The organism is Bacillus australimaris (assembly GCF_001307105.1).
Taxonomy (GTDB): domain Bacteria; phylum Bacillota; class Bacilli; order Bacillales; family Bacillaceae; genus Bacillus; species Bacillus australimaris.
In genome coordinates this window covers 115,344-230,686 of sequence record NZ_LGYN01000027.1, presented here as the reverse complement: position 1 = coordinate 230,686, position 115,343 = coordinate 115,344, and the positions used below count along the sequence as shown (strand labels likewise).

The window sequence follows — 115,343 nt, the reverse complement described above, 5'->3', positions numbered from 1 at the left end:
AGATCGACCTGACAATGTTCTGGATTCTTCATATGCTGATCAATAAAAGGTTTTGCATGAAGTTCGTATGCATACGGTGCGCCGTTTAGTCTTTGCCAAATATGGATCGGTACATGAGCAGAATGTACAGGGCAAGAAGGCAGTGGATACGTTTCAGCTTCCTTTTCAGAGCAGCCATAGCTCTGTGCTAACTCTTTGATCAGCTGCTTATAAAAGAATTTGTGTTCCTTTTCTCTTTCTCTTTGTGCACTCAGATGCAGGCATGGATTCACCATCGCAATGGACCTTAGCACTTCTGGCATCTCCTCAGCAAGGCTCATGGCAACAAGTGCGCCCATTCCCTCTGCGAGCACATGAATTTCTCGGTTTAATATTTCATGTTTTAATGTGTGATGCACGAGCTGCTTGGCACTAAAAACGGCATCTTCGCATCCCCAGTGATTCCCATGAAGATGGCTATTAAACAATGTATATCCTTCATCCTTTAAGGCAGTTAAGAGCTGGTTTCTTCCATAATGCTGAAGCCAGAATGATGTATTTTCCTGCACAAAGTGATTTCGGTCACCGAGGATCAGAATGCCAAAGCCATTTGGTTTTTGAGGAAGGTGAATGATGTTCCACTGGGAACCAAGCTGAAAAAAACGTTCGCTTACACCCATATGGCCAGCCTCCTTTCAGTGATTCTGCTTTCTATGATATGAACAACAACTCTTGTAGGAATAAGGAAATCCCCTAAAGACAGAAGAATTCTTTTTATTTTTATAGCAGAAGGTCTCAAAATGGTCACATAAAGGCGGAAAAACAGTCTTTTCCCTTCACTTGCATCTATGGTATGATAATCAATAGATTGTTACATAAAGGACGGTGGGATTATGCATTATATTATCACCCTCATTTGGACTTTTCTGCTGACACATATGGCTGGTTACATCGTTGCCTCTATGAATGGAGCTGCTTATGATTTTACTTTGACTTCCATTCTTGCAGTCGTGTTTACGGTTATTTTATTCATCTTTGCTGAAGTAAGTCCAATGAAAGAAACGGAAAGTTCAACAAAACACTCTTAATATGTAAGAAACAATGTTTGAAAAAGAGCTGAAATGATGTTTTAGCTCTTTTTCTTTTTTCAGCGTGATTGAAAAGCGCACGCTAAAACCCCCTGTCTTAACATACAGGGGGTTTTTATGGTTTACACCTCGACGGATTCGGACTTCTCTTTGTCTAGTGACAAATGGCTTTTCGCAAGCCCTGTAAACAGGAAGATTGCAATACCTGATAAAATTTCGAGAACCCCTCCTCCGGCAATGACAGGCCCCGCTCCAAATCTTTCTGCCAGGACGCCTGATACGACAGCTGCAAGCGGAAGGAAAACATTTGATGATGCATTGATCACGGCATATACTTGCGGCTGATCCTCTTGGTCAACAGATGTTTGAATGATGACCATTTCCGGTACATTGATCGCACTGACAGCAGCTCCAAAAATAAAGGAAGCAAGTAGAACAACTGGGAGCCATGTACTCATCCCTGTCATAAAAAACGCAGCCCCTTCAATCATGCCAGCGACAATAAAGAACAAACCAAATCTCTTAATTTTCACCTTCGCCAGAGCAAAGCCCATCATAAACGCACCAACTGCGGCAACGCCTCTTAATATGGAATACACCATAGAGTCACTTTGCAGCGCTTCTGCTACGTATACAGCCGATAGTGCCTGCCACGGAGCTGCTGCGACATTCATTAAGATACAATACAGCGTCAATGCAAATAAAATGTGATGGTTTTTGACAACGAGAAACCCTCTTTTTAAGTTATACAAATATGTATTCTTCGCTTGTTTGATGCCTGCTGTTTTTTCTTCATCGGTTTTCTTTAGTTTGACACCGATAATAAACAGACCAGAAATGATAAATAAGGCAGTTGTGATCAGCAGTGTATCTGCAGGTCCAATTAATTTAACCAAAAGACCAGCCACCATCACTGCTGCAAGTGCGACAATCTCAAAGGAAGATTGCAGGATCGCATTTGCTTTTTGAATCAGATGCTTCGGAACAATCTGCGGTAAGATGGCCACAGAAGCTGGATTATATGCTGCACCAGTTGCCGATTGAATAACCATTAATGAGATCAATAACCATAGAGGCAATAGATGCGAAAAGTGCAGGAGTGGAATAATCAGTACAATTGTTGCTCGAACAACGTCTGAAGCAAACATCCATTTTGGCAAATGGTGCTTTTTCATAAGAGGTCCTAGTATTGGGGCTAACAAAGATGAAGGAAGAACTGTTACTGCTAGAAGAAGTCCTGTACCAAGCGCTCCATCCCCTCTTAAAATCAATAGCCAAAGGACGGATGTAAAAGCAAAACTTTCCCCTGTGTTTTTAATGAGTCTTGATATGAATAATGAGGTGAAGCGTTTATTCCAAACACTTTCACTGAGATTCATCTTTTCCATCACACAAATCCTTTCAACAATATTTTCCAATTACTCATTTTAGCTAAATTTTTTCCATACTATTTATTTGAAAATTGGAACTTAATTGCTTTTTATTATATAGAAAAAAGAGGCATGACACATGCCTCTAAAGACTTATTCCTTATGACTCTTAGTCAATTACTTACGGCTTTCTTTGGTAGGTCCAAACTCGATTATGGTTCGAGTTATCAGGAAAGACATCGCCTGCTTTAAGCTTAATCTTTAAAGGATCTTTCACCATACTACCAGTTTCACCGATCTCGATATACACTCCATTATTGGGTGCTTTATTCCCTGATTTAAATTGATGCTGCTGACCCATTTTCATCCTCCTTTCTCGATTGATGTTATTATGTCCCGTCACTTGCCTCTCCAATCCTTTATGCAAAAAGTCCCTGCTCATACGAGTCAGGGACTTTTTGATTTATTTAGATGGTTGATACATGAGTTCTTTGATTAACGCTTTTTGCACATGCAGACGATTTTCTGCCTGTTGAAATACTTTTGAGTGAGGCCCGTCAATAATGTCTGCCGTCACCTCTTCTCCGCGATGTGCTGGGAGACAATGAAGGAAAATATAGTCCTTTGCTGCATGACTCATCAGTTCGTCATTGACTTGATATTCTTTAAATTCAGCAAGGCGTTTCTCTGTTTCTGCTTCCTGCCCCATGCTTGTAAACACATCGGAATAAATAACATCTGCATCTTGCACAGCTGCGATGGGATCTGTCGTAACGGTGACTTCTGCGCCTGATTGTTTTGCAAACTCACGGGCAGTGTCTGTTACTTCTTGAAGTGGTTCATAGCCTTTTGGAGATGCAACTGCAATGTCACAGCCGAGCTGCGCACAGCCAACCATTAAGGAGTGAGCCACGTTATTTCCGTCACCGATATAGGCGACTTTGATTCCTTTTAACGTCCCTTTTGTTTCTTTAATCGTTAATAAATCAGCAAGTGCCTGACATGGATGTGAGTAGTCAGTCAATCCATTAATGACAGGAATGGACGCGTATTGTGCAAGCTCTTCTACTTTCTCATGTTCAAAGGTCCGGATCATAATGCCGTCTACATAGCCAGACAGTACCTGCGCCGTATCACTAATGGTTTCTCCTCTGCCTATTTGCAAATCATTTGAGCTGAGAAAGAGCGCATGCCCTCCTAGCTGCGTCATTCCCGCTTCAAACGATACACGGGTTCTCGTGGAAGATTTTTCAAAAATCATCGCTAACGTTTTCCCTTTAAATAAATCTTGATATGGGTTTTGTTTCATTTCTTCTGCTTTTTCAATTAAATAAGTAATGTCATTGATAGAGAAATCTTTTAATGATAAAAAGTCTTTCCCGTATAATACTGGTTGCACGTCGACTTGACTCATGCCGTCACTTCCTTTTTATATAATTCATGGAGCGATACTGGTGACACATCTCCATGTTTCCCTTGCAGAAATGCTTGAACTGTTTCATATTCAGTGAGAACTTGGACGCCATGTGTGAGCGCTTTGACACGCTGCTCTTTTGCCACTTCGTCTTCCCCTAAATGAATATGAAGGGATTTATCTTCGTTCTGCAGCCAAGATTCAAAGCTGCCAGTCCAGACATCAAAGCCTGCATGTTTCGCTTCATTTATTAGTTGCTCGCTGCCTTGTATAAAGAGGCTTCCTTTTTTCTTCCAGATTGGTGCAAACACTTTTTTCAATGCGCTTTCGGCGTTCTTGCCTACACACATTCCTTCACCTGTTGCTTTCATTTCAGGTGTCAGCTTAAGATCAATATCTTGAATGGCATGTGATGAGAACACTGGGAATTTAACCGCTGTTCCCCCTTTGTTTTTCGTTGCAGGTTTCAGCTCTTCGAGGGTTGCACCAGCTAATAATTGAGTGGCCATCGGGATCATGTCAATGCCCATTACCTTACTGACGACTGGCACAGTACGGCTTGCCCGAGGGTTCACCTCTAAAACAAGCGCCTTATCACCTTTGATAACAAATTGGATATTCATAATGCCCTTGAACGCTAGTTTCTTCGCTATTTGCTCAGACGCGCAATGCACCTGCTCTTTAATAGCCTCACTGATCGAGATACTTGGTAAAATAGCAAAACTGTCACCTGAGTGCACGCCCGCTTTTTCAATATGCTCCACGATTGTTGGAATGAAGATCATTTTTCCGTCAGAAATAAGATCTACTTCAACTTCCTTTCCAGTAACGTACTCATCAATTAAGATTGGGTACGGCAAATGATCTGGCTGATCAAGCAGAGACGCTAAATGTGCTTCTGACTGAACAACGATCATTCCCATTCCGCCAATGACATACGATGGGCGAATTAATACAGGATAACCGATGCTTTTCGCATGTGCGAGTGCTTCTTCTTTTGAATGAGCGGTATCTCCTTTTGCATGAGGCAGGTTCAGTTCATCAAGAAGCTGATAGAACAAATCACGATCTTCAAGCGCATCCAATGTATCAAAGGACGTGCCTAACAATGTGACGCCGGCTTTTTCTAAGCCTTCTGCTACGTTGATCGCAGTCTGTCCGCCAAATTGGACGATGACGAAATCGATTTGTTCTGCTTCTACAACGTTTAAGATGTGCTCTAATGTAATCGGCTCAAAATATAAACGATCTGCAATCTCATAATCGGTACTGACCGTTTCTGGATTGTTGTTCATCATGATGGTTTCAAACCCAAGCTTTTGCAAAGTAAGAACGCCATGAACGGCACTATAATCAAACTCGACTCCCTGCCCAATTCGAATTGGACCAGACCCAATGATGAGTGCACGCTGCTTTGTTTTCTCCTGATGCTCACCATCACTTTTGCCAAAGTACGTGGAATAGAAGTAATTCGTTTTTGCATCAAATTCCGCCGCACATGTGTCAACGATTTTAAACGAAGCAGCAATGCCATATTCTTGACGAAGCTGTCTGATTGATTCTTCTGTTTGACCTGTAAGAAGAGCAATGGTTTCATCAAGGAAGCCCTTTTCCTTCACTTTTTTCAAAATGTCTTTCGAAAGCGTCCCCTTATGCTCCTTCAATTCTTGTTCGAGTGTGATCATATTTTGGAACACATGTAAGAAGAATCGATCCATTTTCGTCATTTGATGAATCGTTTCAACCGTTTCTTGTCTTGAAAGAAGCTCCATGACAGCGAAAAACCGTCGATCGTCTGGTGTTTTGATGAGTTCAAATAATTGTTCAGTCGATTGGTCTTTCAGTTCTGGCAGGTGGAAGCCTTTTGTTTTAATTTCAAGTGATGCAACTGCTTTTTGTATGGCTGATTCTAAATTACGATCAATCGCCATGACTTCGCCAGTAGCCTTCATTTTTGTGCCTAATTTACGGTCTGCCTGTTTAAATTTATCAAACGGCCAGCGCGGGAATTTTACGACAACATAATCAAGTGCCGGCTCAAAACTAGCATAGGTTGTTCCTGTGAGCGGGTTTTTCAATTCGTCTAGTGTATAGCCCACCGCAAGTTTTGCTGCCATTTTCGCAATCGGATAGCCTGTCGCTTTTGATGCAAGAGCCGAGGAACGGCTGACCCGAGGATTGACCTCAATGACAAAGTATTCTTTACTGAGTGGATCAAGAGCGAATTGGATATTGCAGCCGCCGACTACATCCAGCGCTGAAATGATTTTAAGGCTCGCTGAACGTAGCATTTGATAATCCTGATCCGTTAATGTTTGGGAAGGTGCAACAACAATCGAGTCTCCTGTATGCACACCAACTGGATCGATATTTTCCATGTTACATACCGTGATACACGTATTTTGACGGTCTCTCATGACCTCATATTCAACTTCTTTAAAGCCAGCTATGCTTTTTTCAACTAAACACTGGTGAATCGGGCTCGCTAGAAGAGCTCCTTCAATAAGCGGCATAAACGCTTCTTCAGTTAGAGCGATTCCGCCGCCTTTACCGCCAAGTGTGTATGCTGGTCTTAGGATGACTGGGAAGCCTACTTCTTTTGCAAATTGAAGGGCATCTTCTGCATTATCCACAATTTCACTATCTGGCACAGGTTCGTTCAAATGCTTCATGAGAGCACGGAATTTCTCTCGATCTTCACCGTTTTCAATTGTTTCAACTGACGTTCCGAGCAGGCTCACCCCATGCTTTTTCAGCACACCGGCTTTTTCTAATTCGACAGCAAGGTTTAAAGCGGTCTGTCCGCCAAGATTGGCTAAAAGACCATCTGGTTTTTCCTTTTCAATAATTCTTGTCACTGAATCAACTGAAAGCGGTTCAAAATAAATTTCATCAGCAAACGACTCGTCTGTCATAATGGTGGCCGGATTGTTATTCACTAAAATGACTTTGTAGCCCTCTTCTTTTAAGGCCATACAGCCTTGTGTTCCTGAGTAATCAAATTCTGCTGCCTGACCAATGATGATTGGACCAGACCCGATGACTAGAATGGTTTGTATGCTTTGATCTTTAGGCATGTGCGACTTCTCTCCTTGCTTGTTTCACTTTCTCAATAAAATCATCGAATACCCATTCACTTTCAGCAGGCCCTGGGTGCGCTTCTGGATGAAATTGTACTGACATAATCAGCTTTTCTTTATGAATAAATCCTTCTACAGATCCATCGTTCACATGAAGGAATTTCACGTCTACTTCTTTGTCATTCATGCTTTTTTCATTGACCACATAGCTATGGTTTTGACTTGTCATAAAGACACGTTTGGATTCTGTATCTTGAACAGGATGGTTCGCACCGCGGTGGCCAAATGGGAGCTTATACGTATCACCGCCAAGTGCAAGAGCGATTAACTGGTGGCCTAAGCAAATGCCAAGTGTTGGGAATGTCATCATGATGTCATGAATTGTTTTTAAATAGGGTGTCATTGTTTTTGGATCTCCAGGTCCGTTTGACAGGAGGATCGCATCTGGCTTGATATCAAATACCTTTTCCATTTGTTTATATGGAATGACGGTTACTTTACACCCGCGCGCTTCTAGCGAATCTGCAATTGATTTTTTAAAGCCAAAATCAATGAGCGCCACATGTTCTTCGCCGCTGCCTTGTGTGTAGATTTCGCTATCTGTGACCTGTGCGACCACATTGTCTTGTTTCATCGCAGGCGGTGTTTCGTTTTCGTCTACACTTAAAATAGCGTTCATCGTCCCGTTTGCCCGGATGTTTTGCACGACTGCGCGCGTGTCTGTATGTGTTAGAAGCGGAATATTCCACTTTTTTAAATAATCTTTTAAGCTGACCGCTGCCAGATGATGTGAAAAATGCTCTGCTGCCTCATAGACAACCACAGCTTTTACTTGAGGCTTTTTGCTCTCAAAGTCTTCATGATTGATGCCGTAATTTCCGATCAGCGGATAGGTGAAAACAATGATCTGACCTTTATAGGATGGATCTGTGAGTACCTCTTGATAACCTGTCATACCTGTAAAGAAGACCACTTCACCAGTGATGCCAGCTTCTCCTGTCAGATCTCCTTCAAAAGAGGCTCCATCTTCTAAATTTAAATAACCTTTCATGCTTATGTCACCCCAAAATTGAATAATTAATGATGTAAATGCATTTTTATACGTTCCGGTGCAAAAAAATTTATACTGTTACTGTTTCATTTGCTAATACTTGAATAATGGCTTCGATTGCCTGATCCAGCTCTGTTTTCTCCACATTCAGCGGAGGTAATAAACGAATGACATTCGGCCCAGCTGGAAGCACCAGCAACCCTTGTTCTCTTAGAGCTGTGATATAGTCGCCGACTGGCTGATAACATTCAATACCTGCCATCAATCCTTTTCCCCGCACTTCTTTTACGATATTCAGCTGTTTGACTTTTTGCAGTTTTTCTAACAGGTAATCGCCCTTTTCTTTCACTTCTGAAAGAAATTCTTCTTTGAAAATCACATCGAGTGTCGCGTTCACAGCGGCCATAGCAAGCATGTTGCCACCAAATGTTGTACCATGTGAACCTGGGGAGAATGCACTTCCTAATGCTTTTTTCCCTATGACTGCACCAACTGGAAAACCATTTCCTAACCCTTTTGCCGCAGAGATAATATCGGGGTCAAGACCCATCTCTTCATATGCAAATGCTGTTCCTGTACGACCAATGCCCGTTTGAATTTCATCTATAATCAGCAGTGCTTCATGCTTTTTACAAAATGCCTGAACTGCTTCTAAAAATTCTGCTGTTGCTGGATTTACTCCACCTTCACCTTGTACAACCTCTAGCATCACCGCTGCCACATCATCGACTTCACAAGCCGCCATAGCGTCAGGGTCATTAAACGGTACATAGTGAAAGCCTTCTAGCATAGGGCCAAAGCCAGTTTTGATTTTATCTTGACCCGTGGCAGCCATACCAGCATACGTGCGCCCATGGAAAGAGTGCAAAAATGTGACGATATTTGTTTTCCCTGTCGCCTTACGTGCTAATTTAATGGCACCTTCATTTGCCTCTGCTCCGCTATTACAGAAAAACACGAGATCACCTGAACTGTTTGCTGCCAGCTTTTCTGCTGCCTTTTCTTGCAGTCCATTTTCAAATAGATTCGATACATGCCAGACGTGATCAAGCTGATCCTTAATCGCTTGATTGACCTTTGGATGATTGTGGCCTAAATTTGTGACCGCAATGCCTTGTATAAAGTCTAAATATTTTTTCCCATTTGTATCGACTGCCCAAGAACCTGCTGCCTCTTTAATTTCAACATTCCACCGTCCATAGGTTTGAAAAAGATGACTCATAGGACCGCCTCCTTTTGTTTCACAATTCTTGTTCCTTTAAAGGTTTCTCCTGTAAAGATACTGCCTTTGCCGTTTACGATCATGACTTCCTCCACATCTCCTGATAAAGCACTCAAAGCGGATTGTACTTTTGGAATCATTCCCCCGGAAATAATACCTTGATCGATGAGTGAAAGGGCTTCTTGTTCAGTGACAACATCTAATAGCTCACCATTTTTTAAAATGCCTTCAACATCTGTGACAAACATGAGCTTATCAGCTTTCATCGCTCCGGCGACAGCTGATGCTGCTAAATCAGCATTTACATTTAAGGTTTGGCATTCTTCTGTCATTGACAGCGGCGCAATCACAGGAATGAATTGTTTTTCCATGAGTGCTTCTGCCATCTCTGGATGAACTTCTTTGATTTCGCCAACGTATCCGTAAACGTCTTGATCTAGAAAATCGGCGACAAGCATCTGTCCATCTTTACCGGATACACCGACAGATGATATATCATGCTTTGCAAGCTCTGACACAAAGTATTTATTGACCGTTCCCGATAGAACCATTTCAGCTACCTCTAACACCGGCTTCGTTGTTTTACGCTGCCCGTCAACAAATTCTGTTTTCACTTCTAATTTTTGCAGCATACTGGTGATTTCAGGTCCTCCGCCATGCACAATAGCCAGCTTAAATCCAGCCGCTTGAAGAGAGCGGACATTTTCATAAAAGGTATCTGAAAGTTCTCGAATGACACTGCCTCCACACTTGAACACGATCGTTTTATTCATGTCTATCTCCTTCTTTATGTGCGATAGCTCGCGTTAATTTTCACATAATCATAGGTAAGGTCACAGCCCCATGCTGCTGCTTCACCATTTCCCTCACTCATTTGAATCAAAATCGTAATCTCATCCTGCTCTAGATATGCTTTTGCTTCTTCTTCTGAGAATGGCTGCGGTTCATTGTGTTTAAACAGACATTGTCCGCCTAAATAGACTTCAACCTCTTCTGGTGTGACGGAAGCTGCACTATGACCAATGGCACCTACGATTCGGCCCCAGTTGGCATCCGTACCATATACGGCAGTTTTAACAAGACTTGAACCCACGATTTTCTTTGCGATGATGCCAGCTTCTAAGTTATTTTTAGCGCCAGTAACTTGCGCTTCAATTAATTTCGTTGCACCTTCTCCATCTCTCGCAATCTCTTTGGCTAAATCCTCACAAGCTAGTTTTAATCCTTCTTTAAACAATGGCCATTCTGGATGCTCTTCATTGAGTGCTTCATTTTCTGCCATGCCATTTGCCATTACGAGCACCATATCGTTTGTCGAAGTTTCTCCATCGACAGTAATTTGATTAAAGGTCACATCCGTAATGTCGCGAAGTGCTTGCTGTAAAGCTTCCTGTTCGACGTTCGCATCTGTTGTGACAAAGCCAAGCATTGTCGCCATGTTCGGGTGAATCATGCCAGAGCCTTTTGCTGCGCCTGAAATAAGGATTTCTTTACCGTCTATCGTAAGGGTGTATGTTGTGTTTTTAATGACAGTATCTGTCGTTAAGATCGCTTCTTCAAAATGACCTTTTTCAGGTTTTGCTTCTTTTAGCTCGGTGATGCCTTTTTTGATTTTATCCATATCCAGACATTCTCCAATGACACCAGTAGAAGAAACGGCAATGTAATCAGGTGCTACACCTAACATGTCTGCACAGGCTGCCTGCATGTCGTATGCATCTTTTAATCCCTGTTCACCAGTACATGCATTGGCGATGGCACTATTGACAATGACACCTTTTAATTGTCCTGTCTTTTTTAAGCTTTTTTGTGTGACCTGCAGAGGCGCAGCTTGAAAGTGACTTTGTGTGTAGACCGCTGCACTTGCTGCTGGTACTTCGCTGACGATCAGGCCAAGGTCTTTTTTTGAATAGCGCAGTCCAATGTGAATCCCCTTCGCTTCAAAGCCTTTTGGTGATGATACGTCACCGTCTATTTTGACAATGCTTCTTTCATTCAATTCGATCATGTTTGTTGTCTCCCCTGTTCTCTTATGGATAAAGAGGTGTCATTGTGAGGCCCGCCTCTTCATGTAAGCCTTTGATGATGTTGAAGTTTTGAACCGCTTGGCCGGCTGCGCCTTTCATAAGATTGTCTATGACCGACACGATTGTTAGTCTCCCTGTTCGCTCATCTAAATGAAAGCCGATGTCACAGAAGTTACTGCCGTATACTTCTTTCGTTTGTGGATAAACGCCGTGTTCTCTCACTCTGACAAAATAGGAATCTTCATAAAAGCCTTTCATTTGCTTCATCAATTCTTCTTTTGTGACATCTGATTTTAATTGTGTATACATCGTCGCCATAATCCCTCTTGTCATCGGGACAAGATGCGTTGAAAATGTGACGTTCGCCGTTTGTGGATTCCATTCTCTTAATATTTGCTCTATTTCAGGTGTATGCTGATGCTCATTCACCTTATAAATTTTAAAGTTATCGTTTAGTTCTGAAAAATGCGTTCCGAGTGAGGCAGATCGTCCGGCACCGGACACCCCTGTTTTCGCATCTATAATAATCATAGATTCATCTATTAAATTCTGTTTCATCAGCGGCGCTAAACCGAGAAGAACTGCGGTAGGAAAGCAGCCAGGATTGGCAATCACTTCAGCCTGCTGAATTTTGTCTCGATTCAGTTCGGATAAACCGTATACCGCTTGTTGAACAGATGCTTCATCCGCTGCCCTTCGTTTATACCAAGCTTCATAGGTTGCACCATCTTGAATGCGCAAATCTCCTGATAAATCAATGATCGGCACCCCTTGATTCATAAGCTTTGGCGTCAATTCACTTGATACGCCTGCTGGTGTCGCTAAAAACACTGCGTCTGTCTCTTGCACAATGGCTGCCGGGTCAATCGCTTTTAATGTTTGGTCAGTAATCGTTGTCAGATGCGGATAAGATTGACTGTATGATTGCCCCTCACCACTTGATGAATACAATATACATTCATCTACATGCGGGTGATACTTGAAGATACGAACCAATTCCGCACCACCGTACCCTGTAGCACCTATAATACCTATTTTCAACGTCAATACACCCTCTTGATCTTTGTGAAATTATTTAACATTATAACATGTATAAAAATTAATTCAATTGTATATTTAATATTTGTTTTCATTTTTTTTCAACAAAAAAACCGCATATCTTCATGAGACATGCGGATTTATCTTCCGTTTTTGATATAGAGGACCATGAGCGCACTGCATAAATATAATATGGAGCTTGCATAAAAAATGAAGTAAACGGTAAAGAAATCAGCAAACAGGCCGCCAAGCATAATGGCGATTGATGAAAAAAGAGCTGTCCAAAAATGATAGTGACCGACTTCTTTCATTCTTTTGTTTTCTGTCGTCAGGTCCGTGACGAGCAGTTTCTCTCCGTGCTTTTGAAAGCCTCCCAGCGCACCAAGTGCAAGCTGAATCATATACACTTGCCCCACTTCTGTTATATGCGGAAAAAGCAACAAAAGAAACGCCATACCAAACGAATGAATGATTAAAAAGAGCCGCCTGTCGGTAGTTTCGGGCAGTTTCCCTAAGAGTAAATGAATAAACGCCCCGCTTAAACCAAACAGGCCATAGGCAAGACCAAACTGTGAATAGCTTGACCCAACATTTTTAATAAAAAGAATGTAAAAAGGGAAAATCAAACTGCTGGCGAAAAACAGCAGGCTTTGTGAGTAGACGAACCATTTCATTGCTTTTGCATTCATTGTGTATTGTACCTCTCATAAAAGTAGTTGGTAAACAGGCCATCTGGATCTGCTTGCTTTTTCTTTTGGAAGAATATATCGGTTTTAGGATAGGCACGTTTCATTTGCGCCTTCGTTTGATAAGGCATATACGGTAAGTAATAGCTTCCATCGTGCTGCAGCGTGATATCTGTCATTTTTCGTATGATCCGCTCTGCTTCCGCCTTCTCTTCTTTTTCAAACCCGTAATTCACTAAAAGCACAAGTGCAAACATATCTTGTTTGGCATAGGAGAGATCCGCTTTTTCATTTTTTTGTACGTAACGGATTGTGATATTCATTAGATTCAAATCTTCCTGTTGTAAAAAAGATCTCATGTCATCGATATACGCACGAAAACGGTCAACTGGGACAAAATATTCCTGCAGTACATCTGTGTCTGACTCATTTTCATATTCTAAAAAGGCAGAATCAGAACGCATCACATTGTTTCTTGTAATCAGCTGATCATTTTGACTTAGGAAATACTTCTTCTGCAAATTCCAGAGCAAATCTTTTCCCATATCAAATCTTCTTGAAAGGCCAAGCATAAATTTCAAAGGCATGACGAGTTGATCTTCTTTCAGCTCTTGATATGATGAGATCCCTTGTTGTGAAGTGAGGGAATAATTCGTCACATACATCTCTTTCAAAAAGTTTGTTTTCGCTGTTGAGATTCTGGCAAGATGCATGCGTACTTCTTTATTGTGTTTGACATGCTTTTGAAAATAATCCGTATACTCATCGTAATTTAGAGAGGTTGTCTCCATTTTATATAGTTCATCTTTTGTTAAAGAAAGCTCAACATCTAAAATGACACCGAATAAGCCGTATCCCCCAATGACGGCAGTAAACAAATCATCGCCTGGCTTCACTGTGACGATCTCACCATCTGCTTTTAACAGCCTGAAGGAACGAACTGTGTCAATGAGTGACCCGTAACGAATGTCACGTCCATGTGCGTTGGCACTTAAAGATCCGCCAATCGTAAAGATATTTTGCGATTGCATCACCTTCACAGCGAGACCATAGGGGTTCACATATTTTTGTATATCATCCCATGTAGCGCCGCTTTGGACCCGAATGGTTTTCTTTTTTTGGTCAAATGCTAAAATCTGGCGGAATTCCGTCATATCAAGCACGATGCCATTCTCATAATATGTGTGGCCGCCCATGCTATGCTGTTTCCCAGCAATTGAAATCGGCAGGTGTTTTGCTTTCGCTTCTTTTAACACTTCTTTTAAAGTATCTATTTCTTTTCCTTGTACGACTTTTTTGATTTTGACAGGCATGAGATGACTGACATCTGTAAAAGCCTCAAGATCCTGTTTTTTGTGTGCCTCACCTTCGCGTATGGTGATTGATGCAAAAAATGCAGCAGCATATCCGATCAAAAGAACGATCCATAGCCATTTCCGTTTCATTATAGGTACTCCGTTCTATAAAATTACATTCATTATATCAAGACATTCTCTTCCTCCACCTTAATTTTTCATAAAAAAACCTGGTACGAGTTTAACTCATACCAGGCACCTTTCATATTGAGCTTATTGAATACCAAGCGCAATTTTTGCGTATCTTGACATTTTGTCTCGTGTCCAAGGCGGATTCCATACGATGTGAACTTCTGTTTCTTTCACTTCTGGAAGATCACTTAAAGCTTTTTTGACTTCATCCACGATAATTGGTGCAAGTGGACAGCCCATTGAAGTTAAGGTCATCGTGATATCCGCTTTTCCATTCTCATCAAGATCGACATCATAGACAAGCCCAAGGTTGACGATGTCGACATTAAGCTCAGGGTCAATCACCTGTTCTAGGGCGCCTAAAATATTTTCTTTCAATGCTTCATCCATGATATCCACTCCTTTTTTCATTAGTATAACGTACTTTTTCTTTTGACTAAACGTTTGTGCTTTTCAGATGTGTCACAAACCAGTCAATCGTTTCAAACATGGCTTGTCTTGAAACCTTATGGCCAGCTTGTCCATCTGTGACAAAACGAATCAGATGCGGGTCTTGTTTATATTGGGTTGCCGCTAGCTCGTCGTATAGGGATTTTGCGTGCCGGTAAGGAACAACTGGATCGTTTTCTGCATGCCAGAATAGCAGCGGTCTTTTGTTTAACCGATCCGTTTGCAGCGTTAAATCGTAAGGGCGCAGAGCATCTAATTGCTGATGAACCTCTTCGTCTGTCACGTCTTTCATGAGCCCTTTGTGACGCATGTCCATGATTTGTGCTTTTAAAAACGTCGTATAGTTCGGGCTTCCCATCAAGCTGACTGCTGCTTTGATCCAATCATGCTTGGCAAGTGCACCAAAGGTGGTAATGCCGCCCATGGATGTACCCGCAACACCTATCAGATCGGCTTCAATCAATTGTTTTTCTTGAAAGTATGTTTTGAGTATATCAATTTCATGAATTTCGTTCAGGACAATTTCCCAGAACTTTGATGCCAGTCCCTCTAAGCTGAGGTTTTCTGACCTTACACCATGATAAGCACAGTCAGGCAAAATGACTCTCATGCCTTTTTCCGCCAAATGAAAGGCGAAGTGTAAATTATGCTCGCGTGCACTTGTAAATCCGTGAATAAAAAATACAAGCGGCAGCGGTTTGTCTTTATTTTCAGCTTTTACGATATGTAAAAATGGAATATCGCGCGTAATTTGCTCATCAATGGTGATCACAGCCTATGAATCCTCCTTTATCATTCCCGTCTTTGTTTATTTTAACATGTAGACAACAAAGATGTGATAAAGATACACTATAGATAGAGGCGCTGCTTGGATTGCCTCCTATTACTTACAGATCAAAGGAGATTTTATGGAGACTAAACCTTATCTAATCGCACTTGACCTGGATGGCACATTATTAAAAGATGATAAAACCATTTCTGCGCATACACTTGACGTCATTCAAAAAGTGAAAGACAGCGGGCATCACGTCTGTATATCAACTGGCCGGCCATTTCGTTCCAGCTCTCCTTATTATCAGCAATTACAGCTCGACTCACCAATTGTGAATTTTAACGGAGCGTTTGTCCATCATCCTCTTGATGAAAAATGGGGCAGATTTCACACATCACTTGATCTTCAAGTAGTGAAACAGCTTGTGGACATAAGTGAAGAGTATAAAGTACACAATGTATTAGCTGAAGTGTTAGACGATTTGTATTTCCATTATCATGATGAAAAGCTCATTGATATATTTAATATGAATGCAAACAAAGTCACCGTTGGAGACCTTAGGGACAACCTTGGAGAGAATGTGACGAGCGTGTTAATTCATGCAAAAGAAGAGGACGTCGGAGCCATTCGAAACTATTTATCAGATGTTCATGCAGAAGTGATTGATCACCGGCGCTGGGCTGCCCCGTGGCACGTGATTGAAATCATTAAAACAGGGATGAACAAAGCCGTTGGACTGCAAAAGATCAGTGATTATTACGGCGTTCCCAAGGAACGGATTGTGGCATTCGGAGATGAAGACAATGATTTAGAAATGCTTGAATTTGCTGGATGCGGTGTAGCAATGGGCAACGGAATTGATGCCGTGAAGCGTGTCTCAAATGAAGTCACTGATACGAATGAACAAGATGGGATTGCAAAGTTTCTAACGAATTACTTCTCGCTTTAATTTTTCCATTCATACATAACTGGTGGAAGCGGGCATACTACCGTTAGACAGGTTGTCCTGTCAGCTTGTGTAAAGGGGCGGATCCGAATGGGTAAAAGAAGCAAATCGAAACGCTTTATACAACAAGGTAAAGATTCAGTCAGTCTGCATGACGCACGTTTTCCTTATCGTTCAACACTTGAAGAAGCGTCAGGCAGAGAAAATATGAAGACTGATGCTTCTGGTGGTTCATTGTGAGAAACGAACTTTTTGATCAAGCCAAATCATTTACTGAAGAAGCCCTTACTTCTTCATTTTCATCTGGGTTAGAGCGTCAACAAGCGGTCAAACGAGCTAAAAATGCCGTATCCTCTGCATTTGCCAATTCGACCGATGCAGAAAGAAACCAACTGCACACCTTTCAGGATCTACTTGATGATCTCTAACATAAAGAAAGCTGTCCAATCAATGGACAGCTTTTTCTGATTCCACACTTATTTGACTTGGAATGTTTTCTTTTCCGTGATTTGCTTCAGCCCTTCTGCTTTTCCTTTAAAGGTTACGACCGCTTCGTACGTTCCCGGCTTTACACCGTTTGACCATGTATCTTGAAAGTCATAGGCCTCGCCTTTTTTCAGTACAAAAGATTGGATGGCCTGTGTGAACATACGCTCTTTCGAATAGCGGTATTGTTCATTCCCGTTTTCGTCATACACACTAAGCTCGAATTTTTGGCTTGTGTTAAAGGTAAATTCAATATCTCGATCTGATTCATTTTTCAGTGACATGTTAAATTGAACTGAAGAACCTTTCTGGACGGGGTCTACTGTGAGTACAACCGTTTTTTCTCCCATTTGACCTGATACCTCCTTGTCTGGTTCATCCTTTTTTTGTTGTCCACAAGCGGCTAAGACCAATACAATGAGAAGAAGCACCAACCCTTTTTTCATCTGTTACCCACCTTTTAATCTCGTCTGAAAAATCCAAGAATATTGGTTGTTTGCACAATATTTGTAAAGGCTTTTGGATCGACTTCTTTAATAATTTGTTCAAGTTCATACAGTTCATACCTTGTAATGACGATCACCATCATTTCCTTTTGCTCGTTGGTAAATGCGCCTTTTGCAGGTACTGTCGTAATGCCTCTGACCATTTTTCCATAAATGGCTTCTTTGATTTCATCTGCTTTCTTCGTGACAATCATCGCGGTCAGCTTCTCATGTCTTGTATGGATGGCATCAATGACCCTTGTGGTCACATATAATGTGACAAGGGTATATAATGCTTTCTCCCAACCTTGTAATAATCCTGCTGTAAAAATGATGATTCCATTTAAAATGAAGAAATACGTACCGACTGGTTTATCCTTCCACTTCGCTAAGACCATGGCAACGATGTCGAGTCCGCCTGTTGATGCCCCGTATTTGAGCGTGATCCCAATTCCTACTGCGGATATGACACCGCCAAACACAGCATTTAATAAAATATCGTGGGAAACACTCGTTTCTGGTAAGATACCGAGGAAAATGGTCGTCAGTGCAACACTGATGATGCTGTACAACGTAAAGGAACGGCCAACTTTCATCCAGCCTAAAATGCCGACTGGAATGTTTAAAATAAATAATAGGACCCCTGTTGATACATAAAATGGCGCATATTGATCAATTAAGCTGGAAAGCAGCTGGGCTACCCCTGTAAAACCGCTCGCATATACGTCAGCTGGGATTAAGAATAAATTCAGTCCAATCGCATTGAGTAATGCACCAATAACGACGACAATGAGTTTTTTTGCTTCTCCAATGAACATGTTGTCATTCCTCCACTTACCATTCTCTCTATGGTTTTCCCTAAAATTTAGAATTTGAACACGAAAAGATGATTTCTATGATATAGTTAGGCTAAAAAGATGTAAAATATGGCTGATTTTTAGAAAGAAGGGATTTATATGACTGTTCATATCATAGCAGACAGTGCTGCTGATCTGCCTCTTTCTTATTATGATGAACAAAACATGACACTCATTCCGCTCCGTGTATTACTTGGCGAGCAGGAATTTGAGGATTTGATCACCATTGAACCAAAACAAGTATTTGATGCGATGAGACAAGGAGCCAGTCCAAAAACATCACAAGCTTCACCAAACCGAATCAAGGAAGCCTTTGTTTCTGCGGCACAAACCTATACATCTGCCATCTATGTCGCGTTTTCATCAGAGCTTTCAGGTACATACCAAACAGCTATGATGATGGCTAGTGAAGTGAAGGAAGAATACCCTGATTTTGATTTACGAATCATTGATTCTAAATGTGCTTCACTCGGCTATGGGCTTGCTGTCAAACACGCTCAATCACTTGCCATTGACGGAAATACAATACAAGAAATTGAAACGTCTGTAAAGCATTTTTGTGAATCTTTACAACATATTTTTACTGTAGACGATTTATCGTATTTAGCAAGAGGCGGAAGAATCAGTAAAGCGTCCGCATTTGTTGGCGGTTTGTTAAGCATTAAACCCATTTTACATGTCGAAGATGGAAAACTCATACCGCTAGAAAAAATACGCGGTCGTAAAAAACTGCTCAAACGTATTATTGAACTAATGAAAGAACGCGGGACGGATTGGTCGAACCAAACGGTTGGTATTAGTCATGGTGATGACCCTGCACTTGCAGAAGACATGAGACAGCTGATCGAAACCGAATTTCAACCAAAAGAAATTGATATTCACATCATCGGCGCCGCTGTTGGATCCCATTCAGGACCTAGCACACTGGCGATCTTTTTTACAGGTAAACGTTCATAAAAAGCACCCTTCCCTGACACAACACGGGAAGGGTGCTTTTCTTATGATAGTTTAAATCGACGGACAGTTTCATTTAACCTCGCCGTCATACTCATCAATTCTTCTACCTGTTTGTTCATTTGATGGAACGATTGCAGCTGTTCATTAGCCGAAGCAGAAATTTCTTCACTGCCTGCTGCTGTTTCTTCTACAACCGCACTAATATTTTCAATCGAGTGCAGCACTTGTCCGCCAAGCTCTGTTGATTGCAAAATTTGGTCATTTAAGACAGCCATTTCTTGTTTAATATGCTGCGCTTTTGTTTCTATATTTTCAAAGGAGTGTGAGGTTTTGTCCATCGCATCCTGCTGCTGAAGTGAAAGCTTGACTCCTTCTTGGACAGTTTGACTGATGGATTGAATGCCTCTTTCAATATGACTGACCATGTCAAAGATTTGTCTTGTTGCGTTAGACGATTCATCGGCAAGCTTCCGAATTTCGTCTGCTACAACGGCAAAGCCCTTTCCAGCTTCACCTGCTCTTGCCGCTTCAATCGCCGCGTTTAAAGAAAGCAGATTTGTTTGGTCCGCAATGTCAGAAACCGTTTTGGCCATGGCCGAGATTCCGCTGGCGTATTGCGTGAATTCCCCTGCTGACTCTTCGATTTGTCTCGTTGCATGTGTATTTTTTTCAATCGCTGTTTTTGTTTCTGTTAACGTGTGCTTTCCGCTTTCTACTGCTTCGATCGCATCCTCTGTACTTCGGATAACTGTTTGTGAGCGTTCAGAATTTTTATGTCCATGCTGGTCCATTCTCTCAATTAAGCTGACGCCATGCTGAAGATCTTCTGAAATGGCTTGTGATCCATTTGCCATTTCATCTGTTGAAACAGATACTTGATTCGCTGATTCCATCATTTTTTTATTTTCATCATCCAGATGGATCGAGAATGTCTCTATTCGAGTTGAAACCTGACTGATTTCTTTAATCAGACTAACCAGCTGATCTGTCATTTGATTAAAGGATTCATTCAGTCCGCCAATTTCATCCTTACGCTGAATATCCGTCCGCTCCACAGCAAGATTGCCTTCTGCGATCTGCTTTGCTCTGAAGGATAGTGATTTGATGGGGGTCACGATGGATCGCGTTAATCCAATATTCAAAAAGACGGCAATGACAATCAGTGTGAGAGCTGAGACGAGTGCACTTGTGATAATCCATTGCACATTGTCTTCTGCTTTCTGTAGATTTTGTTTATACGCTTCTTCCGCTCTTTTATTCAACGTATACACGTCATTTAAGACGCCATCAATTCTTGCTGCTACACGCCTTGCATCAGATGGGTTTTTTTCACCAATGGCGTTGTTCGCTTCCTTGGTCCACATGTCATATTTTGAATTTAATCTTGTTAATGCATCTTTGTTCATATTTCCTGCATGTTTGTTTAACGTTTGCAATTGTTTTTTTGCTGTAGAAATATCGTTTTGAACGATCTCTAGCTGTTCATCTGAAAGTGTCATCGAATAATTGGTCATGGCTTGTTCGACACTTTCAAAGCCTGCCTTCGTTTTTTGTACGTTTAATAACGTTTGGACATCTGACTCATTTGATGATTGGATCTTTGTCATGCTGACAATGATAAAGGCAATGACGCCAACTGCTAAAAGAAGTGAGGTAAGTGAGTTGAGTAAGATTTTAACGCGTAAGCTCATGATGCGCCTCCCTCTTCTTTCATAAGCGTCTGCTTCAGACTATTTATTTTTTGAGTTAATGTCTCAGCATTTTTCAGCACCCGGATTTTTGCCATATCGATTCCGTCATTGCTTAAGTCATAGACAACATGCCCGCTTTTCATTTGATTGCTCTTGACGAGCTGTTCACTGAATTGATAGACCACTTCATCGACTTTTTTCACCATGGACGAAATGACTGCTTTTTCAGCGGTATAGTATTGATCACTGTCCACACCAATGGCATATTTCCCCTGAGATTGCGCTTCTTTTAATACACCGACGCCTGAATAGCCCGCTGCGGCATATAAAACGTCTGCTTTCTTTTTAATCATGTCTTTGGCTATTTTACTGCCCTTGCCCGCATCACTAAACGTACCGGCATAGGTGGATAAGATCTTGATTTTCGGATTGACTGATTTGGCGCCTTTTTGAAAACCTTTTTCAAAACGATGGATGACATCTGCATCGACACCGCCAACAAACCCAATGACATCACTTTTCGTTGTCATCGCAGCAAGTGCACCCGCTAAATAGCTGCCTTCCTCTTCTTTAAATGTCACAGAAGTCACATTTTTCAGCTCAGATACGGCATCGATGAGCAAAAATTGCTTCTTCGGATATTTCTTTGCGACTTTTTCTAAGTCTGCCTGCATACTGAAGCCTACACCGATGATGAGATCATTACCTTCTTTTACGAGCTCTGTCAGCCCTTTTTCATATGTATCAGTTTCTGCAATCTCTCTATAATCAAATTCAATGCCAAGCTCATCACGCGCTTTTTCTAATCCTTTAAATGATGAATCATTAAATGATTGATCACCAAGACCATCATCTGTGAGCATAACGCCAATATGCTTCGCAGTTGATGCCGTTGATCCCTCCTGTTGATGACTGCATGCGGCAAGTACCATAAGCATAGCTGTCATCAGAAGCAATGAAATTTTTACTTTCATCCAAAAACACACTCCTTTTATCATCCTTACTCCTTTTTTATCGGATCTGCGAAGCGTTGTTTCAATGCTATATTGAAGGTTTTTCATTACTTTTTTCATAGAAAAAATCCATTATTTAAGAAAAAAATAAAAAAGTGAGCAAATGCTCACTTTTTCTCGTATGTCCAGCCTTCTTTTTGGTAAACTAGACCATTTTTCATCAGATGACCTAATGCTCGTTTAAAGGCTGCCTTGCTCATTTGAAATCTTTCGCGGATGTCCTCTGGATCACTTTTGTCCCCATAAGGCATGGCACCGTTTCTTGTTCTCATATAGGTCAAAATTTCTTCTGCATCGACAGATAACGCATCCTGTTTTCTCGGAAGAAGCGAAACGTTCACGGTTCCATCCTCTTTCACTGCGATGACACGCCCTGTAACAGTCGATCCTAATCTTGGCTCTTCTTTTCGTTCCGTGCGGTGGATAAACCCACGCACGCCTGTATCTGTCAGCATAAAAGAGCCTGTCGCAATTAAGCGATAAATCGTTCCTGTGATTTCTTTGTTCATTAAGGTTTCTGGCGCCTCAGTAAATAATTCACTGATGATATCTTCAGTGGCTGGCTTTGCGAACATTCTGCCGTAGCTTGTAACTTTCAGCATACAGTAGAGTTTGTCTCCTTTTTTCGGCCATGCTTCCTCAAAAGGCGGAAGGTGTTCTGTTGCAACAAGTGCATCCTTTGATAGTCCAACATCGACAAATGCGCCCATGTCTTCTACCACATCTACAACTTCTACCCAGCCATATGTATGCGCGTTAATTGTAGGGATTTTCATTGTGGCAGCGAGTCTTTCTTCATGATCTACATATAAATAGACCTCTACTTCATCTCGGTCATCAATATCCTCTGTCATCTCACTGCGGTGCAGAAGGACTGAATCTTCACCATCTGTTAAAAAGTAGCCGTATTCCATTTCATTCTCTATTTGCAAGGTCAGTTGCTCACCTGGTCTCATGTTCTCTTCCTTCCTATCTGCCCATAAAAGAGCGTTCGTTCATCTTTTGATTCACTCTATTCTACTATACTTCTCCCTGCATGAACATCTCTAGTTCTGTTAGCTAAAGTGGTCAAACTGGTCACGATTTATACCGCCGCCAGCTGTACTCTTTGATAAAGTTTTCTTCTTCACCTATTTGCATGATAAAATAGACGCAATATCTATACTTGGAGGTCATGTGCTATGGCAAAAGAAAGCTCATTTGACATTGTATCGAAGGTTGAACTGCCTGAGGTGCAAAACGCTGTTCAAGCAGCGCTGAAAGAAATTAAAAACCGTTATGATTTTAAAGGAAGTAAAAGTGACATTTCTCTCGAAAAAGAGGAGCTCGTTCTCATTTCTGATGATGACTTCAAGCTTGAGCAGCTAAAAGATGTCCTTGTGACAAAGCTGATCAAACGAAACGTTCCAACTAAAAACATCGACTACGGAAAAACGGAGCATGCCCTTGGCGGAACAGTGCGCCAGCGCGCGAAGCTGATCAGCGGAATTGATCAAGACAACGCTAAAAAAATCAACGCACTCATTAAGCAATCCGGAATCAAAGTGAAATCACAATTTCAGGATGACCAAGTGCGTGTGACAGGGAAAAATAAAGATGATTTACAAGAAATCATTTCTCTTATGCGCAAGGCTGATTTGCCGATTGAAGTCCAATTTATAAATTTTCGATAAATTTCAAATTTTCCATTGATTATTTCCGAATTTTTCGTTACAGTTGATGGAAGTTCAATTCATTGACATGTTCATATCGCTTTCTTATCAAGAGAGGCAGAGGGACTGGCCCTGTGAAGCCTCAGCAACCGGTGTAGTAGAAATGTATTTTCTATGACCAAGGTGCTAAATCCAGCAAGCAACTGCTTGGAAGATAAGGAGAAGAATAACGATACAGCCAAAAAGTCTTCTTCTTATCAGAAGGCTTTTTTTGTTACATAGAAATAAGGAGGAATACAATGGGCCTATTACAAGACTTACAAAACCGCGTACTGATTGCTGACGGAGCAATGGGAACACTTTTATATTCTTACGGCATTGACCGCTGCTTTGAAGAATTAAATTTATCGAAAGAAGATGAAGTGAAGCGCGTGCACGAGGCATATGTGCAGGCTGGTGCTGACATCATTCAAACGAACACATATGGTGCAAATTATATTAAACTATCACGCTACGGTTTAGAGGAAGATGCGAAACGCATCAATACAAAGGCTGTACAAATCGCAAAAGCAGCCGCAGGCTCCGCTTATGTACTCGGGACGATCGGCGGCATTCGAACGTTTAACAAAAATGCCTACTCTATAGAAGAGATCAAACGAAGCTTTAGAGAGCAGCTTTACATCCTATTAAATGAAGAGCCTGACGGATTATTACTTGAAACGTATTATGACATAGAAGAAGCGAAAGCGGTTCTTCAAATTGCACGCAAAGAAACGTCTCTTCCGATTGTCTTGAACGTCTCCATGCATGAACAAGGCGTTTTACAGGATGGCACCCCGCTGAAAGATGGTTTAACGGAATTATCCTCTCTCGGTGCAGATGTCGTCGGCATCAACTGCAGGCTGGGCCCATATCACATGATTCAGGCACTCGAAGGTGTTCCGATTTTAGAAAATTCATATTTATCTGTCTATCCGAACAGCAGTCTCCCCTCTCTTGAAGAAGGCAGACTCGTCTATGATACAGATAACGATTATTTCCGAAAAAGTGCACTTGAATTTAGAAATCAGGGCGCACGCATTATCGGTGGCTGCTGCGGAACAACACCTCAGCACATTAGCGCAATGGCTGAAGCGGTCAAAGATTTAGCACCGATCACTGAAAAAGAAGTGAAAGTGTTTAAAGAAGAAATCATTTCAATTCAAGACAAGCGCACTGAACCGGGTCTTGATGAGCTGGCTGTGAAAAAACGGTCAATTATCGTAGAGCTTGATCCGCCGAAGAAGCTGAATTTCGAAAAATTTCTCGTCGCTGCAAATGAATTAAAAAGTGCAGGCATTGATGCGTTGACGTTAGCCGATAATTCTCTTGCCACCCCGCGTATTAGTAATGTAGCTTGCGGCGCATTATTAAAGCAGCAGCTTGATATGCGTTCTCTTGTCCATATCACATGCCGTGATCGTAATTTGATAGGGCTTCAATCTCATTTGATGGGACTCGATACTCTTGGATTAACCGATATTTTAGCGATCACTGGCGATCCATCTAAAATTGGAGACTTCCCAGGTGCAACATCTGTATATGATTTAACCTCCTTTGATTTGATTCGTCTCATCAAACAGTTTAATGAAGGTCTTTCTTTCTCAGGAAAGCCCCTTGGCAAAAAGACTAATTTCTCAGTAGCTGGCGCGTTTAACCCGAATGTGCGCCATATTGATAAAGCGGTCAAACGTCTTGAGAAAAAGATCGAATATGGCGCTGATTATTTTATCTCCCAGCCTGTTTATTCTGAGGAACAGCTTGTGAAAATTCATGAGGAGAGCCGCCATTTGGATAAACCGATTTATATCGGCATTATGCCGTTAACAAGCAGTCGAAATGCAGAGTTTATTCATCATGAAATTCCAGGCATCAAATTATCTGATTCCATTCGTGACATTATGGCTAAAGCTGGCGAGGATAAAGAAAAGCAACGAGCAGAAGGCTTAGCGATTGCCCGCTCTTTATTAGATACAGCCTGCGAATTGTTTAATGGCATTTATTTAATTACTCCTTTCCTTCGATCAGATTTAACAGCAGAACTGACCACCTACATCCATCAGAAAGAAAAGGAGTCTAACGTCCATGTCAACTATCACTGAACAGCTCAAAAAACGCATCCTCGTCCTTGATGGTGCGATGGGCACAATGATTCAAAATGCCAATCTGACAGCAGAAGACTTTGGCGGAGAAGAATATGAGGGCTGTAACGAGTATTTGAATGTGACAGCCCCTCACATCATCCGCGCGATCCATAGGGAATACCTTGAGGCTAGTGCCGATCTCATTGAAACAAATACGTTTGGTGCTACAAAGCTCGTCCTTGATGAATACGGGCTTGGTCATCTTGCCTATGAACTCAATGTACGAGCTGCACAGCTGGCGAAGGCTGAAGCTGACCGTTTTTCCACACCGGAGCAGCCTCGTTTTGTTGTAGGCGCAATGGGTCCAACAACGAAAACATTATCTGTAACAGGCGGCACAACCTTCAGTGAGCTTGTCAGAAACTATGAAGAACAAGCCCGCGCTCTAATCGACGGACAATGTGATGCCCTTCTTTTAGAAACAAGCCAAGACATGCTGAATGTAAAAGCTGGATTTAAAGGTATTCAGGAAGCCTTTCAAACGACCGGCATTCAATTACCACTTATGGTATCAGGTACCATTGAACCGATGGGTACAACCCTTGCCGGTCAGGATATTGAAGCCTTTTATATCTCTCTTGAGCATATGAAGCCAATTAGTGTTGGCCTGAACTGTGCGACAGGTCCAGAATTTATGACAGACCATATCCGCACGCTCTCCTCCATCGCAAAGTCAGCGGTTAGCTGCTATCCGAATGCTGGTCTTCCAGATGAAGAAGGCCACTATCATGAATCCCCTGCTTCTCTTGCTAAAAAAATTGCTGCCTTCGCTAAGGAAGGCTGGTTAAATATCGTCGGTGGCTGCTGCGGAACGACACCCGCACATATTCAAGCATTGTCAGATGAAGTACGCACGCTTCAGCCGCGTCATATCACTCGCGAATCGTCGCAGCATACCGTATCAGGAATTGAGCCTCTTATCTATGAAGATTCGATGCGTCCTCTTTTTGTAGGCGAACGGACCAATGTCATTGGTTCTCGCAAATTCAAACGGCTCATTGCGGAACAAAAGTTTGAAGAAGCAGCAGAAATCGCTCGTGCCCAGGTGAAAAATGGCGCTCACGTTATTGATGTGTGTCTAGCCGATCCAGACCGTGATGAGGCAGCAGACATGGAAGGCTTTTTACAAGAAGCTATGAAAAAGGTCAAAGCCCCTTTTGTCATTGATTCAACGGATAAACACGTCATTGAAAAGGCACTCACGTATTCCCAAGGGAAAGCCATCATCAATTCCATCAACCTTGAGGATGGCTTGGAACGCTTTGAAGAGATTCTCCCACTTGTGAAGCTATATGGCGGTGCAATTGTTGTTGGTACGATTGACGAAATAGGAATGGCCGTGACAGCGGAACGAAAGCTAGAGATTGCTGTACGTTCTCACGATCTGTTAACAAAGAAGTATGGAATTCCGGCAAGTGACATCATTTTTGATCCGCTTGTCTTTCCAGTAGGCACAGGAGACGAGCAATATATTGGCGCCGCAGAAGAAACAATTAAAGGCATCAAAATGATCAAGGAAACCCTGCCTGAGTGCCTCACTATTTTAGGTATTAGCAACGTGTCTTTCGGACTTCCGCCTGTTGGCAGAGAAATCTTAAACGCCGTCTATTTGTATCACTGCGTCCAAGCAGGACTTGACTACGCCATCGTGAATACAGAAAAGCTTGAGCGCTTCGCATCCATTCCAAAGGATGAAATCAAACTAGCTGAAACCTTGCTTTATGAAACAAATGACCAAGCCCTTGCTGAATTCACCCAATTTTACCGCGGCAAAAAGAAAACGGAGAAAAAACCAAAAGTCTCCTTATCACTTGATGAAAGGCTGGCGCTCTACGTCGTCGAAGGAACGAAAGAAGGTCTCATCGATGATCTAGCTATTGCTTTAGAACAATTTGAATCGCCGCTTCACATCATCAATGGTCCGTTAATGCAGGGAATGGCTGAGGTTGGACGCCTTTTTAATCAAAATGAACTGATAGTCGCCGAAGTGCTTCAATCGGCAGAGGTCATGAAAGCATCTGTTTCGTACCTTGAGCAATATATGGAAAAGCAGCATGCAAGCGGAAAAGGGAAAATTCTACTTGCGACCGTAAAAGGAGATGTTCATGATATCGGGAAAAACCTTGTCGACATCATTTTGAGCAATAATGGCTTTCAAGTGGTCGATCTCGGCATTAAAGTGACACCTCAAACATTGATCGAAGCTGTGCAAAAAGAAAAACCAGATATGATTGGGTTATCAGGCTTACTAGTGAAGTCCGCACAGCAAATGGTATTAACCGCTCAGGATTTACAAAAAGCCAATATTTCCGTTCCTATTTTGGTTGGTGGTGCTGCCCTTTCTCGTAAATTTACGAACATGAAAATTTCGCCTCATTACGATGGACCTGTTCTTTATGCCAAAGATGCCATGGACGGTCTGTCATTAGCCAATGAGTTAAAAGCAAACCCTCTTCAATTTCAAACAAAGCCGCTAGAGGAGCCGGCAGCAGCTTTCAAGGAGAAGGAAGTGAAGCAGCCGAAAGCTGTCATTGAATTACTAGAAAAACGTGCGGCACTTCCGCAGGCGCCAATATTTACACCAGAAAATACAGCACGCCATTATGTAAAAGACATTGATTTGCATCATATTATGCCTTATGTAAATGAGCAAATGCTGATTGGCCATCATCTCGGCTTAAAAGGAAAGGTCAAAAAGCTATTGGCCGAACAGCATCCAAAAGCATTGGAATTAAAACAGCTTGTCACAGACCTTCTTCAGGAAGGCAGAGAGAAGGACTGGTTTGCGCCTGCATTTGTGTATCAATTCTTTCCTGCCAGTTCACACGGAAATGATTTGCATATTTATGATCCCGAAGCATCTAACCGCATCATAGAAACGTTCCAATTTCCAAGACAAGAAAAGCTTCCATACCGCTCCATTTCTGATTATGTGCGGAAGAGTGACGAAAAGGAAAAAGATTATATTGCCTTATTTGCTGTCACAGCGGGCGCACGTATTCGTGAAGTCGCGCAGCAATTCAAGCAAGAAGGTGATTACTTAAAAATGCATGCTGTCCAAGCTCTTGCACTTGAGCTTGCAGAAGGATTAGCTGAAAGAACCCACCAAGTAATCCGTGACAAATGGGGCTTCCCTGACCCAGTCGATTTCACAATGGAAAAACGATTCCAGGCGAAATATCAAGGGCAGCGCTATTCCTTTGGTTATCCAGCGTGTCCAAATCTTGAAGACCAAGAAAAGCTGTTCAAGCTGCTTCAGCCTGAAAAAATCGGCATCCATCTGACAGAAGGATTCATGATGGAACCTGAAGCATCTGTTTCAGCAATCGTTGTTTCTCACCCTGAAGCTAGATATTTTAATGTTCATTAAAACTAGAACCTCCGTGATTGGAGGTTCTTTTTCAATAGAAAAATGGAATATATATCAATATTTACAATTATTAACCGATAATATGAATGAAAACAAATGACTGATAAGGAGATGTTTGTTATGTTCAAAAAGAAAATCGGGATTTTACTGCTCACCACCGGTCTCTTCATTGCCACCCCTCTCTTTCAATCACCTGCACAAGCAAGTGAAGCATCTACGAAACAAACGAAAAACTATACAGAGGAATTGGAGCACCTTTATCCAGACAGTGATTATGCCAACAATGATACGATGGAAAAAGCTCAGCTCATAGAACCTTCTCTTTATCTGAATAAATCTTATTTATATCATGAGGGAAGTATTTCTTCTATGAATGATATCGATTTTCACCATTTTACCAACTCTAAATTTTTTGGAGCTGATGGCCGCTTTTCTATTAAACTCGTGAATGTGAAATCGGGAAATGATTTTGATCTCTATCTTTATGATAAGAACGGGACCCTTGTATCTTCCTCTGTGCGGACATACAATGAAAACGAAATCATTCATATGCCAAAAATCGCTGCCAGTACGGATTACTACTTAGCTGTAAAACCTAAACAATTATTAAATGAAGAAGATAAAAAGTACCGCATTGTGTTTAACAAAAGTATTGAAAAAGAAACCCTAAAACGATACGGATCGCCTCCCACACTCAATAGTTTAAATGAAGCCGGTTCTCCAAATTCTAATTTTGATTTAAGCAGCTTACCTCAGGATGCTGTCGTGACTGGACTTTCATTAGAGGCTGATAAAGGCGTTACAAACGCACACAGTTATGTCTTCACCGTTTCTTCCTTAAAAGGCGGGACAGTAAATGTACCTTGGAAAGGACAAAAGGTCGACATCTCTTCCTATAAAACAAGTCAGGTACCGGCCAAAGACCGCTTTTTTGTTTCTTTCAACGCGATAGAGTTTCCTCAGTTTATCGGTGGACGATTAATTAAAGTAGGCGTCGTGTCGATTAAAAACTTGCGGCTTACCTTTGAATATGAATACAACCGTGACCTCAATTATTAAACAATATAAAAGGAAAAGGATCTCCCTTTTCCTTTTTCTTATGCATTCTTATGGTACGATACATATAGAGAAATCAGCTAAGAAGGAGTTGCGTGAATTGGCAGACGTTATTCAACGATCTTTAACACTTGATGACATACCAGACCTTATGGCTTTGTCAAAAGAGGTCAATTGGCCTGATTACAATGCGGAAGAGCTCACATCTCTTTTAACGAATGGGTCTTTTACAGGTTTTACAACAGCTACTGGACAAGTTATCTCGTGTGCTGGAATTTTCCAATATGACAAAGTGGCTTCAATTGGTGCAGTTATTGTTTCTGAAACACATCGCGGTTTAGGTCTTGCACGTAAAATGATTGACACCTTGCTCCGTCAAAGTGATCAAAGTGCCCCAGTCGTTTTAACGGCTACTGTTCAAGGACGGCCCGTTTATGAAAAGATCGGCTTTCACACTATAGGCTTCATTCATACATACAAAGCACAAAAAACAAATCCTTTAGCGCTTCAAATGTCAGATAAGATTCATCTTTCTCCCGCTGATGAAACTCATCTTCCGTCTATTGAAGCACTTGACGAAAAAGGCGCAGGGACCAATCGATCGAGCTTTTTAAAAAAGCGAATGGAACGAGCCTCGTTCCGGCTGATTGCACAGAATGAGCATCATGAAACAATCGGTTTTGCCTTTGGCGTCGAAACCCCAGCTAATCTACTGATTGGACCGCTTGCAGCAAACGATGAACAAACGGCGCTCGCGCTCATTCAATCACTTATCTCGTCTTATCCAGGTGCGATTCGTTTAGATATGCAGGAAGAAACGGCTGAACGTCTTCACACATCACTGATAGAAGCAGGATTTACGAAAACAAACGCAGCGCATTTTATGATGATTCGTGGAAACGAAAAACAAAATGATCCTGCGCTTCTCTATTTTTTGGCCTCACAGGCATTTTCTTAAAAAACCAAAAAGCTGTAGACAATATGAGTCTACAGCTTTTCCTTTTTACTTTTCGCCTACAGATGAGAGAACTTGTGCAAGTGCATTCGTGACCTTTCCATGCTCTGATGCATGCGGGCGGTCATCTCCATCTCCATAACCATAATCAATCATGCGATTACGGTTTAAGCAAAGCTTCGTCAGCTGAGGCTGGAATAAATCAAATAAAGCAAAACGATCTTTCAGCTGTGGAAATTGATTTTGATACTGCTGAATTTCTTCAGCAAGCAAACGCCAAAGTGTCGTTTCATCTAACAGATCGTGATTGTCTAACACGTTGGATACATAACGCAGGTTGCAAATAAACAGTCCTGTAAAGATAAATTGCACTAAACCTTCTGGCGGCTCACTGCGCAGCACTTCTTTTAAATCTTCTTCTAGTGAAGCTAATTCAGGCAGCGGCTGATCACTTATATTTACATCATCAACGAAATCTTTTATCGCCAATCGATGCGGCTGATGATTTTTTAATACAAGAATCGTATTTTGCCCATGTGGTGAAAAGACTGTGCCATATTGATACATAAAGTGCAGCAGCGGCGGCATCACGACATGGAAAAATGTCGCCATCCATTCTTTTGCTGAGAGACCTGACTTTTCAATCAGCTGTTTGATATACGGCTCACCTTCATGATCCTCATAAGTAAGTGCCGCAAGTGTAACAGGGCTCTCCCCTTCATCTAAGTACGTATAAATGCTTTCTCTAAAAATAACACCGAGCATCTCTAGATATTGATACGGTGCACCAGGCAGCTTGCTGTAGTATGGATGATCGACATTGATACTTGCATTCTCCCCTGGTAAAATGACGCGGCAGACATCAGATAAAAATGGGTCTTGATCTGCAATCCCTTTAATATGCGCTGTAATGCGCGGGGCAATCACTGTACGTTCTGATGGAAGCCCACGGTACACAAGCGTATTTAAAATACTCATTGGCAGTTTAATATGGTGCTTGCCTTTACTTGAAATGTTCGTAAAGGTTCTAATGGATTGCTGCGGAATATATTGATCCAGCCCCTCTCCCAAATACACAATCCGGCGCAGGGCCAAATCTTCAGGGAAATGCTGTATGATCATATGTGTCCACTGCCATTTATGAACAGGCATCATATAATAATCAGCCGCATTCAATCCTTCATCCTTTAACACGCGCTGAAATTGACGAATCGTGACTTCATCTAATTCTTTGGCGATCACCTGCTCATAGTTTTCATGGTCGACTGCATGGAATGTCGCAAGCTCCCTGTGTACAGCTATCCAAGACAGCTGCACACATTCTTGCCGTTCTGGTGCATAGGCTAAGTAATCATCATAGCTGAATCCTATGCGCCCTTTGTTATACACAATCCAAGGATGGCCTGTCATTTCTCCTTCAATCCATGCATAATCAGTATCTGTTAGTTCGTCCGCACGAAGTGCTTTTTTCGACAGCAAATGGACATCTGCTAACAAAGTATGATGAAGCTCTTTGATGAGATGGCCTGTTGTCTCAGAAGACATTGGAATGATTGGCTGAATGTCTAGTAAAAACACTATGGCACTGATATCCTTTGACCATTTTCCATCTTGGCAGCACTCGATTGATTCAGCGATTGTATCAAAACTATCAAACAACCGGGGTTTTGCAAGATAGCGATATTTCTTATGTTCGTGAATGATTAATTCATACTGAGCAATGCCATCCTTACTATCCAGTTCTACAGGATGAAGCATGTCCTCATACATGTATTCAGACAGCATTTTTGCCACCATTCGCTGATTTGCCTTTTTCCAAGCAGCAGGATTCACCGCTTTTTTTAATTCATCTTGTACATTCATCGCTTCATCCTCCTTAACCTTTGATTTCTTCAAATGTGTGTGCATTCTTGTGTGTACCAAATGTCTGGAAGACGTGTTTTTGATAAAGTGGATACACGGTTTGACGAGCAAGTTCATTGATGATCACACTGTTTCGATAAGCCCCTAGTCCCAAATCTGGCGCGCCGACCCCATGTGTATGAAGCTCTGCATTTTGAACGAAAATATCATTTTCACCCATTGTGTTTGTTTTCAAACGATACTCACGCTCGACCTGGAAACGTCCTTGATCATCCCATTGAATGTGATGAGAAATTGGGTTGATAAATGGCGGCAGTACCGATTGGTAGCCAGTCGCCAAAACGACAATATCCGTCTCATGGGTAAAGGATTCTTCCTTGACCCATTGCGTGCATGAAAGTGACAAGCCGCTCGCTGTTTCCTCAATCAAGTTAACTTCTGTCATGGCTTGAAGCACTGTGTTCAGCTGCTTTCCGCAGGCAGAACGTTCATAAAGCAAATGATAAATATCACGAATCATCGCAGAACTGATGCCTTTATACAGCAAGTCTTGCTGTTTTAGCAGCGTATCCTTTTTTGTTTGCGGAAGCTCATAAAAGAAATCAATATAGTCTGGAGAGAAATACTCAAGTCCAAGATTTGAATATTCCATTGGGAAAAACCCTTTAGACCGCGTAAACCAATGAATATCCTTTGCCTCATCATCTGATAAAATGTCATAAAACACTTCTGCCGCACTTTGACCAGAACCAATGACTGTCACAGATTTTCCTTTAAAACAGCCTTCTTTCTTTCGTTTTAAATAATCTGCCGAATGAAAGACTTTCTCTCCTAATGCCGGCTGAAGCGATGCTGGTATCGCCGGCTGCGTACCAATGCCTAGAACGAGATGCTTGCTTTCAAACACCTCTACGGCTTGATCCCCCACATGACGGACATGCACTTCATATCGCTTTTCCCCTGCCTTTTCGATCAATGAGACAGATTCGACGTTCATGCCAAATCGGCAAGAGTCTAACTGGTCAGCGACCCAGCGGCAATAATGACTGTATTCCTTTCGCGGAATATGGAAGTCCTCTAGAAAGTAAAATGAATACAAACGGTTTTGCTCCTGCAAATAGTTGAGAAAGCTATATTTGCTTTTCACATCTGCCATGCTGACAAGGTCCGCTAAAAATGGGACTTGCAGTGTCGTCCCTTCAATAAGCATACCTGGATGCCAGTGAAAGGCTTCACTTCTTTCAAAAAACAAAGCGTCGATTTCATTTACCTCTTCAGATAATGCGGCAAGCCCTAGGTTAAACGGGCCAATGCCGATCCCAATTACATCCACTACATTATTTTGCTTGTTGAACCGCGTCATGGTTATACTTCCTTTCGAATCGTTCTCGATCACAAAACATCAAAAGACCTGTTTTATCCGGTAAAATGACTGGTTTTACACGTTCGAAACCGCATTTTTCAAATACATGAATCATTTTTTCATTGCGAATATCTGGCTCAGCAACGATTTTTTCTGTTCGTTTGTTCTGCTCAAATTGAAATGCTGTCATTGCCTGAAGGAGCGGAGCAGCAAATCCTTTTCCCACATAATCCGGCTCACCTATTAACAGATGGACTCCTTGATCGTGCGGAGAAGGCTCATAGTAGGATTCAATGACATCTCCTTTGACGTTGTACGCCTCAAAATAACTCATTGGCGTCCCGTCAATCGTTCCTAAATAAAGAGTTTGATGCGGATCATGTATGGCCTGATAAAAATGTTTTTCAAAAGCGGGAAACGGAATATTCAAATGCCAAAATGGGTGAACGTACTCTTCCTGCATCCACTTATGGACAAGCTGGACGTCCCTTTCATATTCAGCACGAATAAAGCTAATACGATGCCTCATCCAATCAGCGCCTCCTTATGTAAAAAGAGCGGATTCAAGACAGCCGTATAACGAGATTGTGTTTCCAGTGACCCTGTCAGCTCATCCATATCTTCAAAACGTGTCAGTAAATTCGCTTTTGAAGGCAGCTCCTTTGAGCGGAGAAGGCTGTTTGTCAGATCAGATGCTCCATATGTCTCCTCATGAACGAGCAATGTATCTCTCACAAGCGCCAGCAAATCTTCTTCCTTTGCTAGTCCTTCTGTGCCAAAACCGTTAATTAGACCGAATAAATGATTAAAGAAGAAATAATAACGAAGTCTCTCAACGGCTACATCATCCGCACAGATGGTTTCACTTCTCACGCTTAAGTTTTGGACAAGGTTGGCCAGCTTATTCTTTTTCGATTCACTATAATAGTAGCCTTGGTTGTCACGATAATAGAAGGTGTCTGGATAACCATCCTTCATTTGCACGACCGCATTTTGCTGATGGGCCTCCAGTGCAAGGCCATACGTTTCAAACAGCCAGAGCATCGGTTCTAACGAAATGGATAAATATCGTTTAAACCAATCTTGGCTGACCGCTTCTGTTGACCGGCCTTCTGCGTCTGCAAGCTCATGAATAATGCCTGCTAATCTTGATTTTCCTCCGTACGCATGATCCTGACATAAGCCAGCAATTAAACTTGCGCCTTTTTCACGATGCAAAAATGGATTTTGACGAATCACCACTTCAAATCCAGATTCCGCCTCAACTCCTTGAATGGATAGATATGCAGGATCTTCAATCACACGGAATCCAGAGAATTGATCGTATAAAGAAACGCCTAATTCTGTTTTTAAGATGCGGGACATCTCAACTCCGCGATCCAGTTCCTTTTGTTTATTGATGCGTAAAGAGTTCGTAATTTTCACAGGAACAGAGAATTTGAGCATGTAAGCAGAATCTTTTTGATAGACCGTTCTAAAGGATGAGGTCGCTGTATATTCAGCTCCCATCGGTCCTAAATAAGTTAGTTTCCCCTCCTCTATATAACGCTTCACGAACGCCTTCTCCATGACCACTTTGACTTGCAGTGGATGAATCGGAATGAGCACATATTGTCCGTTTTCTGTTAAAGTATTCAGCCTCTCTGTTTCTTCAGGTAACTGAAGCGAAAGCTCTTCTAACATCAAGCTTGCCGCCGACTGTGAAATAGATGAATCCTGAAGCACAATCGAATGGTGTGCTTTAAAGTAATGAAGCTGGAAAGCCCCTTTCAGCTCAGGAGAATAGACGGCTTCCTCCTCTTCTGTCATCCCTTGTCTACTTTTTGGTGTAGGATGCGTTAAATGTCCAAGGAGAAGTGACTGCTCAGCCTCGATATACTCAAAATCAGCTTGAGATAGAGCTGCTCGATCACTTTCTCTCTCCTTTAAGAATCTTTCAATATTACGGCAGCTTAAAATGATGCGAAGCATGAATTCATCCTCTGCATCTGTGCGGCCATATTCAATGAGAAGCTCCTTTGAACATAAAGCAACAAGTGTCATGTAATCAACGATCGTTCCCTCTTGTTCACTGCCGCCGGGACGAAAGCGAATCGGAAAATCAAAGAGATGACGGCCTACAGATGAAAAATATCGAATCGGAATCACAAGCTCAAGATCTTGCTTTGCTAGTTTTGCCACGAATACAAGCGAACCGTCTGCTTTTGTCTCTTTTTTTGCAGATCGATCGATTCCTGTTTCACGTAAAAAACAGTTTAAAAAGCTTTGCATAGTTGCATTTTCAGCCATTTGTTTATATTGACTCAACGTAGTACCCTCCCGGATTGAATATGAGCGATCCCGATATCAACGATGTCAGAAAGGATTTCCTTAATATGTGCCATTGTCGTTCTCGGATTTAACAAAGTGAATTTTAAGCATGTATGACCATCTACCATTGTTTTCGCAATGACAGCAGTTCCTGATTTGAATAACGTTCGATGGATGATTTTATTGATGTCATCTGCTTGATGATCATCCTTAAATCGAAACACAACTGCATTGATTTCTGGCTCAGGATTGATTACTTCAAGGTGATCATTTCTATCAATCAGCGCAGCTACATTCTTTGCAAATTGAATGGTGTGGTCAATGATCTCACCGAACCCTTCTTCTCCAATCATCCGAAGGGACAGAAGCAATTTCAGTGCATCAAATCGACGCGTCGTTTGGACAGATTTATTGACGAGATGTAGTATTCCATCCAGTTCATCTTCTTTTGGATTGAGATAATCTGCATGATAATTGATCAAGCCAAAATGTCTTTTATCCTTCAGCAAAAATGCCCCGCAAGAGATCGGCTGATAAAATTGTTTATGAAAGTCGATCGTGATTGAATCAGCAAGCTCAACACCATCTAATTTATCTCGGTAGGTTTCACTTAATACAAGCGCTCCACCATAGGCAGCATCTGCATGAATCCATAGACCGTATGGTTTGACGATGTCATATACATCTCGAACTGGGTCAATACTGCCAAAATCAGTTGTCCCGCAAGTCGCCACTATCGCAAATGGCAGAAGATCCTGCTCCTTTAACTCAACAAGCTTCTTCTGCAAATCCTTGAGGTCCATTCGGTGATGCTCATCCGTCTCTACTAGAACGACTGCCTGCTCCCCTAAGCCTAGCTGGGATGCAGACTTTTTCACAGTGAAGTGGGCATTTTTAGAACAAAGAATTCTCATGCGGTGAGCTTCACTTGGTAAGCCTTTCTGCTGAACATTCCATTGCCATTTATTTTCACAAAATGCATCTCTCGCAAGAAGCAGCCCCATATAGTTAGATTGGGTTCCACCGCTCGTAAATGTCCCATCTGCCAGGTCTCCATAAGAAAACTTTGCACACAGCCACTTTAGGATTTCCTCCTCAACCAAAGAAGCAATACCACTTTGATCGAAGGAATCCATTGATTGGTTAAATGAGCTCACCATCACTTCTGCAGCAAGTGCAGGAATGAGCGGCGGGCAATGCAAATGTGCCAAGCATTTAGGGTGCGATACATCAACCAAATGCGGTAAAAGGTGCTGTTTAATATCTTGAAAGACAGATTCAATTGATTCTCCAGATGGTTGAAACTGAAATAACGATTCGACACTATCCGTTAATTTCCCAGGCAATATTCCACTGTATGGGCCTTTGTCTTTTTGCCACTGATCCAGTAAGCTGTCGATAGATGTATGAAGAGCCGCTTGGAAGGACTCTCTTCCAAGCTGGCTTTGATTGATAAATAATGAATCAACAGAAGACTTAGTTGATTGCATCGTAAACGGCCTCTTTAAAAATAGCGATAACTTGTTCAAGCTGCTCCTCCGTCATGATCAATGGCGGTAAGAATCGAACCACGCTTCCGAAACGGCCTCCTGTCTCTACAATTAAGCCTTTATCGAAGCAATTCTTTTGAATGAGACTGGCTAGCTCTGGATTGGCTGGATAGCTGCCATCCACATCCTGCTTCTCATTTGGATCGACGATTTCAACACCAATCATTAATCCTCTTCCTCGAACATCACCGATAGCTGGTACGTGTTTTTGAATGTCTTTTAGATAAGCCTGCATGCGATCACCTAACTGATCTACATGATCAAGCAAATTGGTTTCTTTTATAAATTTAAGCGTAGCGGTTCCTGCAGCCATCGCCATTTGATTTCCTCTGAATGTACCAATGTGTGCACCAGGATTCCATTGATCCAAGTCTTGATCATAAATGACAACTGAGAGCGGAAGGCTTCCACCAATTGCTTTTGATAATACAATGACGTCTGGCACAATTCCCGCATGTTCAAAGGCAAACATCTTACCTGTTCGGCCAATGCCTGATTGAACCTCATCGATAATAAGCGGAATGCCTTTTTCTTTTGTGATTCTTCTCATTTCTTGTATCCATTCAATAGATGCTGGAATTGAGCCTCCCTCACCTTGCACTGCTTCAAAGATCATAGCTGCTGGCGGAAGAATACCACTTTCAGGATCATTTAATACACGCTCGATATAAGAACTGGAAATGCGGTGTGAATTTTTACCGCCAATTCCGAATGGGCAGCGATATTCATATGGATAAGGCAGGAAATGCACATCTGGTATTAACCCTTGCACTCTTTCCTTTGGAGATAAATTACCGCTTAATGACATCGTGCCATGTGTCGCCCCGTGATAGGCACCGTGGAAGGAAAGAATGGAACGATTTCCTGTCGCTGTCTTGACTAATTTAATAGCTGCTTCTATGGCATCACCGCCAGTTGGTCCACAAAATTGAATTTTTGCTCTCTTTGCAAACTCTTCGGGCAGGTGTGAAAAAATCTCACTCACAAATTCTTCTTTTATTTCTGAGGTTATGTCCAACGTATGCAATGGTCTTTTTTCATGAAGCATACGTTCAATAGCTTCTATAACAACCGGATGATTGTGACCAAGTGCAAGTGTTCCTGCACCTGCCAGACAGTCATAAAACTCTCTGCCATCTGCATCTGTCACGATCATACCCTCGGCTTTTTGCATGGCTAATGGGAACCGTCTCGGGTAAGACCTTGCATTAGATTCTCTTTGACTTTGCTGCTCTAAAAATTGCTGATTTTTAGAAACGGTTTTGATGGACATAATAAAACACTCCTCCAATTGATAAAGATTATCATTTTCATTTATTAGCCTAGAGGATGTGGGATAGGAAAGTCAATTGGATTCAAAAAGATGATTCTAATAGCATATGAATACAATATTCTCTTTTTAATGAGTATTTTCGAGTAATTTTTACAAACACCTACTGCCATAAAGAGATCGAACGCATGCGCCCTTTTGATATTGAAAAAAATTACAAATCAATCTTCCTGGTTCTTTTGTTCTACTCGACATAAAGAGCTTATTTTATATAGAAATTTAGATGAAACGAAGGTAAAAAGTTGAAAAAATCACACCATTCTTATTGATATAAATGGTTTTAATGGTATAATTTCTCTAAAACGAACAGGAATGGAGGGAGATCTGTTGATTTTAACGAAGCATGACCTTCACCACTACTTGGCGCAGGATAAAAAAGCATTGGCGATCACACGCAGAAGGCCAAAGTGGTTTGGGGACGATATATGGAAATATCAAAGGTATTTACGAAAATATGAATACTATTCTCATAGCGGTGCTGCATTGCGAAAATGGTTTTATCGCTATTTACATAAAAAGAAAGGCATGCAGCTTGGCTTTGATATCCCGATTGGCGTCTTTGGCCCCGGCCTTAGAATCAATCATACTGGTCTGTTAATTGTAAACAAGCACGCTAAAATTGGGGCATTTTGTGATATTCATCAAGGGGTGAATATTGGCCAAAACCATCATGAAAAGGATGTACCAACCATTGGCGATCACGTATGGATTGGCCCTGGAGCTAAGCTGTTTGGAGACATTTATATTGCGAATCATATTTCAATCGGAGCTAATGCCGTGGTGAATCGTTCCTTTCATGAAGAGCAAATCGTCATTGCAGGTGTCCCGGCTCAAAAGATCAAACAAAAAAGCCCTTCTTCATGAAGGACCCATCTGATAAAAAGAATGATATCGATCAAAATAGAGATGAGCAGCATGAGATCAAACAAGATGCTAAAAATATGAAGTCCAGTTCAGCCCCTTCCTATCTGCCTTGTTCAATTCAATACCGATTATGGTGGTACTAAATTGCAAGCCTAAGATGGCTCACAGCCATTGGTCTTTGTTATGCTTTGGCACATCAAACCATAAATAGATAACACAGCAGTGAAACGAATAGTCCCATGATTCTCTAGAGTAAAACCCCCTTTATATCAATCTTCTTCGTTTATTCAAATATTACGATACTTTTGTCCTAATATGATGATTGTTCAGAGGAATGGCGCGGAAGACTTCGCCATTCTTCTCTCAGCATTCCATAGCGCATCGAATCAAAATACTCTCCTTGATAGTACCGAACCTTTCTCAATCTTCCCTCAAGGACAAATCCACATTTCTCTGCACAGCGCATCATCCGTTCATTCCCTGACCATGTTGTAAGACCAATTCGAGGGATATCAATGTGCGAAAATAGTACATCAATCCATAGGTTTAACGCCTTTGTCCCTATGCCCCCGCTCCAAAAGCGTGAGTCATAAATGATTATGCCGCATTCAAGCCATCGTGTACGTTCGTTCTCCCAATAATAAGACACAGTGCCTTTGATGTCTCCATCTATTTCAATGCCATACAGCTTCGGCGGAATGGATTCATCCTGCAAGTATCGTTTCTTAAATGCAGAAAGCGGGATCTCGTGTTCTTCAAAATAAGGGGCATTCCACTTTCGATAGGACTGATCTGGTGCTTTAAATTTTAAATGCCACACCTCTTCTAAATCAGTTTCGTTTAATGGTCGTATATTCACAAGCTCTTCTTTTTCCCTTTTCATCTATTCACGCTCCTTTACTTTGTTGTTCTTTTGACTAAATGACGGTACTCGATCGGCGTCATGCCTTCGTTTTGCCGAAACAGCTTCGAAAAATAAGTAGGATCGTCAATGCCTACATACTCTGCAATGGCTGCAATTTTTTCATTCGTTGAGGCCAGCATGCTTTTGGCTTTTTCGATTTTGAGACGATGACTGTATTGGTTTGGTGTCAATCCATATACTGTCTTCATACATCTTGTCATGTAATCAGGATGATAGTGCAGCTTTTCTGCAAGCTGCTCCATGTGTAATTTCTTCATAAAGTGGCGCTCAAGATAGTGAACCACTTCTGATGCAACGGTCTCCTTTGCACTTGGCATATGGAATGCTTCTTTTTGTAAATGGATGACTAGTTCCTCAAATAGAAGCTGTTTTTTCAGTGGAAGTTCAGATGCATCATGATTTAGTGCTCTCATTGCTGAAAGATGCTTTTCTAACACACTTCGTCCTTTCACTTGTCCTAAACGGGGCAGGCTGAATTCATATGTTGCCGGCTTTTCGAAGGTGGCTTGATTTTGTTTCATATCAATCCAGTGTTCTCTCGGCCGGTTCGACAGCTCAAATGGATCAATTGAGAAATGTAGCCACTCATAGTGGGTGTCCTCTTCACATGGCAAATGTCCACCATGAGATAAGCCCGGTGAAAGAATGATATATTCACCTTCTTTTACGTGATAAGCCCTCTCATCCTCTGTTATCCATAGTTCACCCTTTGTGACATAGAGAAGATCAAATACAGTGAAGGTTCTAGAGATATGTCTTTCTCCTTGATGAAAAACACCTTTGCCTGAAGCAATATAAATAGGAAACGGCGGTACTGTAAATGTAATAAATCGATCCATATTCATCTCCTTACGAAGTCGGATTTCTCCAATAAGTTTCGGTTTCATCTCTTCTTATTATAGTCGATGCAAGGTACACTATAAATCGGATTTATACGAAAGGGGGGCTACGTGATGAAATCGCAAACCCTGTCTTATCAAAAGGTTCAAGCCAAAAATGAGAGAAACCACCCTTCATTATTTGCATTAACTTGGCCTATTTTTATTGAAATCTCTTTATATATGCTCATGGGGAGCGCAGATACACTCATGCTCAGCCAATATTCTGATAACAGTGTGGCCGCAGTAGGTGTCAGTAACCAGCTGCTGAATTTATTAATTGTCATGTTCAGCTTCATTACAACAGGTACGACCATTGTGATTGCGCAGCTCTTAGGAGCTAACCGCAAGCAGGAAGCAACTCAAGTCGCCTATGTCTCACTCGGTACCAACTTCTTGATTAGCTTTGTCATTAGTCTCCTCATGTTTGTATTAGCTGTTCCAATCCTGCACATGATGGGCTTATCAAGTGAGCTCATGCCGGATGCGGCGGTATTTTTACAAATTGTCGGGCTGCTTTCCTTTATTCAAGCACTTATTATGACGTATAGTGCTATTTTAAAAAGCTATGGATACACGAGAGACACGATGTATGTCACCATCGGAATGAACTTGCTCAACGTTGCCGGCAATTATTTGGTCATTTTTGGTCCGTTTGGCTTTCCAGTTTTGGGTGTCATGGGAGTCGCCTTTTCAACCTCACTAGCTCGATTGATCGGATTAATAGCGATGATCCTCATTGTCCGCCGCCGAATTGGATTACGCTTTTCGCTGAAGAACATGTTTCACATCCAGCGGACGCATTTAAAAAAGCTGCTAAAAATCGGCATTCCTTCTGCTGGAGAACAGCTTTCTTATAACGGCTCTCAAATGATCATCACACTGTTTATTACATTTATGGGGACGCAGGCTTTAGCAGCAAAAGTCTATACTCAAAATTTGATGATGTTCATTATGTTGTTTGGTGCAGCGATTAGCCAAGGGACACAAATTTTAATCGGGCGCCATATTGGGGCGAAAGAATTCGATGCTGCCTATCGCAGATGCATGAAAAGCTTATACTGGGCCATTGCGATCTCTCTTCTTTCTTCCACTGTATTATCTTTATCATCGGCGCATTTGCTTGCATTTTTCACTAGCAATCGCGAGATCATTCAAATCGCCGCCACACTCCTCCTATTGACGATCATTTTAGAACCGGGGCGTTCATTTAATATGGTCATTATCAATTCATTGCGGGCTGCTGGCGACGCGAAGTTTCCAGTGTATATGGCGATGATTTCAATGTGGGGAATTGGGCTTCCGATCGCTTACTTGTTAGGCATTCAGCTTGAAATGGGTCTCGTCGGAGTTTGGATTTCTTTTATCGTGGATGAATGGGTAAGAGGCATTTTCATGTATAGACGCTGGCGTTCAAGGGTTTGGACGGAGTATCGTTTTTCATCCACATAAAAAGGACTGCGTGTGCAGTCCTTTTTCTTCTTTATCAGCATCTTTTTTACATAATATCCTCTAAAATAAGTGCTTTTTCCTGTTTTGAAATAAATGACCGCTCTGTAAAGACCCGGTATTCGTTTTCTCTTGTTTTATCTAAAATGGCTTTATAAAAGTGGGCAGCTGCTTTCACCGGTATACGTGAATAAAGCGGGAATTCATGAAGATAGTCAAAAAACTCTTCGTAGTATGCCTCTGCCTCAAAAGCAATGTACTCCCACACATGCTGGAAGGCCTGATTGACAACCCCTTCCTGCAATTCTTTCTCTGTGTACCCGAATTGATCCATCACTTGCTTTGGCAAATAAATGCGGCCTCTTTCAGCCTGATCCTCGCCAATGTCACGAAGGATATTGGTCAGTTGCATACCAATACCTAACGAAATGGCTGCTTCTTTTAGCTGCTCTTTTTTACGCGGTGCAATAATTGGAAGCAGCATGAGTCCAACGGTACTAGCAACATGATAGGAATAGATGAGCAGTTCATCTAACGTTTCGTATCGATGCTGTTCTAAATCCATCTCCTGTCCATGCAGCAAATCACGGAACGGGGACTCATCCATCCGAAACTCTTGAAATGTATGCTCTAACGCCACCCACATCGGATCATTTCGGTCTACCTCGCCGTGTAAAAATCGATCAAACGTCTCCCTAAAGGATGCAAGATCCTCTTTTGGAGAAGGGGACTCATCGACAATATCATCTGCTCTCCTGCAAAAAGAATACACAGCCCAGACTGCCTGCCTCTTCTTTTTAGGCAGCATGGAAAAGGCGCGGTAAAACGTTTTTGAATGAGTTTGTATGGTCTCTTCACACACTTTCATTGCTGTTTGTACATCAACCACTTAGCTTCACTTCCTTTCTATCATTCAAATTTTTTAGTAGAACAGAAGCCATGAGCTTCGCACTTTGCATCACGATCGGCACTCCACCTCCAGGATGGATGGAAGCACCTGCCGCATAAAGGTTGTCGGTCTCTCTGACCTTCACTTGCGGGCGAAAGACACCTGATTGAAACAAATTAGGCGCAAGACCAAAGCTGCCGCCTTCAAATAATCCTTCTCGCAAGGAATCATTTGGTGTTCTGATCTTTTTCCAGACAATCGATTCTCGCAATCTCGGAAAGCCTCTTTCCTCAAGACGATCGATCATTTTTTCTACAAAATCTGTCTTCTCTTCCCAGTTGATATGATTTCCTGAAGGAACAGGAATCAGCATGTATAGAACGCTGCAGCCATCTGGAGCAAGAGATGGATCAATGATCGATGGATTAAAGGTATAAAAAGATGGATCTTGAGGAATCGTTTTCGTTTGAAAAACCTCTTTCATGTGCAGCTCAAAGTGTTCTCCCATAAAAAATTGATGAACAGGCGCATGATGATATATGTTGTTTAATCCGAGATACACCATCACACAGCCGGAGGACGGCACGTATTTTCGGCGGTCTTGCTCGTCATCTAAACCAAGCTGTTTTAATGCTGCTGGATAATCTCCATTGATCACAAATGCATCAGCGGCTATATGTTCATCATTGACTTTTGCTTTGACTGCCCGTTTTCCCTCAAACACCAATTGCGTGACTTCTTCATTTTTTCTGATATGCACGCCCAATTTGATAAGCTGTCCTTCCAATATATTTACTAAACTTGCATAGCCGCCCTTTAAATAGTAGATTCCATGTGCGTGCTCACTATATGAAACGAGCGAATAAATAGCAGATGCTTCATACGGGTTTCCTCCAACATAGAGGGTTTGCAGTGCATATGCATCTCGCAGGCGTTCGTCTGAGAAATATTTTTTTAGAGCGCTTTGTACCGTTCGATACGCTTTTAATTTCATTAAAATTTTCATATTTGCTTTTGTAAAAAATGTACGTTTTTCATGGAATGATTTTTCTAAAAAGGCTTGCTGCCCTTCTTGAAACCGGTCCGTCATTTCTTCCATAAACTTTAGGAACCCTTGATCTTCCTTTGGAAATACACGTCTGATCTCATCTAGCTGACGAAGTGCATCAGAGTATTTCGTATAGGAGGTGCCATCTTGATATTGAATCGTGTACAGCGGATCAAGCTGCAGCAGATCAAGAGACGATTCGTCAATTCCTACCTCGTGTAAAATGCCTTTTAACATGTCAGGAAGTAGGACAATGGTCGGACCTTCATCTACTTTATATCCTTTCTCACGTACAAAAGCAAGTCTCCCGCCAAGCTGTTCATTTTTTTCGACAAGAGTGACATCATGTCCCGCTTTTTTTAAATAAAGCGCTGAGATCATCCCGCCAATACCGCCACCTGCAATCAATATATGCTTTTTCATGAGGCGCTCCCCTTTTCTTGATGCGGTATCGTTTTGTGTGTATGTTTCTCTTTTGAGAGAATCGCATTTGTCGTGATACGTGCTGATTCTAAAATGGTTGGCAGACCACTTCCTGGATGCGTTCCTCCCCCAACAAGCCAGCAGTGCTTTAATTCATCAAATTCATTGTGCGGCCTGAGGACCATCATCTGCGTCAGCTGGTGGCCAAGATTAAATGTAGCTCCTTCATATACGTAAAGATCTTCCTCCCATTGCTTCGGTGTAATCATCCGCTCGACTTCTATATGCTGTCTCACATTCTGAAAGCCCGTTTTCCGCTCCAATGTATCCAGCACAAGCTCTCTAAATTCATCTTGATGCTTTTCCCAGTCAATGCCGCTTTGATTATTCGCAACCGGTGCCAGCACATAAAGAGCTGATTTTCCTTTTGGCGCAAGCGTATCATCTGTCACACTTGCATTTTGAATATAAATAGACGGATCATCTGGCAGCTCAAATGTTTTTGTAATACCTTTGACGAATTTAGCATAATTATCGGAAAAAACGATGGTATGGTGAGGCTCATCATATATCGTATCTAATCCTAAATACAGCATAAAGGTGGAGCACGAGAATTTTTTCTTTTTCAATTTTTTCTCGCTGTATTTCTTTAAGAGACCTGGCTCGACAAGCTTTGTCATCACGTGAGCAAAATCTCCATTGATGACGACCTCATCCGCCTGTATTTCTTCTCCTGTTTCTAAGCGAACGCCTTTCACTTTCCTGCCTTCCGTGAGCAGCTTTTCAACGCCAGATGACAGGTGAATATTTGCGCCAGATTCAACCGCCGCCTTTGCCATCGCTTCTGACAGTTGATTAACACCGCCCTTCGGATGGAAAACACCAGTATCATGCTCCATAAACGAAAGAATCGAAAATGCTCCAGGACATTCCCATGGGGACATCCCTAAATATTTTGATTGAAATGTAAAGGCATATTTCACTGATTCATTTGAGAAATAGTCAGACAGCACATCATATAAACTTTTATTTAGTGAAAGCTGTGGAAGTGCTTTGATCACCTTCGGGCGCAAATAATGATGAAACCGATCCATTTTGCTTTGTAAAATTGGCGTCAGACGATCCATTTTGCGCTTTGTATCGTTCATAAATCGTAAATACCCTTCGCCCTCACCAGGTGCAAAGGCTTCTAATCGTTTATACATTTCATCACGATCTCGAATCATATCCAGCTGGTCGTCTTGAAATATTAATCTATACATATCTTTTAATTCAATTACATCGATATAGTCATAAAGATTTTTACCAGAAAAGGTGAACAGCTCCTCTGCAATATGAATCATGCTGAGAAAGGTAGGACCTGTATCAAACGTGAAATCACCAAGTTGAAACTTAGCGTTACGTCCGCCAACAAAGGGCTGCTTTTCATATACATGAACATCATGTCCTTTGCTTTGAAGCATCATAGCTGCCGCAAGTCCCCCTGGTCCCGCTCCAATCACAATGATTTTCATTATCCTTTTTCCTCCAAATTAATTCACTTTAAGTTAATTATACAATTGAGAAAGCTTAGATCAACTTTTGATGTGTTCTAAAAGTCTCATGGTTATGTATGAAAAAAGCCGGCTTCCTTTCAATCAGTGCAAGAAAGCCGACCCTTAATTACGCTTCTATATCAATTCGATATGTTTCAAACCAATGATGAATCTGTGCTAGATGGGCAATCAACTGCGGTCCCTTCATGAGCTGGCCATACCAAGGCACTTGGAAGGAAGCTCCTTCCGTTTCAATCAACTGCTTTAATTGATGCGAATCTAAAAATTCGTGAAGGACAGAATCTTTTTGCGCGAGACAATCTGTCAACATCTCTTTCACAGCCTGAGTATAGGCCGGATGATGTGTTTTCGGGTAAGGGCTTTTCTTTCGATAAAGCACTTCATCCGGTAAAATTCCCTCTAATGCTTTCCGTAAAACCCCTTTTTCACGATTTCCATGCATTTTCATTTCCCAAGGAATATTCCACACATATTCGACAAGACGATGATCTGCAAATGGCACACGCACCTCAAGACTTGCTCCCATACTCATTCGATCTTTTCGATCAAGCAGCGTTGTCATAAACCAGATCATATTTAAGTAAAAAAGTTCTCTCCGGGCTTTATCTATTCCAGTTTCTCCATCTAAAAGAGGCGTTTCTGCCACGGTTTCTTCATATTTGCTTTGTGCGTATTCCTTAAGTGACAGCTTCTTCTGCCACGAATCTTGCAATAGCTGCGTTCTTGCTTCAGTCGAGCGCATCCAAGGAAAACCATTCGTTTCATTTGCCATGTGAAACCAAGGATAGCCGCCAAAGATCTCATCAGCACACTCACCTGACAAACCGACAACGAAATCCTGTTTAATTTCTCGGCAGAACCAAAGTAAAGACGAATCAATATCTGCCATACCCGGTAAGTCTCGAACTTCAACTGCTTCCTTCAAATAAGAAGCCAGCTGTTTTTGTCCGATGATACTGCTGTGATGATTCGTTTGAAACGCTTTGGTCATACGATCAATCCAAGGGCCGTCAGCATTCGGCTGGAATTGACTTGCTTCAAAGAATTGATCATTTCCTTCATAGTCAATGGAATACGTGTGAAGCGGTGCTTTCCCTATTTTCTCAAAGTGTTTAGCGGCAATGGCCGTAATGGCACTAGAATCGACGCCCCCAGATAAAAAGGTACATACAGGCACATCAGAAACGAGCTGTCTTGTGACGGCATCTGTAAAAAGATGCTTGACGTGCTGTGCGGTGTCATCAAGTGAGTCTGTATGCTCCTTACTTTTGACATTCCAGTATCTCCACACGCGGAGACCGTCTTTTGAAAAGGTCAAGGCATGGGCAGGTCTCAGCTCTTTTACCCCTTTAAACACTCCTTGCCCAGGTGTTCTAGATGGTCCTAAGCCAAAGATCTCCGATAGCCCTTCGTGATCGACTTTTGCTTTTATATCAGGGTGCGCAAGAAGCGCTTTGATCTCTGAACCAAATAAAAAGGAATGATGCCGTTCTGTATAGAAAAATGGCTTAACGCCGAGCCGGTCTCTACCTGCAAATAATAATTCACGTTCACTATCCCAGATCACAAAAGCAAAAATGCCATTAAAATGAGACACGCACTCTTCCTTCCATTCTGTATAGGCATGCAGTAGAACTTCAGTATCAGAATGCCCAAGAAAGCGGTGCCCCCTTTTTAACAATTCTTTTCTTATATCCTCCGTGTTATAGAGCTCTCCATTGTATACAAGCGTATAAGCATGGTTTTGATGTGTATATGTCATCGGCTGCTTTCCGCCTTCTACATCTACAACCGCTAACCGTTTATGCCCGAAAAGAACGTGCTCACTTTTCCACGTATTTGTATCATCTGGCCCTCTTTTAGATAATGTATCTGTCATTTGATTGATTACATGATCCTGTTGGATGAGCTGCTTTTTAAAGTCTGCCCAGCCTGTTATTCCACACATCATCATCAGCTCCCATCCGTTTTTCCTCAAGTGTTCTCATTCAGCCTTTCTTAGTTTATGCATCGTCTCCTTGATAGTTGATTTGTCCTTTTTTCCCGGCGTATAGGACAAGCTTGTTTTGGTAAAAAAAGAAAGAGGAAAGGAGCTTTTGCAAATGGAACATCGAATGAAGAAGCTTGAACAATGCAGCCGAAGATGGTGTAACGGATATTTACTCATTGAAAACGGGCATTGTCTCATTGAAGATGAAGAAGGAGAGATCATGCTGCCAGAAAGTCTTCAAAGCACGATGATCTGGTTGAAGGAAAATGACCGATGGATAAAAGGAGAATTGCTCGGGGCGATGATTCTTCATGAAAACGGGCAGCTCATGGACATACAAGGAGGAGAAATGATTCAATATACTGCATCCCTTGCTAAAGGATGGCTTGATCTTCTCATGATCGTACCGGAGAACGTCTTTGATCACATCATTGAACAGGTAGAGCAGCTTGGCTTTTCCGTCTACGATTGTGTTTTCTCTTCCTTTCATTCTTGGCAACGCGTCTCTTTCTTTCAATTTTCGGCAGATACGCAGTCACTTGCCCTTCAATGTCACCATGACCCTGCCTCAGATCAAATTCGATTTGAATGGACCACCTCTGATGGACACCGGACGGTTTCACTATTTGATGCCACATAAAAAGGACACTGCTTCGTATAAGCAATGCCCTTTTTGTGTTAAAAAATATGGAAACCGATCGGCAGACGTAAACCGAGAAGAATGGTCACAATCGCAACCACGATAAAACCAACGAACACACCGGTGACCGATTTTCCTTTTTTCTTGCGTACAAGGACCATTTCCATGAACCCGATCACTAGAATACCGAAGATCATTTTTCCAATATACTCGCCTCCGAAACCTGGAATTTTCATTCCTGTTCGAACATACAGCTCGACGCCGGTTGCGATAATGAGCAAGTAGAATAAGCGAACGATCATGTGAACAATTTTAGCACCTTTATCATTTTTACCTGATAGAGCAAAAGCTACGAAGAATAAGATAATCCCCAGCACCCATGCTGTGATATGTAAATGTGTTCCCATTTGTTATTTCCCCCTTTATCAGAACAAGTACCTTCTCATCGTATCACGAAATATGTCGAACACAAAGCGACAATCCTGTGTCATCATGCGCTTTATTTGACGTGATTCGTTAGCGTCCCAATCGGTTCAATCGTGATGTCAATTCGATCTCCTGAAGCTAAAAACTTAGGCGGTTCAAAGCCTTTTCCAACCCCAGAAGGTGTACCCGTGGCAATAATGTCACCTGCTTCAAGTGTCATCCCTTTTGAAAGAGTGGAGACAATGTCCTCAATAGTGAAGATCATTAATTCCGTACTGGCTGACTGACGGACCTCTCCGTTTACCTTTGTTTCCACATGGAGTGCGCTGTGATCCTCAATTACTGACTTGTGAACGATATAAGGTCCTACAGGGCAGGTGGTATCTAAGCTTTTACCGATGAAAAATTGTTTATGTTTTTTCTGCAGATCTCTTGCTGTTACATCATTTAAAATAGTGTAACCAAATATATAATCTTGAACCTCTTCAGGTGCAATGTTCTTCCCTGATTTGCCCATCACGATAGCAAGCTCTCCTTCATAATCCAGTTCACTTGTCACATCTTCATGAAGAAGAATATCCGCTTCGTGTCCAATGACTGATGTAGGTGCCTTAGTAAAAATCATCACGTCTTTAGGAATATCTGCCGCACTTCCCATCTCCATGACATGATCTTGATAATTCTTGCCGACACACATAATGTTTTTAGATGGCTTTGGAATCGGCGCATGAAGTTTCACGTCCGAAAGCGGATATACATAAGAACCACGGTCTTCTTCTTTTTTCTTAGCCCAATCAAGAAGCTGCCCTACATGTTCAACAAACTTGTCCCCCATGTTGATACACTCAGCTAAAGAGTTTGGCAGTGTCTCAAGCTCAAATAATTTGGCTTCTGCCTTTTTGACGTCCATCACCCATTCATCATCAATAACTACCCCAATAAACATGCTGCTATGTATCTCACCTGTAAAAAACTTCATGTCTTCCCCTCACAATCTTCATTTCGCTAAGTTATGATGTCTCATTTTATTTCTCTATGAAATAAAAAAAACCCTTTTTTATCATACTCTCTTTTAAAAAGGGTTTCAAAAATGATGATTTCATGTTTAGCGATAGCGGCGATACTCCCACATGTTCCCTTGCTCCCATTTACGATCAACATTTCCTCTATTTCGGGAACGATGCTTTTTCTTTCCACATCTATGGCAAGAGCGGCTGCGTTTATGGTGATGAGAACGTTTAGATCGATGGCTGCGATGTGACTTACGGCTCTTCTTATGGTGTGATCTGTGCTTGCTGCGGTGTGACTTGCGGCAGCTCTTCTTATGATGGGATCTGCGCTTGCTGCGATGTGACTTGCGGCAGCTCTTCTTATGAGATCTGCGCTTACTGCGATGTGACTTACGGCTCTTCTTATCGTGTGATCTCTGTTTGCTGCGGTGTGATTTTTTCGGTTCGCTCTTTTTGCTTCTGTAAGATTTTTTGCTTTTACATGATTTTTTACTCTTCTTGCTTTTCTTTGAGCGGTAACTTTTCTTCGAACGATAGCTTTTCTTTGAGCGATAACTTCTGTAGCTTTTTTTACTACGGCGTGACTTACGACGTCCGCCACCTCCAAAGAACCAATGACCGCGACTTGATTGACGAGAACGCGCTGATTTGTGCGAACGTTTCGATTCTGGTTCACGATCTAAGTGATGATCACGTCCCTCACTTCGAAGTGAAGCCACTGCATGTTCAATGTGTGAATGATCAAATGTACTCACGAACAATTCCCCTCCCAGTCTATGCTTCGACAAAACAAACAGACAAAGCTGTTTATCTTCTCTGCTTTATGTTACGAGACTCGGTAGACAAGTGTTCGTGACGAATGCCTCTTTCCTTTAAAACTCCATGAACACCTACCAGCCGGTACAGGACATTCCTTCATTTTCATATCGTAAAGAAGAGCATATAGGAGGCTGATGAACGTATGAGCACTGAACCTTTAAAACAACTTGATATGTGGATTCATCCAAAGGACCTGATTGAATTAAAAAAAGACATTTGGAACGATGAACCTGTAGAGGCGATTCTGAAAACTGGTCAATCCAAATCACATATTTATGCTTCATACCGCGGGTCACACATTAGAAAGCTTAAGAAAAAATCCTATCAAATTGAATATCGAAAGCCAAAACAAAGACAAGGCGAATCCACCTTTCATTTAAATGCAGAGTACAATGATCCTTCATTTATCCGAAACAGGCTGTCCTTTTATTTCTTCGAGCAGATGGGAGTGCTAAGCCCTGCTGCTTCTCATGTGTTTCTCACCATAAACGGAAGAAAAGAAGGCATTTATTTAAAAATAGAATCTGTCGATGAGTTCTTTCTTCAAAAACGACAGCTTTCAGGAGGCGGCATTTATTATGCAGTTGATGATGACGCGAACTTCTCCCTTTTAAGTTCTTTTGATAAAAAACCAAAAAAGCACCTTCTTCTCGGATACGAGAAAAAAACGGGGACTGCTCAACATGATCACCTTTTAAGCGAGTTTATTTACTTTCTCAACACAGCAAGAAATGACACATTCGCAGAAAAAATTGAGCAATACCTAGATGTGACACAATATTTCCACTGGCTCATTGGTGTGGTCTGCACTCAAAACTTTGATGGGTTTGTCCACAACTACGCTCTTTATGTGAATGAACAAGGAAGGTTTCAAGTACTTCCTTGGGATTATGATGCGACATGGGGCCGGGACATTCATGGAGAAGAAATGGCGTTTGATTATATCCCAGTAAACGGATTTAATACATTAACTGCTAGATTACTAGATATTCCGTCGTTTAAGAGAGACTACTACACACTTTTCCAGCATGTACTCGATACTCATTTTTTAGAAGATCGACTCTGTCCAATCATTGAGAAATGGCATGAATCGATTGAGTACCGAATTGGAGATGATCCATATACAAAAGATCGAAAAGACATCCTCCAGTCTGAACGAGACGTAATCCGTCAGTATATCAACAAAAGACGACGCTATTTACAAGCTGAGATAAGAAAAGAGATATTTGGCACGTAAGAACACTTTCGAATTTTGTCACTTTATTACTCATATTGACGAAACAGCTTTTTTTATAGAAAAATAGGGTATACTAACCATATCCTTCTATTTGATAAAAAATGTGAGAGTTGGCGTCCGTTATGATCAATTATGAAATTGAACAAAAAAGATTACATTTAATTGAGACTGCAAAAAAATTCGGGATGAATGCCGAAGAAACGATCAGGTGCAGTCAAGAGCTTGACATGCTCTTAAATAAAGGCATCAAATCCACCTCTAAAGATTGCTCAAACAAAGGGTAAGCCATACATCTAATTCCTCTCATGAAAAGCTTTCAAAAAGACAATCACACATTAAAAGACCTATCATAAGCTATGGTGAAACGCCCAAAACGAAGTGCCCTAATTTTATAAAGGATGTGCACCGCTATGCCGGCTATTGTGGGAGCCTTTAAAGTAAATGCCGTCGGAACGAGCGGAGTCGTTCATGTTGGAGACTGTATCACCATTTCTCCAAATAGTCAGGTTAAAACGTTTGCTGGCGCAGGCAGTTTTAATACAGGTGATCAATTGCAAATTAGCAACTACAAAAGTGTGACAAATACGTACGACAGTGATGTCATTGATCAACCGCTTGTTGGTAACTTGTAAGGAGTGAGAATCCGTTGAACTTCTATATTAATCAAGCGATACAAATTAATTATTTACGTGTCGAGTCTGTGAGTAACTCCTCTGTTCTGCAAATCGGGAGTGCTGGATCAATCAAAGCCCTTTCCAACCTGTATAACACGGGCAGCTACGTAGAAGCAGCACCTGCCGCAGCAGGTACACAAGGAATTGAAGAATCTCAGGGCGCAAGCACAGCACCTTTTGTACCGCTTCAGTCACCAACAGCTTAAGTTCATCTGCAATCCCCGGAGGTGTATGTAAATGTATGATTATCAAAGCAACGCTTCACAAGTGTATGGCATCATTCAAAAACACACACAACAAATCATGATGCTTGAAAAAAGGCTTAACGAGCTTCAGCAGGAAATACAAACGATCAAAGATAAACCGACAACGAATATTGAACGGATAGATTATCAATTTGATCAACTGAAAATCGAACGGCTGGAAGGAACGCTGAATATCGGCCTCAATCCATCTGATCCAAACAGTGTTCAAAACTTTGAAGTGGGCCAAACAACAACCCCGGGAATTGGAATGATGCAGCAAGAAATGGCTGGTCAATTTTTCAATCAAACACGGCAGCTTGTCGATGCATTTTTAAATGAAGAAGCTCCAGAACTTCTTGAAGAACTAGAGCAGCGATATGAAGGATCACTCGATGAAAGCAACAAACACCATATCATTGAGGACATTCGCAAACAAATTGACAGCAGGATCAAATACTATGCGGGACAGCTGCCACCCCGGGAAGATATGACCCCGCTGCAGCGTTCAGAGCAGATTGCTGAATATGTAAAGCATGATGTAAAACGGGCGATTGAGCACTTTTTAGCCCATATTCCAAGTGAAACGAAAGGAGAGGAAAACGGATGAATTTCACAGTCGTCAACCGCAATATCGAGACTGGAAGCATTAAAGTAGTCGGGGTATCGTCCTCTTCCCTATTTATCATCGGGGACACAGACCATGTACAATTATCCTCCATTTTCGATACACCGCCTGAATCTCTGATCATTGGCCCGTTTGTTCCTCTAGCACCTCGATAATGATTAAGCGCACATCTCAAGTGAAGTTCACAAAGGTGAATTCTGTCGGGATTTCGAGTGTAGTTCAAATCGGTGATACACAGGAGCTATGCCCGAAGGTCAAGGTGTTAGCTGTCCAACGAACCGTTAGTTTGTTTTATGGTTATGAAGCAGAAAATTTAGATGCGAAAGAATTTGAAGTGTATTATGAGCCCATTCCATTGATGCTGCCAGAACGATCAGTTAGAACGGCATTTTACCATGAAAAGCCTGTGATTAAAGTATCTTCAATACATGTAGAAGGGGTATCATCGTCCTCTGTCTATCAAATCGGCTCTACTTGCACTATGAATGGCATTGCGCGAGTGAAGCATATCAGGGAGCTATTTAGCAACGATGAAAGTCCGCCAAACTCACAAATGGACCTACCTGCGCATATGATGGTGATATGACTTCGAATAAAGGATGTCGATTATGCCAGCAATTGTCGGACCCATTTACATTAACTCTATTTCTGGAGGCGTCGTCAACGTCGGTGACTCATTCTACCTGTCGCCTAAAAGTTCGTCAAAATCTGCTTTAGGCTCTGGAGCGGGGAATACCGGAGATTTCTTGATATTAAATAACGGCATTAGCGCCACCAACTATGTGGATCCTGACTTAAATGATCAGAATATGGTAGGCAATGCATAAAGCAGCTCCTCTACATCCATTTCAACTAGAGGAGTGCTTTTTTATGCTTATTTCTTTCTGCGTTGTCTTGATTTTTTTGTTTTGACCAGCTTGCTTGCCGGCTGTTTTCGAATCCATTTGATGTACGATGCAAGCTTTTCATTCTGCCTCAGCGCATCAAGTGTGTTCAAACATGCGGCAAGCTCCTGGTTTGTAAAGAGGGCATGTACTTGTTTATGACAAGGGATGCACAGGAAGGCAGTCGGTAAAAATGCCCCACCTTCTTCTCTTGGCGTTAGGTGGTGTTCTGTGAGCAAGACATCTTGTCTTCCACATAGCTCGCATAATCCAATTGTTTGCTTTGCCATCCTGTCATCACCTCAACATTACATTAATTCCATTGAGACTGTTGTCCCTTTTCCGCTTGGATCTGCTGGATGGACAATCAGTTTCTTCGGCAACCGCATTTTCAATTCTTCCACGTGGCTGATGACACCAACAGCTAAGTTTTGAGATTGTAACTTCTCTAATGCGGTAATCACTGTATCAAGTAAGTCTTGATCAAGGGTACCGAATCCCTCATCAAGGAAAAAGAATTGCAGCGGGAACTCACCTCGCAGCTGAATCTGCGCTGAAAGAGCAAGGGCAAGCGCCAATGACGTCAGGAAGGTTTCCCCGCCGGACAAGCTGGACACTGGACGCCTGACACCGCCATTCGCATCATCGCGCATGACAAAGCCGCCTTCTGAATCAACCTCAATTGCATATCTTTGTCTTGTCAAAATACCAAGACGGTGAGAGGCATCACGACTGACACTTTCCAGCTGTTCTTCTGCCAAAAACTCAACAAATGTATTTCCTTTAAAAACGGTTTGCAGCTTATCAAGCCGATCAATTTCTTGCTGCAATTCTGCCAATCGTTCATGAATACTTGCAAAGCGCTGGTGATTTTCTTCTATCACACGCAGGTGTTCATTTGCAGAGCCGCTCATCACCGTTGCTTCTTCCAATGCCTTTTCTGCCGCTTCTTTTCTAAGTTGCACGTCAGTCCACTGTTTTTCATTAAGCGACTCATCTTTAAGCAGTTCAGAAATTCGCTTTAAGTTTGCGGCACATTGCTTTCTTTTATCCTCAAATTCGTCAATTTCTTGCTTAACCGATTGACGTGCTGCCTGATTCATGAAAGCAGATTCAATCTCTTGAGGCTTATCAAAAGAAGAGGACGCTGCTTCTTTTTCCCATGCAGCCTCTGCTTCTTGGTTTCGCCGGCCAGCCTCTTGAAGTTGACGCTCACTGCTTGAAAAATGGCTTTGTGCTTCACTAAACAACTGCTGAGCGTGCTGTAATTGCTTGTACGATTGCTGTTCCATTTCATTGAGGCGAGCAAGCGTGCGTTCGACCTCCATAAGTTCATCAGAAATAGAGACAGCTTTTAATGGATACCGCCCTAAATCTGTTTCATATTGACGGATGAGCTGCTGCTGACTTTCTAACTGATGCGCCAGTTTGTCAAGCTCCTTCTCTACATCATATATGGCTGTTTGAAGCTGTTCTTTTGCTTGTTGTTTTTCTTCCAAAAATGAAATACTTTTCTCAATACGCTCTTTATAGCCTTCCGCTTGTTTGTCCTTTTCATCTATTTGCTTTTGCATCTCTTGTACTTGATGCAATGTAAGGTGTGGGAAAGCCTGTTCAAATTGAGCCGTTAGCTGCGAAAGCTCAGATTGAAGCTCCTTGAGCAGGCTCTCTAATTCATCGATGCGCTGCTGTTCAAAGGTCATTTGTTCTTTCATCTTGCTGATCTCTGCAGCTTGATCATGCGTTTCATCCATTAAACGAGCTCGTTTACGTTCAACTTCTTGTATATCTTGTTTCATGCCTTTCCATTCTTGCATCACATACTGTAAGGACTCTGGCTTTTGCATCGCTTCTACTGCTGCTGCTACTTCCGAACCGGGAGCTTTCTGAGATAAAAAGGCAAACTGCTTCACTAATTGATTGGCATGTGTTTCCAGCAGCTGCTTTGCAGCATACATGTCTCTTGCATACTCCTCCGCCAGCTTGAGCTCTTTGTCCATCCTTTGAATCACTTCATCGATTTGTGACACTGTTTCTTCATGGTCATTGTTTTCCAAAGCCTTTAGATCATGATGAATCGATCCACAAACAGGACATGGCTCACCATCCACGAGCTCTGCCGCTAATTCTTTTCTTAATTCTGCAGCCCTAACCGCATCACGCTGTTTTAATTTTTCAAGCTTCTGATTTTGTTCTCTTTTACTCCATTCTGACAGAGCCCGTTCGAATTCACATACATAGAAATAAAGCTGTTCAATCGCTTGAAACGATTGATCTATTTTTTCATGATGGTCTTTTTGCTGTTTTTGAAGCTTTTCATATGCTGCTGCGGTCTGTGATGATCGCTTTTTAAGCTCCTCAATCCTTTGTTCTTCCTTTTGTATGCTCTGATGTATTCTTTGAACATTTTCGCTTAAACGCAAAGCATCCTGCACACTTTTCCGCTCTTTTACAGAGACTTGTAATGGCTCCAGTTCACGCTTCAGCTGTGTTTGTTTCGCCAGTGCCCGTTCTAATAGAGATTGGAGATTGTCTGCTTCTGCTTTTTTGTGTAATAATCTCTGCGCTGTTTCATTTTTTTGCTGTTCGATTCTCGTCTTTTCCTGAAGAGCCGCTTCTTTTTTTCGTTCAATTTCCTTTAGCTGAATGAGCTGCTCTTTCTTTTGGAGAAGTTCCGGTTCCATCTCTATTTTCTTTTGCCGGGCTTGCTCATACTCCTGCGTCATTTGATCATAGATCGTTCGTTGATGCAGTAGCTGTTTTTCTGCTTCCTGCTTCTCTTTCAAAGCTTGAGAAAGCTGATTTTCAGCTTTTGTTAATGCATCCGCATAAGGCTTTAATGCCTCTGCCTGCTCAGCGATGTTGAGCTTGGCTTTTTTCTCTTCCATTGATGGTGCCAGTTGGTTCAGGTTGTTTCGTTCTGTCTCATAAGCTTCTTGTTCCTTTTGATACTGCCAAATTGTTTGCGCCTTCGTAAAAGCAGTGAATGCTTCATCTCGTGCTTGTTTTTTCTCTTGAAAAACAGCCTTTGCCTGCTCAGCCGCTTCCTTTGCTTTCGCAAGCGCCTCTGGGCCAGCTTCTCCTAAACCATTGAGTTCAGCCAGCAGTTCATTTTTTTGTCCATACTGATTCTGCGCCTTTGCGCGTAAACGTTTGACGAGCTGATCCCCATACTTTTCAAGATTAAACAACCGCTGAAGCATTTGACGCCTGTCGGCTCCTTTTAGTGAAAGGAATTCTGCAAACTTCCCTTGAGGCAAAACAACCGCTCGCGTGAAATCATCAATGGTTAACCCGAGTAATTCTTCTATTTTACGATTGACCTCACTCGCTTTATCTGCAAGAACTGTCTGCGTCTCACCAATTTCAATCAGGCGGCATAATGTCGTTCTGACTTTCATTTCATCTGCCCGCTTGAAAGCACGTTCGACTTTATAAGAAATGTGGTGTTCCTTTTGCAAAGCAAACGTAAAGGAAACCGACAGTTTTTCTTCCGCTTGGTTCAAAATACCATGCGTATTATTTAATGCACGTTCAACTTTTCCATAGAGTGCAAGGGTCATGGCATCTAATATGGACGATTTACCACTTCCTGTCGGACCAAAAATGCCAAACACCCCTGCGTCACATAATGAGCTAAAGTCAATTGTTTGTTCTTCTCTGAAGCTATGAAGTCCTTTAATGGTTAGCGTGATCGGCTTCAAGTCGCTTCCTCCTCTTGCATTTCATTAGCGAGCTCTAAAAACAGCTTGACTGTTTTTTCATCAGGAAGACCGCCGCCTGTCTGGCGCTCATAAAATTTTACGAACCGCTCTTCGATCGAGAGCTTTTCCACTTGTTTTTGTTCTTCCATTTGCTGTAGTTCTTTAAACTTTGGTCTAATGTGAACAAACCCGCTATGCTGCTTTCGGAGCTGATGGATCTCTTCAATAGATAGCTGATCTGTTAAATGAATCTCTAAATCAATCCATGCCTGAAGATCCCGTTTTTCATCCAGCCACTCGTGCACTTGACTCAGTCCCTCAGTCGCCTTCCATTTTACAAGTGGTTTACCGCTTGATAAAAACACTTCTTTCCAGCTTGCTTTTTCATTAGGTTTTGCCTCTACAATCGTCACTGATTTCGCATAGCCTGATTCAGAAAAGCTGTAAGCAAGAGGGGACCCCGAATAGCGAGCAATCGTTTTGGCACGTTTGATGGTTTGCGGGCGGTGCAAATGACCAAGGGCAACATAGCAGGCTGCTTCTGGCAGACTTTCAGCCGCTACGGTATAGGCGCCACCTACTTCAATAGGTCTTTCTGAATCTGTTTGACTTCCTCCTGCCACATAAATATGGCTTGTTGCGATATTAACCGTATCCGCTTTAAATTGGGTGCTTAAATGTTGAAATGCTTGCTGTATTTTTAAATTGTAATGATCACGAAGCAATTTCTCTTCAAATGTTTCAGCCAGCACCTCGTTTAGTCTCGCTTCTGACGGATAAGCAAGTGCTGCAATAGATAAACGTTCACTCGAAGACGGGACATCGACGCGGATGATGTCATTTGTCGGGTATCCAATTAAATGAATGCCCTGATCATTTGTTAAAGGAGATGCGGCTGATAAGCGATCCGGATTATCATGGTTGCCTGAGATGACCACTACTTGACGTTTTCCTTTATCAGATAAGGCAGATAGACTTTCATAAAAAAGCTGCTCTGCTCTAGCAGGCGGATTCACTGTATCAAAGGCGTCTCCAGCCATCACAATGACATCAATGTGTTCGTCTTTGACGATTTGATACAACTCATCTAAAAATTGAGCTTGCTCGTCAAGCCGGCTTCGGCCTTCAAGCGTTTTCCCTAAATGCCAATCCGCCGTATGCAGAATCCTCATATGATTCACCTCTCATTCCGTTACATTTATAAAGAAATTTCTAAATTCCCATCAAAGAAATAGAGAATTTTCTCCTCCAATGTTCTGTTTGTTAAACGTTCTACCGCTTTTGCATATAATGCGATTTGCGTTTCATAGCGCTTTTTCAAGATAGGTTCAGCAGCTTCAAGTCCGCCTGTATATCTACCTTGCACTCTATCTGTTTTATAATCTAGTAAATATAGCTTTCCATCCGTTTCAAATAAACAGTCAATCATTCCTTGAATAAGGACAGGCTCCCCCTCTGCATCAATATGGCTGTATACCTCTTTAACAGGTAACACCATACTAAATGACACTTCTCTCTTCACCCAGTCCGCATTTCGCAGCTTTTGACCAATCGAAGTAGAGAAGAAAGCAGCAATCCCTTCTTGATCAATTGACTGGACTTGCTCATCTGTTAGTAAATCTCGCTGCTGTAAGGAATGAAGCAGGTGCTCTATTTGTGATTTATCATAGGGCTGCTCAGACGGAAGCGGGATATGCTGCATGACTGTATGCATTGCAGTACCTTGTTCTGCGGCAGTAAGTGTTTTTTTCTTCATGAAAGCCGGCCGGTCATATAACGTCGCACGAGCTTTTCGAAGGGAAGAGGGAACACTATACTCATCCTGTATTTCTTTCATTCTTTTTATCTCGGAAACAGATTGTTTTGTGCCTACTTGTGAGGCCGCTAGATATGGGTATCTCCACGAAAGTCTCTCTGCTACCTTCTCATCAGCATCACCATAGCCTTCAACAGGCAGACCTTCCATCAACGCTTGTACCACCTCGTCTTGCTGCTTTCTTTCAAGTGACATATCTTCTTTTAGAAGATCGGTAGCTTGAGTAAATGAGATCGAGAATGTTGATGGATGCGAAAGAATAACTTCACCTGTTTCTTCTAAAATAGATGACATCGATTGATGACGGATGAGAGCCGGACCAATAAAATCTAAGTATGTTTTCGATTGATAACGTTCGAAATCAGGGATCAGCCACTCTTCTCCGGCTGCTGCATTTTGCCATTTGCTCAATGCTTTCACCTGGTTTTTAACGGAGCCAACTAAAAATAATTTTTCCTTAGCCCTTGTGAGCGCAACATATAGAACCCTCAGCTCTTCAGATAATAGCTCTTTTCTCATCTTTTTTTTCATCGCTACAAGCGGTAATGTCGCATAGCTAATTCTCAGCTCAGGATGAATATATTTGCTTCCAAAGCCTAGCTCTTTATCAAGTAAGTAGGACTGATTTAAGTCCATCATATTAAAGTTCCTGCCGAGTCCGGCGGTAAAGACGACTGGAAATTCTAATCCTTTACTGCTATGAATCGTCATCATACGGACAACGTCCTCGGTTTCACTGAACGTTTTTGCCGCACCAAGATCATCTCCACGCTCCTGCATTCTTTCGATAAAACGAAGAAAACGGAACAGTCCTCTAAAGGCCGCTTTTTCATACTGCTTCGCTCGATCATAAAGAGCACGAAGATTCGCCTGCCTCTGCTTGCCTCCAGGCATCCCGCCAACATAATCGAGATACTGCGTATCGCGGTATACTTCCCAAATCAATTCTGCTACCGAATGATTCATGGAGAAATCACGCCACTTACGAAGCAGGCCGAAAAACCGTTCTAGTTTTTTACAGGTAGGGTGATCAGAATGAGTCACACTCATGAATGCCTTCACAGCATCATAATAAGTGCCTTTTTTATCACTCGTGCGGATTAGTGCCATTTCATTTTCGTCTAAATGAACAATTGGTGATCTCAATACAGCTGCAAGTGGGATATCCTGATATGGATTATCGACGACTTTTAACAGAGAAAGAGTGACAGACACCTCTGTTGCCTCAAAATAACCAGAGGAAAGATTCGCATACACAGGGATTCCCTGCTTTTTCAATTCCTCCATCATTTGCGGAGCCCATGGCATGGAGCGAAGCAAAATCACAATGTCCCGATACTGCAAGTTACGGGTCATTTGCTGTTTTGCATCGTACACTTGAAATGGCTGCTCCACCAATTCTCTTATTTTTTTAGCAATGACTCTCGCCTCAAATTGTACGGTCTCGAGCTCCTCCCGCTCTTCGTCGCTTTCCGCTTCCTGTTGATCTAAATGAACAAGAAGCATTTCTGTCGTTGTATCTTCGCTTTCTGGATAACTCGCTCCAAGCTTTAATTCAGCTTGTTCATCATATTCAATTTCTCCAACTGTTTCCCCCATCAGCTGTTTAAACAAAAAGTTCGTACTGTCTAACACATCTGAACGGCTGCGGAAGTTTTTATTTAAATCAATTCTCTTCCCTGTTTCTTTCCCGTCTGGTTTAAATTGTTTATATTTGTTTAAAAAGAGCATGGGTTCAGCCAATCTAAAACGATAAATGGACTGCTTCACATCACCAACCATAAACAGGTTGCCTTCAGAAGGCTGTTCTCCTTTAGAGACAAGCTTTAAAATCGTTTCTTGTACAAGGTTTGTATCTTGATATTCATCAACGAGCACTTCTTCAAACTGCTGTTGATAGTACTTGGCCGCTTCGGTTTCAATCAAATTTCCTTCCACGTCCTGCTCCGCTAAAATGCGTAAGCAATAATGCTCTAAATCCGAAAAGTCCACAATTGATTTTTCTTGCTTTGCTCTTTCGAAACGCTCTCCGAATCGGATGACAAGCTCCACAAGTGTTTCCACAATGGGTTTCATTTCAGCTAAGCTTTTTAAGTGCTGGGCGGGACTGCGCATAAAGTATTCATCTTTGAGCTTTTCTAATTGTTTTTTTGCTTGATTTCGTGCATCTGTCGCTTTTTCTAACAGCACAGGATCATATTCGTCACCTTTACATGTTTTGAGCCTTTTAAAATTGATGTTCGGCAAAAGCTCGTAAAGCTTCTCAAAATCATCCTGGTGACTAATTAATTCATTGACTTGCTCAATATCATCTATAAAATTCTCTGCTCTCGGTGCTGGACCGCCCGGCTCTTTTGATAGCATAAGAGCTCGTTCCAGCAGCTCTTGGCAGCTTCGAAAAACGAGAGAAAGATCCTCTTTGATATATGGAAAAAACGGCAGTTCTTCTACTTTTGTTTGAGCATCTACATCATAAAGAGAAAGAAATGCCCTCATCCATTGCTCAGGAGAAGGATGAGATCTGGAAAACTCATAAATTTTCTTCACAAGCCATTGCAAGTCTAAATCATGGCGGTCAGAAGTGTACCGATCAACTAGTTCAAAGAACGATGGCTTTCCAGCCTTATATTCATCCTCAAACAGATCATCTAACACTTCATCTCCTAATAATTCTCCTTCTGTTTGATCGGCTAAACGAAAGCCTGGATCAAGGTCAATCTCATAGTAAAAGGTGCGCAGAACCTGCAAGCAAAAGGAGTGCAAGGTAGAAATATTGGCACGATTCATGAGTGACAGCTGTCTCCTCATATGAAGAGACCCTGGGTTTTTGGCTAGTTCCTTTTCAAGTGCTTCTGTGATTCGGTGCTTCATTTCTGCCGCAGATGCATTTGTGAATGTCACAACGAGCAGACGATCCACATCAACTGGATCTTCTGGCCGGGTCATTTTACGAATCAGCCGTTCAACCAAAACAGCTGTTTTACCTGACCCTGCTGCCGCCGCAACAAGGATATCTTGCCCTTCAGAAACGATGGCTTCCCACTGATCATCCGTCCAAGTACTGTTATTCGGTTTTGGTATTTTCATACTGATCCCCTTCTTTTTTGATCCGGTCTATCACGACATCATCCTTTTCAGACGAAAGCACTCTAAATTCATTATCCTCTATCGATTCGTCAAATTGGCAAATAGACTTAAATGAACAAAAGCGGCATGGTGTTTGATCCTTCAGCTTATATGGATTAATTGCGACCTCTCCATTTGTAATTCTTTCGCCTGCCTCTTCAAACGTGCGCCGAACGTGTTGTGTGAGTATGCGGAAATGATCCTCACTTAAAACAGCAGAATCCGAACGGAAGGACCCATCCTTTTTCAAGCCGGCTTGAATCACTTGTGATCTTCCTGATTCAAGCGTTTGATCCATTAGCTTGACCGCTTCTATATCTTCTAGCAATAGACCTTTCATTTTAAATTTCTTGAAAATTTCCTGCTCAATTTCATCCTCTGCAAGCGGGATAGGTGCTTGAATGAGCGGATCATGAATATGGAAATATAATATGCCAGCTGGCGTTGCTTCTACGCCAAGCCACTCTTTCGAATACGTAATGGTCAAGTCTAAGTAAGTGAGCATTTGCAAGGCCAGACCATAATATACTTCTGCAAGATCAAGACCTTTTTCACTGGATTTATAGTCGACGATTCTCAAAAGCAGCCCTTTTGAACCTTCTGCTTTATCCACCCGGTCAATTCTACCGACAAGCTCCATCGTGCAGCCATTTTTCAATTGAAAAGTAAACGGCGGCAGAGGCCCTTGACCTCCAAAACCTAACTCAAGCCCTACTGGAGAAAAACCACTCACTTTGGCATGTTCACTTAAGATAGAAGAAACTCGAATTAAAATTTTCTGGAGCTTTTCTTTAATATAAGCATGCCGATTAGAGCTTAATAGAATTTCCTTTTGAAGACGCGGAGCAAGCTGTTCGATCGCATGTCTTGAATAGGTGACACACTCTTCCTTCGTTAGGTTTTTCCAATCCTTTTTCTGTTCAACTAGCGTATCTGAAATATGCTTTAAAGCGGAGTGAAACAGTTGGCCGATATCGGGTGCTTCCAATTTATAAAATTGTCGATCCTTTAGTTTTAACCCGTGGGAAGCAAAGTGAGAAAACGCACACGCATTAAATTTTTCCATTCTTGAAACACTGCCTTGAATGTGATCACCGTAAAGTTCTTTTGTGACGTTTGGTTTTAAGCGCTTCGCTCGATTTGTAAAAAACAAACTCGACAAGATGTTTTTTGATACATCCCGATGAGATGACGCCATCAAATAATGATAGACACTCCACCATACACCGCTGATGGGATATTGGTTGAGCCATTGCTGCAGCTGTGAGACGGTATAAGATAACGAAACATGCTCATTCGCTACAAATTTTAATTGCTCCTCGTCACTCAGCTGTTCCGGGTCTAATACATAAAGAGCATGCTGATGGTTCGGCATAAGCTCCTGACAATACTTAATAAGAGTCGAAGGCAACAGAGAACGTCCCTCTTCATCTGAAACCGAATAGGATAGATACAAATGACGGGATGGGCTCGACAACGCTTGGTAAATTAAAAATTGCTCATCGAGCAGCCTTTCCTTTCCTGTCTCTGCCAGCTCTGCTCCTGCTCGCTTTAACCATTCCCGATCATCCTCAGACAACACACTTTCGTCAGAAGGACGTGCGGGAATAACGCCATCATTTACACCAATGATAAATGTACACTTCACTTGATACATTCTTGATAGGTCCATACTTCCAATAAATACTTGGTCGAGTGAAGGAGGGATCAATGCGAACTTTAGAGAGGCTAATCCTGTATCCATCATTTGTTGGAATAAAGGAAATGAGAGCTCCTCCTCACCGAGCATTTCAACAAATTCATCCATTAATTGAATAACAGCATCCCATACTTGTCCATGCTGCATTGCTTCAGCTATTCTACCTGCTTCTTCAGCTTCAATCCTCGCCTTTTCAAGTTTATCCGGCACTTTTATTTCCTCTAAAAAGACATAGACTGCCTCCACCATGTCTCTTACCTTTTGCGCTTTTTTCAGCCTTTTTTGCAATTGGTAAAGCGGGGGTGCGATCCATTCTTTTACATCATTCAGCATCTGTTCCATTTCAATTTCTTGGTCTGTTTGTCCAAAATCTTCATCTAAGGATTGAAATCGCCTGTAATGAAAACGGGAGCCATTTGTCCAGCGCTCTCCTTTTACACCATAAGCAATACAGTAGTTTTCAAGCTGATCTGCCTGTTCTCTCGCTTTGTTTTTGGCGAGTTCGAGCGGAAATAAGAACTCTGTTTTCACACATCGAAACACCGCCTCATACCGCCAGTTTCCTTTTATGACATCCAAGCTCGAACGAATCAATTCAATGAGCGGATGATACTGCATCGATTCATTTCCATCAATAAAGAAAGGAATATCGTAATCTCGAAAAACCTCTTTCAACGTCTCTTTATAGTCGTCAACATGCCGTGCCACAATTGAAATATCTCGCAGCCTGAGTCCTTTTTCTCTCACTAAATCAAGAATTTCTCTCGCTACTCCCTCCATTTCAGCTCGTTTGTTTGCACTTTTAGACACTGTGAGATGCGAGGTTTCTTCCTGATATGGCTGCACCGGTCTCTGCTCATATTGATGTTCTAAATAAGCAAGATCTGGTGTATGAAGATGCCGTTTATTTCTCTCCAATATTTGCTCAGTAATGGCCGCTCCGCACTCTCTGGCAAGCTGATAGAGCTGGTAATACGTTTTCCCTGTCATACGAAATAAATCCAGTTCATTTGGCAGCTTATCATGATAGGAACGATCCACTGTAAAAGCAGCGGTTATTTTTGCTGCATGCAGCAGAAGCTGTTCAATAACGAGGAGCTGCTGAGGTGTAAATTGATAAAAACCATCTATATAAATATGTGCTCCTTTTATTTCTTCAGATAAAGGAATTTGCTGCGCGAGAAGTGTCAAATAGTCTTCTGAGTGCACATATTCATCTTGTAAATGCTGCTCCATCTGCTGATAAAGCACATGCAGATCATGCAATTTTTCGGCTGCCCGTCTTTCTTCTGTATACTCTGAATGCATGCTCGATACTGAAATTTTTTCAATATCCTCTGGCAACATACAGTACCTTTTGAATTCAGCCATCGTCTTTTCGATTTGTTCCACAAACCCAGGCTTATCACTCGCTTTTTTGAACACCTTAAACTTTTCTTTCTGCTCTTCAATCACTTTTCTTAAAAGCATTTGAATCCCTGTGCTTGTCACAAATTGCCGGTTTGCTCCGCCAGTCTGCTGTAAAATAGACCAAGCGAGACGTGTGAAACTAAATACTTTGGCTCTGATCATACCGCCAGCTTCAGACGTTTTTGCAAGCTCATATTCCATTAAAAATGTCATTTGATCCGGGACTAAAAAAATGATTGGCGGACCCAACGGATCAAGCCGAAGCTGTTCTTTGATTTCCTCTAAGATTGCAGTCGTTTTTCCACTCCCCGATCTGCCTGCTAAAAACTGAATTTCCACGTTCCACAACACCTTTCTTATGTACTCATATTCTAGCGAAAATGAAGGTAAATAGCTATTTTCCTATCACGTCACCTTTCTCATTTTAAAAATGAACATAGGCACCTTTCCTCACTCTTTACATATCATAAACCATCGTGAACTCAAAGGAGGCTGGCAATATCATGTATTACGGTTATTATGACTACTCGCCATATGACATGCGCCAAAACACAAGGATCATTTCAGACCTTGAGAAGGCGATCAATGGTGAATATTCCGCGATCCAATGCTACGAAAAACTTGCTCAAAAAGCAAAAAGTCCTGAGGCGAAAAAAATCATTCAAGAAATACGCCAGGACGAAGTCAGACACTATCAGCTATTTTCAAAGCTCTATTATTCTTTAACAGGTAAAAACCACAAACCAAGTGTAACAGAACCTTGTCCAGATCAATTCAGAGAAGGACTTGTTTTCGCGTTTAAAGATGAACAAAGAACGGTCGATTTTTACTTAACAGTATCGGACTATGTCCATGATCAAGGAACAAAAGAGCTCATGAAACGTATCGCACAAGATGAACAGCAGCATGCTGTATGGTTTTTATATCTTTTAACGCACCATGTATCTTAGATAGTCCTATTTTAATAGGAGATCGTATGTTCCGTCAAAAAATGAAATCGTCTTTTTGTTCATTCAATTGAAACAATATTGTACGACTCCCAGTAAACCTCTCACCTCTTTCACTTTTTCAATCGCGAAAACGACAATTTGCTAAATAAAAAAACTCCTCTGCCACAAATAGCAGAAGGAGTTTTTTCATGATCATTTAATGAAATTTTGCTTCATTGCTTTGCTGCTGATGTTTCAGCATCCCATCAATAGATAGAAACTTACTGCCGCTAAGTGTTAAATAAAGCGCCATGACGAGCAGTGAGAGTTCAAATTCATAACCGCCAACAAATCCTTTAGAAAATCCAACAGTGATAATCGCCACAGCCATAATTGGTACAAATAATGCTGCGAAAATACGTGTTCCTAGACCTAAAATTAAAGCAATACCCCCGACCAGTTCAATTGTTTTTACAATATAGGCCATGAATTCTGGTATACCGATTTGTCCAAAGAATGCCGCTGTTCCTCCCAGACCTCCTTGATATGCCTGAAGTCCGTGTAAAAAGAAAATAGCACCTAAAATAACACGTACAAAAAGTGTTCCTATTTCTTGATTCGTTTTCATATAGTGATTTCCTCCTATTTTTACACTACATAATGTAATGTTAATTAGTAAAAAAAAATTAGTAATTTAGGTTAAGCATAATCATTAAGACCACCATGAGGATGGCTGATGTCACGATTGGAATGATTGGTACATTGAAAGGAATATTGTATGTTGGATTTAAGATTTTCTGTATTCTTAAATTCAATGCCCGATCTCCAAAGGATACCGCGAACTTCGTTTGTTTTTGAAACTGAGTTCTCTTTTTAATGAGTTTCAAGAGAGCTTGACCCACTCCAAGCTCAGTGCCTGTCTGCCGAATAGCATAGTCATCTGCAATCACTTCACGAAAAACGGAATAGCTTTGTCTCATATGCTTTAACACCGGAATGTACCAAATGACTTTTGTGAGCATTGAAAATGTGAAGGCCTTTAAAGGGTCATAGCTATATTTGTGGTGCAATTCATGATGAACAACAGCATCAATCTCTCCATCATCCAGCATCTCCATTAGAGACGTTGATAAGTAGACCTTTGGATGAAACATCCCCATCGCAAAAGCAAGTGGTTCATGCCAATGGAACACGATGATGTCATTTGCATATTTCTTTGAGAGAAATTCGGTCAGCTGTTGATCGGCTGCCATCATCAGATGTCGTTTGAATTGCATATACTTTCTCATTTGCTTCGTCATATAGAAAATCGCAAATCCCAAAGTATAGAGGACTAAAGCATCCAGAAAATATTTTAAAGGAGTGAATCCGTAGAATTCGAGAACAGACTGGCATACATGAATCAGATTATATGCTTGATTCCAGCCAAAAAAGCTTGAAAGCACGTAATACCCCATCTGATAAAAAATTGTTAAACCAATCAAAATACCGCCTAAAAACAGCAGACTCGACTTCATTTTATTCATTTTGCTGCTCCTCTTTTTTAGACGCTAGCCTTGCTTCAAGTACTTTGAGCAACTCAGGGTCAGCACTTTCAATCGCATCCACCATATGATTCACTGCCAGTGGGCCGAAATCATCCATGAGCCCTTGCGTGATCCATTTTGTCTGCTCATTTAGAAATTCTTCTTTTGTTAAAATGGGATTATAAATAGATGAACGCCCTTTTGTTTTCTTCTCCACTATTCCCTTATCGGTTAAACGGTTCAGCACAGTCATCACCGTGTTGAAATTAATCGGCTTTTCATCTGACAGCTTTTGCTGCACTTCTTTAATCGGCATATCCTCACCTTGATAAAGGATCTCCATAATTCTCCCCTCTAAAGGACCGAAAAAACGATTCAATCCCTTTTCATTATATTTAAAAGAAGGAATTTTCATGTTATCACCTCACACTAAGCATTGTAGTGCAATCAAAAATGATAGTCAACAGATAACAAAAATAAGGGAAAATCGTTGTATATTACCTTTCTTTTTGGTAAAAATTATATTCCTATTTACTATAAATAAGCGGTTAGATTCTTGATAAGATAATCTTATGAAAATGGTAAAAAAATTCGTATTTTATTTATAGAGCCTTTTGTATTATAGTGAAGATAATAACATTTCACTTACTGAACGAATTTATAGGAAGAAGGTTTACATGTGATGAAACAAGGAAACAGCCTTCGAACCGATCTCATCCTGATCGCAATAAGCGGTTTAGGTGGATTTCTTTTGTCTTTAACAGGAATGTCTATCGGCTGGATGATCGGTACATTAGTCACAGCTGCATTTATATCTATGCGCCGGCCCGCCCTGTTTCAGCGTAAAGAAAACCACACCTTACGTATACACAACAGATGGCTACTCCTTGGTCACTTCATTCTCGGAATCGAACTCGGGCAGAAAATGAACATGAGAGTCCTTCATATTTTCGCTGAGAATTGGCTCCCTGTGAGTTTCATGCTCGTTTTTTCTATTCTACTAGCAATGCTCTCTGGTTTTGCCTTATGGAAGCTGAGTAAAACTGATATGCTGACCAGCTTTGTCGGAACTGCGCCTGGCGGTTTATCTGCTATGCCGGGGATTGCCCAAGAGGTTGGAGCCAATACAGCCGTTGTCAGTCTCGTACAAACAACACGTGTATTAATGGTTGTACTCACCATCCCATTTACGGTGTTCTATTTAAATACAAAAAACCAAGCGGATGCGGCAGTAGCCACGCAAACGAGCGCCTTCTCATCTGGCATTTTCACCCTGTCAAACATCTCGTGGACCGCTGCACTGATTTTAGGTGCCTGGCTTATGTCACGCCTGGCGGTTCGTCTTCATTTCCCTGCCCCTTGGCTGATTGGCAGCATGTTGGGGGTCGCAGCACTTCAAGTAGGTGCAGGTGCGCTTATAGGTCATGATTTGATTCCTTATTGGCCAGCACAAGCAAATATTGCATCACAAGTATTTCTAGGTGCAACCATCGGGTCAAAAATGACTAAACAGATGTTTGTCGGACTGAAAAACACTATCATTGTAGCTGTCGTCAGCTCAGCTGGACTGATTGCTGCAACGGTTCTCAGTTCAATTGCCATTGCAGAGGTCACAGGCATTTCTGCCATTACAGCCATTCTTGCCTTTTCGCCTGGCGGTATTGCAGAAATGGCAACGACAGCAGTCACACTCCATGAGGACTCAACCTTCGTAGTGGCTGTACAAGTCGTTAGAATCACCCTTGTCATTGCCATGCTGCCACCATTTTTTCGATTTTTACATCACGTCTGGGCAAAAAAACATCCTAATTATAAAGCCGCAAAATAAAAAAGAGACGCTTTGCATATGCAGAGCGCCTCTTTTCTTTATTCATCTTGATTTCTTTTGACACCCACTACCTGATCTTTTGAAATCGTCCCAAAATGCCGACTGTCAAAGCTATGTATACGGTTATCTCCGATCACGAAGTAATGGTTGTTTTTGATTTTATCGTGTCCCGTGATGGCTTTCAGCTGAAAATCTCCTGTCAGGACATTCCCCATTTTATGTTTTTTCTGCTCTTTTAAATAGGGTTCTTTCCATTTTTCACCATCGACAAATAACTGATCATTTTCATACTTGATCGTTTCTCCCGGGAGGCCAATGACCCGTTTAATTAAGATTTGATTTTTCGGTCCGTGAAATAACACATAATCAAACCGACTGATTTTCGTGAGTTTTGGCGAGAACTTGTTGATTAATAATTCTGTTCCATCTGTAAATGTCGGGTCCATACTAACCCCTTCTACTTTGTACGTGACAAACATGAAATTCTTTACTTGGAACAATAAGACGATGAATGTAATAATCATCAACCATAGCAATGGCTTCTTTTTCATTAAGAGCCTCCTTTGTCCTCACGCTTGCTCATTCGAATGTTCAACCTATTTTCTACTCTCTTTCCAACATACCATAATAAAGCGATAACTAGAACCGCAAATACACTTCTTAACGGATTCTTTACTAAAGCAGAAAGATCATAACCAATAAAACTAATGATAAAGAGCATGACACACTTACCAGCCAATGCGGCTAACGAGAATTGCCACACGCTAATTCTTGATAAGCCTGCTACCACATTGACGGCAGCAGAAGGTGTAAAAGGAAAGCAAAGTAAAATAAATAACGGACCAAATCCCCGCTTCTCTACCCAAAGCATCAATTTCTTAATGGAAGGGTGTCTGCTGATAAAGTTTAGCATTCTCATCTGTCCAAATTTTCTGATCAGCAAAAAAACAAGTAAAGACCCTGCACTTGCACCGATCCAGGTTAATAAAAAACCTTCCCATAGGCCAAACGCATTTGCATTTGCCACCGCAAACGCCACAAGGGGTAAAAACGGAAGGAAGGCTTCTATCAGTGGAAGCAATATGGCGACAATTGGCCCAAATTCCTTATAACTTTCAAAAAATGCTGTGATATTTTCATGAGTAAATATAGAAAGAAATGATGTCAACTTGATTGACTCCTTCAAGGTTTGTCTACATTTCATTTTACATGGAAAACATAAAAATATACAAATGTCTTACACTCGACCCTTGAGATTGTTTGACGCATCCGATATAATAAATAAGAACATACGTTCTATTCATAAAGAAAGCAGGCATGGATATGACAAGACTATCAAGAATACAGCTTCAGATGATGGAACAGGCCATCTTTCTTCCAATGGTCATCTCCATCCTCAATCGTGATTTGGCTCACTTAAACCAACACCAACCATTTAAACTAAATGACCCATACATTCAGCTTATGACCTCTGCGTTAAAGGAAGCACAAAAAGCCCTTTACGAACTGAAGCAGCATTTACGTAAAGAAAAAATGAAGGTACAGCAAATTGAACACGATGAAGGATTCACAACGTATTTATTTATCATAAATGGCTATGAAGAAAAGCATAAATACTTTAATCCTCGTATACGTCATCGAGTAGAGGAACTGCTGACTCGGTATTTTCTCCATGAGGAAAAATAAAATGGATATTTTTCACAAAACAAAATGAGTTCTCTCATTTTTGGCGAATAAATCAATATACCAAAATTCAGGAGGTATATTGATGATCAAAAAATTAGCAGCACTTACTCTAGCAGCTGGCCTACTTGTCCCTAGCACCGTTTCTGCAGCAGAGCCACTACAAGCATCAAAACAGGAACCCTCAGCCCCATCACAATTAACAAGCGTAGCCTATACGACGGTTTTTCTCTATGGACATCAAGTGTATTTTGAAGTAAAGGCACTTGATAATTATTTCAACTCAAATTATTATCAGCGCATTGCTTGGACGAGTAATGATAAGGAACCGAGTGTGCTCAATAATAATATTTTATCTGTCATTGTGGCTAAAAAAACCGGAGAGTCTTATCAAGTCAATTCATATGAACCGTTCAATTCAGTTAAGGATAAAATTGAATCTGGTCAAAAAGTGTATGGCTGGGCACTTGCTCTAAACGGCGTGTGGTACCCAACAATGCCTGCAACCCTTTACTATTAAAAGAAAAAAGCCTGCCTCAGCGGCAGGCTCCTTCATATTAATCATAATTCAAGCTGTTCTCTCAGCTCTGTTCTGATTTCGTCTAATCCTGGTCCATCTAACTCAAAGTAATACACATTCCCCGGCTGATAATCATGCCCTTTTAGCTGAATCGTATCCACAGATTTCAGTGAGCTCAGTAAAGGAAAAAGACCGATAAACTGCTTCATTGACAGATTGGTTGAAACATTATCACCAAGCGTATCAATTATGTTGTCATATGACGGAATCGAAGAAATAGATTTAGATTTTTCAAAGATGGCTTGAAGTGCTTCCATTTGGCGCTTTCCGCGCATGAGGTCGCTGTCTGCTTTTCTTGTTCTCACAAAGGCTAATGCTTCTTCGCCATTCAGTGTGTGAGTGCCTGTCTGCACTTGAACTTTCCCCTTTGAATCCTTTTCTATTTGTTTTGCGATGCCTTCATCTTCAATCGTTACGTCAATTCCATTTAACTCATCCACTATGTCTTGAAACGCCATAAAGTTCCCTGAAATCACATAATCTACTGGAATGTTCAACAAGTTTTCGACCGTTTTGACCGACAAATCTGCACTCCCAAACGCATGGGCGTGGGCAATTTTATCATAGCCTCTTCCCGGTATATCGACATAAGAATCACGAGGAATACTGAGGAGCTTAATGGTTTTCTCTGTTCGGTTCACTGCCGCCAGTAAGACTGCATCACTTCTTGCTTCGTCTACCGTTTCACCTGGACGGCTGTCAATCCCCAAGAGCAGCACCGAAAAGCTATCCTTCCCTGGATCAAAAGCTTTTACACGCTTTTGAGAGGTGTCTCCTCTTTCTAATGAAACTTGCGCCTTATTCGACGCTTTTGAAATTTTATAGTATGCATATCCTGTTACGGATACCGCCATCACCATGACAAATGCCATGATCAACAGCACGGCTTTCACCCAAGGTCTCAGTCTTCTCTTTGATCTCGTTTTTTTCTTCATCCTTTCCGAACCCTCACTCTATCTTAGTCTATCAATGTAGGTTCCAATATAACATATCTCGATAAAAGTTTCCTGCACGCAACATATTTTTATGAACCCACAATAAAAAATCAAACAAATGTAGTGAAGCATTCAAGAACCAAAAATCAAAAAACAGCCTGCGGTAGCGGCTGCTTTTTATCATAATTGAATGTTCAATTGAAATTGTCCCTTCAGTTCTTCTTCCGCTTCTTGAAACAACTGACGCAAGCTCTCTGCATAATCGCCAAGAGCTTCTTTGCTTGCTTGAAAATTCGTCCATGTCAGTTCTACTGGAAGATTCACTTCTCCTGTCAAACAGTCCCAAAGGGCATCAAGGTTTTTCCCGTAATAGTCAGGAAGGTGTAAAACTGTTTTCAACTGTTCATGAAGCTCTTCTTGCGACCTGCACACCGCGCCATCCAGCTGTACTTTTTTCATTTTCATCTTCCCCTCTCATGCCTATATTCTAAACGAATTGGAGAAAAAAGAGAAAGATGGACCTCTCACCTTTCTTTCCGCCTGACACCTGAGATCAACAGGATGAGGCAGGCAGATATCACGAGAAAGAAAAAGAAGATTAACACCCTTTGAGTCCCGTAAATATCAGCGAAGAGTCCAACAAAAACACTCGGGATACCAAGACCTAAATAAGCAAACAAGTAATACCCTGCAACAGCTCTAGCCGCCTCCTTTTTCCCCCTCTCAACAATGAGCTGAAGTCCGCCTAAATACGTAAATCCATAGCAAGCAGTACCCGCCAGCATTGTTCCGGCAAGCACAAGGTAGATAGACCCGCTGTTTGCACCGTATAGCAAGAGGCCATATCCGCACGGAAGACAGATAAACCCCACAAGGAGCGCTGTGCTGCTTTTCATTTTGCGCACAAAGGGCTGCATGAGGACACCTGTCATATTAATCAAAAAAAGCGCCGGCCCTACCCATAATTCATAACCATTTAATTTAAGCTGTGCTGGCAAAATCGAAATGACGAGGCCGCATACCGACCACGCGATAGCAATGGCTGCATTTGCAGGCATGGTCCCTTTTGGAAATCTAGGCATATTCATGAGTGGTTTTCCTGCATCTCCTTGAACAGGAGGTACAAAAAAGAAGACCCCCACAATAGTTAGCATCAGAAAGCCCAGCACAATCCAATAGCTAAGCGGCGTGAGTGACACATGCTGAAAAGAAAGAAGCGCCGTAAAAAGAGCACCACCTCCAAATCCAACCGAACTGCATAGTGCAATAAATGTTGGAATCCAGCCTGATTTCTCTGGATATAAAGCAATTAAATAAGCGGTGCATGTTCCTACACTTAATCCAAGCCCTACACCTTGCAGCAGGCGGGCAGCAAAGAGCATCTGGATGGTAGGTTGCACAATCATCAACAAGGTGGCACTTAACGAAAAGCTTAGCGCAACCAATAAAATCGGTTTGCGTCCAGCTCGGTCAGAAATGCCGCCAAGAAAAAGCAAAACTGGAATCAGTCCGAAAACATACGCGGCAAATACTAGTGCTGTTGCCGCCCTTCCGTACCCTGCTTGTTCTGCATATGCCGTATAAAGGGGCACTTGCAGATTCACAGCGATCGTAATCATAAAAAGACCAAATAAAACGAAAATAAACGGGACGATGGATAGGTGTGCCGTTTCCTCTTTAGATGCTGGGATCATTTGACTCTCTCCTCTATGTCATTGCATATGAGAACAGTGTACACACCAATTGGATTACTTCCCATATCCAAAAATAGCACTATTGACCAGTCCATAACTCCGTGTCATCATCATGTTATGACATCACAATGAGAGAAGGTGCACGATGTATATTCATTTAGACCGTTCAAGTCCTACACCGCTCTGGCAGCAAATCGTAGCTGGGACCATTCAAAAAATTCATTCACAACAACTGCTTCCTGACGATCAGTTAACACCGACAAGAGTGCTTGCACAGGAGCTTAATGTATCAAGATCAACCGTACAGCTCGCCTACGATGAGCTGCTGGCAAGAGGCTATGTCAGCACATCGAGAAGAGGCGGTACAAAGGTCATTTCAAGTGATCAATATACAGCTTCTACGCCCCGCCAAAGTGAACCGCCATTCTCACTTCCAGTAAGACATCACTTTGTAGAGGCCGAAAAACAAATGGATCATTGGCTGTCAGCCAATCAATTTCATGAGAAGCTTGAAATTGATTTTCGTCACCAGGAGCCAGCGATCGATGACCACTTTCAAAACATATGGAAACGTTCGCTGATGAAAGCATTACAGCGATTAGATATAAAGGATTGGGGTTATTCTTCTCCGCATGGATTATGGGAAGTACGTTCAGAAATACGCCAATACTTATCTGTTGAACGAGGGATCGATGTAGAAGAAGATCAAATGGTGTTAACAGGCGGCACACAGCAAGCCATTGATTTGATTTCGCAGGTTTTGCTAAAAAAAGGTGATACAGTGGCTGTTGAAGATCCAGGTTTTCCCGGCGCAAGGCTGTCGTTTATGCACCGTGAAATGAACATTCATCCCGCAGCAGTAGATGAAGAAGGAATGATGGTGAACACATTGCCACAGCGAACAAAGCTGATTGCTGTGACGCCCTCCCATCAGCGACCAACCGGTGTATGTATGAGTGTAAACAGAAGGCAGCAGCTGCTGAAGTTTGCTGTCAGCCATCAGTCTTACATATTAGAGGATGATTTTGATGGAGATTATCGTTATCATGGCGGACCGCTTCCTTCCCTATTTTCAGAAGCACCCGATCATGTAATTTACATCTTAAGCTTCTCAAAGGTGCTGGCACCCGGCATCCGTCTTGCTGCCATTATCGGCTCAAAAGCAGTGATGAAAGAAATCGCCGCCCTGCAATCACTCATTCAAAGACAGCTGCCCATTATGGAACAAATCACACTCGCTTCTTTTTTCAGAGAAGGAGAGTTCACGCGCTATGTCCGGCGAATGAGACAGTTGTATAAAAAGAGACAGGCAGCCATGATGGAAGCCCTTTTGACGAATCAATTTGATAAACACTTCCATATCAATGGAACCGATACGGGTCTTCATGTGTTTTTAGAAGGCGCACCTGACTTTGATGAAAAAGGGAGTATTGAGGCAGCAAAAGCGGCTGGTGTTGGGATTTATCCATTAAGTCCTTACTGTTTTAAAAGCAATCGAAAGGGATTACTGCTCGGATTTGCCTGTACAGATGAAAACATGATACAAGAAGGCATACACCGTTTAAAGAAAATACTTCACATCTAAAAAAAGCCTGGAAGTGAATCTTCCAAGCTTTTTTATGATGACTGCTGAACCTGACCTACCTTTTCAATAAATGCAGCTGTCTGCTGCAATCCATCCTGAAAATGATGAGTAGCGGAAATAAACAGCTTTTCTTGATCGGGATGCTTTAAAAGCTGCTCTACCTGATTGATCCCTTTTTCAAATGAAGCAAGTCCTGTCTTTAATTGTTGATCGGCCTTTTGATAAGCGGCTGGAACTTCTTGATGATCAAGTCCTTTTTGAATCACACGATCAAATGTTTTCGTCGCTTCTGTCAATTTTTTATTTGTTTGAATTTTTCCATGACCATCTGAGATAAATTGATCGGTCATGTTTTCATATGCTTCATTTAACTCATCCATATAAGACTGAACCCATTGTTCATACGCAGCTTCTTTTTTGTCTTGTTTTGAAGGCGGCTGACCTGCTTGCTGACAGGCTGCTAGTAAAGTCACAGCTGCGATAAATAGCAGCACCAAATGCGATTGTTTTTTCATACAGAGCCTCCATTTCTTCATCCCATTCGTTCTTATCGGACAAATATGAGCATCCTTTATCATATAAGAATACTTCGCAAGAAATAATTTCTTTTATTGTAACAGACGGATCGTGACACTTCTGTGATTTATATGAAAATACGTCTAAGGATCCACATTTCCCTGTCATTTCATTGGCTTCCTACCGATACAACCAATAGATAGACGACGCAACATATGTATTTGGTTTCAATGAATTCATCTTCATGATGTATTCTAAAATAAAAAGACCCCTTTCGGCGCCTTTTTGCGTTGCATGATTTACATATAAGGAGAGATCAACTTGTGTTCCATCTTTGGATTTAAACAGCTTTTAAGCCTGCCCCGCATAGCGGCAGCACAATCCGTTCTTGTGCAGTTTTCTGATGCTTCAAATAAGCAGCATAATTGGCAGCTGTTGTTGGTTCAACATAAAACCCTTTTTCCGCAAGTGCTGCGTGTGCCTTCTTGATCTCTTGCTCCTTCGCTGTCACGATGTATCCGCCAGTCTGCTTGATGGCGTGAAGGATTTGTTTTGCTCGTGCAGGCGCTGCGATCGCAATGCCCTCAGCGATTGTTCCTTTATTTTGTACTGACTTTATATCGAGACGCTGCTCATGAAAAGCCTGTGCAAGCGGCGCACAGTTTTCGGCTTGTACGGCAACGATTTTTGGCAAAGACGTCACGAGCCCCTCCGCTAAGAGTTCACAGAATCCTTGGTAAACACCTAATAAAAGTGTACCATTCCCTACAGGAATGATCACAGTATCCGGCGCGCCGCTAAGCTGCTCCCATATTTCATAAGCATACGTTTTTGTTCCTTCATAAAAATACGGATTAAATACGTGACTCGCATAAAACGTGCCCTCTTGCTGAACTGCGAGCTGCGCTGCCTGTGCTACTTCCTCTCTTGTTCCATCTACCATACGGATATTCGCTCCATGAGCGCTGATTTGAGCGATTTTTTTCGGTGACGTGCCTGTTCCTAGGAAAATATCACATTCCATTTGCGTACGCTTTGCATAGGCAGCAAAAGATGTTCCTGCATTTCCACTGCTGTCCGCAATGATCTTTTTGACACCCCATTCCTTCGCCTTTGCGATCAAGACAGCTGCACCTCGATCTTTAAAAGAAAGCGTAGGCATCATGTAATCTACTTTCACAAATGTGTGCGGGTCTTCTTCAGATAACGGCACAAGCGGCGTCGCTCCTTCTCCCATGGTCGTATCTTTCCACACACTGCTTTCAGAGTGAAAAGGCAGTGCGCTCGCATAACGCCACATGCCAGGTAGCCCGCTTTGAATCTGTTCCTTTGAAAAGGCTGGTCTTTCCCATTCTATATTCAATAATCCGCCGCACTTACATTTCCAAATATAAGGTGTACTTGGATAAACTGCGTGACAGGAAGCACAAATATAGGTTTCTTTTAACATAGCCATCCCCCTAATAAATTCAATGCTTTATACTGTTTCCTCTGATTCTTTCATTTTTTTCAATTCGTCTAAATAGCTGTAAACCGTTACCTTTGATATCCCTAAGCGCTCTGCTACTTTGTCCACAGAGCCTTTCATAAGGAAGATTCCTTTTTCATCCATAAAACGAATGAGTTCAATTTTTTCTTGCCGTTTTTTTAATGACCCTTTTTGATGAGAAATGATTTGGTCGATCAGACGATCAGCAATTTCATCGACACTTTGCATTGAATCCTTGTCTTCATTTCGCTGCTTTGCCGGCATCTCATTAGATAAGCCAGGAATAAGCTCACCGATCAATTTTTTTACATGACTGACTGCACTCATGTCGTAATTAATACACAGCGCACCAATGACCTGATCCTTTTCATCACGAAGCAGTGTAGTAGAAGCTTTAATGGTTCTTCCATCCTCAGTTTTGATTTCGTAGCCTGCTAAGTAATCTTCATCAAACTCATCTGACAAAAGAACCTGCTTGACCAAATGATCAAATGACTGACCAATTTCTCTCCCCGTTACATGATTGTTGATCGTAAACATAACGGATGATTGCGGCTGGGTCAGGTCATGAATCACTACTTCACAAGAATGGCCAAACATTTGCGCAATTGTTTTGGCGATCGGTATATAATGCTGTAATTGATGTTTCACTTCTGACATGTTCCTTCACTCCATTGTTCTTTTCAGTTGTTTTATTGAAGTTTACCTTTACAAGCAACCTCAAGCTCTTTTACTACTTCACCATCTTGAAAGAGATATGCTTTTTCATGAATATTGACAGCGGGACAAATAGACTTGGGAATGATTTGTATCTCCACTTTCACTGCCTTAAACCATATAAAAATTTATAATTCATAATTAAATTATATAATTTTTTATATGAATTTCAATATTTTTTCTTCGGGAATGAAAGGATGACTTACTAAACCCGTGCTAGATAAGGAATCCAGCGGCTGCTTTTACCGCTGGATTTTGACTAATATCTGTTGCGAAGCTCCCTTAATATAAAATCGTATACAAGGTTGAGCTGCTGCTCCTTTGGATACAGCATAAACTCTTGTTTCTTAGGAAGACCTCCATCTAGGCGATCTTGAAATTTCGTTAGGAGATATGCTGTCCGGTGCACCTGGCTCTCAAATGATTTATATGAGACATCAAGTTTAACGGTTTGCTCATTTGTAAAGATGACCACCGTATCTCCGAGGGATGATTCCTGGAAAGTATGAATGTATTTGTGGGAGATCCAGCCGCACTGAGGACGGTTGGATGAATAAGTTGGGAAGAAATACAGATGATTGGATGAGTCAATCACAATGGGAGGCTTGTGGGAAATTCCTGTTACTTCGTATGTTCCCGCTTTTCTGCCTGCATAGCTAGAGCCGAAAAATCTGCAGCTGCGTTCAATAATTTGCATCGGCTTTAATTCAACGTAAAAGCTTGTCTCTCTTTCTATGACTTTTGAATATACTCGTTTTCCTTCTTCAACTGGAAGGACCGCCATTGTTGTTTGGTTAATGACGTATGAATCTAAAGGTGTTTCACTAATTCCTGACACTTTATTTCCTCTTGTGTTAATTTTTGGTTATTAAAGATACTATTAATCTATCACCAACATATAAGAAACGACAGGATTTTTTCAAATTTTATTAAAATTTATCTTTTTATCATATTTTTTAGTTCATTCGATCTATCGAAAAGACTTTTTTAAAAGAAATATCACATCCTGTCGATTGGACAAGAGGTGTCGATTCTGCTCAAAAATAAATTGTCTAAAAATTATAAATTCTTGTTGATTTTTTCTCCGCCAATCCATATACTATAAAAAAGGCATCGGGGGGATTCTTTATGAAAGAGAAAAAAACGTATGCTGAGCTCATGAAGTCCCGCAACACCCAAAAAACCGAAGAAAACGGCGTCACTATTTTAGACATCTATATTCAAATGGTTTTAGATGAAGCGCTTTATAAACAGCGCTTAACCTTCCTTAGAGAAGAGATTGATAAGGCACTGGATCAGCGTGATGAAAAACGCTTCAATGACCTGTCAGCTCAATATGCAGAACACTGCTTACATCAATCATGATGATTTTACTTGCGGCAGAGAGACAGCAACTCGTCTCTTTACCGCAAGTTTTTTGTTATCCATTTAAAATAGTTCCGCCATTTACATGCAGCATTTGTCCATTCATATAAGAGGAGTCTTCACTCGCTAAAAATAAATAACTCGGCGCAAGCTCTACTGGCTCACCAGGACGTTCCATTGGGACATCTCCGCCGAATTCAGAAACTTCTTTTTCCGAAAAGGTTGATGGAATCAGCGGTGTCCAAATAGGGCCCGGAGCTACCCCGTTCACTCTAATCCCTTGCTTAATGAGCGATAAGGATAATGATCTCGTAAATGTGACAACTGCCCCTTTTGTGGATGAATAATCGATTAACGTTTCATGTCCTTTATAGGCAGTGACAGATGCTGTATTAATGATGCTGCTTCCCTTTTTTAAATGAGGAAGAACAGCTTTTGTTAAGTAAAACATGGCAAAAATATTCGTTTGAAACGTCCGAAGAAGCTGATGTGAGGTAATCTGTTCTATGCTTTTTTGCGGATGCTGTTCTCCAGCGTTGTTCACCAAAATATCAATAGAACCGAAAGCATCTTTTGTTTTTTTGACGACCTCATTTGAAAAAGCCTCATCCCCTAAGTCACCTGAAATTAAAATGACAGAGCCTCCCGCCTTCTCAATATAGTCCTTTGTCTCCTCTGCATCTCGATGTTCATTTAAGTAAACAATGGCGACATTGGCTCCTTCCTTCGCAAATAAGACAGAGACTGCTCTGCCGATTCCGCTGTCTCCACCTGTCACAATGGCCGTTTTTCCTGCTAATTTTTTATCCGGCACCTCTCGATCAAAAACAGGTCTAGGATTCATTTTATATTCAAGGCCAGGTCGTTCATTTTGGTGCTGAGGCGGCAATGTTTTCTTCGGCTGTTTTGTTGACACAACAGTCCACTCCTTCCTTTTTATCTTGTTTATTTTTATGTGTTGGCTGTTTTTTTATGTATGCATGCTTGTTTCCTTTCAGATGTATGATTTTCAGCAATGTGGAAAAATTATACACAACAAGTCATTGGAGGGGACAATATGGAACAAGAACATAAAGGAATGGAACAAGCAAAATCGTTATGGCTAGCAGACAGTCAGAAGCATTCTTTTCCTGCTGTCAGTGAGGATCTCACAGCAGATGTCATTATAGTCGGCGGCGGTATTACCGGTATCGCTGTGGCGTTTGAAATGATAGAACGCGGGCTGGATGTGATCATCATTGATGCCGATCAATTGCTACAAGGTACGACCGGACATACGACAGCTAAAATCACCTCACAGCACGATGTGTACTATCATGAGCTGATACAGCAGATAGGCATGCCAAAAGCCCGTTTGTATGTAGAAGCAAATGAGAAAGCAAAAGAGCTCATTCAAACACGTGTCAAAGAGTACAACATCGATTGTCAGCTAGAGGTAAAAGATGCTTACCTTTATACAAAGGAAGAAAGCGGCGTAAAAAAGTTAAAGAAAGAATTAGATGCCTACAAACAGCTCGGGATAGATAGAGAATGGAAAACAAAACTTCCTTTTGACGCTGACATCAAAGCAGCCCTTGCGATGACAAAACAGGCACAGTTTCACCCCCTTCATTATCTCAATGCGCTAATCGACAAGCTCCTAGAGCGAGGCGTACGTATTTTTGAACACACAACCGCTGTTGATGTAAACGAAGGGAATCGGCCTTCCGTCATAACCAAAAGCGGACATCATCTGACCGGGCGTTATATCATTTCATGTTCACACTTTCCTTTTTATGATGGGAAAGGACTTTATTTCACCCGAATGCATCCAGAGCAGTCTTATGTCGTTGCAGCCAAAACGACGAAGCCTCTCCCAGACGGGATGTACCTAGGAATTGATAAGCCTGCTCACTCATTAAGAACGGCAGAACTGCACGGCGAGGAAGTCATCCTCATCGGAGGAGAAGGCCATAAAACAGGACAAGGCGGAGATGAATCCGCTCACTATGAAGGACTAGAAACATTTGGAGATACGGTACTTGGAATTGAAGAGGTGCTGTATCGCTGGTCGACACACGATATGGTGACAATGGACAACATCCCTTACATTGGCCGCTTGACCAAACACCAACAGAATATCTTTGTAGCGACTGGCTTTAGAAAATGGGGCATGACCACAAGCCACGCGGCAGCCACTCTTATCGGTGATTTAATTGAAGGAAAATCAAATCCATACGAATCGATTTTTACACCATCAAGACTTGTTTCTGACTCATTCGTTAAAGATTTTATAAAAGAAAATACAAATGTCGCCGCTAAGCTGATCAGTGGTAAATTAAAACGGACTGATCAAACAATCGATGATTTAAAACCTGGCGAAGGCGGCATTGTATCGTATGAACATAAAAAATGCGGCGCCTTTAAATCAGAAGATGGCAAGGTCTTTCTTGTCGATACAACGTGTACTCACTTAGGCTGTGAAGTCGCTTGGAACAATAGTGACCGCACTTGGGACTGCCCGTGTCACGGCTCACGTTTTTCTATTACTGGAGAAGTAGTAGAAGGTCCAGCTAAGAAACCACTAAAAATGACATATAAAGAACTGTAAAATTTCACCCTTTTCCCTTTAAAAAATCCATTATTATCCGATAAAAAACATAAAGTCTGATATTTGTGATGATTACGGGGGGACAAACACATTGTTATTTAAAAAAGAGACGAAAAACAAAAACGCTGCTTTTTTCACACAGCAGGATGACGGGATAAAACGAATCAACTTTTCGGATAATACGGACATCGCCAAACAAATTAAAATGATAGACCTGACGCAGCAGGATTTATTTATACTCAAGCAGCTCAATTCAATTGTTCAGGATGATATTGCACATATTGTTGATAAATTTTATAAAAATTTAGAGGTTGAATCTTCCTTGATGCATATCATTCAAGACAATAGTTCAGTCGATCGTTTGAAGAAAACACTCCGTATTCATATTAGCGAAATGTTTGCAGGTGTGGTTGACGAAGCCTATGTGGCAAAACGAATTAAAATCGCACAAGTTCATTTACGGATTGGACTTCAGCCTAAATGGTATATGGCAGCATTCCAAGACCTTCTGCTATCGATTATGGATTTATTTGCCCAGCATATCCAAGATTTCAAAGAATATCAGTCAGCAGTCAAAGCGACGACGAAAATCTTAAATTTAGAGCAGCAGCTTGTCCTGGATACATTTCAAAATGAATATTCTAAAATTCGTGATGAAGCAGAAGAGCAACAGAAGGAGCTACATATAAAAATTACAGAGACTTCAAATTCACTTGCCTCTCTCTTCTCAAACACAACAAGTGCAGTAGACAAGCTTGTATCAAAATCTGATGAGATGGCGGACATGTCACAAGCTGGAACACAAATTTCAGCACAGGTCGAAGAAAAATCGATCGGCGGTAAAAAAGAATTAGAAATTCAACAAACACAAATGAACCAAATTGATGGCAGCATGACAAAGATTGAAACAGAAATTAAGCGTTTAGAAGAAATCGCCAAACAAATTGAACAAATCTTTGGGATTGTCACAGGCATTGCAGAACAGACGAACTTGTTATCTTTAAATGCCTCAATCGAATCTGCACGAGCAGGTGAACATGGGAAAGGCTTCGCAGTCGTTGCCAACGAGGTTCGCAAATTATCAGAGGACACAAAGAAAACGGTTTCAACCGTATCTGAACTCGTCAACAATACCAATTCACAAATTGCCATTGTGTCACAGCACATTGCGGACGTGAATTTACTTGTGACAGACAGTAAAGAAAAAATGACTCAAATCAATTCACTCTTCGATGATATCGTAAGCAGCATGAATTTAAGTAAAAATCAAAACGGAAAAATTGAAATTGACCTTCAAACCTTCCTTAACGAGTTGAAGGAAGTCAAACAAACGGTATCTCAAGTCGCCAGCTCAGTCGAATCCTTAACAAGCCTAACAAATCGCTAATCCAGTCTTTTTTCTTCTGCTTTAGTATAATAGAAGAAAAGATAGAAAAGGCGGGATTTGATTGACAAAAATTTGCCTAGTTAGACACGGGGAAACAGATTGGAATGCAGCGAAACGAATTCAAGGACGAACAGATATCCCTTTAAACGACACTGGTAAATGGCAGGCTGAACAAGCTGGACTTTATTTAAAGGATGTCCATTGGGACGTTGTCATTTCCAGCCCACTAACAAGGGCAAAAGAAACAGCTCACTTGATTTTAAAACATGTTCATGCCCCTCTTGTCATCATGGATGATTTCATTGAACGTGATTTCGGTGATGCTGAAGGCATGTCGCTTGAAGAGCGTCAAAAGCTGTTTCCAGATAAACAGTATCCGAATATGGAACCACTTGAGACAATTCAAGATCGAATGCTAGAAGGGATTGAGAAAGTCAGAGCTGCCTATCCAGATCAACGTGTTCTGATCGTGGCTCACGGTGCTGCTATTCATGCTTTACTCACCACTTTAGCTGATGAACAGATGGATCTACAGAATACGAGACTAGTCAATGCTTGCTTAAATAATGTGGAATGGACAGATGGTACATGGAAGGTCCGTGATTACAACGTGGTCAGCCATTTAACTCAAACCTCCCCTTCTTAAAGAACCTGTTATCTTAGCAGGTTCTTTTTTCATGATAGAAACAATGATAAAATAATATTTTTTTATATCGAAATTCGAAATACAGACTAGACGATTATACCTATTTTATGGCCTTTCGGGTCTCGAAAATTTATCTAGAAACGGATCATGAGAAAAAAAGCACACTTCCTTTTTAATAGACTACCGCTAAAATAATAGAATAAACATAATTTACCATCATTTCCAAGTGACTTAATTCCCCAATTTTCGCTAGGACTTTCACAAAAATTCGGGTCTACTCTTATTTGCCTACTTCCCTTAAACTGAATATACAGAATAATCAAATGGTCATTCTTATAGACTATGGATGATTATTCTGAAATAAGAAAAAGGGATGTGGAATGTGCGTGAAAAAGAAAAATGTGATGACAAGTGTTTTATTGGCTGTCCCTCTTCTGTTTTCAGCAGGGTTTGGAGGCTCCATGGCAAATGCCGAGATGACCTCAAAGTCAGATAGTGAAAAGAGCTATATTGTTGGCTTTAAAGCCTCTGCCACTACAAACAGCTCTAAGAAGCAAGCGGTGACTCAAAATGGCGGAAAACTAGAAAAACAATATCGTCTCATTAATGCCGCACAAGTGAAAATGTCTGAACAAGCCGCAAAAAAACTTGAACATGACCCTAGCATTGCTTACGTAGAAGAAGACCACAAAGCAGAAGCATATGCACAAACCGTCCCTTATGGAATCCCTCAAATCAAAGCTCCAGCTGTACACACTCAAGGCTATAAAGGTGCTAATGTCAAAGTAGCTGTCCTTGATACTGGAATCCACGCTGCACACCCTGACTTAAATGTCGCAGGCGGTGCCAGCTTCGTCCCTTCAGAGCCAAATGCTACCCAAGACTATCAATCACATGGAACTCACGTAGCAGGAACCATTGCTGCCCTCGATAACACAATTGGTGTTCTTGGTGTCGCCCCAAGTGCTTCACTATATGCTGTGAAAGTATTAGACCGCTATGGCGATGGACAATACAGCTGGATTATTAGCGGTATTGAATGGGCTGTAGCCAATAATATGGATGTCATCAACATGAGCTTAGGTGGTCCAAGCGGTTCAACAGCACTGAAAAACGCTGTTGATACAGCAAACAGCCGCGGCATCGTTGTTGTAGCAGCAGCTGGTAATTCAGGTTCCACTGGTTCTACAAGTACAGTTGGCTATCCAGCAAAATATGATTCTGTGCTAGCTGTTGCCAATGTGAACAGCAACAATGTCAGAAACTCATCTTCTAGCGCAGGTCCTGAATTAGATGTTTCTGCACCTGGTACTTCTATTTTAAGTACAGTGCCAAGCAGCGGATACACTTCTTATACTGGAACATCTATGGCTTCTCCTCATGTAGCAGGAGCAGCAGCGCTTATTCTGTCTAAAAACCCGAACCTAACAAATTCACAGGTTCGCCAGCGCTTAGAAAACACAGCAACACCGCTTGGCAGCTCTTTCTATTATGGAAAAGGGTTAATCAACGTTCAAGCGGCTTCTAACTAAGTGTGAAAAAATCCGGCTGATCCAGCCGGATTTTATTTATTTACTCCTTTTTCGACGTTTTCTCTTTTTTCGCTGCTTTTTCCATATCCATGATTCTCTCCATCATGGTCGGGTGTCCATAACGGAAAATCTTGACTAGAAACGGTGGATTCACCTGGGACAGCCCTGATTTTGCAAGTTTTTGAAAAGACGTTACCCCTGCCTCACCGTCTTTTGTCATATTCACCGCATATTCGTCAGCTGCCCGCTCTTGATGCCTTGAAACTGCATTTGTCAAAGGTAAAGCTGCAAACGACAGCATGGATACAATAAGCAAAAGGAGCGGAAGAGCAGCGATGTCGTGTGACACCTTCAACCGAAATGAGGCTGCTCCTTTTTGATAAAGATAAAAATAAAGTCGATCAATCACAAAAAAGCCGGCCAGTGACAGCACTAAATATCCTGCTAATCCTATATAGACATGTTTCATGACGTAATGTCCCATTTCATGCGCCATGATAAATAAAATTTCGCGGTCTTTCAGCTTTTGCAGTGTTGTGTCCCATAAAACTATGCGCTTATTTTCACCAATTCCTGTGACATAAGCATTCATCGTGTTCGTTTTCTCAGACATATTGACCTCATATACATGATCTGCCGGAATATGCGCTTTGTCTGCCAGCGTTAATATCTTCTTCTCAAGAGCTTGATTCTTTAATGGATAAAAATTGTTATATAACGGATCAATGACGACCGGCTGTATAAAAAAGAGAAACAGCGTGACTGGGACCGTCAAACACCACGCATACAGCCACCATCGCTTTCTTCTCTTTTGAATCAGCCAAAAGAACACAAGAGCACATAGGGCAAGGAGCGGATATTGAATCCAAAAATCCAGTGTTTGATCTTTAAACCAGCTTGCAGTACTTTGAGCAGATACTCCGTAGTGTAAAGACAGCTGATAGCCAATCCACTTAATGGGCAATGAAATCAGCATTGTTAGAATCGAAAGCACAAGCACATATACCAGCTTACTTAAAAACGTGAAACGAGCTGCTACCTGGCTCCAGTCTGCTAATTTCCGTGAGAATCCTGAAATGAGCAAAAGGAAAAAGACATACCAATCTAATGGAATTGTGATGAAATACAGCAGGTTACGTATGTTTGAGAAATTCTCGCTAATCACAAGCTCATGGCTTGTCATAAAGGTATGCGGATCTGCACTTGTCCCTTTCACACTTTCAGGAAGCGATGAATCCCCCATTAAAAACAAATAAGAATAAATAAAAAGACCGTACAATATGTATGCTACCGTTGCAAGAGCTACCCATTTACGTACTCGCACAGGTCAGCCTCCTTTCTATCCCTCTCTCTATTCTAATCACGCATTTTTTCGTTTAGAACCTGTCTCATGTGGCTCCATCATAGCATGCCACATCTGAAAAAGCTTTCGCAAAAAAAATGATTATGCTATTCAAAAATCGGAGAAGCTACATGTAAAACAGTGAGTTGGAGGATCAAAATGAAGAAAATCCTTGCAGGAGTTGTGATTTTTGGACTTTTATTAATAACCTTCTTTTATGTGTTCAGCCGAACGAGCGAGATTTTTGATGAGAATCGAGCAGAAAAGCTGCTGCTCACACCGGCGAAGGAGTCCATTTCATATGAAATAGATGAAAAGGACACAGTTGAAGATTTAATTGAAGAATTGAACAAAGGCAAACAAACTACCAATCACCTCAAGAAAAATGTAAAAAAGCCCGATTATCTCGCCAAAGTGATGTTCGGACGAACAAATGGCACCGTCTTTCAGCTCTGGACCAACCGATCACAGGTCGTTTTTTTAGTAGATGGCACGTATTATGAACTGAACCAAAAACAGTCGAAATCTTTTCAGAAACAGTTAAAAGAAGCCATTCAAAAGGGAGCCTCCTCATAAGAGACTCCCTTTTTTTATTTACTTTCTTCTGCTTGATACTTGTCCTTTAGCGCTCTTCTTAAAATTTTACCTGTTGTGTTTTTTGGAATATCATCTATGAAATGGATCGTTTGGGGCTGCTTATATTTCGCTAAATAGCGTGAACAATGTGTGATGATGTCTTCTTGATTAATGTGAGCGTGTTTCTTAGGGGAAATATAACAGACGACAGCCTCTCCTGTATTTGGATCTGGCACACCAATGACGACGGCTTCTGCTACAGCTTCATGTTGATAAAGCACTTCTTCAACTTCTCTTGGATACACATTATAACCACCAACGAGAATCATATCCTTTTTTCGATCGACAATATAAATATATCCTTCTTCATCTCTTCTCGCCAGATCACCAGTATACAGCCAGCCGCCTCTCAGTGCAGCTTCCGTATCTTCTGGCATTTGATAATAGCCTTTCATGATGTTTGGCCCTTTCGCTATCAGCTCTCCGACTTCATTTGGACCGACTTCTTCTCCAAGTTCATTCACAATCTTATTCTTCACATTCATAATATCGGTCCCGACAGAACCCGGTTTTCTTTTCCCGTCAAGAGGATTAAATGCAGTTACTGGAGATGCCTCTGATAACCCGTAGCCCTCCAGTACCGTGACGTTAAACTTTTTCTCAAAGCCGTGAAGTAAGGAAACAGGCATGGCGGCACCGCCTGATATACAGATCCTCACTGATGCCATCGCTTCATCATGCCCCTCCTGATGGTACAAATAGTTATACATAGTAGGAACACCAACAAATAGGGTTGGCTTCTCTTTTTCCATCATACGCAAAAGCTCAGATGGACTGAAATGCGGCAAGACATATATCGTCGCGCCATGAATGAGCGGCGCATTCATACAGACAGTTAAACAAAATACATGGAACATCGGCAATGCGGCAATGACCTTGTCCTTTTCATCAATCGATAAATACTCAGCGGTGTCTCTGGCATTCGAATAAAGGTTGAGATGAGTGAGCATTGCACCTTTTGGTTTTCCTGTCGTGCCAGATGTAAATAAAATAACGGCGGTATCGTCTGGCTGAATAGGGGGGTGTACGTTTTCATCCGCATCACCTGACACAACCTTTCCAAAGAAAACAAGTCGATCAGATACTTCCTTAAAGCTTGATCTGCATGCCGATTCATTTTCCGCACAAATAATGACTCGTTCAATAGACGGAAGCTGTTCATACACCTGCTCATACACTGGCAGAAGCTGCTCTGGCGCAACAATTCCTTTCACATCCCCTGTGATGAGCATATAGCCAATTTCACTAGGTGTGTATGTTGGATTAATAGGTACAACGATAAGCCCTGCCTTTAATGCACCAAAAAAAGAAATGACAAAATGCGGTGAATTTCCTAAAATAAGCGCGATATGATCTCCAGCGTGAAATCCCTCGTTGACTAATCCATCTGCAAAACGCTCAATACTTGTCATCAGCTCTCGATAGGTCCACTTCTTGCCTTCAAAGATCAGTGCAATATGATCCCCCTTCGTCATCGCCGTCTGCTCTAGATTTTTGATCAAATCCATTCTCCCACCCCTTACGTGTCATCAATGAATGAATGACCATTCATTTTATAGCCAAACATTCCTCCTTTCTATTATAATAGACAATCGAAAAAATCCACAAGATCAAATGTAAATCGCTTTCATTTCTTTCAATTAAAAAAGCACCGCTATCTCTAGCCGTGCTTTTCCGCGATTAATAAATCAAATCAAGAAAATCTTCTTTTGATACGTTGCCGAAATAGTGGCGCATATCCATATCTTCTAAAACGTCACTGATCGTTTTACGATCATATTGCTGGCCAATCAGTTTCTTTTCAATATCGGCAATATCCCCTACGCCAAAGAAATCACCAAAGATTTTGCAATCCTGTATCATCCCTTTTTTCACTTCTAATCGCAGATCAATGGAGCCTGCAGGGAATCTCTTAGAATGCTGCAAATTAAATTTTGGTGAACGGCCGTAGTTCCATTCCCATTTTTGATATCGATCTCGGGAAATCTCGTGAATCTTTTCCCAATCCTTTTCAGTCAGGTGATACTGAGGCACGTCCCCATTTGTATCAAAAATGTAGCTTAAAAGAATTTTTCTGAACTCTTCTGTTGTCATTTTTTGATCCATCAGTTCACTAATGTTAGCGACCCTGCTTCTAATCGATTTAATACCTTTTGATTCAATCTTTTCTTTTTTCACATTTAAAGCTGAAACAACATGTTCAATTTCTGAATCAAATAGCAGCGTGCCGTGGCTGAAAATACGGCCTCTTGTTGCGAATTGGGCATTTCCAGAAATTTTTCGTCCGTCTGCCATGATGTCATTTCTACCGCTTAATTCAGCTTTGACGCCTAGCTTTTCAAGTGCTTTAATGACTGGCTCCGTGAACTTTTTAAAGTTATGGAAGCTGTCGCCGTCATCTTTCGTGATAAAGCTGAAGTTTAAGTTTCCTTTGTCATGGTAAACTGCACCACCGCCGGATAAGCGACGAACGACTTTGATTCCATTGTCTTCCACATACTTCGTGTTGATTTCTTCTATTGTATTTTGGTTTTTGCCAATAATAATGGATGGCTGATTGATGTAAAACAGCAAATACGTTTCTTCTGGATCTAAATATTTCAAGCAATATTCTTCAATTGCCAAATTAATCATTGGATCATAATGTTGTTCGTTATCGATAAACAGCATCTCTATCTTCCTTCCTTGTTCCATCTAAGCCCTGAATGGGCAAGCTGTATATTGCCAGTATATAACGCCTGTGCTTCATTGACTAGGTCTTTATGACGACCAAAGTGGGGCAGATGGGTCATGATGAGCTCCCCAACATTTGCTTCATTTGCGATCTTCCCCACTTCTGTACTGTTCATATGTCCAGCACCTGATCCGTCCTGTCCAGCGTAAAAATTACTTTCGGCAATGAGTAGATCGGCACCACTGCTAAAAGGGATAAATGCCTCCTGATAGCTTGAATCTGCTGTATACACCACCACAGCACCGTTTGCCTGAATTCTCATAGCATAGCATTCTGCCGGATGAACCGTTTTCAAAAAATCAATGTGAAATGGCCCCAGCTGCAAGCCTTCTTCCGGCTGATAAGGCTTTGCTTTTGTATGTACATCATCAGAAAGGCGTCCAAATGCCTCTTGATCACCAGTATGTCCATAGATCGGAAGCGGACCGCTGCTTTTTCCTAAATGATATCCCACTAGCTTCGCATATTGGAGTGGTCCGATATCTGCAATATGATCGTGGTGATAATGAGAAAGGAGAACAGCATCTAGTTCTTCTATATCAATGTATTGCTGCAGCTTCGAAAGAACACCGCTTCCGCAGTCTATAAGAAGACGAAAGCCGTCTGATTCAAAAAGGTACCCTGATGTTGCTTCACCAGCTGCTGGAAACCCTCCATAGCATCCAATCACGGTTAGTTTCATCGTTATTTTTCCCTCCTTTTCTAAAAATCCCCTTCTTACAATATACCCATTTTTCATGGAAAAAGCATTCTTCTTGCCTATTGTTACAAAACAGATTGACAATTATCAATCTGTTATAATACAATAATAGCAACAAAACGTATTGGAGGATGACAAATGCTAGGAAAAATCACAGAGTTTTTTAGAAATTTGCCTTCAAAGAAATGCACAAAATGTGGAAATGAATTAATGGAACAGCACGAGTGTTACGGTAATGAATGTGAGGAATGCTCACAAGTAAGTTATCTTAAATAAGGAAATAAATTGAATAAAAAAGCACTTTTTCCCTCCATCGTCAGTTGGAGTCAAAAGTGCTTTTTATTTTTTCTGAAAAATAGGTAAAAAGGTAAAACCCCTGTCACAAAAGGGTTTTTTAGTATTTTAATATGATGAGTTTTAGTTCCGAAGACACTTTTTATTGACTCGAAACAATGAAGGAGGTTCTAAATATCTATTTTTTCTAACAATTTTGTATTTTCTTAATATAATTTTATCGTGGACGAACCTCTTTAATTTTAGTTATACTTTAATTCATATATTAAAACTTAATATGATGGGAATATTCCTTTAATGAATATGTTAGGGAGGAAATCTATGAAAAAATTAAAATTTGGATTGGCTACTCAAATCCTAATCGGTCTTATTCTCGGTGTCGTTGTTGGGGCAATCTTTTTCGGTAACCCAGGAGTCGAGACATACTTAAAACCAATCGGAGACTTCTTCTTAAGACTTATTAAGATGATTGTCATACCAATTGTCGTATCCAGCTTAATTTTAGGTGTTGCAGGTGCTGGTGATGGTAAAAAAGTAGGGAAACTTGGTTTTAGAACCATTCTTTATTTTGAAATTATCACAACATTTGCGATTATCCTTGGTCTTGTGCTTGCAAACTTTGTACAACCTGGTGCTGGCGTTGACTTTGGAAATACGGAAAAACAAGATATTAGCCAGTATGTTGAAACGGAAAAAGAGCAAAGCAGCAAATCAGTTGCTGATACGTTCCTTCATATCGTTCCAACGAACTTCTTCCAATCGTTGGCTGAAGGTGATTTGCTTGCAATTATTTTCTTCACTGTGCTGTTTGCACTTGGTGTTTCAGCCATTGGTGAACGCGGCAAACCGGTGCTCGCCTTCTTCGAAGGTGTGTCACACGCCATGTTCCATGTCGTCAATGTTGTGATGAAAGCTGCACCATTTGGTGTTTTCGCACTCATTGGTGTGACCGTCTCTAAATTTGGTCTTGAATCCCTTATTTCATTAGGTAAGCTTGTAGGTCTTGTTTATTTTGCGCTTGCTCTCTTCCTTATCGTTGTATTCGGAATTATCGGAAAGATGATTGGCGTCAATATTTTCAGATTTCTTGCTTACATGAAAGATGAAATGCTGCTTGCTTTTAGTACATCCAGCTCTGAAACAGTTTTACCAAGAGTCATGGATAAAATGGAGCGCATTGGATGTCCAAAGGGTATAGTATCTTTCGTTATCCCAATTGGTTATACGTTTAACCTGGACGGCTCGGTGTTGTATCAAGCCATCGCTGCGCTTTTCCTTGCACAGGTATATGGCATTGACCTCACGATCGTCCAGCAGCTCACACTTGTTCTTGTTCTGATGGTGACATCGAAAGGAATGGCTGCCGTTCCTGGTACCTCCTTTGTTGTATTACTCGCGACATTAGGAACGATTGGTGTACCTGCTGAAGGTCTTGCATTTATTGCAGGTGTGGACCGTATCATGGATATGGCGCGAACAGTTGTTAACTTAACAGGAAATGCTCTTGCAGCTGTTGTGATGTCTAAGTGGGAAGGGCAATATGACCCTGAAAAAGGACATCGCGTGATGACAGGACAAGAAGTACCTGAGCCAACACAGCTGTCAAGCTAATGAAAAAGAACCCCAATAGCTGGGGTTCTTTTTTTTATGCAGTGATCAACTTGGATTGAACATAGTGGTACAGAAGGCTTGCTGTATGAACAAGTGAATCCTCATGGGTTCTTTCAAAGGCATGTGACGAGTCAATGCCAGGTCCAATCAGTCCATGAATGATATCATGTCCTGCTCTAATCGCTGCTGACGCATCAGAGCCATAATAAGGGTAAATATCAAGACGGTAATCAATGTTGTTCTCTTCTGCTAATGCCGCTAAATGCTTACGTAATCCATAGTGATAAGGGCCGCTTGAATCCTTTACACAAATCGATACACTGTATTCATCTGTTGATTGACCGTCGCCGATAGCACCCATATCGACAGCTAGATATTCTACCGTTTCTTCTGGAATATTGGAGTTTCCACCGTAGCCTATCTCTTCATTATTGGAAATTAAGAAGTGCGTCGTATGCGGCAATGTGATGTTTTCCTTTTGAATCTGGTGAATGAGCCGCAAAAGCAGCGCCACACTTGCCTTGTCATCTAGATGTCTTGATTTAATAAAACCTGAAGGCGTCACTTCGACTCTCGGATCAAATGAGATAAAGTCCCCTACTTGAATGCCCAGCGCTTTGACATCGTCTTCATTTTTGACCTTTTCATCGAGACGGATCTCCATATTTTCTTGGTTTCGCTTCGCTTTTCCAGCATCTGCATAGACGTGAACGGACGTTTGATGCATAAGAATGGTTCCAGTGTATGTATGACCTGCGGCTGTTTCAATTTCACAATATTCGCCTTCAATTGAGTTATATTGAAAGCCTCCAATGAGTGCAAGACGAAGCCTTCCATTTGATTTAATTTCTTTGACCATCGCACCGAGTGTATCGACATGTGCTGTCAGCATGCGGTGTTCCTTGTCATCTGTTCCTTTGATTGTAGCGATTAATCCGCCTTTTCGATTTCGTTTTGTCTCAATATTCAAATCTTGTAAAAAACGTTCAACAAAGCCGATTACCTTTTCTGTATTTCCTGATGGACTTGGGATCGATACGAGCTTTTGAATCAGCTGAACGGTTTCGTTCACTTCAGTTGTCATTCGGCATTTCCTCCTTTGTCTAAAAAACAATTCCTTCCACGTATGCCTTTTTCAGCATCTCTTCTTAAAATATATCGCTTCGGGTTCGAGAAGTCTAATGTCAAATCAAAAATCCTTCCTCAATAAAGAGAAAGGATTCATTGATTAAGCTTCGTCCTGTTTCATTTTTCTTACGTTCCAAGCGAAGTAAGCTGTTGTTGCTGCCATCATGATGATCGCAACTGTTCCTAGAATCGCTGCTTGGTGCCATAAATAGCTGTCATCACCGCTTGCAATGATCGTTCTAAATCCATTGATTGTATACGTCATTGGAAGCAGACTATGAATGATTTGGAAGAATTTCGGCACAAGCTCAAGCGGGAATGTACCCGCACTTGCTGCGAGCTGTAGAACCAAGATAATAACAGCAATGAAGCGTCCTGGGTTCCCCATTGTTGTCGCCAGCAGCTGAATAATCGCTAAGAACGTCAGACTGACGATGATCGCAAAGAGATAGAAGCGCCAGAGGCTTTCCACCTCAAGACCAAGCCCAAAGATGAGCAGGGAGCTTGCAATAACTGCTTGCAGGATACCAACAAAAAAGAGCACACTATATTTGCTGAAAAACCATTCAAATGCATTTCTAGGACGTCCAGCAGGGTCTTTCATTGGGAATACAACGGTAAGCATGAGAGCCCCTACAAAGAGTCCCATGGATAAAATATAAGGTGTGAGCCCTGTTCCATAGTTATCAATTTTTTTCGCTGTATCATTTTCTGTTTTGACTGGACTCGCAATCATATTGTAATTGTCTTGCCCCGCATCAATTTCTCCTGTTTCATCAGCGGCACTTTTTAACTTATCGGATAGTTTCCCTGTACCGCTCTTTAAATCTCCCAATCCTTTATCGAGTGATTTTGAGCCTTCAGCAAGCTTAGATGTATTGCTTTGAATACTAGTTGAACCACTTTCCAGCTTATTTAACGCTGCGCTCAGCTGGCTTGAACCATTCGCAAGCTTATCCGTACCGCTTTTTGCTGTATCAAGCTTTCCATTTGCTGTTTGCAGGCCATCCTGCAACTTGCCTTGACCTGATTGAAGCTTCAGTGCACCTTGATACAATTTATTCGTACCAGATGTCATTTGATCAATTGCATTTTGTATGGCGACTGTAGAAGTATAAAGCTGTTCAGTTTTCTTTGGCAGCTGTTTGACTTGCTGCAGCTGAGCTTTTGCAGAAGCAACCGCAGATTGAACCTCACTTGCATCAGGCAGTTCCTGCAAGGCAGCTAAGCTTTGCTCGAGTCCAGATAGATCAGGCAGTTCGATTTTAGGCAGACTGTTAAGCTGATCCATTGCTGCCTTTTTCTCTTCATCTGTCATTGAGCTGTTTTGGATGATGCTTTTTACTTGAGCATCTCGATTCGATAGCGCTTCTTTTAATGAAGCAAGTTTTGTACTGAACGTTTTCGCGTCTTTTTTCACCTGATCGAGTTTAGGCGCCATCTTTTCAAGATTCGCTAATTCTGGTGACGACAAGACTTTTTCTACTGCTTCAATTTTTTCTGAAAAAGATTGTGCTTTGTTATTAAGCTGCTCAATGCCTGCTGTGAATTGCGGCATTTTAGAAGCGAGCTGCTGATGTCCTTCACGGCTTGTGTTTAACCCTTCGGTCAATGTATCAATTCCTGTACCAAGCTCACCAAATTTCTGATCGATGGTTTGATAGCCTGTTAAGAGCTGACCAAGTCCGCTGTCAAGAGACTGTATCCCAGTGTTCAGTTCACCCATTTTACCGGCAAATTGATGAACACCTTCGCTATAGGTTAGCGTTCCCTCAGCCAATTTTGCTAAATTGTCTTTTAGCTTTTGACTGCCATCTTTAGCACTCTTTGTTCCGTCATTAATTTTCTTCGCACCATCGCTTGCTTGATCAAATCCTTTTGCAATCGTTTTGAAGTTATCAAAAATGACCTCTGCATAATTTTTTGTGACTTCCTTTGAAACCGAATCTTTTAATTTGATGATGGCATTATTCGCAATTTGTGACGCGGCATAGTTGGCGCCTGGATTCGTATAATATTTCAGATTCGATTTTTTTGGATGTTTATCTAGCACTGTACTTGCATTTTTAGAGAAATCCTTTGGAATTTCCACTACGAGGTAATAATCCTCTTGATTTAAGCCCTTTACGGCCTTTTCTTCACTATCGACAAAGTTCCATTTGAAATTATCGTCTTTCTTTAATTCCTTCACTAAATCATCGCCGACATGCAGTGTTTTCCCGTCATAGTGGCTGCCTTCATCCAGATTGACCACTGCTACAGGCAATTGGTCAACTGTACCATATGGATCCCAGTACGCTTTTAAAAATACGCCACTGTAAATCAGCGGAATAAATAAGACAGCGAAAATCGGGATCAGCAGTTTTTTGCTCGTCACAATCTCTTTCCATTGATTCCGAATTAAATTCATTGCTGTTTTCCTCCCATAGATGAATGACTAAATTAAGAATTTGGTCATTTGAACTCAAAAAAAAATTACCTTGTTGCTGAAAGCCCTTTGAGTATATAAAGCTCTAGGGATTCGGCCACCTCTTCTTTTGTTAAAGGCTCGTATCGCTTTTCCCAATCAAAAATAAGTGCAATATATAGTTTCACCATCACAAAAGCAGTCAATTCAGGATCACAAGGCTTAATGTCTCCTTTATCAATCGCTTCTTTTACTTTCAATTTAATATAGCGAATGATCATTTGCTCCATCTTCTCAATCATTTCCTTGACGGCTGACGTGCCTAGCTCTGCATTTTCCTGAAAGATTTTAATTGTGAGCTGGTGGTTTTTTCGAAATTCCAATATTGCAAAGAGTGCTAAGTGAAGGTTTTCAGAGAAACTATTTTTCTCATCAATTGCCTCATCCGCAATTTCCCTCATCTCCACTAAAAGAGAGGTGAAAATTTCATCAAACAGCTCTTCTTTGTTTTTGAAAAAGGTATAAATGGTGCCTTTTCCAACGTTGGCAAGCTTCGCCACAAGGTCCATTGTGGTCGCTTTATACCCGAATTGAGTAAATGCCTTCGTGGCCCCATCTAAAATCATTTGTCTCCTATCAACACTCATGATCTCACTCCCAAAATGACTATTTGAACGTTTTGGTCATTAAGTACAGAAAGTAATATACCACATCCTTTTCCCCGGATGCAACAACTTTGTTCACTTTTATGATTCACAACTCTTTTTGTATTATTCGAACACGAAAAACTCCCTTTCCATGACAGAAAAGGGAGTTTGTTTTTATGAAAATAGATATGATACAGCTTCTGATATTGCGGCTTTTCCTTGATCAATACAATCAGGAATTCCGACACCTTCAAAAGCAGCACCTGTGATATAAATACCGGGGTATGATTGCTTAAACGTTTCTCGCATGTTCGAAATGGCTTTTTGATGACCAACGTGATATTGCGGCATACTCGTCTTCCAGCGAGTCACTGTCGTCATTTCTGGATCTGCTTTAATATCCATGATTTTCTTCAAATCCTCCAGCACAATACTGACGATTTGATGATCTGACTGCTCGACAATTGATTCGTCGCCAGCTTTCCCTACATACGCACGCAAAAGCGTTTTTCCTTTAGGAGCTGTATGCGGCCATTTTTTATTCGTCCACGTACAGGCTGTAATAGAGAAATCACTGTTTCTTGAGATGACAAAACCAGTGCCGTCATATTCATTATGAACATCTTCTTCTTTAAAACCGAGTGCAACCGTTGCAACAGAAGTAGATGTCATGTCATGCAAGTACTCAAGACCTGCTTCTTTTGGAAACATAGAATAGATTGATTGATGCGGAGTTGTCACGATGGCTGAATCGGCAAAAAGCGTTTGACCACTGTCTAATTGCACGCCATAGCCCCCATCTGTTTTTTCAATCTGCTTCACTTTTGTCCCTTTATATACCTTTGTCAGCTTGAGTTTACTTTCTACTGCTTCAACAAGCGCTTGGAGTCCTTGATCGATCGTTTGGAACTGTCCTTGTTTTTTCGCTGTCACTTGCTGCGCTTTCGCATGCTGCTGTGATTTTTTCATCCCAAGAATCAAACTGCGATGCTGCTGTTCTGTTTGATAAAACTGCGGGAAGGTGGACATTAAGCTCAGGCGGTCAATGTCTCCTGCATAAATGCCTGATAGAAGTGGCTCGATTAAATTCTCAACAACCTCATCGCCTACGCGTCTTCTAAAAAATTCACCGAGAGACTGATCTTCTGTCTGCTTGCTTTTTGGCAAGACGAAATCCATTGCCGCTCTCGCTTTTCCTGCAACTGAAAAAAGACCGGTTGTGATGAATGGGCTGATTTGAGTTGGGATACCCATGACAGCGCCTTTTGGCATCGGATGAAGGGTTTCATTGACTAGTACATACGCTTGCCCAGTTTCATTATTGACGAGCTGACCGGCGAGACCAACATCCTTCGCCAGCTGCGGTCCACTGACCTTTCTTTCTAAAAATGAATCAGGTCCACGTTCAATGATGTAGCCGTCTTTATATAAAGTTTGTATTTTTCCACCTAGCCTAGGGCTTGCTTCAATAAGAGATATTTGAATGGGAAGACCTTTTTCTTCGACTTCCTTTTCCAAATAGAAGGCGGCGGCTAAACCAGTGATGCCACCGCCAATGATGACAAGGTGTTTTTGATTGTCATGCATAGGATCGCCTTCTTTTATATGATTACTTGCTTTCGTCAAGTTTCTTTAATACAACTGTTGCCAGAGCATCAATAAATGCAGGTTTCGCATTTGGCATTTCTGGACGATAGTAGGCTGCACCAATTTCATCTGTCACGACTTTACATTCATAATCGTTGTCGTATAACACTTCAAGATGATCAGCGACAAACCCAACAGGCACATATACGAACGTTTTATAGCCTTTTTGTTCGAATAAGTCACGTGTTAAGTCTTGCACGTCTGGTCCAAGCCATGGATCAGGCGTGTTGCCTTCACTTTGCCAGCCAATTTCATAATGTTCAATTCCAGCACCGCTTGCAATCATTTTGGCAGATTGTGCGAGCTGATCAGGATATGGATCTCCTGCTGCAATAATTTTTTCAGGAAGGCTGTGTGCAGATACAATAAGTACCGCTGATTCTCTTTCCTCCTGACTCATCGATGCATACGTATCCTTCACTTGTTTCACCCAATAGTCCACAAACTTCGGCTCATCGTACCAGCTTTCAACAGACGTAATCTTCAAATGACCAAGCTTGTCTGCCTCATCTTGTGCACGTTTGTTATATGATTTCACACTAAAGGTTGAGAAATGCGGTGCAAGGACGATACTTACCGCTTCTGTGATGCCATCCTGATGCATTTTAGCAACTGCATCCTCAATGAACGGCTCGATATGTTTTAAACCAATGTAGACATGAAATTCAATCTGGTCTTGGATTTCATTTAAGTGATCACACAACCCATTTGCCTGCTGTTCTGTAATTTTTGATAAAGGAGAAATGCCGCCAATCGCCTTGTAGCGGTCCTTTAAATCTTGCAGCATCTCTGGCTCTGGCTTTCTGCCCCTACGAATATGTGTATAATAACGCTCAATGTCTTCTTCTTTATATGGCGTTCCATATGCCATGACAAGAAGCCCCATTTTCTTTTTCTCCACAACCAACACTCCTTCAGATCATATGAAATAGTTTAAATGGATGATTTTTTATGTTTTGCTGAATAGTCGTGAATAAAATCTGTCAGCCTCTTTAACGTATCTGGTGAAACATCAGGAAATACCCCATGACCTAAGTTAAAGATGAAGTGATCTGATTTCATCCCTTGATCTAAAATATCTTTTGCTCTTCCTTCAATCACTTCCCAAGGAGCAAGTAAAATGGTTGGATCAAGATTCCCTTGTAACGTTTTTGTGAGCCCTTCTTTTCTCGCTTCGTCTACACTCATACGCCAATCGAGTCCAACGACATCAAGCGGCAGGTCATGCCAATCTTTCGCTAAATGGCTTGCACCAACTCCGTACATGATCATTGGTACGTTTTCAGACTTAAGCTCTGTGAAAATTCGCTGCATGACAGGCTTAATAAACGTCCGGTAATCTGCTGCATTTAAAGCGCCAACCCATGAGTCGAAGATTTGAAATGCACTGACTCCTGCTTTTACCTGTGCGCGTATGTACGTAATCGTCATATCAGCTAATTTGTTCATCAGCAGCATCCATGCTTCAGGATCACTGTACATCAGCGCTTTTGTTTTATGATAATTTTTAGATGGGCCGCCTTCAATCATATAGCTTGCCATCGTAAATGGTGCACCAGCAAACCCGATAAGCGGTACATTCAGCTGCTCCTTCGTTAAAAGTTGAATCGTATCAAGCACATATGGCAGGTCTTCTTCAGGATGAAGCTCTCCAAGACGTTCGATATCTGCCTTTGTGCGAATCGGTGAATCAATCACGGGTCCAATTCCATTTTTAATTTCAACGTCCACTCCAATAGCCGGAAGCGGAGTCATAATATCTTTATATAAAATAGCGGCATCTACACCATATTGTTCTACAGGAAGTCTTGTTACATAAGCACATAATTCTGGCTGATGCGTAATTTCAAAAAGCCCGTATTTTTCTTTAAGGGCACGATATTCAGGCTGTGAGCGTCCTGCCTGTCTCATATACCAAACTGGTACATGGTCTGTTTTTTCCCCTTTACACGCCTTTAAGAACGTGTCATTAAAAACCTTCGTTTTTCCCATTACCTTTCATTCCACCTTTCGCCTTATACTCTCTTTTTGTACAAGGCTCAAACCTGCTTTTACTATACCGCTTTTTCAAGGCACGGTATACTAAAGCGGCTCAATGTTCAAAAAATCGCCGAATATTAACGTCCAAAAGCCTCTGGCTTGACATACGCACTGCCTTCGCCTTCTTCTTGCGTTTGGGTATTATATGGAACAACCTTATACTCCGCATCTGAAAACACATTGGCATACGGCATCGTGTAGCTGTTTGTGCCTGTTACTGAGTCGATCAGCGTCTCGCTTCCGTTCCTCTTTTCATAAACGCGATATTCAACTCGTTTGTCCTCCTGGTCATCCCAAGACAGCTCTAATGTAAACAAACCTTTGATTTTAAACGCATAACGTGCTTCAAACCCTGATAATCCTTCTAAATGAATCGGCGATTGAAGTTCTTTAATTCCATCCGGCTTTTCAAACGTTTCATTGGAGATTTGGGCTGCCATTAAAATATCTTTAAACAGCTGCACTGGGTATTGACTGCCGCCAGTTAAATAGTGGCTGTTATCGGTTTTGTCATACCCCATCCAAATCGCACCGGTTGTACTTGGCGTATAGCCGGCAAACCAAGCATCTTTTGTAGCACCTTTCACACCAGAATAAGTGGTTGTACCTGTCTTACCTGCTAAATCTCCAGCATATGAACCGCTCTGGGCTGTTCCACCTTTGACGACTTGCTGGAGCATTCTTGTCATATTCCAAGCATTCTGCACGCTAAACACTCGTTCTTGCCTACTGCGATTTTTCTCGACAGTTTTCCCTTCATCATTGGTTATTTTCTGAATGAAGAAAGGCTTTTTATATACGCCTTCATTCGCAAATGTATGGAAGGCTCCAGCGATTTGTAATGGAGAAACCCCTTTTTCTAAACCGCCAAGCGCTATGGCTAGCCCTTTATCCGAAATATCTATGTCCATTTTCTCTAGATATGATTTCGACGTATCAATGCCCAGCTGACTTAACGTCCATACCGCAGCAGTATTTTTACTTTTCATGAGGGCTTCTACCATTGTGACCCTGCCTTCATACTGCCCATCGTAATTTTTTGGTGAATAGCCATCATAGCTCTTCTCCTTATCTTCCAGCAGTGAATAAGGTCTGAATTTTTTCTCCTGCATTGCCGGACCGTAAACAGCTATTGGCTTGAAGACAGAACCGGGCTGTCTAACAGCTGTGACCCTGTTATAACCTCTTGCCTGATAATCTCGTCCGCCTATCGCCGCTTTTACTCCACCAGTTACGTTGTCAATAAACACAGCACTGCTTTCAGGAGAACCGCTTTTTCCCGGGAAATAACGGTTGTTCTTCATCGCATCATAAGCAACTTTTTGCAGATTCATATCGATTGGAACTGTAATGGTATAGCCGCCTTGAAGCAACTGTTCATGTGAAATGGCATATACTGATTCTGCTTCTTTAATAATGAGATCGACATAGCTGTCCACCCAAGGCGTTTCTGATTTCTTTTTCAAATGAATGCCAAGTGTTCTCCCTTTTGCTTCTACTGTTTCTGTTGAAGACAAGTATCCTTGTTCATTCATTAAATTTAGGATGGTGTCACGCCTTTGTTTATTTTTATCAGGATGTAAAACAGGCGAGTAAGAAGACGGTGCCTTTGGCATCGCAGCGAGTGTAGCACCTTCGCTGACCGTTAAATCTTTGACATCTTTACTAAAATAATAATTGGCTGCTGCCTGAATACCATAAACACCGTGGCCGAAGTAAAGCTGATTCAAATACATCTCAAGCAGCTTATCTTTTGAATAATCTCTTTCTAAATTAATGGCAATAATGACTTCTTTTGTTTTTCGGAGAAAGGTTTTATCATTTGTGAGGAAAATATTTTTTGCGAGCTGCTGAGTAATTGTACTGCCGCCCTCTACCTTTCCTCCTGCTAATATATCTCGATAAACCGCCCTTGAAATAGACTGTACATCAATTCCATGGTGCTCATAAAAACGCTTATCCTCGACAGCGACAAACGCTTTCGCTACTTTATCTGGTACCTCTTTTAATGACACAGGGTCCCGATTTTCTGAATACATGCTTGTGAGTTCTTTTCCATTCTGATCAATGATTTTGGAGGAAGCGTGAAAAACAAGCTTCTTTTCATCTATGACATAATGTCCTAAAAATAAAATGGTCAGATAGCCAATAAATGAAAGTACGATTGTACTTCCTGCAATGACTAATGGAATGATTATCTTCTTTTTCTTCAAATTAGGTCACCTCATTCCTTTATACGGATAGTATGGGATGTATTGCTTCATAATATGTTTTATGGATTGACTACCAAAGAATTATATATCATTCTTTTGTTATACTATCAAGCAGGAGGCGGTTTAGATGAATTTCTATATTACATATGGAACAGCAGATTTTTTGCATAAAATTGCAAAGAAGCATCATTTGGAGAGTCTGCTTTATATGGTCGGGAAAGAACAAGCAGCTCTTTTTCATGAAACGGAGGGTGAGACAGTATTTAAAGCTCCTCATGCCTATGATGTGATTTATGCGAAAGGTGAGCTTGTCCAATCTGGTTTCGTCACCTTGAATCATATTCCTGTTAAGCTTGAAAGCAGAGCACTTTTTGAATCAACCTTTCAAAAGAAGACGAACCTCTCAGAACATCAGCGGGGCTTTCAGGCTCTTCGTGTTTTAAGACCTCAAAAAGATGAAGAAGTTTATTTGATTTTGACACTTTGGGAATCAGAGGACTTATTTCAAGACTTTCAAGAATCCGAAGCATTCTTTCAGCCTAACGAGGATACAGGCTCCATCTTCTCACGTCCTGCTTATCTCACATCCTACCATGCTGTCACAGACAATTAAGGAAGTGCTTATTTCAGCACTTCTTTTTTTCATCAAAAAAAGCCCAATAGCTGGGCTTTTCATGTTATCGGCTTCTTTTCAGCTCGTACCGATGAATCATCGGTTGAAGCACATAGAAATTCAGTAATATCCATCCTAATAAGATTGGCCACTTCAACATCGGTGAAGCACCTTTCAATTGAATGAGCAGCACCAATAACGGAATCAAGCAGATCATGAAAAAAATCATTTTTGAGACAAATGTTTCTTTGATTTGATGCCGACAGCTTGGACATATCATCATTCTCGTATGTGATAAATGAATTTTTTCAATGAAAGAAAATGCTTTTGCACAATTTGGACAACTTCCCAAACACTACTCCTCCCTTTTCCCTGCTTTATATCAACTTCGACTTTTAAGTAAAATGACCTTTTGATATTGACCACGAAATCCTCTTCTGTTGAAAGATTCTAACAATTACAATACAATCAGTAAAAGAGCATGAAGGAGGTTTTCGAATCAATGACAATATCCACTTTACAAAAAAGCATCAATGAACGTCTTGATGAACATTATGAGGAAATGGTTGAAATTAGACGCCATCTCCATATGAATCCTGAACTTTCTTTTCAGGAAGAAGAAACAGCCGCTTTCATCGCCAGCTATTACGATACATTACATATACCAACACGTACTCAAGTGGGCGGTCATGGTGTACTCGCTTTTATTGAAGGTGCTTCTCCGGGGCCAACCATTGCCCTTAGAGCTGATTTTGATGCACTTCCTATCCAAGATGAAAAGGATGTGCCTTACAAATCAACAAAGCCTGGTGTGATGCATGCGTGCGGTCACGATGGGCATACAGCGACACTTCTTGTATTAGCAAAAATCCTGCATACGCATCGTGATCAATTAAAAGGGAAAATCGTCCTCATTCACCAGCACGCGGAAGAATATGCTCCCGGCGGTGCAAAACCAATGATTGAAGATGGCTGCTTAGACGGTGTTGATGTCATATTTGGTACGCACCTTTGGTCTTCAGAGCCATGTGGTACCGTTCTTTATAAAAGCGGGAACTTCATGGCAGCCGCCGATCGTTTCTCTATTCGAGTCCAAGGAAAAGGCGGACATGGCGCCCAGCCTCACTTAACGAAAGATGCCGTACTCATCGGTTCACAAATCGTCGCAAACTTGCAGCAGGTCGTTGCCCGTAAAGTTAATCCAGTTGATTCTGCTGTAGTGTCTGTTGGAGGTTTTGTCGCAGAGAATGCTTTTAACGTCATTGCAGATTCAGCTGTTTTAACTGGTACTGCACGTTCCTTTGAAGAAAGTGCACGACATATCATCGAACAGGAAATTGAACAGGTGGTAAAAGGGGTGTGCCAGATGCATGATGCTTCCTACACATATGAATATGTGAGAGGATATCCAGCAGTCAAAAACCACCCGAAGCCGACTGAATATATTGCTGACGTCGCAAAACAGACAGAGGGTGTAACAGAAGTAAAAGAAGCCGAAACCCAAATGGGTGGAGAAGATTTTGCTTACTACCTTCAGCATGTCCCTGGCACCTTCTTCTACACAGGCGCCATGCCAGAAAACAGCCAAGACGTGTATCCACATCATCATCCGAAGTTCGATATCAACGAAAAAGCAATGCCTGTCGCAGCAAAGGTACTCGCTAATGCCGTTCTTTCCTACAACGAATAAAAAAAGCCGCTGGTTACAGCGGCTTTTCTATTTCATATCTTTCAATATCCGTAAATGAAACACATGGCGTGCGACATCTCCCAGCTGCCCTGTCAGCTGATGATTCGCCACCCCTCCAACAGCCGCTCCGACGACCGGCATTAATTGAAACAGCTTCACAAGGTCTATGTAATCCCGATACTCCTGCTGAAAACTGTACCAATCCATTTCCTCACGGCTCGTTTCCCAATCATTTATGATCTTCATCATTTTTTGACGATGTGCACTGCCGGAAAAGGCGCATTGAAATATACAAAGCAAAAAGAGTCTTTCCTCTTTTTTAGATAAATCAAAACCATAAATACAAGCCAGCTCATAAAGACATTTCATCTTAATGCTAAGCAGCAGCGGAAAGTCTGCCATGCCAAGAAATAAACCACCTGCACCTGTTCCAATCCCTTCGATAGCAGCCGCTTTTTGATAATACTTCACTTTTTCCTTTGCCAGTTCATTTCGCTCTACAATAGATAATTGTTCATTAATCACTGAAAATGAAGTGAAGTGTGATCCTGATACAGTGGATTCTACCATTGTTTTGACCGCATTCGTGATGACTTGATGAAACCTGGCAGGAATTCGGCGGTTCACCTGCTGCTGAACTCCTTTTGAAAACCGTTCGATCTTTGATGGTTTTCTTAAAAAACGTGTTTGAAAAAGAATGGCTTCTTCATACAACTTTCGTTCAGCTGCATTCATCCTGTCCCCTCCTTGATGTCATCATACGCTCGCAGTAAAAAACATATCTCCACTTATCTCATCTTTTTTAATCGGCTTTGTACGTAAGGCTTGAATAGGACAAGCACAAATGCCAAGGAAATGAGCAGGGCAATTCCGCTTCCCTGCCACCCTCCTGCTGGAAGTACCGCGCAGCTCAGCAATATCGATTGGATGATAAGCACATTCCGAACGAGCACAAAAAAGCTACGATCCTTTTCTTTTTGAGAAACTGGATAAAGTGCCTGTAATGAAAGATGAGCAAAGTGCTTCGTTAACGGCACAAGCTGTACACCTGTGATAAATACTGTGAACAAGACAAGTAGTGCTCCCACCCAGCCTGCTGCACCTGTATACAAAATAATCAGCACAAATACGGCCGTCAATCTAAACACAAGACCAAAATAGTCATTTGAGCGCAAAAACGCCCTCACATACATGTAAGAAAACGTTTTACGCTGGTCGTAAGGAACGAATTGCAAGAGCCAGTCCATGTATGCTCTTCTTTTCACCTGTTTCTTTAAATGGGGCACATCTGTAAATAAGTTTGCTAAGCGATAAAAACGCTGTTTCCGTTTTAACTCATCAGAAATATGCAATTCCCATTGAAAAGGCTGTTTTTTCACTGCATTTGTTAAGTAAACGAGATAAACACCATAGATAAGATAAAAAACGATGGCAATCGCATAGGCTGCTTGTAAGACGGTGTAGATCAACATCATATTCAATAGAAAACGAAAGGCTGCATCAATCCACCTGACGTGTTTTCCTTGGAAATAAGTGATTCTCCATTGAATTGCTGTATTCAAGCCCTTTATCAAAATCATTTGCGCCAATATCAGCACATACACCGTAATGTCTCCTGAAGACACTGCCGAATAAAGCGGAAGGGCGACAATGGATACAGCAATCAAAGGAAACAACTGAGAAATAAAGCTAAAGTTAAAAGCTTGTTTTAAATAAGGCTCCATCTTCCCTTCTAAAGGAAGCAAAAACACGAGATCAGCTTCTTTGATCAACGTACGCACGTAAGAGCTTGTCAGCACCAAGGAGAAAACAACGGCCATCACCCAATAGGACGGGAAATGAGCCGGAATATGTTTGAGCCAACTGCTATACCAGCTCGCTCCGCCAGCAAGGAAAAAAATGAGCACGATGACAAGATGATCATTGAACATGTATTTTAAGTATTTTCTTGTTTCTTGTACGTGTTCCTCTAATCTTGATTTCCAAATGGTTTGTGTTGTTTTACTCATAGCTTTCTTCCTTTGTTAATTCCAAATAAAGATCATCGAGTGTCGCATCTCTCATATTGAACTGTTCTCTCAGCTCTGCCAGTGTTCCTTTCGCTCTGATTTCCCCTTCGTGCAAAATAATAAAGGAATCACAATAACGTTCAGCTGTCGCCAGAATATGTGTTGACATTAGGACACTAGCGCCGTTGTTCTTTGCAGCATTCATTCTTTCTAGCAGTGCATTAATCGCAAGAGGGTCAAGCCCTAAAAACGGTTCATCAATGATATACAGCTCTGGTTCAACAAGGAAGGCACACATAATCATGACCTTCTGCTTCATTCCTTTTGAAAAATGAGCAGGGAACCATTTCAGCCGTTTCTCCATCCGAAATTCTTTCAGTAACGATGGTAGTCGTTCGTCTAATTGTTCCTTTGACAGACCATAAGCCATCGCTGTCAGCTCTAAATGCTCTTTTAAGGTTAATTCTTCATATAAAACAGGTGTTTCTGGAATAAACGTAAATTGCGAACGATACGCCTCTTGATCGTCTTGAAGGGTTCGTCCATTCAATTCAATAACACCTTTATGCGGTTTCATGAGCCCGATGATATGACGGATCGTTGTACTTTTCCCCGCCCCGTTTAAGCCAATGAGACCGACGATTTGATTTCTTTCTAATTCAAATGAAATATTTTTCAGAACGGGATTCTTCGTATATCCACCCGTTACATCTTTTACAGTGAGAAGGGACATAAATTCGTTCCTTTCTTTCTTTTTACCTTTATAGTAACAAAAACGAAAGGTAATTTGAAATGTTTACCTATAGATGAGTCATGAATAAAAAATAGGCAGCTTGGTCATCATAATGTATGTAGAAGAAATGAACTTGATGACCAATAAGTAAATGAGGTGTTTGTTAAAGGCAAAGAACCGCATGACAAGTTGGTTTTTCATCTAAAAACCTTAGCTTCTGTTTTGCTTCACTGATTCTTGATTTTTGTGTCCTATACAATATGTATACGACAAACCAAAACGTCAAATGAGGTGTTTACGGCAGAAATAGCAGGCATATGAATTCTTTATTTCTGTAAATAGAGAATTCAAAAGGCATATCGAATGAAAGCATCAGCATTTCTTCTGCAGGAGCAGGATGAGCGACCAAAGGAGTTCGCTTGTCCTGTTTTCTTTTTTGCTTCTTTTTGTGATACGATAAAGGAAAAATAATGAGGAGTGACATGGCGTGAGCGACTGCATTTTTTGCAAGATCATTGATGGAGACATTCCATGTGCAAAAGTATATGAAGACGAGCATGTATTGGCTTTTCTTGATATTAGCCAAGTAACGAAAGGACATACCCTTGTAATCCCGAAAATACATAAAGAAAACATCTATGAGATGACACCAGAAGTGTCTAACCACTACTTCCAAGCGATTCCGAAAATTGCACGGGCAATTAAACAGGAATTTGAACCAATTGGGTTAAACCTCCTGAACAACAACGGCGAGAAAGCTGGACAATCTGTGTTCCATTACCATATGCATATCATTCCGCGCTACGGCAAAGGCGATGGCTTTGGTGCCGTATGGAAATCACATCAAGATCAATATACGGCAGAGGATTTAAAAGACATTTCTTCTGCTATCCACACACGGCTTACCTCATCTTAACAGATGAGGTTCAGCATGTAGACAAACCCTCGCATTCGTTGTCAGGTCTGCGTGCCGGTGCTCACGAATGTCAAATTCGCTCCGCTCCGGTACTCGTCCTTCCTAGACTTCAAAGGTTTTCTATCACGCTGAAAAGAAGACAAAGGGCTAAAATAAAGATCATTTTAGCCCTTTGTCAACAATCTGTACCTCATCTTAACAGATGAGGTTTTTCTTATTTTTGCCCCTTTTCATTGCTTTTACTTTTAATAGTAAGATATTTTGAACGATTCAATTTTTGTGTCCAAATGCTTCAAATTTGTGATAGGATGGTTTTATCTTTTGATCCATTAACGCGAGAAATAGGGAGAGATTGTGATGAAGCGAACGACGAATTTTAATGCTGGTCCGGCGGCACTGCCGCTAGAAGTGCTTCAAAAAGCACAGGAAGAACTTGTTGATTTTAAACAAACTGGAATGTCTGTGATGGAGCTATCTCATCGCAGCGGTGAATATGAAGAGGTCCACAATAAAGCAAAAGCGCTTTTGGTGGAACTGATGGACATTCCAGAGGATTATGAAGTCCTCTTTTTACAAGGCGGAGCTAGTCTTCAATTTGCGATGATTCCAATGAACTTCTTACAGGAAGGCGAAACAGCTCATTTCATTCAAACAGGCGCTTGGTCAGAAAAAGCATTGTCAGAAGCAAAAGGGTTTGGTCAGACATCTGTGCTTGCTTCAAGTAAAGACGACAACTACTCGTATATTCCCGAAGTAGATGCTTCTGGTTTAACAGATGGCGCTTACTTACACATCACATCAAACAATACGATTTTCGGCACACAGTGGAAAACGTTCCCACAAACGTCATTGCCGCTCATTGCGGATATGTCCAGTGATATTCTCAGCAAAAAAATAGACGTTTCTTCATTTGATCTCATTTATGCCGGGGCACAAAAAAACCTAGGGCCTTCTGGCATCACGATTGTGATCGCACGTAAACGTTTATTAGAGAAAGAGAAAAGCAGCACGCCGAACATATTAAAATATTCAACACACGCAAAAACCAACTCTCTTTATCACACACCACCGACTTTTGCGATTTATATGCTGTCGCTTGTCCTTGAGCATGTTAAACAAGCTGGCGGTGTAGAAGCAGCGGAAAAACGCAACGAACAAAAAGCAGGCATTCTCTATGATACAATTGATCAAAGCGGCGGTTTTTATAAAGGACATGCACGTGCTGACAGCCGTTCGCATATGAATGTCACCTTTACCCTTCGCGATGACGCACTTACTTCATCCTTTGTAGAGAAAGCAAAGCAGGAGCAAATGGTTGGACTTGCCGGCCACCGTTCTGTCGGTGGATGCAGAGCATCTATTTACAATGCGGTATCAATTGAAGACTGCCAAAAGCTTGCGGACTTTATGAAAAAGTTCCAGCAAGAAAATGAGTAAAAAGGCTTTTCTATAAGGAAATAAATTTGTTATAATAACGAGAAATATATAAGGTCATGACTCTTGCAATAAATGATGAGCCATATTATTGGAGAGTCCTATAAGAGCTTAGCAGAGGAGAGCATAGAAATGAAAACAAAAGAATTAGTGATTATGTCATTGCTTGCAGCAATGGGAGCTGTTTTGCATACGATTTTCCCGCCCATCTTTTTCGGAATGAAACCTGATATGATGCTGGTCATGATGTTTTTAAGCATCATCCTTTTCCCAAAGGTTCAGCACGTCATCGTGATTGCACTAGTGACTGGTGTCATTTCTGCTTTAACAACAGGATTTCCAGGCGGACAAATTCCGAATATGATTGATAAACCAGTGACAGCCTTTATCTTCCTGGCCCTTTTCTTATCCTGCATGAAGATAAAGAACAAAGTTGTGCTGACCGCTGTGTTAACGGCGATTGGAACCATCGTATCCGGCGTGATTTTCTTAACTGCCGCTTTACTGATTACTGGACTGCCAGCTGCATTACCAGCACTTCTTGTAGGCGTTGTCCTGCCAGCAGCCGTGATTAATACCATTGCCATGGTATTTGTCTTCCCAATTGCTCAGTCGATTCTGAGACGTGCAAGAATGATAGAAGTTGCTTAACGAATAACCGAACCTCTTCATAATAGATGAAGAGGTTTTTTTCATGCTTTTATAAAAGAAAAAGGGTCAGCAGCAAAATGAGGAGCGAAATCCCTGCACCTGCCGCACACACAAGTGCTTTTTGTTTTAATACATGTTTTGGTGGATAAGACCCTGCATACCCAAGCTGTCTTGCATAATGAATAGAACCACCTGTAAAAACGACACCGATACACGTAAAAACGAACAGAAAGACAGACAACCTTCTCCCCTCCCTTTTCTTCAAAAGTATGCTAAAATAAAGCAAGCTATGTATGGAAGTTCAATGAAGCTGATCGTCAGCTCAGAGAGAACATGCGAATGTGTAAAATTTGACTAGAGGTGATTTGAATGGCTAGTGGACGTTCTTTATTAACAGGATTATTTGTAGGCGGTCTCCTCGGAGGTGCGGCAGTGCTCCTGACGACTCCCTCTTCTGGCAGAGATGTGCGCGGAAAGATGAAAGACGGCTATGACAAATTCGAAGATACGCTGACAAAATTAAAACGAGATGGACAAGCTTTAAAAGAGCAAATTGTGGAAACAGCAAAAGAAAGCGCAGAGGTCATTAAAGAAGTCGGATCTGAATTACAAACATCTATTCAGCAATGGCGAGAAGAAATCAAACCTCATCAGCAGGACTTACAAAAGGAAATTCAGGAAATTGAGGAAAAGCTCAAACAACTGGAGAAAACCTTACAAAACTAATATACTCACAAAAAAATATTCGTTTACAAAAGTGTGCGGGGTGCGTATCCCGCACTTTTTTTGTTGAAAAAAGGTTATTTTGTCAATGTTTTTCATGACTTT

The 115,343-nt window shown here is 41.5% G+C and carries 109 protein-coding genes, 2 pseudogenes and 1 riboswitch (1 of these 112 only partly in view); of the genes and pseudogenes, 42 read left to right on the top strand and 69 right to left on the bottom strand.

All coding sequences use genetic code 11. The annotated features are described in order from the left end of the window. Positions 1-659: the 5' portion of a hypothetical protein gene (locus AKG37_RS15245; protein WP_060699577.1), read on the bottom strand. It extends 82 nt beyond the left edge of the window; the window shows 659 of its 741 coding nt (coding positions 1-659); its start codon is at positions 657-659; the stop codon falls past the left edge of the window. A 213-nt stretch (positions 660-872) separates the two neighbouring features. Between AKG37_RS15245 and AKG37_RS15240 the strand changes: the two genes are divergently transcribed. Then, entirely contained in the window at positions 873-1,067 is a 195-nt protein-coding gene (locus tag AKG37_RS15240) for a YjzD family protein (protein WP_003211779.1), read from the top strand. A gap of 122 nt (positions 1,068-1,189) precedes the next feature. Here AKG37_RS15240 and AKG37_RS15235 read toward each other — a convergent pair whose 3' ends face one another. The 13 genes from AKG37_RS15235 to AKG37_RS15175 form a co-directional block, all read right to left on the bottom strand. Beyond that, positions 1,190-2,455: an MFS transporter gene (locus AKG37_RS15235; RefSeq protein WP_060699576.1), complete on the bottom strand. Its 1,266-nt coding sequence runs from the start codon at positions 2,453-2,455 to the stop codon at positions 1,190-1,192. A gap of 163 nt (positions 2,456-2,618) precedes the next feature. Beyond that, positions 2,619-2,798, bottom strand: a complete 180-nt coding sequence (locus tag AKG37_RS15230; protein ID WP_008348517.1) for a YjzC family protein — start codon at positions 2,796-2,798, stop codon at positions 2,619-2,621. Positions 2,799-2,900: 102 nt separating this feature from the next. Further along, entirely contained in the window at positions 2,901-3,851 is a 951-nt protein-coding gene (gene argF, locus AKG37_RS15225) for an ornithine carbamoyltransferase (RefSeq protein ID WP_060699575.1), read from the bottom strand. Then, positions 3,848-6,928: a carbamoyl phosphate synthase large subunit gene (locus tag AKG37_RS15220; RefSeq protein ID WP_060699574.1), complete on the bottom strand. Its 3,081-nt coding sequence runs from the start codon at positions 6,926-6,928 to the stop codon at positions 3,848-3,850. Before AKG37_RS15220 ends, argF begins: the two co-directional genes overlap by 4 nt. Then, on the bottom strand, positions 6,921-7,982 hold the full coding sequence (locus AKG37_RS15215; protein ID WP_060699573.1) for a carbamoyl phosphate synthase small subunit: 1,062 nt from the start codon (positions 7,980-7,982) through the stop codon (positions 6,921-6,923). Before AKG37_RS15215 ends, AKG37_RS15220 begins: the two co-directional genes overlap by 8 nt. A gap of 70 nt (positions 7,983-8,052) precedes the next feature. Next, entirely contained in the window at positions 8,053-9,204 is a 1,152-nt protein-coding gene (locus AKG37_RS15210) for an acetylornithine transaminase (RefSeq protein ID WP_060699572.1), read from the bottom strand. Continuing rightward, the gene (gene argB / locus AKG37_RS15205) at positions 9,201-9,977 is read right to left on the bottom strand and encodes an acetylglutamate kinase (protein WP_060699571.1); all 777 of its coding nucleotides are present in this window, start codon (positions 9,975-9,977) and stop codon (positions 9,201-9,203) included. The genes AKG37_RS15210 and argB overlap by 4 nt, the downstream gene beginning before the upstream one ends. 14 nt (positions 9,978-9,991) lie before the next feature. Further along, positions 9,992-11,212, bottom strand: a complete 1,221-nt coding sequence (gene argJ / locus AKG37_RS15200) for a bifunctional ornithine acetyltransferase/N-acetylglutamate synthase (RefSeq protein WP_060699570.1) — start codon at positions 11,210-11,212, stop codon at positions 9,992-9,994. A gap of 22 nt (positions 11,213-11,234) precedes the next feature. After that, entirely contained in the window at positions 11,235-12,272 is a 1,038-nt protein-coding gene (argC, locus tag AKG37_RS15195) for an N-acetyl-gamma-glutamyl-phosphate reductase (protein ID WP_060699569.1), read from the bottom strand. Positions 12,273-12,409: 137 nt separating this feature from the next. Further along, positions 12,410-12,958, bottom strand: a complete 549-nt coding sequence (locus AKG37_RS15190; protein WP_060699568.1) for an MFS transporter — start codon at positions 12,956-12,958, stop codon at positions 12,410-12,412. Beyond that, complete coding sequence (locus AKG37_RS15185) at positions 12,955-14,400, bottom strand: FAD-binding oxidoreductase (protein ID WP_060699567.1); 1,446 nt, start codon at positions 14,398-14,400, stop codon at positions 12,955-12,957. Before AKG37_RS15185 ends, AKG37_RS15190 begins: the two co-directional genes overlap by 4 nt. 123 nt (positions 14,401-14,523) lie before the next feature. Then, positions 14,524-14,832 (bottom strand): metal-sulfur cluster assembly factor, encoded by a 309-nt coding sequence (locus AKG37_RS15180; RefSeq protein ID WP_024425066.1) that lies wholly within the window; start codon positions 14,830-14,832, stop codon positions 14,524-14,526. A gap of 46 nt (positions 14,833-14,878) precedes the next feature. After that, positions 14,879-15,664 carry an alpha/beta fold hydrolase gene (locus AKG37_RS15175; protein ID WP_060699566.1) on the bottom strand — a complete coding sequence of 262 codons (786 nt, stop codon included), beginning with the start codon at positions 15,662-15,664 and terminating at the stop codon, positions 14,879-14,881. 136 nt (positions 15,665-15,800) lie between these two features. On the opposite strand from AKG37_RS15175, the gene AKG37_RS15170 reads away from it, so the two are divergent. The 3 genes from AKG37_RS15170 (at position 15,801) to AKG37_RS15160 (ending at position 17,038) form a co-directional block, all read left to right on the top strand. Next, the gene (locus AKG37_RS15170) at positions 15,801-16,613 is read left to right on the top strand and encodes a Cof-type HAD-IIB family hydrolase (protein WP_060699565.1); all 813 of its coding nucleotides are present in this window, start codon (positions 15,801-15,803) and stop codon (positions 16,611-16,613) included. An 87-nt stretch (positions 16,614-16,700) separates the two neighbouring features. Next, entirely contained in the window at positions 16,701-16,850 is a 150-nt protein-coding gene (locus tag AKG37_RS15165) for a hypothetical protein (protein WP_060699564.1), read from the top strand. Then, entirely contained in the window at positions 16,847-17,038 is a 192-nt protein-coding gene (locus AKG37_RS15160) for a DUF3813 domain-containing protein (RefSeq protein ID WP_024425070.1), read from the top strand. Before AKG37_RS15165 ends, AKG37_RS15160 begins: the two co-directional genes overlap by 4 nt. 48 nt (positions 17,039-17,086) lie before the next feature. Here AKG37_RS15160 and AKG37_RS15155 read toward each other — a convergent pair whose 3' ends face one another. Together AKG37_RS15155 and AKG37_RS15150 are read right to left on the bottom strand one after the other, a co-directional pair. Beyond that, positions 17,087-17,542 (bottom strand): BsuPI-related putative proteinase inhibitor, encoded by a 456-nt coding sequence (locus tag AKG37_RS15155; RefSeq protein WP_060699563.1) that lies wholly within the window; start codon positions 17,540-17,542, stop codon positions 17,087-17,089. 14 nt (positions 17,543-17,556) lie between these two features. Then, positions 17,557-18,399 (bottom strand): YitT family protein, encoded by an 843-nt coding sequence (locus AKG37_RS15150; RefSeq protein ID WP_060699562.1) that lies wholly within the window; start codon positions 18,397-18,399, stop codon positions 17,557-17,559. Positions 18,400-18,537: 138 nt separating this feature from the next. Here AKG37_RS15150 and AKG37_RS15145 point away from each other — a divergent pair, with 138 nt between their 5' ends. Then, the gene (locus AKG37_RS15145; protein WP_060699561.1) at positions 18,538-19,395 is read left to right on the top strand and encodes a DegV family protein; all 858 of its coding nucleotides are present in this window, start codon (positions 18,538-18,540) and stop codon (positions 19,393-19,395) included. A 41-nt stretch (positions 19,396-19,436) separates the two neighbouring features. Here the strand turns inward: AKG37_RS15145 and AKG37_RS15140 are convergent, their stop codons facing one another. From AKG37_RS15140 to AKG37_RS15130, 3 genes are all read right to left on the bottom strand, one after another. Beyond that, complete coding sequence (locus tag AKG37_RS15140) at positions 19,437-21,086, bottom strand: methyl-accepting chemotaxis protein (protein WP_060699560.1); 1,650 nt, start codon at positions 21,084-21,086, stop codon at positions 19,437-19,439. After that, positions 21,083-22,060, bottom strand: coding sequence for a BMP family lipoprotein (locus AKG37_RS15135; RefSeq protein WP_060699673.1), 978 nt, complete (start codon positions 22,058-22,060; stop codon positions 21,083-21,085). The genes AKG37_RS15140 and AKG37_RS15135 overlap by 4 nt, the downstream gene beginning before the upstream one ends. A 146-nt stretch (positions 22,061-22,206) precedes the next feature. Beyond that, positions 22,207-23,055, bottom strand: coding sequence for a CvfB family protein (locus AKG37_RS15130; protein WP_060699559.1), 849 nt, complete (start codon positions 23,053-23,055; stop codon positions 22,207-22,209). A 225-nt stretch (positions 23,056-23,280) separates the two neighbouring features. On the opposite strand from AKG37_RS15130, the gene AKG37_RS15125 reads away from it, so the two are divergent. From AKG37_RS15125 to AKG37_RS15105, 5 genes are all read left to right on the top strand, one after another. Beyond that, positions 23,281-23,772 carry a YajQ family cyclic di-GMP-binding protein gene (locus AKG37_RS15125; RefSeq protein WP_060699558.1) on the top strand — a complete coding sequence of 164 codons (492 nt, stop codon included), beginning with the start codon at positions 23,281-23,283 and terminating at the stop codon, positions 23,770-23,772. Positions 23,773-23,853: 81 nt separating this feature from the next. Next, a riboswitch (SAM riboswitch) is annotated at positions 23,854-23,972 on the top strand. A 78-nt stretch (positions 23,973-24,050) separates the two neighbouring features. Continuing rightward, entirely contained in the window at positions 24,051-25,892 is a 1,842-nt protein-coding gene (locus tag AKG37_RS15120) for a bifunctional homocysteine S-methyltransferase/methylenetetrahydrofolate reductase (protein ID WP_060699557.1), read from the top strand. Continuing rightward, positions 25,876-29,304, top strand: a complete 3,429-nt coding sequence (metH, locus tag AKG37_RS15115) for a methionine synthase (RefSeq protein WP_060699556.1) — start codon at positions 25,876-25,878, stop codon at positions 29,302-29,304. Before AKG37_RS15120 ends, metH begins: the two co-directional genes overlap by 17 nt. 120 nt (positions 29,305-29,424) lie before the next feature. Next, a complete protein-coding gene (locus tag AKG37_RS15110; RefSeq protein WP_060699555.1) occupies positions 29,425-30,363 on the top strand; it encodes a hypothetical protein in 939 nt (312 codons plus the stop codon). A gap of 97 nt (positions 30,364-30,460) precedes the next feature. Next, positions 30,461-31,318 (top strand): GNAT family N-acetyltransferase, encoded by an 858-nt coding sequence (locus tag AKG37_RS15105; protein WP_060699554.1) that lies wholly within the window; start codon positions 30,461-30,463, stop codon positions 31,316-31,318. A gap of 45 nt (positions 31,319-31,363) precedes the next feature. Here AKG37_RS15105 and AKG37_RS15100 read toward each other — a convergent pair whose 3' ends face one another. Genes AKG37_RS15100 through AKG37_RS15075 form a run of 6 tightly spaced genes read right to left on the bottom strand, consistent with a single transcriptional unit; the run spans position 31,364 to position 39,674 of the window. Further along, positions 31,364-33,178: an IucA/IucC family protein gene (locus AKG37_RS15100; RefSeq protein WP_060699553.1), complete on the bottom strand. Its 1,815-nt coding sequence runs from the start codon at positions 33,176-33,178 to the stop codon at positions 31,364-31,366. 13 nt (positions 33,179-33,191) lie between these two features. After that, positions 33,192-34,541: a lysine N(6)-hydroxylase/L-ornithine N(5)-oxygenase family protein gene (locus tag AKG37_RS15095; protein WP_060699552.1), complete on the bottom strand. Its 1,350-nt coding sequence runs from the start codon at positions 34,539-34,541 to the stop codon at positions 33,192-33,194. After that, a complete protein-coding gene (locus AKG37_RS15090) occupies positions 34,516-35,070 on the bottom strand; it encodes a GNAT family N-acetyltransferase (protein WP_060699551.1) in 555 nt (184 codons plus the stop codon). The genes AKG37_RS15095 and AKG37_RS15090 overlap by 26 nt, the downstream gene beginning before the upstream one ends. Beyond that, the gene (locus AKG37_RS15085; RefSeq protein ID WP_060699550.1) at positions 35,067-36,848 is read right to left on the bottom strand and encodes an IucA/IucC family protein; all 1,782 of its coding nucleotides are present in this window, start codon (positions 36,846-36,848) and stop codon (positions 35,067-35,069) included. Before AKG37_RS15085 ends, AKG37_RS15090 begins: the two co-directional genes overlap by 4 nt. After that, a complete protein-coding gene (locus AKG37_RS15080; RefSeq protein WP_060699549.1) occupies positions 36,845-38,341 on the bottom strand; it encodes a pyridoxal phosphate-dependent decarboxylase family protein in 1,497 nt (498 codons plus the stop codon). The genes AKG37_RS15085 and AKG37_RS15080 overlap by 4 nt, the downstream gene beginning before the upstream one ends. Further along, positions 38,328-39,674: an aspartate aminotransferase family protein gene (locus AKG37_RS15075; RefSeq protein ID WP_060699548.1), complete on the bottom strand. Its 1,347-nt coding sequence runs from the start codon at positions 39,672-39,674 to the stop codon at positions 38,328-38,330. The genes AKG37_RS15080 and AKG37_RS15075 overlap by 14 nt, the downstream gene beginning before the upstream one ends. A gap of 384 nt (positions 39,675-40,058) precedes the next feature. Here AKG37_RS15075 and AKG37_RS15070 point away from each other — a divergent pair, with 384 nt between their 5' ends. Beyond that, entirely contained in the window at positions 40,059-40,595 is a 537-nt protein-coding gene (locus AKG37_RS15070; protein ID WP_060699547.1) for a serine O-acetyltransferase, read from the top strand. Beyond that, positions 40,592-40,738 (top strand): hypothetical protein, encoded by a 147-nt coding sequence (locus tag AKG37_RS18940; RefSeq protein WP_160316325.1) that lies wholly within the window; start codon positions 40,592-40,594, stop codon positions 40,736-40,738. Before AKG37_RS15070 ends, AKG37_RS18940 begins: the two co-directional genes overlap by 4 nt. Positions 40,739-40,905: 167 nt before the next feature. Here the strand turns inward: AKG37_RS18940 and AKG37_RS15065 are convergent, their stop codons facing one another. Together AKG37_RS15065 and AKG37_RS15060 are read right to left on the bottom strand one after the other, a co-directional pair. Next, positions 40,906-41,478 (bottom strand): GNAT family N-acetyltransferase, encoded by a 573-nt coding sequence (locus AKG37_RS15065; RefSeq protein WP_060699546.1) that lies wholly within the window; start codon positions 41,476-41,478, stop codon positions 40,906-40,908. 14 nt (positions 41,479-41,492) lie between these two features. Then, positions 41,493-42,359 (bottom strand): AraC family transcriptional regulator, encoded by an 867-nt coding sequence (locus AKG37_RS15060; RefSeq protein ID WP_060699545.1) that lies wholly within the window; start codon positions 42,357-42,359, stop codon positions 41,493-41,495. 114 nt (positions 42,360-42,473) lie between these two features. Between AKG37_RS15060 and AKG37_RS15055 the strand changes: the two genes are divergently transcribed. Next, positions 42,474-43,850: an MATE family efflux transporter gene (locus AKG37_RS15055; RefSeq protein ID WP_060699544.1), complete on the top strand. Its 1,377-nt coding sequence runs from the start codon at positions 42,474-42,476 to the stop codon at positions 43,848-43,850. 46 nt (positions 43,851-43,896) lie between these two features. Here the strand turns inward: AKG37_RS15055 and AKG37_RS15050 are convergent, their stop codons facing one another. From AKG37_RS15050 to asnB, 4 genes are all read right to left on the bottom strand, one after another. After that, positions 43,897-44,736 (bottom strand): phytoene/squalene synthase family protein, encoded by an 840-nt coding sequence (locus AKG37_RS15050; protein ID WP_060699543.1) that lies wholly within the window; start codon positions 44,734-44,736, stop codon positions 43,897-43,899. Next, positions 44,729-46,207, bottom strand: a complete 1,479-nt coding sequence (locus AKG37_RS15045; protein ID WP_060699542.1) for a phytoene desaturase family protein — start codon at positions 46,205-46,207, stop codon at positions 44,729-44,731. The genes AKG37_RS15050 and AKG37_RS15045 overlap by 8 nt, the downstream gene beginning before the upstream one ends. Continuing rightward, on the bottom strand, positions 46,204-47,721 hold the full coding sequence (locus AKG37_RS15040; RefSeq protein WP_060699541.1) for a phytoene desaturase family protein: 1,518 nt from the start codon (positions 47,719-47,721) through the stop codon (positions 46,204-46,206). Before AKG37_RS15040 ends, AKG37_RS15045 begins: the two co-directional genes overlap by 4 nt. A 148-nt stretch (positions 47,722-47,869) precedes the next feature. Beyond that, positions 47,870-49,711, bottom strand: coding sequence for an asparagine synthase (glutamine-hydrolyzing) (gene asnB / locus AKG37_RS15035; protein ID WP_060699540.1), 1,842 nt, complete (start codon positions 49,709-49,711; stop codon positions 47,870-47,872). A 154-nt stretch (positions 49,712-49,865) separates the two neighbouring features. Between asnB and AKG37_RS15030 the strand changes: the two genes are divergently transcribed. After that, a complete protein-coding gene (locus tag AKG37_RS15030; RefSeq protein ID WP_060699539.1) occupies positions 49,866-50,393 on the top strand; it encodes a DUF2777 family protein in 528 nt (175 codons plus the stop codon). Positions 50,394-50,431: 38 nt separating this feature from the next. On the opposite strand, the gene AKG37_RS15025 is transcribed toward AKG37_RS15030, so the two are convergent. From AKG37_RS15025 to AKG37_RS19435, 4 genes and pseudogenes are all read right to left on the bottom strand, one after another. After that, on the bottom strand, positions 50,432-50,800 hold the full coding sequence (locus tag AKG37_RS15025) for a YisL family protein (protein WP_060699538.1): 369 nt from the start codon (positions 50,798-50,800) through the stop codon (positions 50,432-50,434). 92 nt (positions 50,801-50,892) lie between these two features. Beyond that, complete coding sequence (locus AKG37_RS15020) at positions 50,893-51,798, bottom strand: fumarylacetoacetate hydrolase family protein (protein WP_060699537.1); 906 nt, start codon at positions 51,796-51,798, stop codon at positions 50,893-50,895. A gap of 41 nt (positions 51,799-51,839) precedes the next feature. Continuing rightward, a complete protein-coding gene (locus AKG37_RS15015) occupies positions 51,840-52,430 on the bottom strand; it encodes a hypothetical protein (protein WP_160316324.1) in 591 nt (196 codons plus the stop codon). A gap of 79 nt (positions 52,431-52,509) precedes the next feature. Further along, a pseudogene (locus tag AKG37_RS19435) lies at positions 52,510-52,584 on the bottom strand (spore coat protein CotG); the annotation flags it as partial. A gap of 206 nt (positions 52,585-52,790) precedes the next feature. On the opposite strand from AKG37_RS19435, the gene AKG37_RS15010 reads away from it, so the two are divergent. The 8 genes from AKG37_RS15010 (at position 52,791) to AKG37_RS14975 (ending at position 56,256) form a co-directional block, all read left to right on the top strand. Further along, the gene (locus AKG37_RS15010) at positions 52,791-53,885 is read left to right on the top strand and encodes a CotH kinase family protein (protein WP_060699535.1); all 1,095 of its coding nucleotides are present in this window, start codon (positions 52,791-52,793) and stop codon (positions 53,883-53,885) included. A gap of 122 nt (positions 53,886-54,007) precedes the next feature. After that, positions 54,008-54,169, top strand: a complete 162-nt coding sequence (locus AKG37_RS15005) for an aspartyl-phosphate phosphatase Spo0E family protein (RefSeq protein ID WP_060699534.1) — start codon at positions 54,008-54,010, stop codon at positions 54,167-54,169. Positions 54,170-54,295: 126 nt separating this feature from the next. Next, positions 54,296-54,517, top strand: coding sequence for a spore germination protein (locus AKG37_RS15000; protein ID WP_024425506.1), 222 nt, complete (start codon positions 54,296-54,298; stop codon positions 54,515-54,517). Between the two features lie 14 nt (positions 54,518-54,531). Beyond that, entirely contained in the window at positions 54,532-54,765 is a 234-nt protein-coding gene (locus tag AKG37_RS14995) for a spore germination protein GerPB (RefSeq protein WP_060699533.1), read from the top strand. Positions 54,766-54,796: 31 nt separating this feature from the next. Next, positions 54,797-55,411, top strand: coding sequence for a spore germination protein GerPC (locus tag AKG37_RS14990; RefSeq protein ID WP_060699532.1), 615 nt, complete (start codon positions 54,797-54,799; stop codon positions 55,409-55,411). Then, positions 55,408-55,584, top strand: coding sequence for a germination protein GerPD (locus tag AKG37_RS14985; protein WP_003210893.1), 177 nt, complete (start codon positions 55,408-55,410; stop codon positions 55,582-55,584). Before AKG37_RS14990 ends, AKG37_RS14985 begins: the two co-directional genes overlap by 4 nt. Further along, positions 55,584-56,015 carry a spore germination protein GerPE gene (locus tag AKG37_RS14980; protein WP_060699531.1) on the top strand — a complete coding sequence of 144 codons (432 nt, stop codon included), beginning with the start codon at positions 55,584-55,586 and terminating at the stop codon, positions 56,013-56,015. The genes AKG37_RS14985 and AKG37_RS14980 overlap by 1 nt, the downstream gene beginning before the upstream one ends. Positions 56,016-56,037: 22 nt before the next feature. Beyond that, on the top strand, positions 56,038-56,256 hold the full coding sequence (locus tag AKG37_RS14975; protein WP_003211468.1) for a spore germination protein: 219 nt from the start codon (positions 56,038-56,040) through the stop codon (positions 56,254-56,256). A gap of 47 nt (positions 56,257-56,303) precedes the next feature. On the opposite strand, the gene AKG37_RS14970 is transcribed toward AKG37_RS14975, so the two are convergent. The 5 genes from AKG37_RS14970 to addB are packed head-to-tail and all read right to left on the bottom strand — an operon-like array spanning position 56,304 to position 68,407. Next, positions 56,304-56,603, bottom strand: coding sequence for a hypothetical protein (locus AKG37_RS14970; protein WP_060699530.1), 300 nt, complete (start codon positions 56,601-56,603; stop codon positions 56,304-56,306). Positions 56,604-56,621: 18 nt separating this feature from the next. After that, entirely contained in the window at positions 56,622-60,017 is a 3,396-nt protein-coding gene (sbcC, locus tag AKG37_RS14965) for an exonuclease subunit SbcC (RefSeq protein WP_060699529.1), read from the bottom strand. Continuing rightward, positions 60,014-61,189 carry an exonuclease subunit SbcD gene (gene sbcD, locus AKG37_RS14960; protein ID WP_060699528.1) on the bottom strand — a complete coding sequence of 392 codons (1,176 nt, stop codon included), beginning with the start codon at positions 61,187-61,189 and terminating at the stop codon, positions 60,014-60,016. The genes sbcC and sbcD overlap by 4 nt, the downstream gene beginning before the upstream one ends. Positions 61,190-61,215: 26 nt before the next feature. Further along, the gene (gene addA, locus AKG37_RS14955; protein ID WP_060699527.1) at positions 61,216-64,920 is read right to left on the bottom strand and encodes a helicase-exonuclease AddAB subunit AddA; all 3,705 of its coding nucleotides are present in this window, start codon (positions 64,918-64,920) and stop codon (positions 61,216-61,218) included. Beyond that, positions 64,898-68,407, bottom strand: coding sequence for a helicase-exonuclease AddAB subunit AddB (gene addB / locus AKG37_RS14950; protein WP_060699526.1), 3,510 nt, complete (start codon positions 68,405-68,407; stop codon positions 64,898-64,900). The genes addA and addB overlap by 23 nt, the downstream gene beginning before the upstream one ends. Positions 68,408-68,571: 164 nt before the next feature. Here addB and AKG37_RS14945 point away from each other — a divergent pair, with 164 nt between their 5' ends. Next, positions 68,572-69,018 (top strand): ferritin-like domain-containing protein, encoded by a 447-nt coding sequence (locus AKG37_RS14945; protein ID WP_060699525.1) that lies wholly within the window; start codon positions 68,572-68,574, stop codon positions 69,016-69,018. A gap of 196 nt (positions 69,019-69,214) precedes the next feature. Here AKG37_RS14945 and AKG37_RS14940 read toward each other — a convergent pair whose 3' ends face one another. Genes AKG37_RS14940 through AKG37_RS14930 form a run of 3 tightly spaced genes read right to left on the bottom strand, consistent with a single transcriptional unit; the run spans position 69,215 to position 70,938 of the window. Continuing rightward, positions 69,215-69,625 (bottom strand): DoxX family protein, encoded by a 411-nt coding sequence (locus AKG37_RS14940; RefSeq protein ID WP_060699524.1) that lies wholly within the window; start codon positions 69,623-69,625, stop codon positions 69,215-69,217. A 58-nt stretch (positions 69,626-69,683) separates the two neighbouring features. Beyond that, complete coding sequence (locus tag AKG37_RS14935) at positions 69,684-70,523, bottom strand: M56 family metallopeptidase (protein WP_060699523.1); 840 nt, start codon at positions 70,521-70,523, stop codon at positions 69,684-69,686. After that, on the bottom strand, positions 70,516-70,938 hold the full coding sequence (locus AKG37_RS14930) for a BlaI/MecI/CopY family transcriptional regulator (RefSeq protein WP_060699522.1): 423 nt from the start codon (positions 70,936-70,938) through the stop codon (positions 70,516-70,518). The genes AKG37_RS14935 and AKG37_RS14930 overlap by 8 nt, the downstream gene beginning before the upstream one ends. Before the next feature lie 267 nt (positions 70,939-71,205). Here AKG37_RS14930 and AKG37_RS14925 point away from each other — a divergent pair, with 267 nt between their 5' ends. Next, positions 71,206-72,351: an AbrB family transcriptional regulator gene (locus AKG37_RS14925; RefSeq protein ID WP_060699521.1), complete on the top strand. Its 1,146-nt coding sequence runs from the start codon at positions 71,206-71,208 to the stop codon at positions 72,349-72,351. A gap of 38 nt (positions 72,352-72,389) precedes the next feature. Here AKG37_RS14925 and lepB read toward each other — a convergent pair whose 3' ends face one another. Together lepB and AKG37_RS14915 are read right to left on the bottom strand one after the other, a co-directional pair. Beyond that, positions 72,390-72,902, bottom strand: a complete 513-nt coding sequence (gene lepB / locus AKG37_RS14920; RefSeq protein ID WP_060699520.1) for a signal peptidase I — start codon at positions 72,900-72,902, stop codon at positions 72,390-72,392. Continuing rightward, positions 72,902-73,519, bottom strand: coding sequence for a TVP38/TMEM64 family protein (locus AKG37_RS14915; protein WP_078061029.1), 618 nt, complete (start codon positions 73,517-73,519; stop codon positions 72,902-72,904). Before AKG37_RS14915 ends, lepB begins: the two co-directional genes overlap by 1 nt. A 155-nt stretch (positions 73,520-73,674) precedes the next feature. Here AKG37_RS14915 and AKG37_RS14910 point away from each other — a divergent pair, with 155 nt between their 5' ends. Next, positions 73,675-74,037 (top strand): YhjD family protein, encoded by a 363-nt coding sequence (locus AKG37_RS14910; RefSeq protein ID WP_060699672.1) that lies wholly within the window; start codon positions 73,675-73,677, stop codon positions 74,035-74,037. Positions 74,038-74,119: 82 nt separating this feature from the next. Further along, positions 74,120-74,554 carry a hypothetical protein gene (locus AKG37_RS14905; RefSeq protein WP_060699518.1) on the top strand — a complete coding sequence of 145 codons (435 nt, stop codon included), beginning with the start codon at positions 74,120-74,122 and terminating at the stop codon, positions 74,552-74,554. A gap of 41 nt (positions 74,555-74,595) precedes the next feature. On the opposite strand, the gene AKG37_RS14900 is transcribed toward AKG37_RS14905, so the two are convergent. The 3 genes from AKG37_RS14900 to AKG37_RS14890 all read right to left on the bottom strand — a co-directional run bounded on the left by AKG37_RS14900 (position 74,596) and on the right by AKG37_RS14890 (position 77,243). Further along, positions 74,596-75,549 carry an LCP family protein gene (locus AKG37_RS14900; protein WP_060699517.1) on the bottom strand — a complete coding sequence of 318 codons (954 nt, stop codon included), beginning with the start codon at positions 75,547-75,549 and terminating at the stop codon, positions 74,596-74,598. 180 nt (positions 75,550-75,729) lie between these two features. Further along, a complete protein-coding gene (locus AKG37_RS14895; RefSeq protein ID WP_060699516.1) occupies positions 75,730-76,008 on the bottom strand; it encodes a barstar family protein in 279 nt (92 codons plus the stop codon). A 65-nt stretch (positions 76,009-76,073) separates the two neighbouring features. Further along, positions 76,074-77,243, bottom strand: a complete 1,170-nt coding sequence (locus AKG37_RS14890; protein WP_060699515.1) for an MFS transporter — start codon at positions 77,241-77,243, stop codon at positions 76,074-76,076. 145 nt (positions 77,244-77,388) lie between these two features. Between AKG37_RS14890 and pdxR the strand changes: the two genes are divergently transcribed. Further along, positions 77,389-78,828, top strand: a complete 1,440-nt coding sequence (pdxR, locus tag AKG37_RS14885) for a MocR-like pyridoxine biosynthesis transcription factor PdxR (RefSeq protein WP_060699514.1) — start codon at positions 77,389-77,391, stop codon at positions 78,826-78,828. A gap of 32 nt (positions 78,829-78,860) precedes the next feature. Here pdxR and AKG37_RS14880 read toward each other — a convergent pair whose 3' ends face one another. From AKG37_RS14880 to AKG37_RS14865, 4 genes are all read right to left on the bottom strand, one after another. After that, positions 78,861-79,343, bottom strand: a complete 483-nt coding sequence (locus AKG37_RS14880) for a hypothetical protein (protein ID WP_060699513.1) — start codon at positions 79,341-79,343, stop codon at positions 78,861-78,863. A 341-nt stretch (positions 79,344-79,684) separates the two neighbouring features. Beyond that, positions 79,685-80,794 carry a threonine synthase gene (locus tag AKG37_RS14875; RefSeq protein WP_060699512.1) on the bottom strand — a complete coding sequence of 370 codons (1,110 nt, stop codon included), beginning with the start codon at positions 80,792-80,794 and terminating at the stop codon, positions 79,685-79,687. A 27-nt stretch (positions 80,795-80,821) separates the two neighbouring features. After that, positions 80,822-81,493: a helix-turn-helix transcriptional regulator gene (locus AKG37_RS14870; protein ID WP_060699511.1), complete on the bottom strand. Its 672-nt coding sequence runs from the start codon at positions 81,491-81,493 to the stop codon at positions 80,822-80,824. Positions 81,494-81,809: 316 nt separating this feature from the next. Then, positions 81,810-82,388 (bottom strand): competence protein ComK, encoded by a 579-nt coding sequence (locus AKG37_RS14865; protein WP_060699510.1) that lies wholly within the window; start codon positions 82,386-82,388, stop codon positions 81,810-81,812. Positions 82,389-82,678: 290 nt separating this feature from the next. On the opposite strand from AKG37_RS14865, the gene AKG37_RS14860 reads away from it, so the two are divergent. Further along, the gene (locus AKG37_RS14860) at positions 82,679-82,915 is read left to right on the top strand and encodes an IDEAL domain-containing protein (protein WP_008348804.1); all 237 of its coding nucleotides are present in this window, start codon (positions 82,679-82,681) and stop codon (positions 82,913-82,915) included. A 55-nt stretch (positions 82,916-82,970) separates the two neighbouring features. Here the strand turns inward: AKG37_RS14860 and AKG37_RS14855 are convergent, their stop codons facing one another. After that, positions 82,971-83,831, bottom strand: a complete 861-nt coding sequence (locus AKG37_RS14855; protein ID WP_060699509.1) for an SDR family oxidoreductase — start codon at positions 83,829-83,831, stop codon at positions 82,971-82,973. A gap of 141 nt (positions 83,832-83,972) precedes the next feature. On the opposite strand from AKG37_RS14855, the gene AKG37_RS14850 reads away from it, so the two are divergent. The 5 genes and pseudogenes from AKG37_RS14850 to AKG37_RS14835 all read left to right on the top strand — a co-directional run bounded on the left by AKG37_RS14850 (position 83,973) and on the right by AKG37_RS14835 (position 89,070). After that, on the top strand, positions 83,973-85,505 hold the full coding sequence (locus tag AKG37_RS14850) for an FAD-dependent oxidoreductase (protein ID WP_060699508.1): 1,533 nt from the start codon (positions 83,973-83,975) through the stop codon (positions 85,503-85,505). Positions 85,506-85,596: 91 nt separating this feature from the next. Continuing rightward, positions 85,597-86,136: pseudogene (locus tag AKG37_RS19415) on the top strand (protoglobin family protein); the annotation flags it as partial. A 144-nt stretch (positions 86,137-86,280) separates the two neighbouring features. Beyond that, complete coding sequence (locus AKG37_RS19410) at positions 86,281-86,892, top strand: methyl-accepting chemotaxis protein (RefSeq protein ID WP_404841197.1); 612 nt, start codon at positions 86,281-86,283, stop codon at positions 86,890-86,892. Between the two features lie 61 nt (positions 86,893-86,953). After that, complete coding sequence (locus AKG37_RS14840) at positions 86,954-87,538, top strand: histidine phosphatase family protein (protein WP_060699506.1); 585 nt, start codon at positions 86,954-86,956, stop codon at positions 87,536-87,538. Positions 87,539-87,924: 386 nt separating this feature from the next. After that, positions 87,925-89,070 carry a serine alkaline protease SapB gene (locus AKG37_RS14835; RefSeq protein ID WP_060699671.1) on the top strand — a complete coding sequence of 382 codons (1,146 nt, stop codon included), beginning with the start codon at positions 87,925-87,927 and terminating at the stop codon, positions 89,068-89,070. Positions 89,071-89,110: 40 nt separating this feature from the next. On the opposite strand, the gene AKG37_RS14830 is transcribed toward AKG37_RS14835, so the two are convergent. Next, positions 89,111-90,394, bottom strand: coding sequence for a M48 family metallopeptidase (locus tag AKG37_RS14830; RefSeq protein ID WP_060699505.1), 1,284 nt, complete (start codon positions 90,392-90,394; stop codon positions 89,111-89,113). 177 nt (positions 90,395-90,571) lie between these two features. Here AKG37_RS14830 and AKG37_RS14825 point away from each other — a divergent pair, with 177 nt between their 5' ends. Beyond that, entirely contained in the window at positions 90,572-90,988 is a 417-nt protein-coding gene (locus AKG37_RS14825; RefSeq protein ID WP_060699504.1) for a YhfM domain-containing protein, read from the top strand. A gap of 14 nt (positions 90,989-91,002) precedes the next feature. On the opposite strand, the gene AKG37_RS14820 is transcribed toward AKG37_RS14825, so the two are convergent. The 3 genes from AKG37_RS14820 to AKG37_RS14810 form a co-directional block, all read right to left on the bottom strand. Beyond that, complete coding sequence (locus AKG37_RS14820; RefSeq protein WP_060699503.1) at positions 91,003-92,556, bottom strand: fatty acid--CoA ligase family protein; 1,554 nt, start codon at positions 92,554-92,556, stop codon at positions 91,003-91,005. A 172-nt stretch (positions 92,557-92,728) separates the two neighbouring features. Continuing rightward, positions 92,729-93,718: a lipoate--protein ligase gene (locus AKG37_RS14815; RefSeq protein WP_060699502.1), complete on the bottom strand. Its 990-nt coding sequence runs from the start codon at positions 93,716-93,718 to the stop codon at positions 92,729-92,731. 2 nt (positions 93,719-93,720) lie between these two features. After that, entirely contained in the window at positions 93,721-94,464 is a 744-nt protein-coding gene (locus AKG37_RS14810; protein ID WP_060699501.1) for an MBL fold metallo-hydrolase, read from the bottom strand. Positions 94,465-94,620: 156 nt separating this feature from the next. Here AKG37_RS14810 and yhfH point away from each other — a divergent pair, with 156 nt between their 5' ends. Together yhfH and AKG37_RS14805 are read left to right on the top strand one after the other, a co-directional pair. Further along, complete coding sequence (gene yhfH, locus AKG37_RS18640; RefSeq protein ID WP_077233730.1) at positions 94,621-94,758, top strand: protein YhfH; 138 nt, start codon at positions 94,621-94,623, stop codon at positions 94,756-94,758. A gap of 339 nt (positions 94,759-95,097) precedes the next feature. Further along, positions 95,098-96,387: a cation:dicarboxylate symporter family transporter gene (locus tag AKG37_RS14805; RefSeq protein WP_039177611.1), complete on the top strand. Its 1,290-nt coding sequence runs from the start codon at positions 95,098-95,100 to the stop codon at positions 96,385-96,387. A 34-nt stretch (positions 96,388-96,421) separates the two neighbouring features. Here the strand turns inward: AKG37_RS14805 and AKG37_RS14800 are convergent, their stop codons facing one another. From AKG37_RS14800 to AKG37_RS14770, 7 genes are all read right to left on the bottom strand, one after another. Then, positions 96,422-97,471 carry a M42 family metallopeptidase gene (locus AKG37_RS14800; protein ID WP_060699500.1) on the bottom strand — a complete coding sequence of 350 codons (1,050 nt, stop codon included), beginning with the start codon at positions 97,469-97,471 and terminating at the stop codon, positions 96,422-96,424. Between the two features lie 144 nt (positions 97,472-97,615). Further along, positions 97,616-99,925, bottom strand: a complete 2,310-nt coding sequence (locus AKG37_RS14795) for a YhgE/Pip domain-containing protein (protein ID WP_060699499.1) — start codon at positions 99,923-99,925, stop codon at positions 97,616-97,618. Between the two features lie 65 nt (positions 99,926-99,990). Continuing rightward, a complete protein-coding gene (locus AKG37_RS14790; RefSeq protein WP_060699498.1) occupies positions 99,991-100,569 on the bottom strand; it encodes a TetR/AcrR family transcriptional regulator in 579 nt (192 codons plus the stop codon). Between the two features lie 174 nt (positions 100,570-100,743). Further along, on the bottom strand, positions 100,744-102,156 hold the full coding sequence (gene hemY / locus AKG37_RS14785; RefSeq protein WP_060699497.1) for a protoporphyrinogen oxidase: 1,413 nt from the start codon (positions 102,154-102,156) through the stop codon (positions 100,744-100,746). A 22-nt stretch (positions 102,157-102,178) separates the two neighbouring features. Beyond that, positions 102,179-103,117, bottom strand: a complete 939-nt coding sequence (hemH, locus tag AKG37_RS14780; RefSeq protein ID WP_060699496.1) for a ferrochelatase — start codon at positions 103,115-103,117, stop codon at positions 102,179-102,181. Positions 103,118-103,149: 32 nt separating this feature from the next. After that, complete coding sequence (gene hemE, locus AKG37_RS14775; protein WP_060699495.1) at positions 103,150-104,208, bottom strand: uroporphyrinogen decarboxylase; 1,059 nt, start codon at positions 104,206-104,208, stop codon at positions 103,150-103,152. Positions 104,209-104,333: 125 nt separating this feature from the next. Beyond that, entirely contained in the window at positions 104,334-106,469 is a 2,136-nt protein-coding gene (locus tag AKG37_RS14770) for a transglycosylase domain-containing protein (protein ID WP_060699494.1), read from the bottom strand. Positions 106,470-106,596: 127 nt separating this feature from the next. Here AKG37_RS14770 and AKG37_RS14765 point away from each other — a divergent pair, with 127 nt between their 5' ends. Then, the gene (locus AKG37_RS14765) at positions 106,597-107,082 is read left to right on the top strand and encodes an antibiotic biosynthesis monooxygenase family protein (protein ID WP_060699493.1); all 486 of its coding nucleotides are present in this window, start codon (positions 106,597-106,599) and stop codon (positions 107,080-107,082) included. Positions 107,083-107,146: 64 nt separating this feature from the next. Here AKG37_RS14765 and AKG37_RS14760 read toward each other — a convergent pair whose 3' ends face one another. After that, a complete protein-coding gene (locus AKG37_RS14760) occupies positions 107,147-107,434 on the bottom strand; it encodes a hypothetical protein (RefSeq protein WP_237697794.1) in 288 nt (95 codons plus the stop codon). Between the two features lie 150 nt (positions 107,435-107,584). On the opposite strand from AKG37_RS14760, the gene AKG37_RS14755 reads away from it, so the two are divergent. Further along, positions 107,585-108,772, top strand: coding sequence for a M20 family metallopeptidase (locus AKG37_RS14755; protein ID WP_060699492.1), 1,188 nt, complete (start codon positions 107,585-107,587; stop codon positions 108,770-108,772). A gap of 27 nt (positions 108,773-108,799) precedes the next feature. Here the strand turns inward: AKG37_RS14755 and AKG37_RS14750 are convergent, their stop codons facing one another. Genes AKG37_RS14750 through AKG37_RS14740 form a run of 3 tightly spaced genes read right to left on the bottom strand, consistent with a single transcriptional unit; the run spans position 108,800 to position 111,514 of the window. Then, positions 108,800-109,507, bottom strand: coding sequence for an EcsC family protein (locus AKG37_RS14750; RefSeq protein WP_060699491.1), 708 nt, complete (start codon positions 109,505-109,507; stop codon positions 108,800-108,802). 53 nt (positions 109,508-109,560) lie between these two features. After that, the gene (locus AKG37_RS14745) at positions 109,561-110,781 is read right to left on the bottom strand and encodes an ABC transporter permease (protein ID WP_060699490.1); all 1,221 of its coding nucleotides are present in this window, start codon (positions 110,779-110,781) and stop codon (positions 109,561-109,563) included. Then, positions 110,774-111,514: an ABC transporter ATP-binding protein gene (locus tag AKG37_RS14740; protein ID WP_060699489.1), complete on the bottom strand. Its 741-nt coding sequence runs from the start codon at positions 111,512-111,514 to the stop codon at positions 110,774-110,776. Before AKG37_RS14740 ends, AKG37_RS14745 begins: the two co-directional genes overlap by 8 nt. 487 nt (positions 111,515-112,001) lie before the next feature. On the opposite strand from AKG37_RS14740, the gene AKG37_RS14735 reads away from it, so the two are divergent. The 3 genes from AKG37_RS14735 to AKG37_RS14725 all read left to right on the top strand — a co-directional run bounded on the left by AKG37_RS14735 (position 112,002) and on the right by AKG37_RS14725 (position 114,515). Further along, positions 112,002-112,430, top strand: coding sequence for an HIT family protein (locus AKG37_RS14735; protein WP_060699488.1), 429 nt, complete (start codon positions 112,002-112,004; stop codon positions 112,428-112,430). A 357-nt stretch (positions 112,431-112,787) separates the two neighbouring features. Then, positions 112,788-113,867, top strand: a complete 1,080-nt coding sequence (gene serC / locus AKG37_RS14730) for a 3-phosphoserine/phosphohydroxythreonine transaminase (protein ID WP_060699487.1) — start codon at positions 112,788-112,790, stop codon at positions 113,865-113,867. Positions 113,868-113,996: 129 nt separating this feature from the next. Further along, entirely contained in the window at positions 113,997-114,515 is a 519-nt protein-coding gene (locus AKG37_RS14725; RefSeq protein WP_060699486.1) for a tryptophan transporter, read from the top strand. Between the two features lie 49 nt (positions 114,516-114,564). Here AKG37_RS14725 and yhzF read toward each other — a convergent pair whose 3' ends face one another. Continuing rightward, positions 114,565-114,756: a membrane protein YhzF gene (yhzF, locus tag AKG37_RS14720; protein ID WP_003211362.1), complete on the bottom strand. Its 192-nt coding sequence runs from the start codon at positions 114,754-114,756 to the stop codon at positions 114,565-114,567. 128 nt (positions 114,757-114,884) lie between these two features. Here yhzF and AKG37_RS14715 point away from each other — a divergent pair, with 128 nt between their 5' ends. Beyond that, complete coding sequence (locus AKG37_RS14715; RefSeq protein ID WP_048238393.1) at positions 114,885-115,241, top strand: YtxH domain-containing protein; 357 nt, start codon at positions 114,885-114,887, stop codon at positions 115,239-115,241. The last annotated feature ends 102 nt before the right edge of the window (positions 115,242-115,343 follow it).

Coding starts and splice junctions, on each gene's coding strand:
- AKG37_RS15240 (WP_003211779.1), top strand. CDS start 873: ATGCATTATATTATCACCCTCATTTGGACTTTTCTGCTGACACATATG.
- AKG37_RS15235 (WP_060699576.1), bottom strand. CDS start 2,455: ATGGAAAAGATGAATCTCAGTGAAAGTGTTTGGAATAAACGCTTCACC.
- AKG37_RS15230 (WP_008348517.1), bottom strand. CDS start 2,798: ATGGGTCAGCAGCATCAATTTAAATCAGGGAATAAAGCACCCAATAAT.
- argF (WP_060699575.1), bottom strand. CDS start 3,851: ATGAGTCAAGTCGACGTGCAACCAGTATTATACGGGAAAGACTTTTTA.
- AKG37_RS15220 (WP_060699574.1), bottom strand. CDS start 6,928: ATGCCTAAAGATCAAAGCATACAAACCATTCTAGTCATCGGGTCTGGT.
- AKG37_RS15215 (WP_060699573.1), bottom strand. CDS start 7,982: ATGAAAGGTTATTTAAATTTAGAAGATGGAGCCTCTTTTGAAGGAGAT.
- AKG37_RS15210 (WP_060699572.1), bottom strand. CDS start 9,204: ATGAGTCATCTTTTTCAAACCTATGGACGGTGGAATGTTGAAATTAAA.
- argB (WP_060699571.1), bottom strand. CDS start 9,977: ATGAATAAAACGATCGTGTTCAAGTGTGGAGGCAGTGTCATTCGAGAA.
- argJ (WP_060699570.1), bottom strand. CDS start 11,212: ATGATCGAATTGAATGAAAGAAGCATTGTCAAAATAGACGGTGACGTA.
- AKG37_RS15190 (WP_060699568.1), bottom strand. CDS start 12,958: ATGAATGCAAAAGCAATGAAATGGTTCGTCTACTCACAAAGCCTGCTG.
- AKG37_RS15185 (WP_060699567.1), bottom strand. CDS start 14,400: ATGAAACGGAAATGGCTATGGATCGTTCTTTTGATCGGATATGCTGCT.
- AKG37_RS15180 (WP_024425066.1), bottom strand. CDS start 14,832: ATGGATGAAGCATTGAAAGAAAATATTTTAGGCGCCCTAGAACAGGTG.
- AKG37_RS15170 (WP_060699565.1), top strand. CDS start 15,801: ATGGAGACTAAACCTTATCTAATCGCACTTGACCTGGATGGCACATTA.
- AKG37_RS15165 (WP_060699564.1), top strand. CDS start 16,701: ATGGGTAAAAGAAGCAAATCGAAACGCTTTATACAACAAGGTAAAGAT.
- AKG37_RS15155 (WP_060699563.1), bottom strand. CDS start 17,542: ATGAAAAAAGGGTTGGTGCTTCTTCTCATTGTATTGGTCTTAGCCGCT.
- AKG37_RS15150 (WP_060699562.1), bottom strand. CDS start 18,399: ATGTTCATTGGAGAAGCAAAAAAACTCATTGTCGTCGTTATTGGTGCA.
- AKG37_RS15145 (WP_060699561.1), top strand. CDS start 18,538: ATGACTGTTCATATCATAGCAGACAGTGCTGCTGATCTGCCTCTTTCT.
- AKG37_RS15140 (WP_060699560.1), bottom strand. CDS start 21,086: ATGAGCTTACGCGTTAAAATCTTACTCAACTCACTTACCTCACTTCTT.
- AKG37_RS15135 (WP_060699673.1), bottom strand. CDS start 22,060: ATGAAAGTAAAAATTTCATTGCTTCTGATGACAGCTATGCTTATGGTA.
- AKG37_RS15130 (WP_060699559.1), bottom strand. CDS start 23,055: ATGAGACCAGGTGAGCAACTGACCTTGCAAATAGAGAATGAAATGGAA.
- AKG37_RS15125 (WP_060699558.1), top strand. CDS start 23,281: ATGGCAAAAGAAAGCTCATTTGACATTGTATCGAAGGTTGAACTGCCT.
- AKG37_RS15120 (WP_060699557.1), top strand. CDS start 24,051: ATGGGCCTATTACAAGACTTACAAAACCGCGTACTGATTGCTGACGGA.
- metH (WP_060699556.1), top strand. CDS start 25,876: ATGTCAACTATCACTGAACAGCTCAAAAAACGCATCCTCGTCCTTGAT.
- AKG37_RS15110 (WP_060699555.1), top strand. CDS start 29,425: ATGTTCAAAAAGAAAATCGGGATTTTACTGCTCACCACCGGTCTCTTC.
- AKG37_RS15100 (WP_060699553.1), bottom strand. CDS start 33,178: ATGAATGTACAAGATGAATTAAAAAAAGCGGTGAATCCTGCTGCTTGG.
- AKG37_RS15095 (WP_060699552.1), bottom strand. CDS start 34,541: ATGACGCGGTTCAACAAGCAAAATAATGTAGTGGATGTAATTGGGATC.
- AKG37_RS15090 (WP_060699551.1), bottom strand. CDS start 35,070: ATGAGGCATCGTATTAGCTTTATTCGTGCTGAATATGAAAGGGACGTC.
- AKG37_RS15080 (WP_060699549.1), bottom strand. CDS start 38,341: ATGCAATCAACTAAGTCTTCTGTTGATTCATTATTTATCAATCAAAGC.
- AKG37_RS15075 (WP_060699548.1), bottom strand. CDS start 39,674: ATGTCCATCAAAACCGTTTCTAAAAATCAGCAATTTTTAGAGCAGCAA.
- AKG37_RS18940 (WP_160316325.1), top strand. CDS start 40,592: ATGAAGGACCCATCTGATAAAAAGAATGATATCGATCAAAATAGAGAT.
- AKG37_RS15065 (WP_060699546.1), bottom strand. CDS start 41,478: ATGAAAAGGGAAAAAGAAGAGCTTGTGAATATACGACCATTAAACGAA.
- AKG37_RS15060 (WP_060699545.1), bottom strand. CDS start 42,359: ATGGATCGATTTATTACATTTACAGTACCGCCGTTTCCTATTTATATT.
- AKG37_RS15055 (WP_060699544.1), top strand. CDS start 42,474: ATGAAATCGCAAACCCTGTCTTATCAAAAGGTTCAAGCCAAAAATGAG.
- AKG37_RS15045 (WP_060699542.1), bottom strand. CDS start 46,207: ATGAAAAAGCATATATTGATTGCAGGTGGCGGTATTGGCGGGATGATC.
- AKG37_RS15040 (WP_060699541.1), bottom strand. CDS start 47,721: ATGAAAATCATTGTGATTGGAGCGGGACCAGGGGGACTTGCGGCAGCT.
- asnB (WP_060699540.1), bottom strand. CDS start 49,711: ATGTGTGGAATAACAGGCTGGGCAGACTTTAAAAAGCAGCTCATCCAA.
- AKG37_RS15030 (WP_060699539.1), top strand. CDS start 49,866: ATGGAACATCGAATGAAGAAGCTTGAACAATGCAGCCGAAGATGGTGT.
- AKG37_RS15025 (WP_060699538.1), bottom strand. CDS start 50,800: ATGGGAACACATTTACATATCACAGCATGGGTGCTGGGGATTATCTTA.
- AKG37_RS15020 (WP_060699537.1), bottom strand. CDS start 51,798: ATGAAGTTTTTTACAGGTGAGATACATAGCAGCATGTTTATTGGGGTA.
- AKG37_RS15010 (WP_060699535.1), top strand. CDS start 52,791: ATGAGCACTGAACCTTTAAAACAACTTGATATGTGGATTCATCCAAAG.
- AKG37_RS15005 (WP_060699534.1), top strand. CDS start 54,008: ATGATCAATTATGAAATTGAACAAAAAAGATTACATTTAATTGAGACT.
- AKG37_RS15000 (WP_024425506.1), top strand. CDS start 54,296: ATGCCGGCTATTGTGGGAGCCTTTAAAGTAAATGCCGTCGGAACGAGC.
- AKG37_RS14990 (WP_060699532.1), top strand. CDS start 54,797: ATGTATGATTATCAAAGCAACGCTTCACAAGTGTATGGCATCATTCAA.
- AKG37_RS14985 (WP_003210893.1), top strand. CDS start 55,408: ATGAATTTCACAGTCGTCAACCGCAATATCGAGACTGGAAGCATTAAA.
- AKG37_RS14980 (WP_060699531.1), top strand. CDS start 55,584: ATGATTAAGCGCACATCTCAAGTGAAGTTCACAAAGGTGAATTCTGTC.
- AKG37_RS14975 (WP_003211468.1), top strand. CDS start 56,038: ATGCCAGCAATTGTCGGACCCATTTACATTAACTCTATTTCTGGAGGC.
- AKG37_RS14970 (WP_060699530.1), bottom strand. CDS start 56,603: ATGGCAAAGCAAACAATTGGATTATGCGAGCTATGTGGAAGACAAGAT.
- sbcD (WP_060699528.1), bottom strand. CDS start 61,189: ATGAGGATTCTGCATACGGCGGATTGGCATTTAGGGAAAACGCTTGAA.
- addA (WP_060699527.1), bottom strand. CDS start 64,920: ATGAAAATACCAAAACCGAATAACAGTACTTGGACGGATGATCAGTGG.
- AKG37_RS14945 (WP_060699525.1), top strand. CDS start 68,572: ATGTATTACGGTTATTATGACTACTCGCCATATGACATGCGCCAAAAC.
- AKG37_RS14940 (WP_060699524.1), bottom strand. CDS start 69,625: ATGAAAACGAATCAAGAAATAGGAACACTTTTTGTACGTGTTATTTTA.
- AKG37_RS14935 (WP_060699523.1), bottom strand. CDS start 70,523: ATGAATAAAATGAAGTCGAGTCTGCTGTTTTTAGGCGGTATTTTGATT.
- AKG37_RS14930 (WP_060699522.1), bottom strand. CDS start 70,938: ATGAAAATTCCTTCTTTTAAATATAATGAAAAGGGATTGAATCGTTTT.
- AKG37_RS14925 (WP_060699521.1), top strand. CDS start 71,206: ATGAAACAAGGAAACAGCCTTCGAACCGATCTCATCCTGATCGCAATA.
- lepB (WP_060699520.1), bottom strand. CDS start 72,902: ATGAAAAAGAAGCCATTGCTATGGTTGATGATTATTACATTCATCGTC.
- AKG37_RS14910 (WP_060699672.1), top strand. CDS start 73,675: ATGACAAGACTATCAAGAATACAGCTTCAGATGATGGAACAGGCCATC.
- AKG37_RS14905 (WP_060699518.1), top strand. CDS start 74,120: ATGATCAAAAAATTAGCAGCACTTACTCTAGCAGCTGGCCTACTTGTC.
- AKG37_RS14900 (WP_060699517.1), bottom strand. CDS start 75,549: ATGAAGAAAAAAACGAGATCAAAGAGAAGACTGAGACCTTGGGTGAAA.
- AKG37_RS14895 (WP_060699516.1), bottom strand. CDS start 76,008: ATGAAAAAAGTACAGCTGGATGGCGCGGTGTGCAGGTCGCAAGAAGAG.
- AKG37_RS14890 (WP_060699515.1), bottom strand. CDS start 77,243: ATGATCCCAGCATCTAAAGAGGAAACGGCACACCTATCCATCGTCCCG.
- pdxR (WP_060699514.1), top strand. CDS start 77,389: ATGTATATTCATTTAGACCGTTCAAGTCCTACACCGCTCTGGCAGCAA.
- AKG37_RS14880 (WP_060699513.1), bottom strand. CDS start 79,343: ATGAAAAAACAATCGCATTTGGTGCTGCTATTTATCGCAGCTGTGACT.
- AKG37_RS14875 (WP_060699512.1), bottom strand. CDS start 80,794: ATGTTAAAAGAAACCTATATTTGTGCTTCCTGTCACGCAGTTTATCCA.
- AKG37_RS14870 (WP_060699511.1), bottom strand. CDS start 81,493: ATGTCAGAAGTGAAACATCAATTACAGCATTATATACCGATCGCCAAA.
- AKG37_RS14860 (WP_008348804.1), top strand. CDS start 82,679: ATGAAAGAGAAAAAAACGTATGCTGAGCTCATGAAGTCCCGCAACACC.
- AKG37_RS14850 (WP_060699508.1), top strand. CDS start 83,973: ATGGAACAAGAACATAAAGGAATGGAACAAGCAAAATCGTTATGGCTA.
- AKG37_RS19410 (WP_404841197.1), top strand. CDS start 86,281: ATGGCGGACATGTCACAAGCTGGAACACAAATTTCAGCACAGGTCGAA.
- AKG37_RS14825 (WP_060699504.1), top strand. CDS start 90,572: ATGAAGAAAATCCTTGCAGGAGTTGTGATTTTTGGACTTTTATTAATA.
- AKG37_RS14820 (WP_060699503.1), bottom strand. CDS start 92,556: ATGGATTTGATCAAAAATCTAGAGCAGACGGCGATGACGAAGGGGGAT.
- AKG37_RS14815 (WP_060699502.1), bottom strand. CDS start 93,718: ATGCTGTTTATCGATAACGAACAACATTATGATCCAATGATTAATTTG.
- AKG37_RS14810 (WP_060699501.1), bottom strand. CDS start 94,464: ATGAAACTAACCGTGATTGGATGCTATGGAGGGTTTCCAGCAGCTGGT.
- yhfH (WP_077233730.1), top strand. CDS start 94,621: ATGCTAGGAAAAATCACAGAGTTTTTTAGAAATTTGCCTTCAAAGAAA.
- AKG37_RS14805 (WP_039177611.1), top strand. CDS start 95,098: ATGAAAAAATTAAAATTTGGATTGGCTACTCAAATCCTAATCGGTCTT.
- AKG37_RS14800 (WP_060699500.1), bottom strand. CDS start 97,471: ATGACAACTGAAGTGAACGAAACCGTTCAGCTGATTCAAAAGCTCGTA.
- AKG37_RS14795 (WP_060699499.1), bottom strand. CDS start 99,925: ATGAATTTAATTCGGAATCAATGGAAAGAGATTGTGACGAGCAAAAAA.
- AKG37_RS14790 (WP_060699498.1), bottom strand. CDS start 100,569: ATGAGTGTTGATAGGAGACAAATGATTTTAGATGGGGCCACGAAGGCA.
- hemY (WP_060699497.1), bottom strand. CDS start 102,156: ATGCATGACAATCAAAAACACCTTGTCATCATTGGCGGTGGCATCACT.
- hemE (WP_060699495.1), bottom strand. CDS start 104,208: ATGGGAAAAACGAAGGTTTTTAATGACACGTTCTTAAAGGCGTGTAAA.
- AKG37_RS14765 (WP_060699493.1), top strand. CDS start 106,597: ATGAATTTCTATATTACATATGGAACAGCAGATTTTTTGCATAAAATT.
- AKG37_RS14755 (WP_060699492.1), top strand. CDS start 107,585: ATGACAATATCCACTTTACAAAAAAGCATCAATGAACGTCTTGATGAA.
- AKG37_RS14750 (WP_060699491.1), bottom strand. CDS start 109,507: ATGAATGCAGCTGAACGAAAGTTGTATGAAGAAGCCATTCTTTTTCAA.
- AKG37_RS14745 (WP_060699490.1), bottom strand. CDS start 110,781: ATGAGTAAAACAACACAAACCATTTGGAAATCAAGATTAGAGGAACAC.
- AKG37_RS14740 (WP_060699489.1), bottom strand. CDS start 111,514: ATGTCCCTTCTCACTGTAAAAGATGTAACGGGTGGATATACGAAGAAT.
- serC (WP_060699487.1), top strand. CDS start 112,788: ATGAAGCGAACGACGAATTTTAATGCTGGTCCGGCGGCACTGCCGCTA.
- AKG37_RS14725 (WP_060699486.1), top strand. CDS start 113,997: ATGAAAACAAAAGAATTAGTGATTATGTCATTGCTTGCAGCAATGGGA.
- AKG37_RS14715 (WP_048238393.1), top strand. CDS start 114,885: ATGGCTAGTGGACGTTCTTTATTAACAGGATTATTTGTAGGCGGTCTC.